Origin of the sequence: Rhizobium tropici CIAT 899 (assembly GCF_000330885.1) — a bacterium.
GTDB classification, from domain to species: domain Bacteria; phylum Pseudomonadota; class Alphaproteobacteria; order Rhizobiales; family Rhizobiaceae; genus Rhizobium; species Rhizobium tropici.
This window is the reverse complement of the sequence record NC_020061.1, coordinates 1-115,343: the sequence shown is the minus strand read 5'-3', so window position 1 is coordinate 115,343 and position 115,343 is coordinate 1. Positions and strand designations below refer to the sequence as shown.

The 115,343-nt window shown below is 58.3% G+C and carries 91 protein-coding genes and 15 pseudogenes; 43 read left to right on the top strand and 63 right to left on the bottom strand.

Annotated elements, in window-relative coordinates:
• Nucleotides 1-83 precede the first annotated feature (83 nt).
• Nucleotides 84-1,337, top strand: a complete 1,254-nt coding sequence (locus RTCIAT899_RS20170) for an ROK family transcriptional regulator (RefSeq protein WP_004112704.1) — start codon at nucleotides 84-86, stop codon at nucleotides 1,335-1,337.
• 623 nt (nucleotides 1,338-1,960) lie between these two features.
• Here RTCIAT899_RS20170 and RTCIAT899_RS20165 read toward each other — a convergent pair.
• From RTCIAT899_RS20165 to RTCIAT899_RS20155, 3 genes are all read right to left on the bottom strand, one after another.
• Nucleotides 1,961-2,266, bottom strand: a complete 306-nt coding sequence (locus tag RTCIAT899_RS20165; RefSeq protein ID WP_004112697.1) for a DUF982 domain-containing protein — start codon at nucleotides 2,264-2,266, stop codon at nucleotides 1,961-1,963.
• A 626-nt stretch (nucleotides 2,267-2,892) separates the two neighbouring features.
• Nucleotides 2,893-3,351, bottom strand: a complete 459-nt coding sequence (locus RTCIAT899_RS20160; RefSeq protein WP_004112695.1) for a phasin — start codon at nucleotides 3,349-3,351, stop codon at nucleotides 2,893-2,895.
• A 377-nt stretch (nucleotides 3,352-3,728) separates the two neighbouring features.
• Nucleotides 3,729-4,925: an IS256 family transposase gene (locus RTCIAT899_RS20155; protein ID WP_004110519.1), complete on the bottom strand. Its 1,197-nt coding sequence runs from the start codon at nucleotides 4,923-4,925 to the stop codon at nucleotides 3,729-3,731.
• A gap of 465 nt (nucleotides 4,926-5,390) precedes the next feature.
• On the opposite strand from RTCIAT899_RS20155, the gene RTCIAT899_RS20150 reads away from it, so the two are divergent.
• From RTCIAT899_RS20150 to RTCIAT899_RS20140, 3 genes are all read left to right on the top strand, one after another.
• A complete protein-coding gene (locus tag RTCIAT899_RS20150; protein ID WP_004112693.1) occupies nucleotides 5,391-6,146 on the top strand; it encodes an aquaporin in 756 nt (251 codons plus the stop codon).
• 575 nt (nucleotides 6,147-6,721) lie between these two features.
• Nucleotides 6,722-7,312, top strand: a complete 591-nt coding sequence (locus RTCIAT899_RS20145) for a NodA family N-acyltransferase (RefSeq protein ID WP_004112689.1) — start codon at nucleotides 6,722-6,724, stop codon at nucleotides 7,310-7,312.
• Between the two features lie 113 nt (nucleotides 7,313-7,425).
• The gene (locus tag RTCIAT899_RS20140; RefSeq protein WP_004112688.1) at nucleotides 7,426-8,415 is read left to right on the top strand and encodes a LysR family transcriptional regulator; all 990 of its coding nucleotides are present in this window, start codon (nucleotides 7,426-7,428) and stop codon (nucleotides 8,413-8,415) included.
• A gap of 264 nt (nucleotides 8,416-8,679) precedes the next feature.
• On the opposite strand, the gene RTCIAT899_RS20135 is transcribed toward RTCIAT899_RS20140, so the two are convergent.
• From RTCIAT899_RS20135 to RTCIAT899_RS20105, 6 genes and pseudogenes are all read right to left on the bottom strand, one after another.
• The gene (locus RTCIAT899_RS20135) at nucleotides 8,680-9,246 is read right to left on the bottom strand and encodes a hypothetical protein (protein ID WP_120671006.1); all 567 of its coding nucleotides are present in this window, start codon (nucleotides 9,244-9,246) and stop codon (nucleotides 8,680-8,682) included.
• Between the two features lie 138 nt (nucleotides 9,247-9,384).
• Nucleotides 9,385-10,809 (bottom strand): annotated as a pseudogene (locus RTCIAT899_RS20130) (IS701 family transposase).
• Between the two features lie 96 nt (nucleotides 10,810-10,905).
• Nucleotides 10,906-11,966, bottom strand: a protein-coding gene (locus RTCIAT899_RS32220) for an IS630 family transposase (RefSeq protein WP_184462176.1) whose coding sequence is annotated in 2 segments (ribosomal slippage) — nucleotides 10,906-11,474 and nucleotides 11,474-11,966 — 1,062 coding nt in all. Because the reading frame shifts where the segments join, the coding sequence is not laid out codon by codon here.
• 431 nt (nucleotides 11,967-12,397) lie between these two features.
• Nucleotides 12,398-12,910: pseudogene (locus RTCIAT899_RS20115) on the bottom strand (IS5 family transposase); the annotation flags it as partial.
• A 21-nt stretch (nucleotides 12,911-12,931) separates the two neighbouring features.
• Nucleotides 12,932-14,254, bottom strand: coding sequence for a group II intron reverse transcriptase/maturase (ltrA, locus tag RTCIAT899_RS20110; protein ID WP_028755411.1), 1,323 nt, complete (start codon nucleotides 14,252-14,254; stop codon nucleotides 12,932-12,934).
• A gap of 471 nt (nucleotides 14,255-14,725) precedes the next feature.
• A pseudogene (locus tag RTCIAT899_RS20105) lies at nucleotides 14,726-15,154 on the bottom strand (IS5 family transposase); the annotation flags it as partial.
• A 756-nt stretch (nucleotides 15,155-15,910) separates the two neighbouring features.
• On the opposite strand from RTCIAT899_RS20105, the gene RTCIAT899_RS33965 reads away from it, so the two are divergent.
• The 4 genes from RTCIAT899_RS33965 (at nucleotide 15,911) to RTCIAT899_RS20085 (ending at nucleotide 19,571) form a co-directional block, all read left to right on the top strand.
• Nucleotides 15,911-16,096, top strand: coding sequence for a hypothetical protein (locus RTCIAT899_RS33965; protein ID WP_172831088.1), 186 nt, complete (start codon nucleotides 15,911-15,913; stop codon nucleotides 16,094-16,096).
• Nucleotides 16,097-16,514: 418 nt separating this feature from the next.
• Nucleotides 16,515-17,627 carry a pyridoxal phosphate-dependent aminotransferase gene (locus tag RTCIAT899_RS20095; RefSeq protein ID WP_004120061.1) on the top strand — a complete coding sequence of 371 codons (1,113 nt, stop codon included), beginning with the start codon at nucleotides 16,515-16,517 and terminating at the stop codon, nucleotides 17,625-17,627.
• Between the two features lie 212 nt (nucleotides 17,628-17,839).
• Nucleotides 17,840-18,868: an LLM class flavin-dependent oxidoreductase gene (locus RTCIAT899_RS20090; protein WP_004120058.1), complete on the top strand. Its 1,029-nt coding sequence runs from the start codon at nucleotides 17,840-17,842 to the stop codon at nucleotides 18,866-18,868.
• A 292-nt stretch (nucleotides 18,869-19,160) separates the two neighbouring features.
• A complete protein-coding gene (locus RTCIAT899_RS20085; RefSeq protein ID WP_028755370.1) occupies nucleotides 19,161-19,571 on the top strand; it encodes a DUF4168 domain-containing protein in 411 nt (136 codons plus the stop codon).
• 547 nt (nucleotides 19,572-20,118) lie between these two features.
• On the opposite strand, the gene RTCIAT899_RS20080 is transcribed toward RTCIAT899_RS20085, so the two are convergent.
• Together RTCIAT899_RS20080 and RTCIAT899_RS32205 are read right to left on the bottom strand one after the other, a co-directional pair.
• Nucleotides 20,119-21,093, bottom strand: coding sequence for a LysR family transcriptional regulator (locus RTCIAT899_RS20080; protein WP_004120053.1), 975 nt, complete (start codon nucleotides 21,091-21,093; stop codon nucleotides 20,119-20,121).
• An 842-nt stretch (nucleotides 21,094-21,935) separates the two neighbouring features.
• On the bottom strand, nucleotides 21,936-22,727 hold the full coding sequence (locus tag RTCIAT899_RS32205) for a sterol desaturase family protein (RefSeq protein WP_004120049.1): 792 nt from the start codon (nucleotides 22,725-22,727) through the stop codon (nucleotides 21,936-21,938).
• 15 nt (nucleotides 22,728-22,742) lie between these two features.
• Between RTCIAT899_RS32205 and RTCIAT899_RS20065 the strand changes: the two genes are divergently transcribed.
• Nucleotides 22,743-23,780 (top strand): IS110 family RNA-guided transposase, encoded by a 1,038-nt coding sequence (locus tag RTCIAT899_RS20065; RefSeq protein WP_004119987.1) that lies wholly within the window; start codon nucleotides 22,743-22,745, stop codon nucleotides 23,778-23,780.
• Between the two features lie 260 nt (nucleotides 23,781-24,040).
• On the opposite strand, the pseudogene RTCIAT899_RS34145 reads toward RTCIAT899_RS20065, so the two are convergent.
• From RTCIAT899_RS34145 to RTCIAT899_RS20030, 9 genes and pseudogenes are all read right to left on the bottom strand, one after another.
• Nucleotides 24,041-24,274 (bottom strand): annotated as a pseudogene (locus RTCIAT899_RS34145) (sterol desaturase family protein); the annotation flags it as partial.
• A gap of 575 nt (nucleotides 24,275-24,849) precedes the next feature.
• A complete protein-coding gene (locus tag RTCIAT899_RS20055) occupies nucleotides 24,850-25,890 on the bottom strand; it encodes a helix-turn-helix transcriptional regulator (protein ID WP_004120045.1) in 1,041 nt (346 codons plus the stop codon).
• Between the two features lie 583 nt (nucleotides 25,891-26,473).
• On the bottom strand, nucleotides 26,474-26,878 hold the full coding sequence (locus RTCIAT899_RS20050; protein WP_004120043.1) for a DoxX family protein: 405 nt from the start codon (nucleotides 26,876-26,878) through the stop codon (nucleotides 26,474-26,476).
• A gap of 309 nt (nucleotides 26,879-27,187) precedes the next feature.
• Nucleotides 27,188-29,377 (bottom strand): prolyl oligopeptidase family serine peptidase, encoded by a 2,190-nt coding sequence (locus tag RTCIAT899_RS20045; protein WP_004120041.1) that lies wholly within the window; start codon nucleotides 29,375-29,377, stop codon nucleotides 27,188-27,190.
• Nucleotides 29,378-30,212: 835 nt separating this feature from the next.
• A complete protein-coding gene (locus RTCIAT899_RS20040; RefSeq protein ID WP_004120039.1) occupies nucleotides 30,213-31,073 on the bottom strand; it encodes an alpha/beta fold hydrolase in 861 nt (286 codons plus the stop codon).
• Between the two features lie 317 nt (nucleotides 31,074-31,390).
• On the bottom strand, nucleotides 31,391-32,647 hold the full coding sequence (locus tag RTCIAT899_RS20035; protein ID WP_004120036.1) for a glycosyltransferase: 1,257 nt from the start codon (nucleotides 32,645-32,647) through the stop codon (nucleotides 31,391-31,393).
• A 531-nt stretch (nucleotides 32,648-33,178) separates the two neighbouring features.
• Nucleotides 33,179-33,289 (bottom strand): annotated as a pseudogene (locus RTCIAT899_RS34610) (transposase); the annotation flags it as partial.
• 66 nt (nucleotides 33,290-33,355) lie between these two features.
• Nucleotides 33,356-33,554 (bottom strand): annotated as a pseudogene (locus tag RTCIAT899_RS34140) (aldehyde dehydrogenase family protein); the annotation flags it as partial.
• A gap of 529 nt (nucleotides 33,555-34,083) precedes the next feature.
• Nucleotides 34,084-34,359 (bottom strand): hypothetical protein, encoded by a 276-nt coding sequence (locus RTCIAT899_RS20030; protein WP_004120034.1) that lies wholly within the window; start codon nucleotides 34,357-34,359, stop codon nucleotides 34,084-34,086.
• Nucleotides 34,360-35,687: 1,328 nt separating this feature from the next.
• Between RTCIAT899_RS20030 and RTCIAT899_RS20025 the strand changes: the two genes are divergently transcribed.
• The 10 genes from RTCIAT899_RS20025 (at nucleotide 35,688) to RTCIAT899_RS34130 (ending at nucleotide 45,077) form a co-directional block, all read left to right on the top strand.
• Nucleotides 35,688-36,890: a cytochrome P450 gene (locus RTCIAT899_RS20025; protein WP_004120030.1), complete on the top strand. Its 1,203-nt coding sequence runs from the start codon at nucleotides 35,688-35,690 to the stop codon at nucleotides 36,888-36,890.
• 89 nt (nucleotides 36,891-36,979) lie between these two features.
• The gene (locus RTCIAT899_RS20020; protein ID WP_004120028.1) at nucleotides 36,980-38,272 is read left to right on the top strand and encodes a cytochrome P450; all 1,293 of its coding nucleotides are present in this window, start codon (nucleotides 36,980-36,982) and stop codon (nucleotides 38,270-38,272) included.
• 1 nt (nucleotide 38,273) lies between these two features.
• Nucleotides 38,274-38,582, top strand: a complete 309-nt coding sequence (locus tag RTCIAT899_RS20015; protein ID WP_004120026.1) for a ferredoxin — start codon at nucleotides 38,274-38,276, stop codon at nucleotides 38,580-38,582.
• Nucleotides 38,569-39,414, top strand: a complete 846-nt coding sequence (locus tag RTCIAT899_RS20010; protein WP_004120024.1) for an SDR family oxidoreductase — start codon at nucleotides 38,569-38,571, stop codon at nucleotides 39,412-39,414. Before RTCIAT899_RS20015 ends, RTCIAT899_RS20010 begins: the two co-directional genes overlap by 14 nt.
• Entirely contained in the window at nucleotides 39,414-40,757 is a 1,344-nt protein-coding gene (locus tag RTCIAT899_RS20005; protein ID WP_028755176.1) for a cytochrome P450, read from the top strand. Before RTCIAT899_RS20010 ends, RTCIAT899_RS20005 begins: the two co-directional genes overlap by 1 nt.
• A 105-nt stretch (nucleotides 40,758-40,862) precedes the next feature.
• The gene (locus tag RTCIAT899_RS20000) at nucleotides 40,863-41,861 is read left to right on the top strand and encodes a polyprenyl synthetase family protein (RefSeq protein WP_004120020.1); all 999 of its coding nucleotides are present in this window, start codon (nucleotides 40,863-40,865) and stop codon (nucleotides 41,859-41,861) included.
• A gap of 181 nt (nucleotides 41,862-42,042) precedes the next feature.
• Complete coding sequence (locus RTCIAT899_RS19995) at nucleotides 42,043-43,590, top strand: hypothetical protein (protein WP_004120019.1); 1,548 nt, start codon at nucleotides 42,043-42,045, stop codon at nucleotides 43,588-43,590.
• Nucleotides 43,587-44,489: a terpene synthase family protein gene (locus RTCIAT899_RS19990; protein ID WP_004120017.1), complete on the top strand. Its 903-nt coding sequence runs from the start codon at nucleotides 43,587-43,589 to the stop codon at nucleotides 44,487-44,489. The genes RTCIAT899_RS19995 and RTCIAT899_RS19990 overlap by 4 nt, the downstream gene beginning before the upstream one ends.
• Before the next feature lie 113 nt (nucleotides 44,490-44,602).
• A complete protein-coding gene (locus tag RTCIAT899_RS34605; protein WP_120764175.1) occupies nucleotides 44,603-44,953 on the top strand; it encodes a DUF3768 domain-containing protein in 351 nt (116 codons plus the stop codon).
• The gene (locus RTCIAT899_RS34130) at nucleotides 44,919-45,077 is read left to right on the top strand and encodes a DUF3768 domain-containing protein (RefSeq protein ID WP_015341978.1); all 159 of its coding nucleotides are present in this window, start codon (nucleotides 44,919-44,921) and stop codon (nucleotides 45,075-45,077) included. The genes RTCIAT899_RS34605 and RTCIAT899_RS34130 overlap by 35 nt, the downstream gene beginning before the upstream one ends.
• Nucleotides 45,078-45,162: 85 nt before the next feature.
• Here RTCIAT899_RS34130 and RTCIAT899_RS19980 read toward each other — a convergent pair whose 3' ends face one another.
• On the bottom strand, nucleotides 45,163-45,639 hold the full coding sequence (locus tag RTCIAT899_RS19980) for a helix-turn-helix domain-containing protein (RefSeq protein WP_028755177.1): 477 nt from the start codon (nucleotides 45,637-45,639) through the stop codon (nucleotides 45,163-45,165).
• A gap of 445 nt (nucleotides 45,640-46,084) precedes the next feature.
• Between RTCIAT899_RS19980 and RTCIAT899_RS19975 the strand changes: the two are divergent.
• Together RTCIAT899_RS19975 and ligD are read left to right on the top strand one after the other, a co-directional pair.
• A pseudogene (locus RTCIAT899_RS19975) lies at nucleotides 46,085-46,543 on the top strand (Ku protein); the annotation flags it as partial.
• The gene (gene ligD / locus RTCIAT899_RS19970; RefSeq protein ID WP_004120011.1) at nucleotides 46,540-47,604 is read left to right on the top strand and encodes a non-homologous end-joining DNA ligase; all 1,065 of its coding nucleotides are present in this window, start codon (nucleotides 46,540-46,542) and stop codon (nucleotides 47,602-47,604) included. The pseudogene RTCIAT899_RS19975 and the gene ligD, both read left to right, overlap by 4 nt.
• Nucleotides 47,605-48,553: 949 nt before the next feature.
• Here ligD and RTCIAT899_RS19960 read toward each other — a convergent pair.
• The 3 genes and pseudogenes from RTCIAT899_RS19960 to RTCIAT899_RS34595 form a co-directional block, all read right to left on the bottom strand.
• Entirely contained in the window at nucleotides 48,554-49,549 is a 996-nt protein-coding gene (locus tag RTCIAT899_RS19960; RefSeq protein ID WP_004120008.1) for a helix-turn-helix transcriptional regulator, read from the bottom strand.
• Nucleotides 49,550-50,118: 569 nt separating this feature from the next.
• Nucleotides 50,119-50,461: pseudogene (locus RTCIAT899_RS34600) on the bottom strand (hypothetical protein); the annotation flags it as partial.
• A 98-nt stretch (nucleotides 50,462-50,559) separates the two neighbouring features.
• Entirely contained in the window at nucleotides 50,560-51,741 is a 1,182-nt protein-coding gene (locus RTCIAT899_RS34595; protein WP_004120006.1) for a DUF418 domain-containing protein, read from the bottom strand.
• Nucleotides 51,742-52,073: 332 nt separating this feature from the next.
• Here RTCIAT899_RS34595 and RTCIAT899_RS19945 point away from each other — a divergent pair, with 332 nt between their 5' ends.
• Both RTCIAT899_RS19945 and RTCIAT899_RS19940 read left to right on the top strand, forming a co-directional pair.
• Nucleotides 52,074-53,270: an IS256 family transposase gene (locus RTCIAT899_RS19945; RefSeq protein WP_004110519.1), complete on the top strand. Its 1,197-nt coding sequence runs from the start codon at nucleotides 52,074-52,076 to the stop codon at nucleotides 53,268-53,270.
• Nucleotides 53,271-53,816: 546 nt separating this feature from the next.
• Complete coding sequence (locus RTCIAT899_RS19940) at nucleotides 53,817-54,134, top strand: integration host factor subunit beta (RefSeq protein WP_004119995.1); 318 nt, start codon at nucleotides 53,817-53,819, stop codon at nucleotides 54,132-54,134.
• Between the two features lie 743 nt (nucleotides 54,135-54,877).
• Here the strand turns inward: RTCIAT899_RS19940 and RTCIAT899_RS19930 are convergent.
• Entirely contained in the window at nucleotides 54,878-55,129 is a 252-nt protein-coding gene (locus tag RTCIAT899_RS19930) for a hypothetical protein (protein ID WP_120764172.1), read from the bottom strand.
• Between the two features lie 225 nt (nucleotides 55,130-55,354).
• Here RTCIAT899_RS19930 and RTCIAT899_RS19925 point away from each other — a divergent pair.
• Together RTCIAT899_RS19925 and RTCIAT899_RS33170 are read left to right on the top strand one after the other, a co-directional pair.
• Nucleotides 55,355-56,187 (top strand): IS5-like element ISRtr4 family transposase gene (locus tag RTCIAT899_RS19925; RefSeq protein WP_240535457.1). Its coding sequence is split into 2 segments (ribosomal slippage): nucleotides 55,355-55,667 and nucleotides 55,667-56,187, totalling 834 coding nucleotides; the frame shifts between segments, so codons are not numbered across the junction.
• The gene (locus RTCIAT899_RS33170) at nucleotides 56,174-56,803 is read left to right on the top strand and encodes a hypothetical protein (protein ID WP_135488308.1); all 630 of its coding nucleotides are present in this window, start codon (nucleotides 56,174-56,176) and stop codon (nucleotides 56,801-56,803) included. Before RTCIAT899_RS19925 ends, RTCIAT899_RS33170 begins: the two co-directional genes overlap by 14 nt.
• A gap of 226 nt (nucleotides 56,804-57,029) precedes the next feature.
• Here RTCIAT899_RS33170 and RTCIAT899_RS19920 read toward each other — a convergent pair whose 3' ends face one another.
• Nucleotides 57,030-58,067 (bottom strand): IS110 family RNA-guided transposase, encoded by a 1,038-nt coding sequence (locus RTCIAT899_RS19920; protein ID WP_004119987.1) that lies wholly within the window; start codon nucleotides 58,065-58,067, stop codon nucleotides 57,030-57,032.
• A 586-nt stretch (nucleotides 58,068-58,653) separates the two neighbouring features.
• On the opposite strand from RTCIAT899_RS19920, the gene RTCIAT899_RS19905 reads away from it, so the two are divergent.
• Both RTCIAT899_RS19905 and RTCIAT899_RS19900 read left to right on the top strand, forming a co-directional pair.
• Complete coding sequence (locus RTCIAT899_RS19905) at nucleotides 58,654-59,769, top strand: IS630 family transposase (RefSeq protein ID WP_015341970.1); 1,116 nt, start codon at nucleotides 58,654-58,656, stop codon at nucleotides 59,767-59,769.
• Nucleotides 59,770-59,786: 17 nt separating this feature from the next.
• Complete coding sequence (locus RTCIAT899_RS19900) at nucleotides 59,787-60,734, top strand: hypothetical protein (protein WP_240535456.1); 948 nt, start codon at nucleotides 59,787-59,789, stop codon at nucleotides 60,732-60,734.
• Nucleotides 60,735-61,347: 613 nt separating this feature from the next.
• Here RTCIAT899_RS19900 and ssuD read toward each other — a convergent pair.
• The 6 genes from ssuD to RTCIAT899_RS19875 form a co-directional block, all read right to left on the bottom strand.
• The gene (gene ssuD / locus RTCIAT899_RS19895; RefSeq protein ID WP_004119972.1) at nucleotides 61,348-62,517 is read right to left on the bottom strand and encodes an FMNH2-dependent alkanesulfonate monooxygenase; all 1,170 of its coding nucleotides are present in this window, start codon (nucleotides 62,515-62,517) and stop codon (nucleotides 61,348-61,350) included.
• Nucleotides 62,518-62,730: 213 nt separating this feature from the next.
• The gene (locus RTCIAT899_RS33160; protein WP_135488289.1) at nucleotides 62,731-63,180 is read right to left on the bottom strand and encodes an FAD/NAD(P)-binding protein; all 450 of its coding nucleotides are present in this window, start codon (nucleotides 63,178-63,180) and stop codon (nucleotides 62,731-62,733) included.
• A 586-nt stretch (nucleotides 63,181-63,766) separates the two neighbouring features.
• Nucleotides 63,767-63,910 carry an FAD/NAD(P)-binding protein gene (locus RTCIAT899_RS34590; RefSeq protein WP_157385366.1) on the bottom strand — a complete coding sequence of 48 codons (144 nt, stop codon included), beginning with the start codon at nucleotides 63,908-63,910 and terminating at the stop codon, nucleotides 63,767-63,769.
• Nucleotides 63,911-63,974: 64 nt separating this feature from the next.
• Nucleotides 63,975-65,237, bottom strand: coding sequence for an SfnB family sulfur acquisition oxidoreductase (locus tag RTCIAT899_RS19885; protein ID WP_004119965.1), 1,263 nt, complete (start codon nucleotides 65,235-65,237; stop codon nucleotides 63,975-63,977).
• Nucleotides 65,238-65,244: 7 nt separating this feature from the next.
• The gene (locus tag RTCIAT899_RS19880) at nucleotides 65,245-66,513 is read right to left on the bottom strand and encodes an SfnB family sulfur acquisition oxidoreductase (RefSeq protein ID WP_004119961.1); all 1,269 of its coding nucleotides are present in this window, start codon (nucleotides 66,511-66,513) and stop codon (nucleotides 65,245-65,247) included.
• Nucleotides 66,514-66,540: 27 nt separating this feature from the next.
• Complete coding sequence (locus tag RTCIAT899_RS19875; RefSeq protein ID WP_004119959.1) at nucleotides 66,541-67,950, bottom strand: LLM class flavin-dependent oxidoreductase; 1,410 nt, start codon at nucleotides 67,948-67,950, stop codon at nucleotides 66,541-66,543.
• 383 nt (nucleotides 67,951-68,333) lie between these two features.
• Here RTCIAT899_RS19875 and RTCIAT899_RS19870 point away from each other — a divergent pair, with 383 nt between their 5' ends.
• The 3 genes from RTCIAT899_RS19870 (at nucleotide 68,334) to RTCIAT899_RS19860 (ending at nucleotide 71,542) form a co-directional block, all read left to right on the top strand.
• Nucleotides 68,334-69,674 (top strand): ABC transporter substrate-binding protein, encoded by a 1,341-nt coding sequence (locus tag RTCIAT899_RS19870; protein ID WP_004119956.1) that lies wholly within the window; start codon nucleotides 68,334-68,336, stop codon nucleotides 69,672-69,674.
• A 114-nt stretch (nucleotides 69,675-69,788) separates the two neighbouring features.
• Nucleotides 69,789-70,730 carry a carbohydrate ABC transporter permease gene (locus RTCIAT899_RS19865; protein ID WP_015341969.1) on the top strand — a complete coding sequence of 314 codons (942 nt, stop codon included), beginning with the start codon at nucleotides 69,789-69,791 and terminating at the stop codon, nucleotides 70,728-70,730.
• Nucleotides 70,727-71,542 carry a carbohydrate ABC transporter permease gene (locus RTCIAT899_RS19860; protein WP_004119950.1) on the top strand — a complete coding sequence of 272 codons (816 nt, stop codon included), beginning with the start codon at nucleotides 70,727-70,729 and terminating at the stop codon, nucleotides 71,540-71,542. The genes RTCIAT899_RS19865 and RTCIAT899_RS19860 overlap by 4 nt, the downstream gene beginning before the upstream one ends.
• 508 nt (nucleotides 71,543-72,050) lie before the next feature.
• Here RTCIAT899_RS19860 and RTCIAT899_RS32155 read toward each other — a convergent pair.
• The 9 genes from RTCIAT899_RS32155 to msuE form a co-directional block, all read right to left on the bottom strand.
• Nucleotides 72,051-72,266: a response regulator transcription factor gene (locus RTCIAT899_RS32155; protein WP_240535459.1), complete on the bottom strand. Its 216-nt coding sequence runs from the start codon at nucleotides 72,264-72,266 to the stop codon at nucleotides 72,051-72,053.
• A gap of 703 nt (nucleotides 72,267-72,969) precedes the next feature.
• A complete protein-coding gene (locus RTCIAT899_RS19855) occupies nucleotides 72,970-74,217 on the bottom strand; it encodes an SfnB family sulfur acquisition oxidoreductase (protein ID WP_004119945.1) in 1,248 nt (415 codons plus the stop codon).
• Between the two features lie 32 nt (nucleotides 74,218-74,249).
• Complete coding sequence (locus RTCIAT899_RS19850; RefSeq protein ID WP_004119942.1) at nucleotides 74,250-75,044, bottom strand: ABC transporter ATP-binding protein; 795 nt, start codon at nucleotides 75,042-75,044, stop codon at nucleotides 74,250-74,252.
• Nucleotides 75,045-75,133: 89 nt separating this feature from the next.
• The gene (locus tag RTCIAT899_RS19845; RefSeq protein ID WP_004119939.1) at nucleotides 75,134-76,468 is read right to left on the bottom strand and encodes an ABC transporter substrate-binding protein; all 1,335 of its coding nucleotides are present in this window, start codon (nucleotides 76,466-76,468) and stop codon (nucleotides 75,134-75,136) included.
• Between the two features lie 96 nt (nucleotides 76,469-76,564).
• Nucleotides 76,565-77,608: a branched-chain amino acid ABC transporter permease gene (locus RTCIAT899_RS19840; protein WP_004119936.1), complete on the bottom strand. Its 1,044-nt coding sequence runs from the start codon at nucleotides 77,606-77,608 to the stop codon at nucleotides 76,565-76,567.
• Between the two features lies 1 nt (nucleotide 77,609).
• Nucleotides 77,610-78,506, bottom strand: a complete 897-nt coding sequence (locus RTCIAT899_RS19835; RefSeq protein ID WP_004119933.1) for a branched-chain amino acid ABC transporter permease — start codon at nucleotides 78,504-78,506, stop codon at nucleotides 77,610-77,612.
• Nucleotides 78,506-79,417, bottom strand: coding sequence for an ABC transporter ATP-binding protein (locus RTCIAT899_RS19830; protein WP_004119930.1), 912 nt, complete (start codon nucleotides 79,415-79,417; stop codon nucleotides 78,506-78,508). The genes RTCIAT899_RS19835 and RTCIAT899_RS19830 overlap by 1 nt, the downstream gene beginning before the upstream one ends.
• A 122-nt stretch (nucleotides 79,418-79,539) precedes the next feature.
• Nucleotides 79,540-80,649, bottom strand: a complete 1,110-nt coding sequence (gene sfnG / locus RTCIAT899_RS19825; RefSeq protein WP_004119927.1) for a dimethylsulfone monooxygenase SfnG — start codon at nucleotides 80,647-80,649, stop codon at nucleotides 79,540-79,542.
• 31 nt (nucleotides 80,650-80,680) lie between these two features.
• Nucleotides 80,681-81,256, bottom strand: coding sequence for an FMN reductase (gene msuE / locus RTCIAT899_RS19820; protein WP_028755187.1), 576 nt, complete (start codon nucleotides 81,254-81,256; stop codon nucleotides 80,681-80,683).
• Between the two features lie 1,038 nt (nucleotides 81,257-82,294).
• Here msuE and RTCIAT899_RS19815 point away from each other — a divergent pair.
• A complete protein-coding gene (locus RTCIAT899_RS19815) occupies nucleotides 82,295-83,344 on the top strand; it encodes a class I SAM-dependent methyltransferase (RefSeq protein ID WP_004119923.1) in 1,050 nt (349 codons plus the stop codon).
• Nucleotides 83,345-83,775: 431 nt separating this feature from the next.
• Here the strand turns inward: RTCIAT899_RS19815 and RTCIAT899_RS19810 are convergent, their stop codons facing one another.
• From RTCIAT899_RS19810 to RTCIAT899_RS19795, 3 genes and pseudogenes are all read right to left on the bottom strand, one after another.
• Entirely contained in the window at nucleotides 83,776-84,177 is a 402-nt protein-coding gene (locus RTCIAT899_RS19810; RefSeq protein WP_004119921.1) for a twin-arginine translocation signal domain-containing protein, read from the bottom strand.
• Nucleotides 84,178-84,502: 325 nt separating this feature from the next.
• Nucleotides 84,503-85,920 (bottom strand): annotated as a pseudogene (locus RTCIAT899_RS32145) (M10 family metallopeptidase C-terminal domain-containing protein); the annotation flags it as partial.
• Between the two features lie 386 nt (nucleotides 85,921-86,306).
• Nucleotides 86,307-86,735 (bottom strand): annotated as a pseudogene (locus RTCIAT899_RS19795) (beta-barrel domain-containing protein); the annotation flags it as partial.
• A gap of 1 nt (nucleotide 86,736) precedes the next feature.
• Between RTCIAT899_RS19795 and RTCIAT899_RS31690 the strand changes: the two are divergent.
• Nucleotides 86,737-87,417, top strand: a complete 681-nt coding sequence (locus RTCIAT899_RS31690; protein WP_004119915.1) for an argininosuccinate synthase domain-containing protein — start codon at nucleotides 86,737-86,739, stop codon at nucleotides 87,415-87,417.
• Between the two features lie 3 nt (nucleotides 87,418-87,420).
• Here the strand turns inward: RTCIAT899_RS31690 and RTCIAT899_RS19785 are convergent.
• Nucleotides 87,421-88,566 (bottom strand): annotated as a pseudogene (locus RTCIAT899_RS19785) (ISAs1 family transposase).
• A gap of 519 nt (nucleotides 88,567-89,085) precedes the next feature.
• On the opposite strand from RTCIAT899_RS19785, the gene RTCIAT899_RS19780 reads away from it, so the two are divergent.
• The 5 genes and pseudogenes from RTCIAT899_RS19780 to arsK all read left to right on the top strand — a co-directional run bounded on the left by RTCIAT899_RS19780 (nucleotide 89,086) and on the right by arsK (nucleotide 92,190).
• Complete coding sequence (locus RTCIAT899_RS19780) at nucleotides 89,086-89,364, top strand: hypothetical protein (RefSeq protein WP_004119911.1); 279 nt, start codon at nucleotides 89,086-89,088, stop codon at nucleotides 89,362-89,364.
• A 279-nt stretch (nucleotides 89,365-89,643) separates the two neighbouring features.
• A complete protein-coding gene (locus RTCIAT899_RS19775; protein WP_004119910.1) occupies nucleotides 89,644-89,994 on the top strand; it encodes a DUF3088 domain-containing protein in 351 nt (116 codons plus the stop codon).
• Nucleotides 89,995-90,085: 91 nt separating this feature from the next.
• Nucleotides 90,086-90,301 (top strand): hypothetical protein, encoded by a 216-nt coding sequence (locus tag RTCIAT899_RS19770; protein WP_004119909.1) that lies wholly within the window; start codon nucleotides 90,086-90,088, stop codon nucleotides 90,299-90,301.
• A 450-nt stretch (nucleotides 90,302-90,751) separates the two neighbouring features.
• Nucleotides 90,752-90,958 (top strand): annotated as a pseudogene (locus RTCIAT899_RS32135) (arsenical resistance protein ArsH); the annotation flags it as partial.
• Nucleotides 90,955-92,190 carry an arsenite efflux MFS transporter ArsK gene (gene arsK, locus RTCIAT899_RS19765; protein ID WP_004119907.1) on the top strand — a complete coding sequence of 412 codons (1,236 nt, stop codon included), beginning with the start codon at nucleotides 90,955-90,957 and terminating at the stop codon, nucleotides 92,188-92,190. The pseudogene RTCIAT899_RS32135 and the gene arsK, both read left to right, overlap by 4 nt.
• Before the next feature lie 255 nt (nucleotides 92,191-92,445).
• On the opposite strand, the gene qatD is transcribed toward arsK, so the two are convergent.
• The 4 genes from qatD to RTCIAT899_RS19745 all read right to left on the bottom strand — a co-directional run bounded on the left by qatD (nucleotide 92,446) and on the right by RTCIAT899_RS19745 (nucleotide 97,191).
• Nucleotides 92,446-93,186: a Qat anti-phage system TatD family nuclease QatD gene (qatD, locus tag RTCIAT899_RS19760; protein WP_004119906.1), complete on the bottom strand. Its 741-nt coding sequence runs from the start codon at nucleotides 93,184-93,186 to the stop codon at nucleotides 92,446-92,448.
• A complete protein-coding gene (qatC, locus tag RTCIAT899_RS19755) occupies nucleotides 93,183-94,457 on the bottom strand; it encodes a Qat anti-phage system QueC-like protein QatC (RefSeq protein ID WP_004119905.1) in 1,275 nt (424 codons plus the stop codon). The genes qatD and qatC overlap by 4 nt, the downstream gene beginning before the upstream one ends.
• Nucleotides 94,454-95,050 carry a Qat anti-phage system associated protein QatB gene (gene qatB, locus RTCIAT899_RS19750; protein ID WP_240535452.1) on the bottom strand — a complete coding sequence of 199 codons (597 nt, stop codon included), beginning with the start codon at nucleotides 95,048-95,050 and terminating at the stop codon, nucleotides 94,454-94,456. The genes qatC and qatB overlap by 4 nt, the downstream gene beginning before the upstream one ends.
• 290 nt (nucleotides 95,051-95,340) lie before the next feature.
• Entirely contained in the window at nucleotides 95,341-97,191 is a 1,851-nt protein-coding gene (locus tag RTCIAT899_RS19745) for a KAP family P-loop NTPase fold protein (RefSeq protein ID WP_004119903.1), read from the bottom strand.
• 152 nt (nucleotides 97,192-97,343) lie between these two features.
• On the opposite strand from RTCIAT899_RS19745, the gene RTCIAT899_RS19740 reads away from it, so the two are divergent.
• Both RTCIAT899_RS19740 and RTCIAT899_RS19735 read left to right on the top strand, forming a co-directional pair.
• On the top strand, nucleotides 97,344-98,975 hold the full coding sequence (locus RTCIAT899_RS19740; protein WP_004119902.1) for an ATP-dependent nuclease: 1,632 nt from the start codon (nucleotides 97,344-97,346) through the stop codon (nucleotides 98,973-98,975).
• The gene (locus RTCIAT899_RS19735; protein ID WP_004119901.1) at nucleotides 98,972-100,111 is read left to right on the top strand and encodes a UvrD-helicase domain-containing protein; all 1,140 of its coding nucleotides are present in this window, start codon (nucleotides 98,972-98,974) and stop codon (nucleotides 100,109-100,111) included. The genes RTCIAT899_RS19740 and RTCIAT899_RS19735 overlap by 4 nt, the downstream gene beginning before the upstream one ends.
• Nucleotides 100,112-100,196: 85 nt before the next feature.
• Here RTCIAT899_RS19735 and RTCIAT899_RS19730 read toward each other — a convergent pair whose 3' ends face one another.
• The 13 genes and pseudogenes from RTCIAT899_RS19730 to RTCIAT899_RS19670 form a co-directional block, all read right to left on the bottom strand.
• The gene (locus tag RTCIAT899_RS19730; protein ID WP_004119898.1) at nucleotides 100,197-101,432 is read right to left on the bottom strand and encodes a type II toxin-antitoxin system HipA family toxin; all 1,236 of its coding nucleotides are present in this window, start codon (nucleotides 101,430-101,432) and stop codon (nucleotides 100,197-100,199) included.
• On the bottom strand, nucleotides 101,425-102,015 hold the full coding sequence (locus RTCIAT899_RS19725; protein ID WP_015341966.1) for a helix-turn-helix domain-containing protein: 591 nt from the start codon (nucleotides 102,013-102,015) through the stop codon (nucleotides 101,425-101,427). The genes RTCIAT899_RS19730 and RTCIAT899_RS19725 overlap by 8 nt, the downstream gene beginning before the upstream one ends.
• Before the next feature lie 152 nt (nucleotides 102,016-102,167).
• Nucleotides 102,168-102,626 carry a hypothetical protein gene (locus tag RTCIAT899_RS19720; protein ID WP_240535451.1) on the bottom strand — a complete coding sequence of 153 codons (459 nt, stop codon included), beginning with the start codon at nucleotides 102,624-102,626 and terminating at the stop codon, nucleotides 102,168-102,170.
• Entirely contained in the window at nucleotides 102,623-103,243 is a 621-nt protein-coding gene (locus RTCIAT899_RS19715) for a hypothetical protein (protein ID WP_004119892.1), read from the bottom strand. Before RTCIAT899_RS19715 ends, RTCIAT899_RS19720 begins: the two co-directional genes overlap by 4 nt.
• Before the next feature lie 23 nt (nucleotides 103,244-103,266).
• Nucleotides 103,267-103,992: a DUF5677 domain-containing protein gene (locus tag RTCIAT899_RS19710; protein ID WP_240535450.1), complete on the bottom strand. Its 726-nt coding sequence runs from the start codon at nucleotides 103,990-103,992 to the stop codon at nucleotides 103,267-103,269.
• A gap of 258 nt (nucleotides 103,993-104,250) precedes the next feature.
• Complete coding sequence (locus RTCIAT899_RS19705; protein WP_004119888.1) at nucleotides 104,251-105,240, bottom strand: hypothetical protein; 990 nt, start codon at nucleotides 105,238-105,240, stop codon at nucleotides 104,251-104,253.
• 6 nt (nucleotides 105,241-105,246) lie between these two features.
• Nucleotides 105,247-105,750 (bottom strand): hypothetical protein, encoded by a 504-nt coding sequence (locus tag RTCIAT899_RS19700; protein ID WP_004119886.1) that lies wholly within the window; start codon nucleotides 105,748-105,750, stop codon nucleotides 105,247-105,249.
• Between the two features lie 22 nt (nucleotides 105,751-105,772).
• Nucleotides 105,773-106,873: a helix-turn-helix domain-containing protein gene (locus RTCIAT899_RS19695; RefSeq protein WP_004119883.1), complete on the bottom strand. Its 1,101-nt coding sequence runs from the start codon at nucleotides 106,871-106,873 to the stop codon at nucleotides 105,773-105,775.
• A 12-nt stretch (nucleotides 106,874-106,885) separates the two neighbouring features.
• Nucleotides 106,886-107,509 carry a hypothetical protein gene (locus RTCIAT899_RS19690; protein WP_004119881.1) on the bottom strand — a complete coding sequence of 208 codons (624 nt, stop codon included), beginning with the start codon at nucleotides 107,507-107,509 and terminating at the stop codon, nucleotides 106,886-106,888.
• A gap of 85 nt (nucleotides 107,510-107,594) precedes the next feature.
• A pseudogene (locus RTCIAT899_RS19685) lies at nucleotides 107,595-108,671 on the bottom strand (RHE_PE00001 family protein); the annotation flags it as partial.
• A gap of 260 nt (nucleotides 108,672-108,931) precedes the next feature.
• Nucleotides 108,932-109,861 carry a TRADD-N-associated membrane domain-containing protein gene (locus RTCIAT899_RS19680; RefSeq protein WP_004119876.1) on the bottom strand — a complete coding sequence of 310 codons (930 nt, stop codon included), beginning with the start codon at nucleotides 109,859-109,861 and terminating at the stop codon, nucleotides 108,932-108,934.
• A gap of 71 nt (nucleotides 109,862-109,932) precedes the next feature.
• Nucleotides 109,933-110,859, bottom strand: a complete 927-nt coding sequence (locus RTCIAT899_RS19675; RefSeq protein ID WP_004119873.1) for a hypothetical protein — start codon at nucleotides 110,857-110,859, stop codon at nucleotides 109,933-109,935.
• Nucleotides 110,856-111,233 (bottom strand): Rap1a/Tai family immunity protein, encoded by a 378-nt coding sequence (locus RTCIAT899_RS19670; RefSeq protein ID WP_004119872.1) that lies wholly within the window; start codon nucleotides 111,231-111,233, stop codon nucleotides 110,856-110,858. Before RTCIAT899_RS19670 ends, RTCIAT899_RS19675 begins: the two co-directional genes overlap by 4 nt.
• A gap of 510 nt (nucleotides 111,234-111,743) precedes the next feature.
• Here RTCIAT899_RS19670 and RTCIAT899_RS33150 point away from each other — a divergent pair.
• From RTCIAT899_RS33150 to RTCIAT899_RS19650, 4 genes and pseudogenes are all read left to right on the top strand, one after another.
• Nucleotides 111,744-112,103 carry a hypothetical protein gene (locus tag RTCIAT899_RS33150; protein WP_028755196.1) on the top strand — a complete coding sequence of 120 codons (360 nt, stop codon included), beginning with the start codon at nucleotides 111,744-111,746 and terminating at the stop codon, nucleotides 112,101-112,103.
• Between the two features lie 592 nt (nucleotides 112,104-112,695).
• Complete coding sequence (locus tag RTCIAT899_RS19660; protein ID WP_004119867.1) at nucleotides 112,696-113,613, top strand: recombinase family protein; 918 nt, start codon at nucleotides 112,696-112,698, stop codon at nucleotides 113,611-113,613.
• Nucleotides 113,614-113,898: 285 nt separating this feature from the next.
• A pseudogene (locus RTCIAT899_RS19655) lies at nucleotides 113,899-114,351 on the top strand (Fic family protein); the annotation flags it as partial.
• Between the two features lie 140 nt (nucleotides 114,352-114,491).
• Nucleotides 114,492-114,695 (top strand): cold-shock protein, encoded by a 204-nt coding sequence (locus tag RTCIAT899_RS19650; RefSeq protein WP_004119863.1) that lies wholly within the window; start codon nucleotides 114,492-114,494, stop codon nucleotides 114,693-114,695.
• Here the strand turns inward: RTCIAT899_RS19650 and RTCIAT899_RS34115 are convergent.
• Nucleotides 114,644-115,229, bottom strand: a pseudogene (locus tag RTCIAT899_RS34115) (GNAT family N-acetyltransferase). The gene RTCIAT899_RS19650 and the pseudogene RTCIAT899_RS34115 sit on opposite strands and share 52 nt — an antisense overlap.
• Between the last annotated feature and the right edge of the window lie 114 nt (nucleotides 115,230-115,343).

Sequence of the window (115,343 nt, the reverse complement as noted above, 5' to 3'; positions counted from 1 at the left end):
GTTGCGGTAAGCCATCAAGCGCCATCTGGTCGAGCAAGCGCTCTCAAGCTAGAACGACGGGGCTGGCAAATCGGAGATGCAAGTTGAAGTTCGAGAATCAGCCATCCTATTCGCTGGGGCAGCGCGGTCCCAACAAGGACACGCTTGCTGGCGAAAGTGGCAATGTAAGGCTCGTTTCGCAGTCGACCCTCGGCGAGATCAATCGCGGTCGGGTGCTGCAGGCGTTGTACGACAACGGTCCGAAAAGCCGCGCCGAGCTTGCCCGTCTGGCGGGCGTCAATCGCACGACGATCACGGGAATCGTCCAGCCGATGATCGAGGAGGGCCTGCTCGTCGAAGGCGACGCAGTGCCCTCAGACTTCAAGGGCGGTAAGCCGGCGCGTCCGATCTATTTCAATCCTGAAGCACCAATGCTAGGCGCCGTGCTTCTCTTGCCCGGCAGGATCCAGACATGCCTTGTGACGCTCAGCGGCGATATCAAAGCCCTCACCAAAGCGCAATTCGATCCGCATGGCGATAGGGGTGCGTTCCTGGCGATCATCAAGGACACCTTGTCCGCGACGCTTTCCCAAGCCCACCAGGCACCGTTCGGGATCGGCATCGCCTCGGGGGGCATGATCGACAGCGACAACGGGGTGATCCTCGCCGTCAATCTTGCGCCCGTTCTGACTGGCCTCCACTTGGTCGATATCCTGCAGGCGCATTTCTCATTGCCTGTTGTCATCGACCATCATCCGCGCGCGCTTCTCGTTGGCGACCGGTGGTTCGGGCCGGGACGGGGCCAACAAAACTTCGCGGCGATCTATACCGGTGAGGTATTGGGCGGCGCTTTCTACATCGACGGACGGGTCTACCGGGGCCTTGCCGGCTCCGGCGGCGAACTAGGCCATACCGTCGTGCAAATCGATGGGGAACTCTGCAATTGCGGCAAGCACGGATGCTGGGAAACAGTCGCCGCCCTACCCTGGCTGCGGCGTGAAGCGGCCCGACTTGGCTTCGCAAACCCTGAAAGCGTCACCTGTGCTCGCCTCGTCAAAGAGGCAGCAGAAGGCGCCGAAGCTGCGAATGGTCTGCTGGACCGCTATACCAGAAACGTCGCCTTCGGGATCCTCAACCTGCAGCAGACCCTGTCACTCAACTCCTATGTGCTGCATGGGGACATTGCAGGCGGCGGCGCGGACGCGGCCGAACGCGTCAGGCAACATGTCGAACGGTTGGTCAAGAAGCGACCGAACCAGGAGATTTCGATCACGCTGAATGGCATCGGAGAAGGTCATACGGCATTGCGAGGGGCCGCTGGCTTGGTCTTGTCCAGCCACCTGAAGCTCGTCATCTAGGCGGGATACGATCCCGGCGGCGAAACGGCCAACGACGCGGCTGAGCCATTGTGGTTTCAATTGTCGGGAGGTCACAAAACTATCGATCTCGCCGCACAAGCGGGCCGCTCGCGCTTTGTCTGGGAGGGGTCTTTCTCCAGCACAATCTCGGATACCCAATGAAAGTTCCGTGAGGCAATCGATAAGGGCGTAAGGGCCAATCATGGTCTGCGTATTGCTTCAAGTAGCGGCTGCTTGATCGCTTGATCGGATTGCTATCCCAGCGGCTCTTAGTTCGATCGGGGGAACGACAACATGCAGTGCCGGCGATCGCTAGATTGCAGAACGTCGATTGCACGCGCGCGCTCGTGCAACTCCGATAGACGACTGCGAATTTGCCGTGCTCGTTGAATAATGTATCGAATGTGAGATCGACAAGAAGGAGATACGTCTGCGCTACGCGAAGCTGCTCGGCAAGCGCACTCATTCACACCTTGCTCGTTTCGGTGCATGATCAACCGGCCGTTGTCGCCAAGGTCGACCACACCGCCAAGGAACTAGCCTTCATCAGACGGTCGACGGGGGCGATCTGGATTGGACTTGAAAGCGCAAGTCCAGCCTTGAGCAAAGCGGGACCATCCAAATCATTGGACGAGAGCCCGCCGAGCGATTCGTCCCGGGTGGGCGTTCGGCTTGGCTTTCAAAGGGGCCACCATGCCGGCTTCGAGGCAAGCGGCCATGAATGCCTCTCGTGCAACGACGGCGGCTACGCCGCCATTGAGGGCACCGCGACAGGTCCTGATGGCACGCTGATGGCGCTCGCCATAACGCAATGGCCATTCGTTTTCGAGAAAATCCAAAGCATCGTAAACGCCCGCAAACGTCCGCTCAAGACCACACTGCAGTCGGATAGTGACCAGACGAGTCCAGGAGACATCGGTTATCGGCATCCTATTTTCCTTTCCAATGTCACCTGTGACCATCCGGCAAATATTGGAATAACTTTCGCGCGTTCAAGAGTCGGAACGACGCGAAGTCGCCTTGATCGAGCCAGCAGGGGGCGACCCTCAAGGCAGAGCGGGTGGCAAACGTCGCCTGTTACGATGCGACGCGATATCGTGAAACTTGCCACCGCCTACGGCAATAATCGCAAAGCCTTTTCTCTGATCGTGCGTGGTGCGGCCAACCAAGCCGCTCCCTTGCGAAGATCGCACCGACTGACGATCGTAGAACGGGAGAGTCGTCGTTAGCTGCGATGATCAGGATGGCGCAAGGTATCGAGCAACTAAGCCCTTGCTAGCCGCGCGCCTCCCGACGACCACTTCAAAAAAGCGGTTATTGCCGAGGCTGCGACCGCGTCAGTTTCCTTGCTTCGGCAATTAAGCGCTATCACATCCCACGGCTCCTTCTGTCAAACAATTCTTTAGTGGCCTTGGATTCTCTAAACGAAACTAGGATCATGATCCGTCGATTGAAATTGCGAACACAACAGATCGTAGGGTAGCGCTCGTCTTCCTCCTAATTAAGACGGAGGGTACAACAGTCCCATAGGACGTTGTTGCACTGGCCAGCCAATTTATACTGCCTTGAGGTCCGCCAAAAATTTGTCAAATGCATTGTTGATCGGCTTGGCGATCTCAGCCACTGCCTTGCTCGCCAGTGCCCGGAATTCCTTGGCATTCTCGATGCTGGTGTCTACGCGCTTGTGCAGGAACGCCGATTGGAGTTCGAAGACCTGTGACGGCGAGTTCGCGCCGAACAACGCTTGCAAATGCGAGAAACCGGCCACCGCATTCGCCTGCAACGCAGCGACGGACTTAAGCGACAATTCGTAGCCGGCCAGCGTTGCGGTTTCGAAGATCGGAGTGAGTATTTTTTGCGCCTCTTCAGCGCTCGACGCGAATTTAAAGAAAGCTTCGGTCAACTGTTTGTTCCCCTTTTCTACGGATGCCCCGATTTGATCGGCCACCTTCAGAGGCGATGATGCTGAATTTTCGATTGTTTCAAAGGACCTTTCTGAAACCTTGGTGGTCATAGTGCTATTCCTTCTCACGTTGTTTGTTAATGTCGCTAGGCACGGCGATATTGTTGAAAAATTTGATCCTGAGAGTATCACCTGGCAGTTTGGACATGGACAAATGCGGAACTCAGTTTGACGGCCGTTCTTCAGAAACGGATCCGAGAGATCCGAATTGGCTCCGTTACCGCCTGGTTTAGGAAGGCGGCCATATACTTGGCTGCTTCTTGCCGCCTAACGACGAGTACGTGCAAACTCGATGCCAACTAGGCATACGCTTTCAAAAAGGTGTTTCCGAGTATTGTTCTGCCGCTTGCGCGCAAATCTTCAGATCATGTCCCAGGACGTGGTGTAGCTTAGACGACCACGGCTCATCCCAGAGGGTCGGATGAGTATCAGCTTGCTGCTGGCAGGCTGATGAGCGGATCATCGCTCATTGTGGCGATTGTCTCAAGTGTCATGTAGCGGGATCGCTGGACGGCCCATTCATCGTTCTGTTCGAGCAGCAGCGCACCGACCAGGCGCACGATGGCGTCGTCGTTGGGGAAAATGCCGACGACCTCTGTGCGCCGCTTGATCTCACCGTTCAATCGCTCAATGGGGTTGGTCGAGTGAAGTTTGGCCCAATGCTGCTTGGGAAAGGTCATGTAGGCGAGCACGTCTTGCTCGGCACTGTCCATGAGACTGGCGAGCTTCGGTACCTTTGGCCTGATCTGGTCGGCGACGTTGCGCCACTGAGTGCTTGCGGCCTCCGGCGTGTCCTGAGCGAAGGCCGTTGCAATGAACGCGGAGACAACCCGGCGTCCGCTCTTTCCAGCATGGGCCAAGGCATTGCGCATAAAGTGCACCCTGCAGCGCTGCCAGGTGGCGGAAAGCACTTTCGATACTGCGGCCTTGATGCCCTCATGGGCATCGGAGACGACGAGCTTGACGCCGCGCAGCCCCCGCCTGATCAGCTTTCGAAGAAACTCGGTCCAGATCGCCTCGGCCTCGGACGTGCCGATCTCCATGCCGAGCACTTCGCGTCGGCCATCGGTGTTGACGCCGACGGCGATGATTACGGCGACGGAGACAATACGACCACCGCGCCGAACCTTGAGGTAGGTCGCATCGATCCACAGGTAGGGCCATTCTCCTTCGATGGGCCTGTCGAGGAAGGCCTTCACCTTCTCATCGATCTCCTCGCAGAGCCGGGACACCTGACTTTTGGAGATGCCCGACATGCCCATGGCCTTGACGAGGTCATCAACAGAGCGGGTCGAAACACCCTGGATATAAGCCTCCTGGATGACCGCCGTCAGAGCCTTCTCGGCCATGCGGCGCGGCTCCAGGAAGCTCGGGAAGTAGCTGCCGGTGCGAAGCTTGGGAATGCGCAGCTCGACGGTGCCCGCCCGTGTCTCCCAATCCCGGTCGCGATAGCCGTTACGCTGGGCCAGCCGGAAGCCATTCTTCTCGCCATAGGCCGCGCCGGTCTTCGTGCCGACCTCCAGCGCCATCAGCTTCTCGGCAGCAAAGCCGATCATCTCCCGCAGCAAATCGGCATCAGCGCTCTTCTCAACGAGTGAGCGCAGGTTCATCATGTCGTCGGTCATCGGTGGTGTCCCTCAGGTTGGCTCTAAGCAACCCGACCCTACCGGAAATCACCGATGGCTATGAAATCAAGCTACACCACTCCATGGGACACGATCAATCTTCAGACTGCAACGCGTCTGCTATGTCGCTTATTGTCGGACTCAAGACTTTTTTGAACGCCAGATAGATCGACCCTCGGAGTGATCGCTCTGCCGTAGACCCACTTTTGTTTGGCACGAAACTTGTGTGTTTATCGCAGACCGCCGGGAGCAAGCCGCAGCAAGGGCACCGGTCCTGATCTCGGCTGGTCGTCACAAAATTGAAGTCAACGACATAGGGCACAGAACGGACCGGACGATTGATCCTGTGGGCGTCAAAGGGTTCTGGCGAACACTGCATCGATAACCTGCCAAAAACCCAGTCGGCAGCGAGAATGTCGAGGTTGACGACAAATATCCGCAGAGATGCAATCAACGGAGTTAAGGATGAATAGATATTTTTGCGAATTACTAGGAACGTTTGCGCTCATTTTCTTCGGCTGCGGCACACTCGTCTTTATGCGTTCCGAGGTGGGCCCCCTCGGTGTCGCTCTTGCCTTCGGGATGACAGTGGTGGCGATGGCCTACGCGATTGGCCCAGTATCAGGCGCTCATCTCAATCCCGCGGTCAGCCTCGGTTTTCTTGTTTCGCGACGGTTTGGACTGTGGGACTTCCTCGCGTATGTCTTGGCTCAAAGTGCGGGGGCTATAGCGGCCGCAGGCGCTCTCTATGTGATAGCCATGGACAAAGTCGGTGGCTACGACATTGCCGTAGAAGGTTTCGCCCAAAACGGCTGGGGAGCTTATGGGGTCAGATCTGTGTTCCTGTTTGAGTTCATCTCCACGTTCCTGTTTGTAACGGTATTTCTCAAAAGCACCACCGAGGAAGGGGCGGGCACTGTCGCAGGTTTTGCAATTGGTCTTACCTTAGTCGCAATCCATCTGGCCGGCATTTCGGTTTCGGGTGCTTCTGTAAACCCTGCACGGTCGCTCGGCCCGGCGCTCTTTGCAGGGGAGACGGCGCGCTCACAGCTCTGGCTCTATATAATTGCACCGATGCTCGGTGCTGTTGCGGCGGGCCTTCTGCAACTCACTGAAGTTCTCGCGTTTCGACCAACAAGCAACTCGCTGAAGCGCAATGGCGCTACTCTTGCAGGGCGAAGTAGAGCTGATGCAGCTCGCCACTTCCAACCGCGCCCCTGACCGGGATTTCGACGGACTTCACATTTCCTTGGCGGCGAACCGCCCCGCCCCCGAGCCAGTATGGGGCTACATGTCACGTGATTCCATTTCCGCCGTTTCATTGTCACCTAAGCCGGTTCCAATCTCGTCTTTAGGGCGCATCGACCTTCTTTCCCGAGAGGAAAATCGGACCGCGGCCAGTATTGGAAAAAACTTGGGTCCATTCAGACCTAGCCCAACGGCCGAAAATACGTCCGATCGATATTGCGGCTGATGCTCCTTCAGGAGTCCTCTGTGAGCGGTTCGAACGCGAGCACTTTTTGGCTTCACCTGCAAACACTCTCTGCTCACCATTATGAGCGCTGCTCATGGATCCATGAAGGAATGCCATTTCAGTTTTGGTTCGCCTCATGATATTGGCCGCTGGGGTCAAGGATATCGCCTCGCCCGCGTCCATAGGACGAAGAGCATCAGCCTTGCAGGAAAGCCATCGGCCAGCACTTGTGCCGATATACTACCATTGCTTGTCGTAGCGATATAATAACAACCCTTAGGCCGTAAATCGTCCGGCCAGCGTCAAAAGAAGAGGTCTTTGAATGCGCGCAGACGTGCAGTGGAAATTGTGCTGGGAAAATGAGTTGCAACTCTCCGATCATGTCGAACTCGCCGAGTTCTTTCGGAAGACATACGGGCCGACTGGCGCGTTTAATGCAAAGCCGTTCCAAGGCAGTCAAAGCTGGGCCGGAGCAAGACCGGAGCTTCGTGCGATCGCGTACGACTCGATCGGTGTTGCGGCCCATCTGGGCTTGCTGCGCCGCTTCATCAAAGTTGACGGGGTAGACCTTTTGGTGGCTGAGCTAGGTTTATATGGAGTGCGTCCGGATCTCGAGGGGCTCGGCATCGCCCATTCGATTCAGGTTATGCTTCCCACATTGCAGAAGTTTCAAGTTCCATTCGCCTTCGGTACGGTTCGACCCGAGCTGCGGAAACACATTGAAAGATTCGGCCGACACAGTCCACTGACTGTTGTGTCGCAGGTGAGCGTACGATCTACGCTGCCACACGCACGCATCGACTTGCCGCCCACCCGTGTCGAGGATCCGCTTGTCATCATTATGCCGATTGGACAGCCCATCTCCGCCTGGCCAGCCGGTACGATGATCGACCGGAACGGACCGGAGTTATGAGCTACCTCGACTGCTAGCGGAAGTGCTCAGGCTCCTCGTGGAGCTCACTGTCCCAAGCGCAATCCGGTCCGGTCATCGGCAGGATCATATCGGCCGCCATCGGATGAAGAAATATGCGGTTCAATGGCCTTGATCTCAATCTTCTGGTTGCGCTCGACGCCCTGATGAGCGAACGTAATCTGACGGCGGCGGCGCGCAGCATTAACCTGAGCCAGCCAGCCATGAGCGCGGCGGTCGCACGGCTGCGCACCTTCTTCCAAGATGAGCTGTTTACGATCGCTGGGCGCGAATTTATCCCCACACCTAGGGCAGAAAGCCTGGCACCCGCCTTGCGAGATGCTCTGCTCCATGTTCAGCTCTCCATTATTTCCAGAGAGCCGTTTGAGCCCGCCCAATCGGATCGTCGCTTCAAAGTTATCCTTTCCGATTACGTCGCGCTCGTATTTTTCGAAAAAGTCGTTGAGCGCGCGGCGCGGGAAGCTCCTGCTGTCAGCTTCGAATTTCGGCCCCCGGGCGATGACACTGATGATTTACTCCGGCGCGGCGACGTCGATCTTCTCATTTTGCCGGAAGTGTTCGCGTCGAACACCCATCCCCGAGCAGGGCTGTTCGATGATGTCCACGTGTGCGTAGGCTGCACCTCGAACAAGCAACTGGAAGAGCCGTTTACGTTCGAGAGATACATGTCGATGGGACACGTTGTGGTCAAGTTTGGGAATGTCCGTAGGCCTGGCATCGAGGAATGGTATTTGCTCGAATATGGTCACAAGAGACGCATCGACGTCGTCGTGCATGGCTTCAGCATGATCCCGCCGATGGTTTCGGGCAACGAACGCATAGGAACCATGCCCTTACGGCTGGCGCAGCATTTCGCAAAAACCATACCCCTGCAAATCGTTGAGCTTCCGCTACCACTACTCCTTCCGTTCACCGAAGCCGTACAATGGCCCGCTCTGCACAATAGTGATCCGGCAAGCCTCTGGATACGCGAACTCTTATTCAAGGAGGCGTCCCACATGATTTCGCCGCCGGGCGCGGCCGAACCTCATATGCACCGGATTAGCACCGGCCCTGACCCGCTCACCTGCGATCGGCGAACTTGATAACGGGCGGAGAAGTCACGTGCTTTGCCCTTCACTTTAAGATTTACACAAGCCAATTGGGTTCGACCGCACGGCGATAACCGGTCGCAACGTTATTTTGCGTCCGGGCGCAGCGGAACAGCATGGATGCTCCAGTTGAACGAAAACTCGAATAATTGCAGCGGTCCGATCGACAGGAAGGACGAGCTGCCATAACTCGGGTCGCCTTTGCGGACTGCAGGCATAAGGCTCAGCACCCGTTACCGAGGCGATCGACGTTAGCCGTTACTTTGCAGAGTGCCGGTAAAAGACATCCGCCAGAATGTGGTGATCATGGCGGTAGACTTCAGCCATGATATTGTAGAGCTCTGGATCGTGAGCCTCGAACTCGTCTGATGTGGCGACGGTGAGTGCACCATGGCTGTAAGCTGTATTCGTATTGAACCAAAACCGCGTGCCTTCGGCCCAATACTCATCGACGGTGTTCTCCATATACGAACGCGCCCAGAGTCCTTTCTCGCGGGCGTGGAAATAGGCTTTTTCAACTCGCGCGACGAGATCAGGATCCACCGTGCGAAGCGCGTTGAAGATATTATGTGAGAATTCGTGAACAAGAATGTTTCCTCCGTAATAGCGAGTGCCAGGCACGCCCATCAAATTTTCCACGGCCCCCGTCGTGTAGAGCCCGCCCATGCCGCGTGCCCGTTGGGCCCAGTATTCCCGGGCAGTCATCTTGTCGATCGTGTTGGCGTAATTCCGCCGTTCGTCGGGGGTGAGGCGGGGATCATCGGGCGCCGGCTTCTTCCAATCCCGCTGCTCCGGAATGTCAGTCGTCGTCTCGTCGATCGCCATGATGCCCACCCGCGCCCCGGCCCAGATTAAGGCATCGCGAACATCACGACGTTCTGACAACATGTATAGGACAATGTCACGTGCGATTAAAAGTGCCGTGTCTGGAACCTTTTCGGACGAGATAATAGTCTTACTGCGTCACAAATTTGTGGATTTTATCGATCCTTCATCCGGGAGCAGCATGGACATCGCTGGAGGTTGCGACTGAGTGCGACGGTCAAGTGCCTTCGGATTGTGGCGATCGAATTCGACACGTGTCGCTCGGGTCGGATCGGGGGCTCCGCGGGGTCGATAACCCTGGGGAAGGCCAGATTGCGGGCGGTTTTTGGTTTCGGGCGGCGCTGAGGGGGGAATCGTCTCCCTTTGGGAGATGAGGAATCCGTAAGCGGCAATGCAGAGGCTTGCATGATGATGGAAGCCGCGCCAACCGCGTCCCTCATAGTGGCCGAGCCCGAGTTCCTGTTTGAGTTCCTGATAGTCGCGCTCGATGCGCCAGCGCAGCTTGGCGGTGCTGACGAGCTTTGCGAGCGAAGCGGCGGCCGGGAGAGTGGAGAGCCAGTATTTGAGTGGTTCGGCATCACCCTCGGGCCATTCGATCAGCAGCCATTCCTCGGCGCGGGGCTCGGTCAATTTGTAATCCCTGGACGCGGGCCTGACGCGCACGGCGGCGAAGCGAGAGTTGAGGTCAGTGTTGGTTCCTTCCCGCCAGCCGATGATCTGCCAGGCATCTTGCGGCAGTTCCTGCGCCAACGCCTTGGCCGATATCGGGCTGTGCTCGGGGCTGCGGCGCATCAGCGAGGTTGGCCGCCCCTTTCCGCGCCAGGGCTCGGGTGGCAATGGTCCCTCGCCGGGTCGCCAGACGCTGAGTGTCGGCTGCACGCCCACGACATAGTCGAGGCCGAGTGCCGACAGGCCGGCGCGGAATGCGCCGTCCACGCCATAGCCGGCATCGGCCAACACCACACCGGGCGCCACTCCGGCTGCCTGGGCGGCTCGGATCTGCTCCAGCGCGATGGCCGGTTTGGTCTGGAATGCGACGCTGTCAGGGATCTTCGCCTTGCGCCGCCGCTCGGCATCGTCGGCCCAGATCTCGGGTAGATACAGCCGGTAGGCAATCGGCAAGCTCGCTGCGACGTTGGCGATCGACAAGCTGACCGCGACTTGGCAGTTGTCCTGCTTGCCGAGTTGGCCACAATATTGCCGCGCCACCCCGACCGAATGCCTGCCCTACTTGGGAAAGCCGGTGTCATCTACAATCCACGCCTCGATCGGCCCATGTCGCTCGATCAGCGGCAGCACCAAATCGCCAATCCGCCGCAGAAGCGCCTCGTCCGACCACGGCGCCTGACCGACGAAATGCAGTAACGACTGATGCTTGGACGAAACCCTCGCCGGTGCCGTTACCGCTGCCAGAGGCTCGACACTCTTGCGCTCCACCGGCAGCATGAGGCCAAGGCAGTAATCCTTCAGCGGCTCTGCCCGATCGGCATGGCCGATCACATCGACAAGCCTCTCGACATAATCCGCAAAGTCTGATTCACTTCTTCCGCTCAGGCCATTCATCTCAGCTTGCTCCTGCTGACCACGAATCGCCACGCTAGCACATCATCGCAAACCGCGAATCTCCCGTTTTTTGTGACTCATACGGCTTCTCATTGATCAGAACGCATTGGCCCATTCTCTGCGTCCGATGGACATGATGCGCCAGGGCTGACTTTCGAGTTTTCGCCATGCGTCGCAACAGTGATTGACGATATCGTCGTAGGATTTGAAGACTCGGTTCGAGAGCCAATTCTCGCGCATGAAGAGCCAGAGGTTTTCGACCGGGTTCAACTCTGGCGATTTCGGCGGGAGCGGCAGGATCGTTATGTTTTCGGGCACGACGAGATTGTTGGACATGTGCCATCCCGCCTGATCCATGATGAGGATGGCATGGGCGTCATCGGCGACATGACGGGCGATTTCGGCCAGATGCTGCGTCATCGCGTAGGTGTCGCACCACGGCATGACCAGCGCTGCCGCTTTGCCGAGCTTCGGGCAGATTGCGCCAAAGATGTAGGCCGATCTGGTGCGTTGATCATGCGGCGCTGAAGGTCGCGTTCCGCGCTTGGCCCACCGGCGCGTGATCTTGTTCTTCTGACCGATGCGAGCTTCGTCCTCGAACCAGATTTCTATTTGCTTGCCTCGTGCCGCTCCAGCGGCAATTTCTGCCACCGCGGCGGGGAACTTTTTTTAAATTCCTCAATGGCTTGGGGGTCTTGCGCGTGATGTTTGGGCCGTGCGGCCAGCTTGCGATAGCCCATGGCTCGCACCTCACGGCTCAGCGTTTGCTCGCTCACCGAGATGCGAAACCCTTCCCAAAGCCATTGAACCAGATCGCACAGACGCCAACGCACAATGCCGTCAAGATAGGGCGTCGGTCCGCGCTCGATGGCCTGTGCCAAGGCCGCACGCTGCTGATCGTTTAATCGCGACTGCGGACCGGGAGCCTTGCCGTTGATCAGGCCTTGGGGACCACGCTCGTTGAAGCGCATGACCCAGTCCCGAACGATCTGGAGCGTGACATTGCCGAGACGGGCGGCATCGGAACGCGAGCCTCCGTCATAGATCGACGCGAGCGCCAACAAACGTCGTGCCTGGGCGGCGTCCTTCGTCTGCCGCGCCAGCCGCCGCAGACCTTCTCCCTCAAAATCCTCACGCAATGAAATCCCTGATCGCATCGCAGACCTCCGGTTTGCTCCAGAGATTCAGATTCACCGCGTTTTGGGAAGGCCAAAGAGTCAAGTTAAACGGGACGCGGTATCAGTAAGAATAGGTATGCCTGCTGCGTCAGCATACTTGGCATAAAACGGATCCAGGCCGAGTGAAATCGGTGGGCTGCGAACCATGAAAGTATCGAAATTGGATATATCAGCCATCGACAATGGCGACGCAGATAAACCATCCTCAGCGCCGCCAAGTCCCCTGCGGATGCAGCAAGAAGGTATCCACCGACAAGGACCATCGCCATCGAGCATCCATGAATCATCATGACCTTTCCTTAGTGCACTGTCTTCCTGAGACGACGCAACAACCATGCCAATCACCAAGCAAAGAACCGACGGTTATATTTGTCGGCCCTGTCGCGCTAAGAGTCGGATTCGAAAAGCGTTCAACGATATCCATACCTTGCTAGCCGTCTGGTGATGAGACGAATGTGGGCGATCATGATCCACGCTTCGGCTGATGCGATGGAGCGTTCGACGTCTTTGGCCAATCTGCGGCATCTGCCAAGCCAGGCGAAGGTCCGTTCGACCACCCATCGACGCGGCAGAACCTCGAAGCCTTTCGCCTTGTCCGAGCGCTTGATGATCTCGATCGTCCAGCGCCCGATCTTTTTCAGTCGCCGCTTCAACTTATCGCCCGCATAGCCACCATCGGCGAAGACATGCAGCAACCATGGCCACCTGTGGCGGATGGATTTCAGGAGATCGGGAGCACCGTCGCGATCCTGGATGTCGGCGCTGTGCACCATGAGACCGACCATCAGGCCGAGCGTATCGACGATGATATGGCGCTTGCGGCCTTTGGTCTGTAGAGTCGAGGAAAGGCGCGGTGGCTGGCCCTTGCGAGGCTCGCTCCGTTTCCTTTCCCCGCTCATCAAACCGGACGTGCGGATTTCCCGCATCCGGCTTTCCGACTGGCTTCATCGTAAGGCCCACGGCGACTGCTTGCCGCGCTCGCGTCGAAGACACAGCACGCCCAATTCCCCGTAAACATGTTCACGTGGGAATCGACGCGTGCTGCGTCCTTGCACTTTGTGCCGTCTGCACAGGAAGTTCGTGACGCGGTCATAGACGTGTCGATCGACGCCTTCATAGGCCGATGCGAGAGCGCCATAGGAGAAGTATGCGGCCCAACCGCCCAGGAGGCGGTTCAATCGCTTGCGAACTTCAGGCCATGTGCCCTTGTTGCCCGGCGTCAGCAGCGCGCTGACCTTGGTCTTGATCCGCTGCACGCTCTTCCTGGACGGGCTCGCTCCCAGGTACCACCGGCCGCCGTTGGGCAGATGACGTGGTCCAAGCGAGTAGCCAAGGAAGTCGAAGTGTTCGCGCCGGGCATCCTTCACCGAGGTTTTCGCCTCGTTGAGCGACAGCCCGAGTTTCGTCATCACCGTCCTTGTCCACGCCAGCGCCTCGGCCGCATGATCGCGGCTGAGAATGACGAAGTCATCGGCATAAGAGATGACGTGCGCGCGGAACTCTTCACCCAGACCGCTGAGACGCCAGTGCTTCAGGAACCGGTTCATGTAGATGACCGAGAGCAGCGGACTGACGACACCCCCTTGGGGCGTGCCGTGTGTGCTGCTCTTGCCGCCAGTCATGCGCCGTTTCCCGTCGCCATCCCGCTCCTCGACCGGTGCTCGCAGCCACAGCCTGATCAGCCGCAGCACGCTCCGATCGACGATGCGTCGGGCCACCGATTTGAGGAGGTCCGAATGCGGGATCGTGTCAAAATATTTCGACAAATCAGCGTCGACAACGTCGGTGTAGCCCCGGCACATCAGCCGGTGCGTTTCCTTGACTGCATCGACCGCGCTGCGACGCGGCCGATAACCATAAGCACCGTCCTCGAAGTCCGCCTCGAAGATTGGTTCCAGTACGAGCTTGGCAGCGGTCTGGATGACGCGACAGCGGATAGAGGGAATGCCGAGCGCACGCTCGCCTCCCCCAGGCTTCGGTATCATCACCCGCCGCACCGGATCGGGTCGGTACGTCTTCGAAACGAGTTCTTCGCGCAGGCCCGCCAACCACGCATCCACGCCCGACGCCTCGATCTGCGTAAAGGTCACTCCGTCGACGCCAGGCGCTCCCGCATTGGCGCGGGCCAGCGCATAGGCATGGCGCAGAATGTCTTCACGGCAAATCTTGTCGTAGAGCAAATAGAAGCGGAAAGCGGGCTCCGCCTTCGCCTTACAATAGAGCTTTCTCTGTAGGTTCCTGATCTTTTCAGGTGTTTCGAGGCTCATCGCCAATCACCCTTTCCTCACCATCTTCGAAAGCATGCCAGAAGTCAGGGTCCTTTCCTCCGCCGGCATTGCCCGGCATCGACAGTCTTACGACCCTGTCCGACTCCCGTCCGGTCCATCGCCATCAGCGATGTCGAAGCCGCGACCTCCGACCGCACGGGTCTCCCTCGATTACCCGCATCACCCTTCCCGCGTGCCGTGCCCAATACCCCGGCAGACCGAACAGGTGCTTGTGACGATTGCTTCCCTGTTCGCACGGCCTTCCCCGGGTAAGAGACGGGTCGGCATCTGCATCGACTCTTTCGAGGCCTGCTCGGACTTCACTCGCGTTACGGCCCACTGGATTGCTCAACCGCCCAAGGCGGCCTTTGTCACGAGGCTTCGAACCGGCCGGTTACCCGACCGATCCGCTCGTCAGCTACCAGATCAATCGACAACTCTCTGGATGGAACCTTCCTCCATTGGTGACACGCGCCTTCGAGGCGCACTCTTGCCCGCGTCATAGCCCCGGATGCCGCCGCTTTCGGTGGTTTTGACGCTCTGGCTATCGATCACACCGGCCGTCGGGCTTGCCTCCTTGCCCTCCAACTCGCGCGTTTCCATCACGAGACGATGGTTGATGCGTGGCCAAAGTCCCAACGCTCTCCATTCATAGAAATAGCGCTGGACGGTCGAGCAGGGTGGAAAATCCTTCGGCAGCATCCGCCATTGGCAACCAGTTGTGGCGATGTAAAGCAGGGCATTCACCACCTCTCGCAAATCCGTGGTCCGCGGGCGGCCCAAGCGGCGCGGCATTGGCAGGAAAGGCTGAACCAGACCCCATTCCCGATCCGTCATATCGCTTGCGTAGCGTGCCGTTCGCCGGGCATATTGCCGACGGGTGATTTTGGTCCAGGCCATCGTGTTCTCCATCGAATCTCGCAAATCCGAAGGAATCATAACCTGCTGAAATCACCCACCTCTTTTTGAGGCAGCCTCTAAGCATTTGCGGCTACGTCTCTATCCGAAGGAAAGGCGGATCAGGAGCTGCAGCTGGAGGCAACATGCTTCTCGACGCTGGGAGGTTGCTCGCAGCGGCGCTTGCATCAAAATATGTCATTTGCCCGCGAGCCAGGCTCGCATTAAGCCCGCGCTATAGTCCCGCAGCTTCCTCGAACACCCAGTCCCGCCGGTCGGTCTTCTCGCCAATGCCGGCGAGGGTGCCGACAGCACGAGCGGAGCCGGCGATCGCCGCCAAATTCGACGATAACCTAATCCTCCAATGAAAATCGCGAGATAGTGCCCGCATCAGACTCAAGGGAGAGCCTGTACTTCCGATCGCGTTGGAATGACGGCCTGAACATCGCCTGCAGCAAATCGTGCCGAGACGATGATTAGGACATTGCAATGTCGATGCGGCGGTGAGTCGAGGAGCCCGCGAGAGCCATGGCCGGCAGTCTATTGCGCTGCCACGAGCGACGCCGCCGCGGGCACGAACCGACGACACCTGCCCTGGTCGATTTTCACCGCTGTGATGCGAAGCTTGCCGCAACCATCCGACATTTGGATGAGTCCTATTAAATCAATCGATTATCCCGATGGGCCGATCAAGCGTAAATAGGCGGTGAAGTGCTCCACCGACGGTGGGGTCGGCGATGCTAATCAGTGGTGGTTCACATGACGATAAGCCTCCTCGGCAGGGATGTCGACGATGTCCCCATTGATCCCACTGGCGACGGCCGGCTCATCAGTGGCGAAGGTATTGGGCAGATCAGAATACCCAATCCGCCGACGGACGGTATCGATCTCGCTCGCATGGTCGTGTTTGAGGTCTCGATCCAGTCCGTAGCTCTCGGCTTGTAATTTCATGCTCCAGGAGGCCCTCATGAAGATTTCCGTGGTGATCGTCCAAGCGAGCTGCACGTTTCTGCCGGTCTCGACGCGGTCGGTCGCGATTGCGATCCCGTCAGCTGCCTTCGGAGTTTTGCCGAGACTACCACTTTAGGGGATGGGCCGGGTGAGAGCCGCATTCGAAAACGGCGGGGGCAAGCTGGCGGCATTGGCCGCCAAATCACATCGTGAGAGGCGGCTGGTCCAAAGGCGCCGCTCTAATTTCAAAGGCTTGAGCAAATTGCGGTTTTAGAGGGTTAGCGTTGCGTGGCGATCTGCGGACAGGATGATCGTTGCTGCCGTCGTCGAAGCGGAACGAAGATACATGGGCTTCAGCTAGGACTGCCGATCACATGCTAGCGGGTTCGACTAACTGATACGGAGAAAAGATATGTCTGATGCAAAACTGCAAAGTGTGCTTTCGGCTCTTTCGCAGACGGTGAGACAGCTCGACGCTATTCCGGCTAAACAGCCGGGTCCTGAAGCCAATTGCGTTAAGCTGGACACGAATGAGAATCCATTTCCGTTGCCAATGCTGGTGATGCGAAGCGCGATTGCCGCCCTCAAACGGCATTACCTTTATCCGGAGGATGATAATCGCTGCTTGCGGGAAGCGGCCGCCAATGCGTATGGCCTCTCCCGCGATCAGGTGATCGCCGGCAATGGATCGTCTGAACTGCTGGGGCTAATCTACAGGGCTTTCCTTGCTCCGGGTGATAGCGTGGCGATGATGTCGCCAGGTTTTTCGTTCAACCGCAAACTAGCCTTGTTGCAGGGTGCTCAATTTCTCGAAATCGAATGGAGCAAAGCTTATTCGTTGCCGATAGAGCAATTGCTTCTCGGTCCCGCAAAAGAGGCAAAGTTCATCCTGCTGGCCAATCCGAATAACCCGAGCGGAACCTTTGTTCCAATAGCCGAGATCGACAGGCTCGCTGCGCAATCCGACCGTTTGATAGTGTTGGATGAGGCGTATGTCGATTTTGCGCCCGACGATGCTCTACGACTTATCAATCGCCATTCGAACCTGCTGGTCTTAAGAACATTTTCTAAAAGCTACGCCGCCGCCGGTATTCGCATTGGTTTCGGCTTCGGTCATCCTGAACTTATCGGAAGGCTGCGTAACAGCCAAAATCTCTTCAATATGAATCTTATTGCCCACGCGGTCGGCACCAGCATCCTCTCGCACCGCGCCGCCTACGCCGAGAACCACAAACATATCAAAGATGAAAGACACCGAACCACGGCCGCACTCTCTAAACTCGGATTTTCGGTGACCCCGTCTCATGCAAATTTCTTGCTTGCTCGCGCACCACCTGGGCAAAACGGCACGTGGTGGCAAGCATCGTTGAGAAGACGAAAGATACTTGTTGCCGTCTTTCCCGATGACGGCCTGGAAAATCATATTCGCGTAAGCGTCGGTTCAAAAACCCAAATGGATGCATTCCTATCAGCCGCCGCTGACATTTCTAAAAGCCTGAAGATGCAGCCGGTCACGCACGGCTAATCTTTGTTTTTGCCGACACCACAGAAACAGCCAAGTCGATTTGGCCGGGATACCCAGATCTCCGCACCAAATGAGGTCGACACAACCGGTGTCGGCGATTGCACTGACCCTGGTGCCTTTTGATGCCTCGTCGTGGAGAACCACGGCCGGAGCATAGACCGCCTCTTCATCGCTTGAATCGACATCTTTCATCTAACATTGGAGACAATCGAATGGGAAATGCCATTCCTTCTAATCTGACCTTCGGCATCTTCGATCATCTGGACGACAACGGCTGCGACATAGCCCAGCAGTACTCAGATCGCCTGAGGTTAGCCGAGGCGTGCGACGGCCTTGGTTTTTACGCTTATCACCTTGCTGAGCACCACTGTACTCCACATGGGAGAGGGCCATCGCCAAATCTGTTTTTATCGAGCGTCGCGCAGCGTACGCGTTGGATTCGTATCGGGCCACTTGTCATGCTGCTGCCCCTTTATCACCCGCTGCGTGCTTTTGAAGAAATCTGTATGCTGGACCAATTGAGCGGCGGCAGAGTTGAGGTCGGGATTGGACGCGGTTCTCTCCCGATCGAATTAAGTTATTTCGGGATGTGTGCGGACGCGGCACCAGGCTGCTATGCGGAAGCCAGTGAAATTCTTCTTAATGCGATGAGAGGCGGCACGTTGTCCCATAAGGGCCAGCATTTTGAGCTGAGCAACATACCTTTGACACTAAAACCTCATCAAAGCCCGCATCCACCGATGTGGATTGCCACAGGTAGACCCGAATCGGCCCGCTGGGCCGCTGCGAACGGCGCAAACATCGCGTGCCTGGGACCGTCCTCTTCTGTCCGCAAAATTACTGACGCCTTCCGCGCCCATCGAAAAGAGAACACGGGCGAAGATGATCAATCCTCGTTTCGTGGCTTGCTTCGCATGATCGTGATTGGGCGTTCTGACCGCGAAGCCTGGGTGCTCGCAGCGCCGGCTTACGAACACTGGCTCGCCAGCTTTGAATTCCTTTACGAGCTAAATGACCTGCAGACTCCACCAAACCTGCCGCTGACTTTCGACGAGGCGGTTGAGAACGAGTTATGCATCGCAGGGTCGGCGGCGTCGGTGAGACAAACATTACTTAGCCAGGTAGAAGAGGCAGGCGCCAACTATCTTCTGTGTCAACTTGCATTTGGGACCCTGCCGCTGGATGCTTCCCTTTACACAGCAGCCACTATTCAATCCGAATTTATGGCTCGTCTTAACTGATGCGCCATAATTTGGAGCCCCAACAACTTTTCCTGCGCCGTGCTGGCCGTCCAGTTGGATGCTAAACGTCAAGCTCCTCGCCGTCGCATCCGGTTCATATGCTCCTGATGATGGCAAAGTTCTCGGCAGCGCCCCGTTCATGGTATCATGATCGCCTCGCTATCGTCCTATGGCAAGCATTGAAGGCCACATTGTCGCCGAATCCTCGTCGACCGAAGCCGGCTATATCACCGCTTTTGGCTTTACGCTGGGAAAGAAGCCTTGTCCCCCGCACTATATGAGAGGAATTAAAATGATCGATCGTTACATCTCTGCCGCATCGTTGACCGCTGCAGTTTTGGGCTTGATGTTTCTCAGCAATCCTGCAGCGGCGCAAGAGACGCAACCCGCCCAAGGGCAACCAGATGGCAATGGTGCGGCTGCGGCCATCAGTGACCAGAAGATCGAAGCTTTTGCCGTCGCCTATCTCCAGGTGGACAAGATTAGGCAGGAGTACGCGGCCAAGATCAAGGCGGCGCCGGATGAGACAGCGAAGCAAGAGCTACGGAGCGAGGCAAGAAAACAGATGATACAGGCCGTTCAGACCTCTCCCAATATTTCAGTGGACGAATACAACGAAATTCTGGCCGCTGCACAGAAGGATCCTGTTCTCGTGAAGAAACTTGACGACAAACTGCAGAAATCCGCGCCCGCAAAGCAGTGAGCAACCCCACGATCACCGATCAATTTGATCACCCGCCATCGCCGCGCCGAGTCCTACAATCTTGGCACGGCGTTGACCGGGGGTTCTTCATGACCATGTCCGCGACATTGATCCAACTGGGCAGTGAGCACGTCGACAAGATACCCTGCGGCAATTGTCCGGCAGCCCAGCAGTCACATACGAGCGATGGACGCAATCATCTACTCTTCGGCGGGGCGCGTGCATTATCCGGATCTGCCGATGGCTCAAAGTGCCACTTTCCAACAAGATCACCCAAGTGGCCCTCACGGCGTAGTCGCATCTCCGACATCGTTGAGCGGCAGACAGACCGGCAAAACGTGAGGTCATGGATGAGCGATGTTCGCGATCGGCTACCCTAAACTAGCGTCCCCGGTGTTAAGCTAATCCCACTATCGTCAAAGCGGTCGGCGAGCGGGCGCGGGAACGTATAAGCTTGCCGGCAGCATTAACGCGCGGCGTATAGCGCGGCGCCCGAAACGGCGCTATGGCAGCCATATAATAGTCATGGCCCGATGAAGTTTTCGGATCACATGTGCGCAGGACAACATTCGTGCTGGTTTGAGTTGCTGAGCGGCGCGGTCGTGGCAATCGGCGAAACCATGCGGGACGCCTCCTCAAACAGCATTTCGCGCATCCAGACGCTTCCCGGATCACTATTGTGAAGTTCATGCCATTGAACGGCTTCGGTGAACGGAAGGTGTCGTGGCAGCGGAAGCTCGACGATGCGCAGCGGCATTGTTCTTGCGAAGTGCTGCGCCAGCCGTAAGGGCATGGTTCCTATGCGCTCATTGCCCGAAACCATGGACGGAATCATACTGAAGCCATGTACGACGACGTCGATCCGTCTCTCGCGACCGTGCTCGAGGAGGCACGAATCCTCGAGTCCCGGCCTCCGCGTATAGAATTTGGCCACAACGTGCCCCATCGACATGTATCTCTCGAACGTAAACGGCTCTTCCAGTTGCTTGTTCGAGGTGCAGCCTACGCACACGTGGACATCATCGAACAGTCTCGCTTGGGGATGGGCGTTTGATAAGAATATTTCCGGCAGAATGAAAAAATCAACGTCGCCGCGCCGAAGAAGGTCTTCATTATCATCGCCGGGGGGAAGAAATTCGAAGCTGACGCCGGGAGCTTCTCGCGCGACACGCTCCGCAATCCTTTCGAAAAACACGAGTGTAACGTAATCGGAAAGCACAATTTTGAAGCGGCGATCCGACCTAGCCGGGTCAAACGGCTCCCTCGAAATAATGGAGAGCTGAATCTGCAGCAGAGCCTCGCGCACCGCCGGCGCGATACCTTCAGCCCGCCGGGTGGGGATAAATTCGCGGCCGGCCATCGTAAACAGCTCATCTTGGAAATAGGTGCGCAACCGTGCGACCGCCGCGCTCATGGCTGGCTGGCTCAGGTTGATACTGCGCGCCGCCGCCGTCAGATTGCGTTCGCTCATCAGGGCGTCGAGCGCGACTAGGAGATTTAGGTCAAGCCCATTGAACCGCATAACTTATCTATCCACAGCGTGTATGTACGCCCTACAAACCTATCAGTACTCCTCATTAGTAATACAAATTGACGTTTTCACAGCGCAAAGACGCTCTGTGAAAACTTTCTTCGCAAATCGCATAGTGGGCGGAAAATTGAATATCGCGCAGTCCGACAGCGGGCCCATTTGGTGGGAAAGAAAGAGCGATCCGCACAGCATCCTGGTGAACTTCAGCGAGTGAACGGCAGGCCTTTTGTCATCGCTATATCGGTAGTCGATCTGTTCGGAGGGCAATCCCCTTCGGCGCCCGGAAAGACCTTTCCATGCGTAACAATGGTTTCACGTCCTCTGCGAATTTCTATTGGCGTGATATTTGCCAGAGATCAATTCGGTTCATCCCAGCGGTCGAGCGCCTTCTGACCCGGATCCCGATTGAGCGGGAGTTTATGATGCGGCGAAGAGGCTCAATACTAATTTGAAGGAACGTTTCAAAACACGCAGACGGCACTTGCCGTGCTCTGGATTGTTGCCGCGCGGCTATTCACTGAACATGGCACTGTGAAACTATTTGGCTTCCCCTCAGGCGGCGAGGCACCGGCAGGACAGTTGGTTTTCGCCAATGCTGCCCGCAGGCGGCGGCGATGGCTTAATCCTGTTTTGCTTCGTCGTCCTGTATCTGGTCTTGGCCGGGCCGGGGAGCTTTGATGCTAAGATGAAACGGATCTGAGCCGACCCTCGTGCTCAACTTGCCGGATAGGATCATCACCAAACGGTGGGCCGCAGCCTTGCAGATCTTCTCGCTAAGCAGCCTCCTGATCAAGGCCGCCACCAAGTTTAGATCAGACCCAACTCTTTGAACTTCAAGCTGCGGAACTGATATCCGAACGAACAGGTCCATCTCTTTCCGCCGCGTTCAATCCGCCAGCCTCAACTCCCCGCATACCATTTCCGACCTTGGTTCTGATCCAACGTCGCTTATCAAACGGAAACATAAAATAGTCACGTACGGTGAGTGGTTCGGACTGATCTCGGAGACCAACTTGCGGCCACTCGTCCTTTTTCGGCCAATATGCCGTGCGGAAAATCGTGTCCCATACCGTCGTAAAGAACCCATAGTTTCGATGCCGATGATGCGGTTCCATCGAGTGGTGAATGCGGTGGAATTTGTTGTCGCCGATAATGTATCGGAGCGGCCCAAGGTTGACTCGTGTGCTAGAGTGAGAAAGGTGGGCCTGAAAGGTAATTAGGGTCATGGCAACGACGGGCACGACGCCTGATTCGAAGTTAACCAGCGTAAGTGGTAGCGTGACAAACAATGCGTATACAAATGGCTCGGTAAAATGATGATTGCAATTCCAGGCCGTCAGTTCACGAATTGAGTGATGAGTGGCATGCAGGCGCCAAAGGAACGGAACGGCGTGTTGGGCGCGATGCATCCAATAATAGAAGAAGTCACCGGCTATCGCGACGAGCACACCTGAAAGGACGGCGAGCCCCGTGTTGATGAGCGGATTGCTAGAGTGAAGCAAGGCACCAAAATTGACCGTTAGATGGTGTAACGGGCGGATCCCAGCCAGGCGAGTTTGAAGGCTTGGTGGTCGTCCCTCACAATGATGGTGTCGCGGAGTCAGGAGTGGCCTGCTCCATAGCATCACGGAGAGACGACCATGAAGCAGTATGCCGGAATCGATGTCTCGTTGGAATACTCGAGTGTGTGCGTGGTGGATGCGGATGGCCGCATCGTGCGCGAGGCAAAGGTCCACAGTGAACCCGATGCGCTGATCGCCTGGTTTGGCGAGCAGGGCGCGGCGATGGAACGAATTGGTCTTGAGGCTGGCCCCTTGTCGCAATGGCTTTACGCGGAAATGGCGAAGGCGGATCTGGCGGTCGAACTGATCGAGACGCGCCACGTGCGGGCGGCCTTCAAGACGATGCCCGTGAAGACCGACAAGAAGGACGCACGGGGTATTGCGCAGTTAATGCGGCTTGGCTGGTTCAGGCCGGTCCACTGCAAATCTCTTCCGGCCCAGGAGGTGCGAGCGCTGCTGACCGCACGCAAGCTCATCCAGGGAAAACTTCACGACATCGAGATGAGCCTCCGGGGCATTCTGCGCGGTTTCGGCCTCAAGGTAGGGCCGACCACGCGGCGCACCTATGCGGCACGGATCCGCGAGCTGATTGAAGGTCATCCGACCTTGGAGGCGATCACCGTTTCACTGTTGAAGGTGCGCGACGCGCTTATGGACGAATTTGCAGGTTTTGAACGAAAGCTGCGTGTCATGGCCCGTCAGGACGATAATGCACGTCGGCTGATGACGACGCCCGGCGTTGGCGTGCTGGTGGCGCTGACATTCGTGTCGGCTGTTGACGCGCCTGAGCGCTTCCGATCATCACGAGCGGTGGGGCCGCATTTCGGATTGACGCCCAAGAAGTATCAATCGGGCGAAACCGATTATAGCGGCCGCATCTCGAAGATCGGTGATGCGGGCGTACGAACCGCGCTCTACGAGGCGGCCAATGTCATCCTGACGCGCCCCGTGAAGGGTTCGGATCTCAAAAGCTGGGCGCTGGCGGTTGCAAGACGTGCGGGACCCAGAAAGGCGCGTGTTGCGCTGGCCCGTAAGCTGGCGGTGGTGTTGCACCACATGCTCAGGGATAAAACCAACTTCATTCCCCACAAGGCGGCGTCAGCCATGACCGCCTGAGCAGGAAGCGAGACAACAAGACAAGGTTTCGGGCGGGCACCACCATCAGCCCACCGGAGCAAGGTCCCTTCGCCGGGACGATGGAGCGGATAGGCCGATGAACCGCAAGCAGCACTGAGGTGACTGCGCGTCCTTAGATTGGCCAGCCGGTCCTCAGCAGACCCCATAAAGCAGCGACCCCGGCGTCGACTGCGGACAGAAGCAAGCACTCGGCGAGGGATTAAGCTCAAAAGGGATTGACTCGGGACAGCCCGTTACAGAAGGAGCGGTTTAATCCCTAACAATTGCAAACCCAGAGCATACAAGTGCCAGATTACAGCACCGCATCCAATGCGAATAACCCAATTCCGCGCGCCGCGAACGTACGAGGCAAAGCTATATCGATAAGCCGGAAAGATCACCTCGAGTACGACGCATGTCGTAGCAAATATCGCAACCAGCGTGAACGATTTCACGAAGAACTGGGCCATCTCCTCTAAATCGAGAACGTACATTAGAATTGCTCCGACGAATTGGAACGACGTAATTGCCGTATGCGATGTCGGCGGCGATTGAAAATCGATTGTTTGGATAAGACCAATTCGTTTCGCAAATGGCTATCGCCAATCCACGAGCCGCCGCAGTAATCGGCAAGCCGCCGGAGTCATGCTTCTTGACTGCTGCCACCCTGGCCGTCGCCTTACAGTAAGGGGATATCGGCCGGCACAAGCGGTTGGCGGGCAGAAACTGCGCCACAGGAGACCACGTCTTTTTGAAAGCGGCGGTATTCCAGTCCTCGTAGGGCACTGGTGCTCTTCAACCTGGCAGGTCTCACTCACTTTCTGTCGGCGGCCTGGTTATTTGACCGCTGGGTGCAGACCCAACCGAGCGTTTATCGAAACAACGTTCGGACACCGGACGTTCGTTTTGTGCCGATACAGTGTGTCCGCAATTCGCGGGTCTGCGGCTTAATTTTTTTATCGCGTACTGACGGGAGTTCCAACGCTGTGGAACCGATGGCAAGAATGACGAAGACAAGGTAGCGGTTGAAATCCAACATGATCGTTTCGCCTTGAAAACAATCGGTCCGTCATTTCCAGCCAATCTTTTTTCGTCCCGGGGCGCTAAAAGAATGCAACCCGCAAGCGCCTCTCCTTGTTTCAGACGGATTTTCTCCATAGTGCGCCCTATAAACTGCGGAAAACCTCCCGAACTGAAAGAACCCCCATTTCAGGCAGATGTCTTTCAAAAGCATGCGGTTCTCTGGATCTAGCAGGTCTTCCCGTGCTGCCCGCAACCGAAGCATTTGTAGATAGGCTGCGGGTGTCATGTCCTTAAAAGCACGAAAACCAGCTTCGAGCGCTCGGGTGGAAACCACCGCTGCGTCTGCCACCATCGGCATTGTAATCGGCTGGTCGATATTGGCCCGCATGAACTCGATCCCGCGTCGAACATGTCTGGGAGCGATCATGCTGGGTTTCTTATCCAGCAGATGCAATAGCCGATGAGGCACCATCCTTATCACCACATCGGCGAGCGCCTGCGAAATATGTGCCATGGCTATAGGAGACTGCAAAAGCGGACCATTAGCGCGCATTCCGTCGATGATTGTTTCGGCGAGATTGCCGATCGTGCGGCCAACTGGCGTTGACAGATCCAGCTCAGGCAGGAGGTCAAGGGAGCCATTGAAAGGCACGTCAAAAGTCTCGCAAATTGTCCGTTGGAATAAGGCCCAATCAAGCACCAACTCATCTATTAGATTGGCTTGCCCGTGCATCACGATGCCGTCAGGCTCGAAATTCCGGTAAAGCAGCAATTTCCCTTGTGCTGCCTCGGCGGTGCGCCGACCGTACGTAACCCCCATGCCACCGCTGCGCGGCACCACGATCGATAGATGCTCCGTTGCACCCGAGCACCATTCCGTGCGGAACTGAAACCCATCCTGATGGGAACCGGTAATCAACACGGCGCCTTCACAAGTCGAAAGATCGATCCCCCAATGGAACTCTTGGGAGCGACTTACGAGTTCAGCGTCGAATGTCCCGAAAACCTCGCTGAGAGTTTCGATCATGCTATCGAACGTTGAGCCGCAATATCGAAAAACGGCATCATCGGCGCTATTTTCCATCATGTGTTCTCCAGGTGCCAGCGACATCGATCTTGTCGGTTCATACAAGATCGTCTCTCGAGTTTCATAGAGCTTGCGACAACCATTTTTTAATTGAACATAGCTTGCCCGGCGCCCGAAACCTCCAGTGACGAGGCGGTTTATTTCCTCTCCACTCTTATCCGAGTGTTGGCAGGCATGACATCTGCCTCAGGATCTTCAGTCGCCTTCGCCTCTTAGGCGTGGACTGAAGGGTTGGCCGATTACGGCGCTCGGAGAGCGGTTGTTTTTGGTTTCGTCTACTAGCATTCGCCCGTGGCGGGTTCCACCTCGACGCCGCTTCTTGTCGACCTAATGTTGTTGTATACCTATGTCGACAGGCAATCGGCATTGTCAACCGCAAAGGTTGACGCTCGCGATCCCCAATAAGTTCGTGGTATATTCTGAATAAAGAAGGAGAGCTTCTCTAGGTCAGTCGTCACTTACTCTTCAGCATGTTTGCTGACCAGATGTCATACGGTGACTTCCCGATACGATCCAAAGCGGGGAATTCAACGATGGTGGTTCCGGACGTACGATTCTTCCCGCTGCAGTCACGAAGCCCCTCTCATATTCGCTTCATCTTTGCGTCAAAGCTCCAAGCCCCGGGCCCTGTAGAGGCCAGATAAAGAAAGATGAAGCAAAACAGGAGCGTACCATCGCCGCCGTTCGGCACGGGAAAGGCGCTCTTGCCTGAGAAATTGGTAGTCCAATAGCCGAGGCCCATCTGCCCGGATAAAAGGAATGCAACCGGTCTGGTCAGGAGGCCAGTCAGCACAGCCAGGCCGCCGAACACCTCCCGAAGGCTAAAAATCAGCATCAGAGTGGATAAATTGGCTTCGTCCCCTGCTCCGCCAACGCCGAACGCGGGGAATCCGGCTAGCTTCATGGCGCCATGTTCAATGAGCAGCAGGGCGGTAACGATTCGGAGCACGGCGAGTGCCGTCTGCGCGTGTTTTGAAGCATCCTCCAAAGCAGTCTCCAGTTTTTCCAGTTGTCTCGTCCTAATTCCGGTCGATCGGCATTCGGATCAGGACGCCGGATCGATAGGAACGAACCTGGGTTGATCAGTTCGCGCAAATACGGTGCCAAGAAATTATCGAGGGACGTAAGGCGATCTTGCGTAAGACCAGATAGGTCTTCTGAGCGCGGAAGAAGCATTGGGGCTTGATACAACCCGATTTTGTCGTGCGTGTCCGCCGCCAAAGAAACGCACGCGGCAACGGTCCGATCCTTTACTCGAACCGGATTGCAAATCCGTTCCAATCGCGAGGATCCATGCTCACTTATTGTCCATGAGTTTTTGAGACATGTAGGTGTATTCGAGCGCGTAGAGGCGCGCGCGTTCCTGCAGGTTGGCGGCAGCGGCGTGGCCGCCCTCGATGTTTTCGTAATAGTAGAAGGGCAGACTCATATCTTCGAACAGGGCGGCCATTTTGCGCGCGTGCGCCGGACCGACGCGGTCATCTTTGGTCGAGGTTTCGAAGAAAGGCTCCGGATAACCCACACCCGCCCTTACGTTATGATATGGCGAGATCGAGCGCAGAAAGGCGCCTTCGACAGGATCGTCCGGATTGCCATATTCGCCCTGCCACGAGGCTCCTGCCGACATGTGGGTGAAGTTGACCATGTCGAGAAGCGGCACCTGGATCACGGCCGCGTTCCATAGATCAGGGCGCTCGGTCAGTTGCACGCCCATCAGCAGGCCGCCGTTCGAACCACCCATGATCCCGAGATGCGGTGCCGAGGTAACCTTCTTCGCGATCAGGTCCTGCGCCACGGCCTGGAAGTCGTCATAGACACGCTGACGATGGGTTTTCAAACCGGCCTCGTGCCATTTTGGTCCGAATTCGCCACCCCCTCGTATATTGGCCAGCGCGTAGGCACCCCCCTTTTCCAACCACAACTTGCCAAGTGTTGCCAAATAGGTGGGACGCATTGAAATTTCAAAACCGCCATAAGCATAGAGGATGGTGGGGTTCGTGCCGTCGAGCTTAATATCTTTGCGCGCCACGAGGAAGTAGGGAACTTTCGTTCCATCCTCCGAGGTCGCCCAGAACTGCTGTACTTGCAGGTCTTCAGCATCGAAGCGTTCCGGGCTCGACTTGAGCTTCTCGACATTGCCGCTTGCAGCATCCGCGTAAAAAAGGGTGGAGGGTTCGAGGAAACCTTCCGAGAAGATGAACAGGTGATCGCTCTCATTGTCGCTCGACGTCACGGACAAAGTCGAATTTTCCGGCAGGGCCAATTTAAAGGACGACCAGCCATTCTTGCCGAAATCAAAGCTGCGTACCTCGCTGCTGACATTCGACTGGATCGACAGCACAAGATGATTTTTCGTCTGGGTAATCCCTTGGACAGACTGGTGGTCGTTCGGCATGAACAGCACAAGTGGTTCAACGTGCGCCGGATCGGCGAGCGCCGCGCGGAGATCGAAAGCGATTAGCGCGCCATTGTGGAAGACGGTGCCATTGGCCGAGGCCCAGTCCGACTTCAAATTGTAGATTGCCTGGCCCTTGTAGTAGCCACTTAAAGCAGCTGTGGTCGGGAATGGCAGAACGACCTTGCGGTTATCGGTGTGACCGTTCGGGTAGAAGGCTAGTTCTGTGTTGAACGAGTCGAGGTCGCGATAGGAGATGTCCATCACATACTTGCCATCAATGTCGCGCATCACGCTGCGGCGAGACGAGACGTCTTTCTTGTCGCCGCGAAAAATCTCGACCGCCTGATCGAGGCTCTGGCCCCGCTTCAGCACCTTGGTGACGTAGCCGTAGCCGGAATCCGTCACTTCGCCCGGCGTCCATTCCCGAGTCACGTAGATGGTGTTCTCGTCCACCCAAGTCGCCGACTGCTTGCCCTCAGGCAGGACGAAGCCTTCCTTAACGAACTGGCCCCTGGCGATGTCGAATTCGCGCACCACATCTGCATCCTTGCCGCCATCAGACAGGCTGAGCAGGCAGAGATTGTCGACGGGCGGCAGGCAGTTCTCGCTTCTGAGCACCCAGGTCTTATCCTCGAGTTTGGACAGCGCCTCGACATCGAGAATGACGCGCCATTGAGGGCTTCCAGACCTGTAGGCTTCCCAGCTCGTCCGCCGCCACAGACCCTGCACGTGCGTGCCGTCCTGCCAAAAGTTGTCGATCGTGCTGCCATGCGCGAAGCCGGGCCGAACAATGCGATCGGTGGCTTGCAAGATCTTCAGAATGTCAGCCTGATATTCGCCATAGCGTGGATCTTTCGACAGTTTGTTGACGGTTGATTGGTTATGCGCCTTCACCCAGACCATCGCCTTTTCGCCGTCAATCTCATTCAGATAGGCGCGAGGGTCGGCGGCGTCGTTGGGAGCGTTGTTAGGGTTGGAATCGATCGGCTTGGCAACAGTGGTCATCGGCGCCTTGGCAGAAGCCGCCATGGTGAATGCCATCGCCAAAACCATAGCCAACACCAATCTATTCAGAAATGTACCGCGCATAATTTACCTCGCCGAAATCCAACGTCCAAGCGGTTGAAACAAACCGCTCCGCCTCTCGTCTCGGCAAGAGCTGTGCCAATCAAGCGCATCTGAACTGACCCTCTGGAATCAAAGGCTTGGGAGCATGAAGGCCTTGTAGGATAAGTCGCACTGCAATGTCGCAACCGCTCCAGGTTTGTCACTTCCATATGGCTCTGAGACGATCCTCGTACTGATTTCCCCACAAGGGCGAAGGCGCGCATAGGTCACCAGGCCTGGTATTGAGTGCACGGGCGGGAAGGTGCGCCTCGCCGAGGCTCTCAGGAGTGCTTGGTCGGCCATCACGTGACGAATGGATTGCCCTGCCCGGTGATGGTGGCGAGCGACCACATATTTGGTCACGGAGCGGAGAGCGACCATTTTCGTCTCGCTAGCCTCCCAAGAAACATGCGTACGATTCACGCCTGCAAGGAGGCGCAAAGGTCAGGCGAATACGCAAATGCGGCCGTGATGGCGATGGTTAGCGGTCAAATGACAAGAAGATGGTGCGGCTGTGGGCGATGCGCGTGCGGCTGTTGTAACCGGCCGTTCGACCCGCGGTATAGAGCGCGTCATCGAAACACAGATCAGGTCTAATGCCCGCTTGGCGAGCAACGAGGCGAAACTTTCATGGCATGACAGGTCGTGCCGGGCAATCCGCACCACGGTTACATTAACGACGATCAAGCGCCGCTTGCCTTGAGAACGCCTTTACACTCCCCGCCAGATTTCATGTCGGTCGCGACAGCGGACCCTACACGAATTCGGCTGGCCTCGGTCGGCATAGCATCGCAAACCAGTCTATTAGGCACATCCGTTACATCCGGGTGGTGGGGCGCGGCCTAAGGCCGACTGCTAAGAAGCGGTCGAGCATCGCATTTACCTGGTCAGCCACCTCGATGGTATTGAAATGGCCAGCCAACAGCGTCTTGGCCAAAACGAGTTGGGAGCAGCGAACCTTTAGCCAGTCGAGATCACATGCAGCGCTCACCAGCGGCACATCGGCAGCGATGTAGGCCATCGGGACCTTGCAACGCGTTGCCGCAGGAGACGCATCATAGTTGAGGATGAAATTGCGCATTGCAGAATACGCCACATGCTGCGGTGTCTTCTCGCACGAGGCGCGGATATAGGTGTTGTGGATGCTCTCGCGCCTGGAAGGGTCGTCGTAGTCGAGGGCCATGGACCACGCGTTTTTTCGCAAAACCTCCCGATAGTTTGAGCTCGAAATTGCATCCAGGAACTGATCAATTTCGGGGCTGTCGCGAAGCGCCCACCGGGGCGTGACAATAGAATCGATCATCACCACACCAGAGGCCAGCTCAGGATGGCGGCCGCACAGCTCGAGTGCGACCGATCCACCCATGCTGTGGCCGATGATCAGCGGTTTCACCAGGTTCCGCTCGCTGCATTGCCACGCTACGTCGTCAGCAAAATCCTCGATCGTGTACTCCTGCTTCGGCGCGTCGCTGTCTCCGTGACCGCGGAGGTTTACCGCCATGACGTGCCGACTTTTAGCAAAATATTCGATCTGCGGCGTGAATATCCTGTGATCGCCGGTCCAGCCGTGAATCAGGACGAGCGGCGGACTTAGGGGCGAAGCCGATATTGCTTCGAAGTGCGCAAGGCACACCCCGGCGCGGTTCATCAGGACGGGGCTCGATTCGGCTACATTCATGGGGTTCGGCTCTTTTTTGGGCTCGCCAGCAAAGGGTAGAGTGTTTGTGTCATAGAGGGGAACGACCCGCGGCACTCAGACCGCGAGAGCAATGGCTTGCCGATTGCAAACTGATCCAGTTGAGAATGCCCGTGGCAAATGGGGCAGCACTTGAACATGATGAACTGTGAGCGGCACCAAGCCGGAGACGAAGATCGACTTGCCCGGTAGGCAAGCATCGAAGGAAAGATATCGGTGCCTAAATACCCATGGAGGAAATGCCTGAGCGCACCGACGATAAAATCGAACAATCCGAATGCACGATCAAGCCGCCCGCATCAGGTCGCCGATCCAACAATGGATTTATTTGCCACCATAGCCTCCAATTCGTCAATGAGACCGGAGGCGGCGATTTCAGCTTTGATGCCATCGCCCAAGCGGCGCGCCGCATCGCGATAGCGCGGCTCCTGTAACAGGCCACTGACGGCATGGGCGATCTCGGCTTCGCTAGCACTCGGGGGTAGTCGAAGACCAGCTCCCTTCGACACAACTCGTGCAGCATTATCCCCCTGGTCGCGCCCGTTGGGGAGCACCAGTTGCGGTAGACCGTTTATCAGCCCCCGGCTGACGGTGCCGTGGCCGCCCTGCGTTATCAAAAGGCAGACTTCCTTCATCACTGTGTCATGCGGAGCGCCGTGCAACAGATGCACGTTCGCGGGGGCGACCAGCTTCCCCGCGTCAACATGAGGTCCGATGGTCGCCACCGCGTGCACGTCCAGCGTACCCAATGCGCAAATGATCCGTTGAACCAAGTCGTCTTGACCCTGAGCGCCGGAGCTGCAGGCGACGAGCACACGAGGTCGATTGGCGTCCACAGGCCAAGGCGCCTTCCAGCTCCTTGACCAATTTGGCTGCTCCAGCAGTGGCCCAACATAACGAACGTTGTCCGGTAGAAGGTCGGCCTCAAAATCGAAGGTCCGGCTGATCGCCAGCAAGTACCGATCGGCACACTCAAATAAATCCACCGTCCTGGCCAAACCGGACAGGCCGAGGCCGGCACGCGCCTCGTTTAGAAGCGAAAGGAATTGGTCCAGGAAGCAAGCCCAATTTTCGTTCGCCGCCGCGATCGCGATCCGCTCTTCTGGCGTCTGCGGCTGCGCCAATCCGCTGGCGGCCGGCGGAATTCCTGGCAAAGGGCGAAGGCTCACATGGGGTGACAACATTGCGATCGGCACGCCAGCGGCTTCGGCGCCCAACACGGCACCAAACAACATATCGATGGCAATGACAGCATCCGTCGGTATGCGGCCGATCTCATCCTGGACGTCGGCTGCGTAGGCTGGCGCCGGGCCGAACACCGCCTTTTGGAACCAGTCCTGCATGTCTGAAAAGCAGGCAGGATCCGCGTCGATCCCCATCGGGGCACGCCGCCAGGAGACGAAGTCGAAACCCGCCGCAGCCACTTCACGCCGCATCTCTGGATCAGCCATAATGCGGGCGCTATGGCCAACCCGTTGCAGTTGTCGAGCTGCAGTCAGCAACGGGCCCAGATTACCCGACGTCCCCCAGGACGCAAGCAGGAAGTTATACAACATGCCTCACCTCAATCGTGTTTGAAGCCAAATTTCGTCGTAATCGGAGGCTGCAATAGGTGATCGATAATTGGTGCGTCGTGTCGAGTTCTGCCGCTGTCACAATCGGAGGCGGGGCGATGCAACACACTCCCCGGAAACTTCCCTCAGCGGGAACTTTCCGGTTAGAAAGATGATGCTCCCTTGCGGCCGTCACACACGTTCTAGCAGGTGCCGTAAACCCGAAAGGACTCCCCGATTGCACACAGCTCAACCTGGTCGGGAGTTGGCACAATCGGCCGGAAAGGTCTAGCTGCTTAGCCGACCTCGACAAAGGTGATATCGTCTTGCGAACTTACGTCCGTCGCACGCATCTGCGGATGGACTTGAAGACTCCCCGGTCGTCTTCAGCTCGCGGGCAGCGAACTCAATGACTTACCCGCTCAGGTTTCGTTCGACTCCATCTGTCCTGCAATTTTTAAGGCGTTCGGGGCGCTGCGTAAAATTGATTGTTTGAATGAATACAATTCGCGGCCGGCATGTCTCTGGCGTTCCTCAAACTCGCTGCTTGGCCCAATCGTCACCGGGCACTTCTGCCCTCTTCGCAAACTGCCGGCGCCAGGTGTAAATCCGCTGCGGCACCAAGTCATGTCGACGAGCAACGTCCGCGACGCTCGCAACGCCTGCCGAAGCGGGCGACGAAGCGGGCCGCGACCTTCAAGTCCGCGGAAGACTCTTGCCTCCGAGCTCGAGCGTCATCAGTTTGATTTGGGTGGATGCGATCGTTTCATGATCGCGCCGCCGGCGGCGGTCGATTCCGTAAATCTCACTTGGCGATGTCGGGATGTAGAGGTATGGAGAACGGCCGCAGTTCCGAAGGTGCAAGGACGATGGCGTTTCCCGCAGCAAGCGCAGAGACCATTTTCCATCCCGGCGGATTCCTTGACTCGCCTTTCCGAAAGCTCGCGAACTCGGATGGCCATTATTTTTCGGGTTGAGCCGCTAACGCTTCCCGCCAGCAATCAATCTCGCCTCCGGGTCCAGACGCAGTCCTCACATGGCGCCGCATCCGATCACTGGGCCGATAGCGAGGGCGAGACTGGGTATTCCGCGCAGCAGTCGAGGATACTGCCGGAAATATCACGTTCCGGCGGTTACTCCATACACCCGACGTTCCTATTCGTCGCCACCGCAAAATCCGGGCCGAAGCGAATCCGTTTGATCCGATGTGGGACCGCTACTTCGCCGCAGGCGTGGTCTGCCCTCGGAAACTACGGATCGGCCTGATGGAACCGCCCACTCTGCCGATAAACAGGAACTGGCGGCTCTGGTCAAACAGGGCCTAGTGGAGGCTTGAGCCGTATGCGGGGAAACTGCGCGTACGGTCTTAGGGAGGAGCGACCCGGCGAGGGGTCGTTCCTAACCCGACAGGACACGCCGCAGCATCGGCGCTTGCCAGATCATTCGGCTGATGGGGCGAGATGAATGATGTCTCCCCGGGACCAGCCTTCGGCAAGGCTCATCAGAAACTCCAGCTCCCGTCTCAGCGCGACGGTGCGACTTACATCCTTTGCATGCTGGTTGTCGGCGCGCACGTGATAAAATTCGCCGACCGCGATTCCCGCCGCTTTTCGCTTGTCCTCAAGCGCGGACTTCAAACCTGCCAGCTCGTCCCTAACAGCGAAGTAGCGCCGCATAACGGCGATCAAACGCAGGTCGTTTTCTGCTTCATCCATATTGGCGTCTTCCAAAATGCTTTGATTAGGAAGAAGCAGATTCGCTCTCTCCTGTCACGCCTCGAACGACAATCGGCAAGGATGATACTTTAGAAATATCTCAACTAGAGAGGATGTAAGATTCATGGCAAAGCGAGAAGAGTTCCATTCATCGCCTTCCGCGACGGCGCAAACAATCCAATTTCCTTCAACTTGAAGGGTGATACCCGGAACTCTGACCCGTGTGTCGGGTCTCCCTTTCTATTTCGTTCGCATGTAGCAGATAGCAACGCGCCCGCTGATAGTCCATTCACCGCATTATTTGAGGGAAGAACCTAACAAAGAAAAAACCGAACGCGCTTGCAGATCGTCCGGCTTTTCCCGCGACTACCTACTTCGACAGGGCAAAGTCGGGTAGCATGTCGCTAGTTGGAGCGTATGCACGATATGGAATATACCAGTCGCATTTCGCGTGCGCGAACTACCAAGGCAGGTAGGTTCCCAAGCTCGGCGACCCGACCCTGCGGCTTCCGCGTCGCATGCCCATCCGACCCGGCGAGATGTCGGAGAGCGGGTTTCATTTTCCTGATCGTTGCCGCCGACATCGGAGTGGTTTCCAGCAAACCACGCCTGTTGCAGGCAATCCGGATGCTTGAAATATCGCGCAAGGACAGCTCCTCACATTCAGCGCACGAACAGGGCTTTGTCGGGCACTTGCTCCGCCGGTTGTCGGCATTGAGACTCAATGTCAGTAACCTGACACTACGCGCCGCTAGGAAGTGCCCGCTGAGCCTGCGATTTCACTTCGGCACGCGATTTGCTCTGTTTGCGGCATCATCACCAATCGCAGTGCGATGGTCTTTGGGACGCACACGGCGCCGCGTCGCTGTTCGCGTCTGATCCGACGGTTCGCTGTGGGAATGACTTGGCGCGTGGTTGTGGACCCCGAGAAAATGCAGGGACGTGTTGGATGCGATCTAGTTTAACTGCCACCGGCGGTGTGGGACTGGTCCGGAGGTCGTGTTGGCGGAGACGTCGCTGGCGGGTAGGGTCGAACCTCATTCACCAAGCTCTACGACTAGGCAATCTATGCCGACTCCGACAGGCTCGACGTCATCTGGCACGACCCGCACCTGTCGCTCGGCGAAGCGTCGGAATTCCGCCTGGGCGCTGCGCCGGCGCGCCTAGAATTATGATGCACCTTCCCCGCGCCGTTCGTGCCGCTGGAGGACCTGGCGCTGACAATCGCGGTGGAGGACATCGCCTCCATGCCGTCTTCCGTCGTTCGCTGCCCGTCGCCTGCCAGTCACCTTCCGCCCTTTCCATCGCTTAGAGAGTGAACTGCCACCATGTCCGAACAACCCTTGCCGACGCTGCCGATGTGGCGCCTCAATCACATCGAGCCCTCGCCCGAGATGCTAACGCTAAGCGCCAACGGTCCGATCCATCGCGTGCGCTTCCCGTCCGGGCACGAAGGCTGGTGGGTGACAGGCTACGACGAGGCCAAGGCGGTGCTCTCCGACACTGCATTCCGGCCCGCGGGGATGCCGCCGGCGGCATTTACCCCGGATTCAGTGATTCTCGGTTCGCCGGGGTGGCTGGTCTCGCACGAGGGGGACGAGCATGCGCGGTTACGCACGATCGTGGGACGGGCCTTCAGCGACCGCAATATGGAGCTGCTCGCGCAGAAGGTCGAGGCGATCGCCGCGCAGTTGTTTGAGACGCTGGCGGCCCAGCCCCAGCCCGCCGACCTGCGGCTCCACCTCTCCTTTCCGCTTCCGGCCATTGTCATTAGCGCGCTGATGGGCGTGCTCTATGAGGATCACGCCTTTTTCGCCGGGCTGTCCGACGAGGTGATGACGCACCAGCATGAAAGCGGCCCGCGCAGCGCGTCGCGCCTGGCCTGGGAAGAGCTGCGCGCCTACATTCGCGGCAAGATGCGGGACAAGCGCGAGGACCCCGGCGACAACCTGCTGACGGATCTGCTCGCGGCGGTCGATCAGGGCAAAGCGACCGAGGAAGAGGCGATCGGCCTGGCGGCGGGCATGCTGGTGGCGGGGCACGAGAGCACCGTCGCGCAGATCGAATTCGGCCTGCTGGCGATGTTCCGTCATCCGCAACAGCGCGAACGCCTGGTCGGCGATCCATCCCTTGTGGACAAGACAGTGGAGGAAATCCTGCGTATGTACCCCCCGGGCGCGGGCTGGGACGGCGTCATGCGCTACCCGAGAACCGACGTGACCATAGCGGGCGTGCGTATTCCCGCGGAGAGCAAGGTGCTGGTCGGCCTGCCGGCGACGGCGTTCGATCCGCGCCATTTCGAGGACCCGGAAATCTTCGACATCGGACGCGAAGGAAAGCCCCACTTGGCGTTCTCCTACGGGCCGCACTATTGCATCGGCGTTGCGCTAGCCAGGCTGGAACTCAAGGCGGTGTTCGGTTCGATCTTTCAGCGCTTTCCCGCGCTGCGCCTCGCCGTGGCGCCCGAAAAACTGAAGTTGCGCAAGGAGATCATCACCGGCGGGTTCGAGGAGTTTCCGGTGTTCTGGTGATGCGTGGAAGCCGCTGGGGATCGTGATCTTCTCCGCATGGCCGGCGCGCCTGGCGCGCCGGCCAGATCAGCAACCAACAGGTAACCAAGATGGACGTGAAAGAAACAACCGCGGTATGCCGGGACGCCTTCGCCGAACTCGCGTCGCCGGCGTGCATCCACGACCCATATCCGTTCATGCGGTGGTTGCGCGAGCACGATCCGGTGCACCGGGCAGCGTCAGGCCTCTTTCTGTTGAGCCGCCACGCCGACATCTACTGGGCACTCAAGGCCACGGGCGATGCGTTTCGGGGACCGGCGCCGGGCGAACTGGCGCGCTATTTCCCGCGTGCGGCAACCAGCCTGTCGCTCAATCTGCTGGCGTCCACTTTAGCGATGAAGGATCCACCGACGCATACGCGTCTGCGCCGGCTGATCTCCCGCGATTTCACGATGCGCGAGATCGACAACCTGCGGCCGAGCATAGTGCACATCGTCGCAGCGCGCCTGGACGGCATGGCGCACGCGCTTGAGCGCGGGGAGGCAGTGGACCTGCATCGCGAATTCGCGCTTGCCTTGCCAATGCTGGTCTTTGCCGAACTGTTCGGCATACCCCAGGAGGACATGTTCGGGCTCGCCGCCAACATCGGCGCCATCCTGGAAGGCCTGAGCCCGCACGCCAGCGATCCCCAGCTCGCCGAGGCGGACGCAGCCAGCGCCAAAGTTAAGGCCTACTTCGGCGACCTCATACAGCGCAGGCGCACCGATCCCCGCCAGGACGTCGTGTCGATGCTGGTCGGCGCACACGGCGATGATGCCGATATGCTGTCGGATGTGGAGTTGATCAGCATGCTATGGGGCATGCTGCTGGGTGGCTTCGCCACCACTGCTGCGACCATTGACCATGCGGTCCTGGCGATGCTGGCGCATCCCGAACAGCGGCACTGGCTGCAGGGAGATGCCAAGGGGGTCGAGGCATTCGTCGAAGAAGTCTTGCGCTGCAACGCACCCGCCATGTTCAGCTCCATTCCGCGAATCGCACAGCGCGACATCGAACTGGGCGGCGTGGTAATCCCGAAGAACGCGGACGTGCGCGTGCTGATCGCCGCCGGCAATCGTGACCCGGACGCCTTTGCCGATCCCGACCGCTTCGACCCCGTACGGTTCTACGGCACCAGTCCTGGCATGTCGATTGACGGGAAGATCATGCTGAGCTTCGGCCACGGCATCCACTTCTGCCTCGGGGCGCAACTGGCCCGGGTGCAATTAGCCGAGAGCCTGCCGCGGATCGAGGCGCGCTTCCCTACGCTCGTACTCGCCGATCAGCCGACCCTGGAGCCATCCGCGTTCCTTAGGACATTCCGCGCCCTGCCCGTGCGGCTGCATGCGCAGGCGGGGCGCTGAGATGCGCGTCGTGGTCGACCAGGATCTTTGCGGAACCACTGGGCAGTGTGTGCTAACCCTGCCGGGCGTCTTTCGCCAGCGCGAACTGGACGGCGTGGCCGAAGTGTGCGTGGTGACGGTCCCCCAAGCGCTGCACGCCGCCGTGCGGCTCGCTGCCAGCCAGTGCCCAGTTGCCGCCATTTGGGTCGTCGAAAGCGCCGCTGGGGATGGCGAGCCAGCCCGGGCCGACCCTACGCCTTCTCTGGCAGAGGCCGAGCGACATGCCACGAAAGACCAATGCAATCCAGGAGGACACGATGGGACGGTTTGAGGGCAAGGTGGCCGTGGTGACCGGCGCCGGCGCCGGCATCGGGAAGTCATGCGCCCTCGCCATTGCGCGCGAGGGCGGCAGGGTGGTCGTGGCCGACATTGACGGCTCAGCGGCCACCGCGTGCACGGCGCAGATCGCGGCCGAAGCTGGCCACGCGCTGGCCTTGGCCATGGACATCGCCGATGCGCAGGCTGTGGCCGCGCTATTTGAGGCGGCGGAGCGGCACTTCGGTGGGGTCGATCTGCTGGTGAACAACGCGAGCGCCATGCATCTGACCCCATGCGACCGCGCGATCCTCGATCTGGACCTGGCGGTTTGGGATGAAACGATGGCGACTAATCTGCGCGGCACGCTGCTCTGCTGCCGCCAGGCCATTCCGCGCATGATCGCCCGTGGCGGTGGCGCGATCGTCAACATGTCCTCGTGCCAGGGGCTCAGCGGTGACACCGCGCTGACCTCCTACGCCGCGTCGAAGGCCGCGATGAATATGCTGTCGGCCTCGCTCGCCACCCAATATGGTCACGCGCAGATCCGCTGCAACGCGGTTGCGCCGGGTCTTATCATGACCGAACGTCTCCTCGACAAGTTGGACGAGTGCATGCAACGGCATCTGCGCCGGCACCAGCTCCTGCGGCACGTCGGCCGCCCCGAGGACGTGGCCGCGCTGGTGGCTTTCCTGCTCTCCGACGATGCTGCGTTCATCACCGGCCAAGTCGTGTGCATCGACGGCGGCATGCTGACGCATGTGCCGACATACGCCGATGGTGGCAACAGCCGTGCCGCGCGGCCGACCAGTGACACCGCCGAAGCGGCCGCGGCGCCAGAGAGGTAATAGACATGCTGCTCAACCCGCTGAACCGTCGGCACCGGCTGCGGGACGACATCCCGGTCATGCCCGGCGCTTTCCCCCTGGTCGGGCATCTTCCCGCCATCGTTTGTGACCTGCCGCGCCTGCTGCGGCGCGCGGAACGGACGCTGGGCAGCCATTTCTGGCTGGATTTTGGCCCTGCCGGACAACTGATGACGTGCCTGGATCCGGATGCGTTTGCGTTGCTCCGGCACAAGGACGTGTCCTCGGCACTGATTGAAGAGATTGCACCCGAAATCCTTGGCGGAACGTTGGTCACTCTGAACGGTAGCGCGCATCGGCAGGCGCGCGATGGGATCAAGTCGGCATTCCTGCCGAGGGGCCTGACCGAGGCCGGCATTGGCGAGCTATTCGAGCCCGTCATCCGGGCCCGGGTGCAGGCATGGCGCGAGCGCGGTGAAGTAACTATCCTGCCCGAGACCGGCGACTTGATGCTGAAGCTCACCTTTTATCTCATGGGCATCCCCGCCCAAGACCTGCCGGAGTGGCATCGCAAGTACCGGCAACTGCTGCAGTTGATGCTCGCGCCGCCGATCGACCTGCCCGGAACGCCCTTTCGGCGCGGCCGCGCCGCCCGCGACTGGATCGACGCGCAGTCGCGCCAGTTCATCCGCGGCGCGCGCGCGCATGCCGCGCGCACCGGGTTGATCAACGACATGGTGAGCGCGTTCGATCGCAGCGAAGGCGCGCTCTCCGATGACGTCCTGGTCGCCAACGTTCGCTTGCTGCTGCTTGCCGGTCACGAGACCACCGCCTCAACGATGGCCTGGATGGTGATCGAGCTGGCGCGGCAGCCTGAGCTGTGGGACTCCCTCGTCGAGGAGGCGCAACGCGTGGGCGCGGTGCCGACCCGGCACGCGGACCTGTCGCAGTGCCCGGTCGCCGAGGCGCTGTTTCGCGAGACGCTGCGCATGCATCCGGCGTCCTCGCTCTTACCGCGTCGCGCGACGCAGGAATTACAACTCGGCCAGCGGCGCATTCCTGCGGGCACCAGTCTGGGCATCCCGCTGCTGCATTTCTCGACCTCACCGCTGCTGCACGAGGCGCCTGATCAGTTCCGCCTGGCGCGGTGGCTACAACGCACGGGGCCGATCCGGCCGGTGGACATGCTGCAGTTCGGCAGCGGCCCACACGTCTGCATCGGCTACCACCTGGTATGGCTGGAACTGGTGCAGTTCGGCATCGCCTTGGCACTGACCATGCACAAGGCCGGGGTGCGGCCGCGGTTGCTGAGCGACGCTGAAAAAGGCCGGCGCTATTACCCGACAGCACAGCCCTCCATGAAAATCCGCATCGGATTCTCATGAGCTGGCGTCGCAAGCTCCGCGTGGCGTGGCAGCGACGCCGGCAACGCTAAGGCGGTTCGCCGCTCGCCGTGGCCCTCTCCTGTCAGGAACAAGGACATTGACAACATGCAGACCGGTTCCACGCTACACGATGACCAAACTGGCATTTCCGCGCTCGGCGGATTGGGCGCGCAGGCGCCCGGCGCATCCGGCAGGCTGCTGCCGGAGATCTGGATGCAGGACGGCGCAAAGCGGGTCGAACAGGCGCTGACGCGTCTTCTCTGCCCCGAGGACGACGGTGAGACCGAGCTGATGGCGGCGATGCGCTACGCTACCTTGCATGGCGGGAAGCGCACCCGCGCCTTGCTCTGTCTGGCTGCCGGCGAACTGGCCGACACCCCGGCGCACATGCTCGACGTCGTCGGCGCCGCCATCGAGATGATGCACGCCTGTACCCTGGTCCACGACGACCTGCCCGCAATGGACGACGACGTGCTTCGCCGCGGCCTTCCGACCGTGCACGTCAAGTTCGGCGAAGCAACTGCGATCCTGGTCGGGGATGCACTGCAGGCGCACGCCTTCCTGACCCTGGCGAGCCTTGATGCCCCGGGCGACAACCGTATCGCGCTCGTGCGCGAACTGGCGCAGGCAGTGTCCGCCGAGGGTGCCGCAGGCGGGCAGGCCATAGATCTGTCGCTGGTTGGAAAGCACGTTGAGCTGGGCAGGATCTTGGCGATGCACCGCATGAAGACCGGAGCGCTAGTGCGCGCGTCCGTTCGCATGGGCGCACTATGCGCCATCGCGGAGGATGCCGCGAACGCTGAGCTGTACTGTGCGCTCGATCGCTACAGCGCCTGTTTCGGCCTGGCGTTGCAGGTGGTCGACGACATTGTCGACGCGACAGCGGATAAAGCGACCCTTGGCAAGACGCCCGGCAAGGACGCGGCGGCGCAGAAGCCGACCTGCGCGTCGATCATGGGGCTAAAGGCAGCGCGCCAGTTCGTCGCGGATCTGTTGCGCGACGCGGAGGATGCCATCGCCCCGCTGGGGCCGCGTGCGGAACGGTTGGCGCAGATCCTGCAGCGGGCCAACGCATATCTGTTCACGCACGCGCCATGCGCATGAGCGCGCCCGCCCGCGTGGAACCGCCCCTGTGCCGCTGCGATCGGTGGCAGCAGCGGTGCATGCTGTGCGGTTTCCGAGTCCGCGTCGCCGATCGCAGCGGTTGCCTAGCACTGCCGCGGCGCGCACGCGGCGACTGCCCGATTCTGGTTTTTGTCAACCGTCTGCAGAAGGAACATCCCGCGTGAACGCGCTGTCCGAACAGATCCTTTCCGAATTGCGCCACCTGCTGAGCGAGATGAGCGATGGCGGCGGCGTCGGTCCGTCCGTCTACGACACGGCGCGAGCTCTGCAGTTCCGCGGCAACGTCGCCGGTTGGCAGGACGCATATGCGTGGCTCATCGCGCAGCAACAGCCTGATGGCGGATGGGGAAGCGCGGACTTCCCGCTGTTCCGCCATGCGCCCACGTGGGCGGCTTTGCTGGCATTGCAGCGTGCCAATCTTCTTCCCGGTGCTGCCGACGCAGTCCAGGCTGCAACCCGGTTCCTCCGGCGCCAGCCCGATCCCTATGCGCATGCGGTGCCGGAAGATGCGCCGATCGGTGCGGAGCTGATCCTGCCGCAGCTTTGCGGCGAGGCCCCATCCTTGCCGGGCGGCGTGGCGTTTCCGCGCTACTCGGCGCTGTTGCCGTTGCGGCAAGAGTGCCTGGTCAAGCTGGGGGCGATGGCAATGTTGCCGAGCGGCCATCCGTTGCTGCACACCTGGGAAGCCTGGGGGACGTCGCCAACCACCGCATGCCCGGATGAGTACGGCAGCATCGGCATCAGCCCGGCGGCCACCGCCGCGTGGCGTGCGCACGCCGTAGTACAGGGGAGTACGCCGCAGGTCGGGCGCGCGGACGCGTATCTGCAAGCGGCATCGCGGGCGACGCGCAGCGGCATCGAAGGTGTCGTTCCCAATGTCTGGCCGATCAATGTGTTTGAGCCATGCTGGTCGTTGTACACCCTGCATCTGGCGGGGCTGTTCGCGCATCCCGCGCTCGCAGACGCGGTGCGCGAAATCGTTGCGCAGCTTGAAGCCCACCTGGGCGTACGCGGTCTTGGGCCGGCCTTGCACTTCGCCGCCGACGCGGACGACACCGCCGTTGTGTTGTGCGTCCTGCGCCTTGCGGGCCGCGACCCGGCAGTCGACGCGTTGCGCCAGTTCGAAACTGGGGGGCTGTTCGTCACCTTCCCCGGCGAGCGCAATGCCTCGGTGTCGACCAACATCCATGCCCTGCATGCGTTGCGACTGTTGGGAAAGCGCGCCGCCGGCACCAGCGCCTACGTCGAGGCCACTCGCAACCCGCACGGACTGTGGGACAACGAAAAATGGCACGTTTCATGGCTGTATCCCACCGCACATGCGCTCGCTGCGCTGGCGCAAGGCAAGCAACAGTGGCGCGACGAGCGCGCGCTGGCGGCGCTGCTGCAGGCGCAGCGCGACGACGGCGGCTGGGGCGCCGGTCGTGCGTCCACATTCGAGGAAACCGCCTATGCGCTGTTTGCGTTACATGTGATGGATGGGAGGGAAGAACCCATAGGGCGCGCGCGCATCGCTCAGGTGGTGGCGCGTGCGCTGGAATGGATGCTCGCCCGCCATGCGGCGCATAGATTGCCGCAGACGCCGCTGTGGATCGGCAAGGAACTGTATTGCCCGACCCGGGTCGTGCGCGTGGCCGAACTCGCCGGATTATGGTTGGCGCTCAGTTGGGGGCGGCGCGCTGCCGAGGAAGCAGGAGCAGCGCCATGATCCAGACCGAAGGCGCGCTGCAGCAGGTGCTGGAGTGGGGTCGTTCCCTGACCGGGTTCGCCGACGAGCATGCCGTCGAAGCGGTCAGGGGCGGCAAGTACATCCTGCAGTGCATCGACCCGAGCCTGCGAGACATTAGCGTTCGCACGGGCCGCGATCCGCAGGACGAAACCCTGATTGTGGCGTTCTATCGCGAACTGGCGCTGCTGTTCTGGCTCGACGATTGTAACGACCTTGGCCTGATCACGCCAGAGCAGCTCGCCGCGGTGGAGCGGGCGCTGGGACAGGATGTGCCGTGCGCGCTCCCTGGATTCGAGGGCTGCGCTACGCTGCGGGGTTCGCTGGCCGCGCTCGCCTACGATTGTCGTGACTATGCTCAGCTTCTCGACGATACCCGGTACTACTGCGCGGCTCTGCGCGCCGGACGCGCGCAGGCGCAAGGGGCGGAACGCTGGTCCTACACCGAATACCTGCACAACGGCGTCGATTCGATCGCCTACGCGAACGTGTTCTGTTGCATGTCATTGCTCTGGGGGCTGGACATGGCGACGTTGCGCGCGCGTCCGGCGTTCCGCCAGGTCCTACGGCTCATTTCCGCGATAGGGCGCCTGCAGAACGATCTGCATGGACGCGAGAAGGACAGGTCGGGCGGCGAGGCCGACAACGCGGCGATCCTGCTGTCGCAGCGCTACCCGGCTATGCCTGTGGTAGAGTTCCTCAACGACGAGTTGGCCGGCCATACGCGCATGCTGCACCGGGTGATGGCGGAAGAATGCTTTCCGGCGCCGTGGGGACCGCTAATCGAGGCAATGGCGGCCCTCCGCGCCCAGTACTATCAGACCTCCACCAGCCGCTACCGCAATGACGCTGCGGGGGAATGCCAGTGTGCGCAGGCCTAAACGCGCGGCAAGCGGCGACATGCGCGCGCTGCCGTCGGTCAATGGCAAACAAGGATGGGCTTATAGCGATCTGGGAGGAGCTTCGGCATAGGCTTTCGGGTTGACCGGCTGCCATGAGTGGCGGCCTTCCTAAGCAAACCTCGTGTTGCCATCCATGCCGGGCCCGCTCCGATCCGTGTTGGGCAGGACAGGCCTCTCCATTCGCATTCGTGCGGAATGTACCATCGGCGCAATCAACCAACGAAAGCAAAAGCTATGACGATCAACCGCACGCCACGAATCCAGAGCCGGAACGACCTTCTCCGCTCGAGCTGGCTACCGGCAAGGTGCTCGTAACGCAAGGTATCCGCAGGCTTCCCGATCCCACCCGGTCCCGCATTGCCGACGCCGTGCAGGACTTTAACAGCTTCACGCCCGACAACGATCCCCATGACAAGTACGATTTTGGGGGCGATGCTGGCTGATGGACACGAGGTGTTCTGGAAAATCAACTACTACGTCAGCGATATGATGCATGGCTCCGAAGATCCGACCGACGCGATGCAAATCGTCCGTGTCCTCGCGATCATGCTGGCCGAGGAATACTAAGCCGGGGTGTCCTGCCGCGGGTAGAGAGATGCGGCAGCGGCGGGCAAAAGAGCTATACAGAGAAAATCTATCTTTGCTCACATTGTCACGCTTCGGCCGTCTGCTCGCCGGCCTGTTCCTGTTCCTCGGCGAGAATACCGACAATCGAAAGAACCCGGTTCCTGATTCGGGGCGACAGACGCAAAATGCCTTCAATCAGTCGGCGACCGTCAGCCGTCGACAGGTATGCGATACGTTCGTCAATCTCCGCGGCTTCTTGGTGGGGAACTCCGCTGCCCGGCTCCGGCAGGCCTTCGAAAAACCGCGCCACTGGCACATGCAGGCAACTTCCTATTTCATAGAGCATCGAAGCACTGACGCGGTTTTTGCCGCTTTCGTATTTTTGCATCTGTTGAAAGCTGACGCCGACGCCCTTGCCCAACTCGTTCTGCGATAAATTGGCTTGAATTCGGAGAATGCGGATCTGTTGTCCGACGTGGCGATCGACGGGATGGATCCTCGCATCCGATGGCGACGGCCTTTGCCGCGTGAAACTAGATTCGAAGTCTGTGATATCACTCATGCCGGCTCCCTTAAGGTCGCAAAAGGGCATGATAGGGGCAACCAGACGTCTCGACTTTCAAATTTGTGATGCGATTACATATTCTTGATGCGAAATTCACGAGTTTGGCGAGTTCTGCCGCAAAGCACGTCACCCGATTGCGCCCAGCTTTGGGAGCGATTCTGTCCGTCCGCTGCGCCGCGAACGGATCGCCATTGCGCGGTTGGCTGGAACACGTCGACCTTCAAACTGACCAACGGTCTGACAAGACGATACCGACTCGCGTCGAAACGCTTTTGTCGTCCCTTTATAGAACAAGTGTCGCGCCGAAAAATGTACACAATAGGGGATCAACGCTCCCGTTTCCCATCATGTTGGGGCCGATTTCGGCTCCGACAATTGCTGCCGCTGGTCGTCATTCAAGTATATCCGCAAAGGGCCAACGGTCGCACATTCACCCTCCCCTGGACCGGCAGCGTTCAAAGTCTTGCCAGACCCCATGGGCGCAGAGAACATGGTCGGCATATCGAGGCTGGTGCCTTCGCGGCGGGAACGCGCCGTCATGCCCGAGCCATGCGGCAAGGGTATCGTGCTCTGGACGCTGCGCTATGGTGATGAGGTGCGGGATGGGGAAAACTATTTTGCCGCAATCGATGATGAAGAGCCAGAAGCGGAACTGATGCCGCTCGTGCAACAGCTCATCAAGAAACAGACTCAGCGCTGGAGCCCGAAGATGGTCGCCGATCCGATGCAGGAGACGCTGCTTGACATTATCAACACAAAGAAGAAGCAATTGAAGAAACCGTCCAAAGCCATGCCGAAGAAGAAGGCTGAAGCTTTGACGGGCAATGTCATCAACATCATGGATGCGTTGCGCAAGTCCATCGAGAACGAACGGGGTTCAGGGAAGCAATCGACGAGATGACGACAAGACGCAAAGCCTCGATGCCGCTGCTCGACGAATCCGGCTCGACCCTTCAGTCACGCCAGGTGCGAAAGCGCGATCCCGCCCAGCCAAGCCTGCCCTTCGATCCGATGCCCGAGCGCATCGAGCCGTGCCTGGCGCTTTTGAAGCCGACACCACCGAAGGGAGCCGACTGGCTGTTCGAGGTGAAATGGGACGGCTACCGTCTGGCGCTCCACATCCATCGGAAGGATGTGAAGGTCATCACTCGCGGAGGCCACGACTGGACGCACCGCTTTCCGGCAATTGTCGATGCGGCGCGTGCACTCGGGGTCAACAGCGCCATTCTCGACGGCGAAGCCGTCGTGCTTGACAATCAAGGCCGCTCCGACTTCGGGGCATTGCAGCGCTCGCTTGGTGGCCGCGGCGGCAAAAAGGCGTCAGACGAAGCGATCCTATATGCGTTCGACCTTCTCTATCTTGACGGCCACGACTTGACTGGCACCGAGCTTTCGGTGCGGCGGCATCTGCTGGAGGATCTCATTTCACCGACGAGCGACGGCGCCGTTCGCCTGTCGCAGGAGATGGCCTTGGACGGCGAGGTCCTGCTGGAGCACGCATGCCGGGCAGGGCTTGAGGGCATTATCGCCAAGCACCGCGACCGGCCATATCGCTCCGGGCGCACCGGCGATTGGCAGAAGATCAAGTGCATCCAAAGCGAGAGCTTCATGGTCGTCGGCTATGAACAGTCGTCCTCGGCACGCGGCGGCATCGGTAGCCTGCTGCTCGCCGCGCGGAAAGGTTATGATTGGGCCTATGTCGGCTCGGTCGGAACCGGCTTCAACACGAAAGATGCCGAATACCTGCGCAAGACCCTCGATAAGCTGAAGACAGCCAGGCCGGTCGTGCCGCTGAAGGGCAAGAATCTCGTCTTTGCTCAGCCGACAATTATTGCCGAAATCGAGTTCCGCGGCTGGACACATGACGGCAGCCTTCGTCACGCCTCCTACAAGGGTCTAAGGGAAATCCAGGACAACGCCGCAGTCTTCGACATTGCCGAGCGGCCTGCGCCAAGCGAATAGAGCGCTCGAGGCTTTGGGGAGTACCGCATTACCTCCGGGGGAATAGTAGCCTGGCTCTCGGATGGATGGGAGGATTACTGCCAGCAGTTGACCGCCGTATGGAGACGCGGCGACCGTAAACAGGGGCTCGTCTTTCCATAACGCGTCTGACAACATTTCCCGCGTGCCAAGGTCGAAAATCGAACGCATATATGTTTCATTGAACGGATCGGACATATCGTAGTGAAGCTGGCAATCAATAGAGGCTACATGAAGCTTGGCTTCAGTCCGACGGGCATAGCCGTATAAGGCCATCAGAGAATCCCGTTCCTGCGCCTTGACCAACATCGAATATGCCCTTGCCATCACAGGCAACGTGCTGTCCGACATATTGGAGAATTCCGGGATCAGAGCGTTATTGACGATAACATTCAGGTTGATACATCGGCAATCAGGCTCCGTAACGAATCTCTTATATGTCAGAATTGACTAAAGCGATCTGAGAGCTGCCGCTCTGAAAGAGCCTCGATATCCTAGATTATTGCCGGCGGCCGGGGACGTCTGAATGTTTCCAGGCAATGACATTTGTGAGAAATTTTGTTTCTAGATCTGGTGATGTGCGCCAGGTGAATAACGGGTTCGGCCCGATGCGATGGCGCCGGGCAACTATGCTACCCGTTACATCTGGCTCACAACTTTCCTAAGCAATGACAAGCTCTCGGCCATCGACGAGCGACGATGGCGCTCTCGGCTTGACAGTGATCGCGTTATGTATGTTCGCCCCGACCATGGGGGGTCGGAAAGCGCTCTTGGAACGAAGGGTACCTGCGTGGGAATTCAGCCCGAGCGAAATAGCAGGTGCAATTGCCCAGAGAGCTCAGTTTCTCTAGCTGGCAGATCCATCGCCCTCGATCTGTCCATTATCAATCCGCGAACACGCGTCGACATGGAACGGGTGTCAACATGCGCTTTATAACGCCGTAGTCCGATTCTTATCATAGCTGCGCCCTAGATCGTATTTCGGCAGGACGCCGAAAGCCGCACGATACTCCTGAGAGAAGCGGCCCATCTGTATAAACCCCCAGCGACGCGCGATTTCACTGACCGTCGCAGATGGCGTGGCAGTTAAAAGATCGCGACGTGCGCCATCAAGGCGGAGCTGCCTCAGATAAGCCATTGGAGTGACGTTCAAAAAACGTCGAAAATTGATCTGAAGTGCCCGCACGCTGACGCCCGCTGCCGCTGCCATGTCCGCAATCGTGATAGGCATTGCGATATGTGCTCTGGCAAACTCCAGCGCTCTTCGAAGCTGGCGAGGCGCAATGGTCTGCACCGGCGATTTCGTCTGCGAAAACGTGTGAGGCAGATTCTGCACCATCAGCAGACAGAACATCTCTTGGAAGCTCGTCAGGGCAAGGGGAGAAACCTCTAGGTTTTGATCGGCGCAGATCTCATCTCGGAAGAAACGCATGAGTTTTAAAAGAGGTGGCGTCGGTCCCGCTGTCAGGTCCTGCAGGGGAGCGAATTCGAAATCGACAGGTGGCAGGCGTTCGAAGGTGCTGATCAGAGCGGCGTTTACTGCGCTCCTTGGGATGCAGAATCCCTCCGCAACAGAGCCTGCGTGAATGTTCACCGCGGAATAGCGGTCGGCCGTCGTCAGCAGTCCCGTGCAGGGCGTGATAGCATGACTTATGCCGCCTGTTGCCAGGTCATAGCAGGTTCCATGCTCGACAAAGAACATGAAGCCATCATTCTCGATCGTGACGGAAAAGGCGCGGTCCGTTGAAGTCGATCCCGTCCAGCCCACCATCTCGCCGGCGCCATGGACACCGAATGAGAAAAGACCGCGGCTATCGCTACTGAGAGGCCGATAGAAATTGTCGTGCTTTTCACCGTTAAGCCATTCGGAGACCTCACTGGTTGTGAGCGACGTCGCCTCGAGCTTAAGCGTCAGAATTTCGGTCAACTTGCTCCACCAAATTCACTGTTTTGTCGCGCGCTTGGAGTGACGGCAAACAACTGGCCCCCTGTCAGCTTCTAATGAAAAATTGATTGACCTCAAATAGCCATTTCAGGCTATTTCGCGCATGTCTCTTCCTCGGACGAAGCTATTTGACCTTTGAGCAAGCGGGCCGCTCATGGCGCGAGCAAGACGCGTATCAGTGACGACAAACCAAGAAGCAATTCGCCAGTTTCGCTCGCCATGATCGACAGCCTCGGCGATCAGACCGTCTCGGCAACTTCGTCGCCCATCCACTGCTTGTCCTCGGCGATGATATGACAACCGACCACATATCGCCGGCAGGCCAGATATCCGCCGGCAGCGAAGCGGGCAGGCATTTGATCGTCGAGGGCAATCCTGCAGACGACCCTGAACGTCTATGCCACCCGACGCGGAAGCTGGAAAGCGATGGTCAAAGGACTTTCCCACAACGGAATGGCGGCCAACCTCCTCATCGACGGCCGATCCGCGCGCCACACGATCCATAGCGCTTAAGGCGAGGTAGGCCCGTTATGGGAGGTAGGCCAACGATATCAAAAGGCGGACTGGATACGGTGATCGTTGCAGGAGAACGCTAGGGCGCCGGCTCGTCGCGGGATTGGGCTGCAAAGGGCGCCGGTCTCTTGGGCGCCGGGGCGATCCTGATCGAGGCGAAGCTTTCTTGGCTTCCGGATCCGCAGAGCGCTGATGAGCCCCGCAAGGCCCACGCCGCCGCCTTCGCCCGCACTACCGCGGGGTCTCCGACAATTGGATTGGCCAGACGCTTCATTGTCGCGACAGCGTCGTCCTCATCCACCGTCATGAATGCGTCGGCAACACGCGCCAGTATCCGCCAGGCGACAGCGACGGCTCGTAGCATTCGGGCATCGCCACGACGTGTCGGAGACGATAATCCACTCATTGGCCTCGGCGACCCCTGCAGCCTCCTTAACGGAATCATCGTAGGTTCCGGCGACCCTGATCATCTCCGCTCCTCATCTGGCAATCAAACGCAATCCTTGGTCTGACAACATCGTCGCCAGTCGGTGGATGGAGGTTTGGACGCCGGAAACGGTCTTCGCCATCCGGCCGTCCTGCTGCGATGCTCTGTCGAAACAGAAGCTCAGCAACGTAATCGCCGCCATCAGGAGCACTGTGAGCAGAGCCGACTGGGTTATGGTGGTTGGTTCAAATGGCACGCAATAGAGCAGCATGTTGCCAAAGGCGAAGGTGAAGAGGCTCGTGCGACCGAAGAACGTTAGCGATCTCCACAGCGCGGTCGGCGCAATCGACTGGCGCAGGGTAAGCAGGACAGCGGCGGCCGTAACGGCAAAAGCACCGAGAATGCCGGCGGCGAAGTAAAGCGGATGGCTGTCCAGTCGCATGGCCATGTTCCCAAGGCCTCTCTTCGTTTCGCTATCGAGTATCCACGCGCCCGCGATGAGCGACAGTCCGGTGCCAAGGAGCACAAGCCAAGCGCGCCGAGTCATCCCTGCGGCCACACCCGAAGCCGAGCCCATCAGAATTTTCCCGAGGGCCATTCCGGATATGACAAGCGTCATGCCATGCAGGACGGAGGGGCCACCGAGCTTGGCTCCCCCTATTCCGAACAGGAACATCGCGAGACGGTCCACTTCCGTTGGCAAGCCAAATACTACGGGGCTTGGCAGCCCGCGCAAGACCGGATGAAGAATGTGAATGGCGACGGCCAGGATCAGAAGCGGAACTAGGCCCAGGCGATTGCGCGTCCATAAAAGGGCGGGAGCCACAGTCAGTGCGATTGCGTAAAACTTCAGAATGTCAGTGAATGGGGTCACCCCCAGCATGAAGATCGTCGATAGGGAAAAGAAGAACGAGTATTCCGACTTCGCGAAAAAAAGAACGACGACGGAAAGACTGTATAACAGCCAGCATTGAATGGCCCGCGACCACAGACGAGCGATCGATATACTGCGCTTGTCGGTATCAAATCGTGGTCTGTATACGACTTCAAGCATCGTTCCGAAAAGAACAATGAACGTTGGCGTTGCAAGCGCCATCATTAATTTAAGACCATCAACATAGGCTCCCTTAAAAACGTCTGCCAATTTGGACACCGCCAAGACGTGACTTCCCATAGCCAGGAAAATCGCACATGAACGAGCCACATCGATCCCAACTATCCGATTTATCTTCATATTTACTCTCATGCTCCGGCAATTCGGCGCCTTGATTTTCAGTTTCGACCTCTAATAAGCATCTCCGAAAGATCGGTAAAATTGATTGGTTGGATCGCAATGATCTAAGCAATGGATGGTGGAAGGCGTTTTGAGGGTCTTCGCGGGCAGTTTCACTCCTGTCCTTGGCGTAGCGCGACAAATCACGCCAACAGCCGGCGCGCCATTTTTCAAAACTCTCCTCTGCGAAGCGGTCCGATCGTGTCCCATGGAGTGGTGTAGCTTGATTTCATAGCCATCGGTGATTTCCGGTAGGGTCGGGTTGCTTAGAGCCAACCTGAGGGACACCACCGATGACCGACGACATGATGAACCTGCGCTCACTCGTTGAGAAGAGCGCTGATGCCGATTTGCTGCGGGAGATGATCGGCTTTGCTGCCGAGAAGCTGATGGCGCTGGAGGTCGGCACGAAGACCGGCGCGGCCTATGGCGAGAAGAATGGCTTCCGGCTGGCCCAGCGTAACGGCTATCGCGACCGGGATTGGGAGACACGGGCGGGCACCGTCGAGCTGCGCATTCCCAAGCTTCGCACCGGCAGCTACTTCCCGAGCTTCCTGGAGCCGCGCCGCATGGCCGAGAAGGCTCTGACGGCGGTCATCCAGGAGGCTTATATCCAGGGTGTTTCGACCCGCTCTGTTGATGACCTCGTCAAGGCCATGGGCATGTCGGGCATCTCCAAAAGTCAGGTGTCCCGGCTCTGCGAGGAGATCGATGAGAAGGTGAAGGCCTTCCTCGACAGGCCCATCGAAGGAGAATGGCCCTACCTGTGGATCGATGCGACCTACCTCAAGGTTCGGCGCGGTGGTCGTATTGTCTCCGTCGCCGTAATCATCGCCGTCGGCGTCAACACCGATGGCCGACGCGAAGTGCTCGGCATGGAGATCGGCACGTCCGAGGCCGAGGCGATCTGGACCGAGTTTCTTCGAAAGCTGATCAGGCGGGGGCTGCGCGGCGTCAAGCTCGTCGTCTCCGATGCCCATGAGGGCATCAAGGCCGCAGTATCGAAAGTGCTTTCCGCCACCTGGCAGCGCTGCAGGGTGCACTTTATGCGCAATGCCTTGGCCCATGCTGGAAAGAGCGGACGCCGGGTTGTCTCCGCGTTCATTGCAACGGCCTTCGCTCAGGACACGCCGGAGGCCGCAAGCACTCAGTGGCGCAACGTCGCCGACCAGATCAGGCCAAAGGTACCGAAGCTCGCCAGTCTCATGGACAGTGCCGAGCAAGACGTGCTCGCCTACATGACCTTTCCCAAGCAGCATTGGGCCAAACTTCACTCGACCAACCCCATTGAGCGATTGAACGGTGAGATCAAGCGGCGCACAGAGGTCGTCGGCATTTTCCCCAACGACGACGCCATCGTGCGCCTGGTCGGTGCGCTGCTGCTCGAACAGAACGATGAATGGGCCGTCCAGCGATCCCGCTACATGACACTTGAGACAATCGCCACAATGAGCGATGATCCGCTCATCAGCCTGCCAGCAGCAAGCTGATACTCATCCGACCCTCTGGGATGAGCCGTGGTCGTCTAAGCTACACCACGTCCTGGGACATGATCAGCGGTCCTCGCCGCACGAGCATGAAAACACTCCTTGCTATGGCTGCCGTCCCATCATGACGGAATGGAAAAGCACGGGCGATAAACTCCAGTACAACGGCACTCGCAGCCCACATGTTCAGCGCGATGACCGATGGCGCTTCTTCCGCCGCGCACTCGTCACGACAGTCAGGCTAATATGTTCACATCATTTCTGACTGCGTGCATATCGTGGGTCATCTGGAAGCTCTGGCGAGGACGGCTGGGCCTACGTGCAGGCTGATGTCTGCCCACACTCGCTCGATAGCCACAGTAGGGAAAATCCGCCTGCAAGGCTCGCAGCAAGTAAGCATATCTGCCCATGACGGTGCTTCGTCTCTTGCAAAATTCTCACGCAAGAGGGACTTTCGACAAAGTGCCGTGCCGCTTCGCAGTTCCGCCCGGTACCGGCTAGGTTGCCTGTTTTAACGAACGTCAAGTTTTCCGTACATGAGATTGGAACATGATCAAATCCGAACTTATCGAAATTGTCGCTCATCGCAGACCCTTTCTGCATTTGAAGGATGCGGAAAGGATCGTTGATGCGATCCTCGAGGAAATGGCTGAAGCGCTGATGCGTGGCGACAGGGTTGAGCTAAGAGGGTTCGGCGCGTTCAGTGTCCGCCATCGCTTGTCGAAATCAGGCAGAAACCCAAAGACGAACACATCGATATTCGTCGAGGAGAAGTGGGTTCCCTTTTTCAAGGCGGGAAAAGACATACAGTATCGCCTGAACGCCGCGAGCAACCTCGATGCCCGAAGAATTGCTTCAAGAGGTTAGCTGCGATAGCGCTCGCACTCCAACCAATAAAGCCAACATGGGGAAGGTTATGGCAAGGAAAGTCAAATGGTTTGACGCGAACAAGAAGTACGGCTTTATAAAACTGACGATGGTGGCCCGGATATTTTCGTGCATCTCAGTGAAGCTATAAAGGCGAAGCTGCCTCATCTGACTCCAGGCGTACCCATTTCCTATACTCTTGAGATTGAAGACGGCAAAAGGTCGGCAAAAGAGCTCTCGCCAGTGACTATCAGCGCTGATCCAAAGTCCCCCGCCCGAACGATGAAGGAGCCGCCGAACGATTTTACGGACGAATTCGAAAGGGAATGGGGATTACGGCAAGCCTGAAGCTGGCTCGGTTGTTTTCCGGCCTTTAAATTCGGGCGTTGCCTTGTCTTTTCGCTTGGCCTTACAACGAAAGGCCAAGTCGATTTCTCTTGGCCGGTCCCGCTTGCAACCATTATCTGTAGCCCAGACCTTTTTGTTTCGCGCGCGAGGTTCTACGTGGCATATGATTGGAACGGCGCCAGAACACGGCGTATCAAGATATTGAAGTTCGTTGTTTCGCTCTTGATTGGTCTGACGCTCTTGGCCGGCCCTGCTATAATGCTTGTCCGTGCTCATCCCTAGGACAAACACCATGGGCCTCGAATATACCGAGATCTGGCGATGGATATCCACGACTCGCCATTGTCTCGCCAATTGCGGTGGAAAACAAAGCCCGATCGGCCCTGCCCTGTGGATCACTTGGGCATTTCCCTGTGGCGATCCAGCGCCTCAAGCACCGGGATGATTCCTTCAGCTACTTGCGGAGACAGATGCTCAAGTATGATACCGGATCGCACAACTGTTTCGAAGGAACGAGCGTCGACGACGGCGTAGGTATGATCTTCATCTTCAACTAGCGAGTAACTTTGCATGGCATGGATCTCCATAAACCTGTGCCTGACGATCAAGATGCCGGACACCGTACCGAATGATGCACTGGCCGTCACGTCTCCCGAGCGACATTAATCGAACATCGTTATCAAAGAAGACGAATTGGCCGGTCTGCCGAATTTTCGCAATATGGTGAGACCTCAATGCAACGACGCCTGCTCAGACACGCGCAGTTCATTCACGGCTGCATCGGCGATCTCTCAGAGGCTGCCTCAAAAAGAGGTGGGTGATTTCAGCAGGTTATGATTCCTTCGGATTTGCGAGATTCGATGGAGAACACGATGGCCTGGACCAAAATCACCCGCCGGCAATATGCCCGGCGAACGGCACGCTACGCAAGCGATATGACGGATCGGGAATGGGGTCTGGTTCAGCCTTTCCTGCCAATGCCGCGCCGCTTGGGCCGCCCGCGGACCACGGATTTGCGAGAGGTGGTGAATGCCCTGCTTTACATCGCCACAACTGGTTGCCAATGGCGGATGCTGCCGAAGGATTTTCCACCCTGCTCGACCGTCCAGCGCTATTTCTATGAATGGAGAGCGTTGGGACTTTGGCCACGCATCAACCATCGTCTCGTGATGGAAACGCGCGAGTTGAGGGCAAGGAGGCAAGCCCGACGGCCGGTGTGATCGATAGCCAGAGCGTCAAAACCACCGAAAGCGGCGGCATCCGGGGCTATGACGCGGGCAAGAAGACCAAAGGCCGCAAGCGCCATATCATCGTCGATACGCTCGGCCTGATGGTCGGTCTCATGGTGCACAGCGCCGACATCCAGGATCGCGACGGTGCTCCCGATCTCCTGAAATCCATCCGCCACAGGTGGCCATGGTTACTGCATGTCTTCGCCGATGGTGGCTATGCGGGCGATAAGTTGAAGCGGCGACTGAAAAAGATCGGGCGCTGGACGATCGAGATCATCAAGCGCTCAGACAAGGCGAAAGGCTTCGAGGTTCTGCCGCGTCGATGGGTGGTCGAACGGACCTTCGCCTGGCTTGGCAGATGCCGCAGATTGGCCAAAGACGTCGAACGCTCGATCGCATCAGCCGAAGCGTGGATCATGATCGCCCACATTCGTCTCATCACCAGACGGCTAGCAAGGTATGGATATCGTTGAACGCTTTTCGAATCCGACTCTCAGAGCCTACGCCGACCGTAAAGATCGTAAAAAAATATCAGTGCAGCCAGACGGCTGCGCTCGGTTCAGACGGGAATGCGTGCACAATATGCAAAGCGTCAGCGCAAGCGACGGCAACCCCGATCCGGTGTATTTTGCTCGGGGCGTGCTGCCAAGGTATTGCAAACAAGCGCTGTTCAAAGCAGGGAAATTCTTTGGACCTTTGCGCCGAAATTGTACCATGGTCTATATTGGTTTCAGTATTTTGAGAGCACCCATGGACAATCAGGCGCAACAGCCAAACCGCGAACATCACTTTTGCGTCTCAACTGCCAAGTTTCTGTTCCACCACCCTCAGCATGGCATTGTGGCTGCGCGTGATCCCATTAAGCTCGCGGACGCTAAGCAATATGGACTGAGTCCGATTTTGCTTTATGGCGTTGCTGTCGCCCGCCTGCCAATCCGCTGGCTGACATTCTCTACCGTTACCCATCGCAGAACATTTCGCGAAGTGTTGCTGACGGCATGGGGAAGCGCGCAGGGATCGCGTGGCTTGCCAGACATTCTCCGTGTGAACCGCTTCTGTAACGGGCTGTCCCGAGTCAATCCCTTTTGAGCTTAATCCCTCGCCGAGTGCTTGCTTCTGTCCGCAGTCGACGCCGGGGTCGCTGCTTTATGGGGTCTGCTGAGGACCGGCTGGCCAATCTAAGGACGCGCAGTCACCTCAGTGCTGCTTGCGGTTCATCGGCCTATCCGCTCCATCGTCCCGGCGAAGGGACCTTGCTCCGGTGGGCTGATGGTGGTGCCCGCCCGAAACCTTGTCTTGTTGTCTCGCTTCCTGCTCAGGCGGTCATGGCTGACGCCGCCTTGTGGGGAATGAAGTTGGTTTTATCCCTGAGCATGTGGTGCAACACCACCGCCAGCTTACGGGCCAGCGCAACACGCGCCTTTCTGGGTCCCGCACGTCTTGCAACCGCCAGCGCCCAGCTTTTGAGATCCGAACCCTTCACGGGGCGCGTCAGGATGACATTGGCCGCCTCGTAGAGCGCGGTTCGTACGCCCGCATCACCGATCTTCGAGATGCGGCCGCTATAATCGGTTTCGCCCGATTGATACTTCTTGGGCGTCAATCCGAAATGCGGCCCCACCGCTCGTGATGATCGGAAGCGCTCAGGCGCGTCAACAGCCGACACGAATGTCAGCGCCACCAGCACGCCAACGCCGGGCGTCGTCATCAGCCGACGTGCATTATCGTCCTGACGGGCCATGACACGCAGCTTTCGTTCAAAACCTGCAAATTCGTCCATAAGCGCGTCGCGCACCTTCAACAGTGAAACGGTGATCGCCTCCAAGGTCGGATGACCTTCAATCAGCTCGCGGATCCGTGCCGCATAGGTGCGCCGCGTGGTCGGCCCTACCTTGAGGCCGAAACCGCGCAGAATGCCCCGGAGGCTCATCTCGATGTCGTGAAGTTTTCCCTGGATGAGCTTGCGTGCGGTCAGCAGCGCTCGCACCTCCTGGGCCGGAAGAGATTTGCAGTGGACCGGCCTGAACCAGCCAAGCCGCATTAACTGCGCAATACCCCGTGCGTCCTTCTTGTCGGTCTTCACGGGCATCGTCTTGAAGGCCGCCCGCACGTGGCGCGTCTCGATCAGTTCGACCGCCAGATCCGCCTTCGCCATTTCCGCGTAAAGCCATTGCGACAAGGGGCCAGCCTCAAGACCAATTCGTTCCATCGCCGCGCCCTGCTCGCCAAACCAGGCGATCAGCGCATCGGGTTCACTGTGGACCTTTGCCTCGCGCACGATGCGGCCATCCGCATCCACCACGCACACACTCGAGTATTCCAACGAGACATCGATTCCGGCATACTGCTTCATGGTCGTCTCTCCGTGATGCTATGGAGCAGGCCACTCCTGACTCCGCGACACCATCATTGTGAGGGACGACCACCAAGCCTTCAAACTCGCCTGGCTGGGATCCGCCCGTTACACCATCTATCTTATGCAGGCCGATCCATCGCTGGCGGCGGATCTCACTAAAATCGGAATCCGACTTGAGGTTGCCGACACCACGGACAAAACGGTACCCGCATCGTTGCGCTCGGCCCAGGATGCTTCTAGTACCGTTCCGCAGAGATTCTGACGGGTTGAGCTATCGCAAGATTGGCAGCGCTTCGGGTTGTACGAGCAATTGAATGCTTCGCGCTTCTCCAGGCTGGCGTTGAATGAGACCGGCCTTTTCCAGGGTTATCACCATCTGGTGTACAGACGGTGCGGTCACCTCAAAGTGGCGACGCATGTCCGCTTCTGCCGGGGAGCGTTTGAAGATCCTGGTGTAGGCATAAATGAAGGCCAGGTATTGGCCCTGCAGCTGCGTGAACTGTGGCGCTCCGGCAGGAGGCTCTTTGCCAAACGTTTGATTCATTTGAGTTTAACCTGTGTTTCATCGCATCAGGAGGCTCAAATGAATATAAGATATCATGTGGAACTCAACCAGCTTGAACGTGAGCAACTGAACGCTCTTTTGAGCGGTGGCCGTCACTCGGCGCGCAGGCTCAAGCGTGCACAAATCCTGTTGGCGGCGAATGAGGGTGTGAGCGACGAGGTCATCGCTGCGACTTTGAATGTCAGCGGATCGACCATCTATCGCACCAAGCGCCGCCTGGTAGAGGCCAATCTCGAAGGCGCGTTGAGTGAGGAGCCACGGCCCGGCGTTGCCCGCAAACTATCAGCCAAGGAGGAAGCACTGCTGGTGGCGACGGCTTGCTCAACTCCGCCGCCCGGCCGGGCACGTTGGACGCTTGAGCTTCTGGCTGACGAGATGATCAAGCTGACCGATCACGCGCAGATCTCCTGCGAGACCGTGCGCCGAAGGCTTGGTGAAAATCATCTCAAGCCATGGCGAAAAGACATGTGGTGCATTCCCAAGGTCGACGGGGAATATGTCGCCCGAATGGAAGACGTCCTGGACCTGTATGCCGAAGCCCCAGACCCGCAAAGGCCGGTTGTCTGCTTTGACGAAAGCCCGGTCCAACTGATTGGCGAGGCGCGGGACCCCATTTCTGCAAAGCCGATGCAGCCCTTGCGCTACGATTGTGAATATCGCCGCAATGGCACCGTCAATCTTTTCGTTTTCTTGGACGCGCATCAGCCATGGCGGCGGGTGAAGGTCACCGATCGGCGCACCAACAAGGACTTCGCCGAGTGCATGCGCGAACTGGTCGACATTGACTATGCTGACGCAAAGACCATTCGTGTTGTTATGGACAATCTCTCTACCCATTCACCCGGCGCGCTATACGACGCGTTTCCTGCCGCCGAAGCCCGTCGTGTGCTCAAGCGGCTTGAATTCCACCACACGCCGAAACACGCAAGTTGGCTGAATATGGTCGAGATCGAGATTGGCGTTTTGAAAAGCCAATGCCTCGACCGCAGGATCGACGACAAACACAGGATGATTGCAGAGATCAATGCTTGGCAGCAGCAGAGAAACGCGCAAAGGGCACAAATCCAATGGATGTTCACCACCGAAAAAGCCCGTGAAAAACTCCACAAGGCCTATCCAGTCAAAGAGTCATAATCTCTGCGGAGGGGTACTTGAAGAAGCACGACCCGGTTGATCCGTCTCTGGCCGCGTCCGTCGAGGCCCTTTGCCGCGATGCACATAAGGATCACGACTGGAGGGCCGGCCGGGGTCCTCGCAGGCTCAGCAACCGAAAACTCGAGAACATCGAGCGGTGGCTGGAGTTGCCAATGCGCACCCCGCCATCCATTCCCCTCGAAGACGTCGATTGGGAAGTCGGTCCATGGCTGTCATCCTGGGAGATCTCGCTGCCGCCCGATCGGCCGCGTTATTTTCACCATGACAACTTATGCGGCAGAACCTGGCTGCTTTCGGGAGAGGAGCCATTAGGCGACATGGACGATGATGACGAGTTTCCAGCTTATGAAGAGCACGACAATACGGCGGAAATCGCCAAAAATCTGGTCGCCTGCTGGCCCAATCCGCCGAAAGAGATTGCGGCTACGGTCGGCGTTACCCTGCGACAACTCCAATGGTTTCTCTCGGAACGCTCCTCCCTGGACAGAACGGCCCGCTACGACCTTTCACGCCTGTTGGGCGTCGCGTATGACGAGCGGATGGGCGGCTACACTCCTTCGGGACCTTACGTCCTGATCGCCAGAAAAGCACAGGCGCTCGACGCGATCTATCAGGAGATTTCCGGCGCTGGTGATGCTTGTCCTTGTGAACTCGTTCCCGCGCAGGGAGAGGCAGATCCGAGCTGGCGATACGTCTTGATCAATGCATATGGAACGCCGCCGACCGTTGTCATGGCGCGCCGTGGCGAGGCAATCGCGGAGCGCCTTCCCGACCTGATCATGAACTACGAGGGCATTCGGCCGGTCTCCCCTACTTTTTACCGGGATGTGGTCACCACCTGCGCCCGCGCCTGCCAAACCCCTCAAGCGAATGTCCGGGAGATGACAGAATTCGCGAAACGGTATGAACGGCACTGGATTGATTGCGCGTGGCTACCGGATTGAATTTTCTGGTAGCACGTGAGCTCTGATGTTTGAGCGCGTTCGAACATACCAGCCTGGTTTCTTTGCACCCCTCCTTCCATAGGGAAAATGGAAGGTGCCGCTTTAACTCATCGTTTTCCGCGACCGTACAGCTCGATGTCAGCGACGGCGTCAGTCTTCCTTGCCTGGATGTTATCGCCATTTCCGTCAGCAAGGCGCTTTTGTGGCATACGGTCGAGGCCCGGTCTGGCAATCGAATCTACGACCTGGCCTGCCTTGGAGAAGAGGCAGCCCGGCTAGCGGCTGATCTCTACAGCTTCTTGAACCATCACCTCTTCGAATTGATCGGCTCAGACGTCGGTCATTTGAGCGAGGTGGACACGAGACTACAGTCTGTTGTCGAGGGTAGCCCGCAGGCAATATTTAGCGCAAGCCGACCTTTCCCATGCGATTTGGGGCGTTAGAGTCAATCACTCTTCTGAAACGGCCGTCTCCTCCTAAATAACGAGGTCTAATGAAAGATCCCAACGGGGCCCGTGGATCGACTTCTCCGCCCGCGTCGGTTTCTGGTTCGGCTCCCAGCGGCAGCCATTGTGCGCTCCTTCCAGACAGGAGGAGCTCGCCGGTAAATTCTTCAGGAGGCGGATGCGATCTTCACGTTTCCGCCATGTCCGCCTCCCCCAAAGACCCGGTGTTCGCCGAATGCGGAGCGGATCTGCCCATGAGGGCCGGGCAGGCCTATTTCGGGGAAGAGCAACTCGCAAACCCGGTAGGCTTCTTCCAGGTGCGGATAGCCGGAGGCGATGACGGTATCGATCCCGAGCTCCTGATATTCCCGGAGACGTTCCGCGATGGTCTTCGGAGATCCGACCAGTGCGGTCCCCGCACCCGTGCGGACGAGACCAATCCCCGCCCAGAGATTGGGAGAGACTTCGAGCTTTTCGCGGCGTCCCTGATGCAGGGCGACCATGCGCGCCTGGCCGACCGAATCCGAGCTCTTCGCGAACACTTCCTGCGCTGCGGCAATCGTTTCGTCGGAAAGCTTGGAAATCAGCCGGTCGGCCGCGGCCCAGGCCTCTTCATCGGTCTCGCGAACGATGAAGTGAAGACGGATGCCGAAGCTGACGTGCTTGCCCTTCGCCGCGGCGGCCTGGCGGACCTTGGCAATCTTCTCTGCCACTTGCGCCGGCGGTTCGCCCCAGGTCAGGTACTTGTCGGTGATACCGCCGGAAAACGCAATTGCAGCGTCGGACGATCCGCCGAAATAGAGCGGAGGGCGCGGTTCCTGTATAGGCGGCAGGCCAAGTCTCGCATCGATGGCCTTGATATACTTGCCGTCGAGGTTGGCCTTTCCGGTCTCGACCAGCGAGTTGAACACCTGGAAGAACTCGCCCGCATGATCGTAGCGTTCGTCATGCGGCAGGAAAATGCCGTCACCGGCGAGCTCCTGGGCACTGCCGCCGACCACGATGTTAATCAGCAGGCGGCCATTGGAAACGCGGTCGAGCGTCGCGGCAAGGCGCGCATAATAAGCCGGCGATGCCGTACCCGGCCGAATGGCCACCAGAAATTTCAGTCGCTCGGTATGGGCGGCGAGATCGGCGGCCAGAATGAAGGATTCTTCGCACGCCGCCCCCGTTGGGATAAGCACGCCGGAATATCCCAGCCGGTCGGCAGCCTTCGCGATTTCGCGGAAATAGGCGGGATCCGCCGGGCGGCTGAGATCGTCCGACCCCAGATACGCACCGTCACCGGACGAAGGGATGAACCAAAGAAAGTCGAGAGGCCTATCGATTACCGTCATTCCCATTCCTGTCAAAAGCGGCAGAACCGTTACAGATTTTCTCGATATTATTAAATTCTATAGTTTTCATAAGCAATTTTCTTCCAACTATCGTGCGGCTTTCGAAAAGATCGGTTCTCTTGCGGCGGTCTTAGTGACCGAAGTGATCAGTAAGTGTCTGTCTGATACGGTTCGCACCGAACACGGCGTGTTCGGTGACCTGGGGCAGACCCATCAGTTCACCAGAGGTTCCTCGGCCAAGGGGCCGGCAATGAGCACATTAGACACGGCTTCACTCCCTCGAGAGATCGAATGTGCTTTACCATTGCAGGCGATACCGAGCCACGTCGGGCAGGGCTGCAGGAGGCCGGCGACGCTAAGGTCGCGTAAAAAGTCCTGGCTCTCGAGAATAGCGCCATGCCCCGGCCCTGTTGTCACGACGATGGCCTCGACCATGATTTCCCGACTATCTCGCCTGTGCCGTTGTCGTAGGCTCACCTTGAAGCTGGAGCCGGTTCTCTCAACCGCCGCTACTGAAGCGGCGAGGATCTCAAGTTTGCCGCTGGAGAGCTCATCATTGATGACATCCTCCACCTGCGGCGGATGCGGAAGCGGTGGACGTCCCAGAACGGCCTGACATGGCGGGCGATCGGCCGGCGTTCGGCCATCGGCAAAGCGGCCCACACTTCTTGTCCCTGCAAGCGAACAGCATCGAGCACACAGTGCCAGGACAGTCCCTTGGCCTCAGCCTTCCTGTCCGCTGTGCGCACGTGCCGCAAGAGGCGGCTCGCCGTCATTGCGGGTTCCGTCACGAGATCGCCCAGCGCCTCCTGTCCGGCCGGCTGTGCCCGCGCGAACGAAGACCGCGCCGAGAGATGGATGATGTGGCCATAACGTCCGCGACGCTTCAGCGATGCCACGACGTCTGCCCGGTCCGTCCGTTCCCGATAATCAGCACATGGTCGGTCGCCGCGATGGGGCCAGCGCACCAGCGACCGTGACATCCATGACGAGTTTGCCGTCTCCGCGCAACGGCACGAGGACGTGGGCAAAGCCGGCGGCGGATGGCTGACGGCAAGGACCAGGAAATCGGCTCGAATCTCGGATCAGTCGGCAGCCTGCAAGCGATATTCCTGACCGTCTCGGCCAACTGTCTGGATTGTGGCTCGGCAGTGCACGATCCGACCCTCTGCGATCAAGGGGCGCAGTCGGGCAGCCACATAGTCACCGAAAACGGAACGCCAGGGATAAGGCAGGCCATCTCGACCGATCAGTCTTTCGTCGGCAACCTCGGTCGAACACTCTGCGAGCAGTTCAGGAAATCGTCGGGTCGCTCCGGAAAGAGTGTCATCTTACCTGCGGAGACGTTTATCCGGTGCGCAGGGTCGTTTGTACCATAGGCCAGACCCGTCACCGATATCAGAGCGCCAAGGCGATCTCATTCGGATCTCCACAGAATTCGATAGGTAATCTGAAAATCAGAGGGCGCCATGCCGCGGGGGCAGGATGCCATTCAGATAGAAGTTTCCGATATGGTGATATTTCCAGCGCACCGGATCATGCAGGGAATGCGTGCGGGCATTACGCCAAAAGCGGTCGAGCCCATAGCCTTCGAGCGTCGAGCGCGCACCACCGAACTCGATAAGCTTGGTGGCGGCAAGCTGTGCCACTTCCGTCCCGAGCGCCTTAACCTCCGCGACAGCAACGGATGCCTGCGCTACGCTCGCCGCCGTCGGTTCTGCGATGGCGCGGTCGATGATCCGCCCCGCCCTTTTGAGCAGCGCGTCGGCCGCATGCACTCTGATCGCGACGTCGCCGACGCCATGTATGGTGTGCGGATCCTCATAACCGTGCTCGATCGTCAGTTCAAAAAATGGCCGTGCATGGGCACGAACGTAGGAAATCGTCTCCGCGAGCGCCCCGCGCGCGATGCCGACTTGCACAGCAGCATGGATTATCTGCGCAAAAGGACCCATCGGCGTCGGCTGTTCGAAGCTTCCATCATGGTCAACGATCTGAAACGGCGCCACCTCGACGTCGTCGAAGGTGACGGTCCCGCTCCCTGTCGAACGCTGCCCGAAGGACGACCAGTCGTCGACGAAGCCGAGCCCCGGAGCAGCCCGGTCCATGAAGACCAAATGGACGCGGCCATTCGGTCCCTTCGCCACAGCGACGACGATATGGGCGAACAGTGAGCCGGTCGCGTAAAACTTCTGGCCGTTCAGATAGAGTTTTCCGTCGCGCTCGGCGAAATGCGTCTTAAAGTCGACCGGCGTCTTCGTGCCGATCTCTGTGAAGGCGTTGCCAAGACGGTCACCCTGCAGCACGCCCCGGAAATAGTGCTGCTTCTGCTCCTCGCTGCCGGTCAGTCGCAGCGCCTCTACCATGTAGAAATGATTTTGCGGGATCTGCCCGATTGAAGAGTCCGCAGCCGAGATGATGGCGGTGACCTCGGCCAGCGTCACCGCAGAGACGCCGGCGCCGCCATATTCCTTCGGGATGGTGATTGCCCAGAGACCGCTTTGCGAGAAGCGGTCGATCTCCGCAAGCGGAAGGCGTCGTTCGCGGTCGCGCTGAGCGGCACCGACCGCGAATTCAAGCGCAAGGTCCGTCGCGATCTGGATGGCCTCCGCATCATCGCGGATGACATGGGCCAGGCCCCCGCGCGCGGCTATGCGCGGCGCGGGACGGCCGGCGGTGAGCGCTGCATCCCGGTGCAGCTTGCGATCATTTGTGCTCATCTTGGGGTCAGTTCCAGGCGTGGCGCGGCGGGTGGACGCGGTTCAGATAATAATTGCCGACATGGTAGAACTTCCAGCGCACTGGATCATGCAGCGTATGGACGCGGGCATTGCGCCAGTGGCGGTCAAGTCCGTGCTCGGCGAGGGTCGAGCGGGTTCCTGCAAGTTCGAACAGCTTGTTCGTTGACAGGATCGCAATCTCCGTCGTCAGAACCTTGGACTCGCCTGTCTTGATCGTTGCTTCCGAGACCGTCTCCAGCGTCGGATTGGCGCGCGCCACATCGATGGCGTGCCCGGCGATCTCTAGCAGCGCTTCGGCCGCATGCAGCTTGATCTTCAGGTCGCCGATCTGGGCAATGGTGAAGAGGTCTTCGCCGGCGGTCGCCTTGCCGCTGTCGATCCAAGGCCGGCTATACTTGCTGACGAACTCGATCGTATCGTCGATCGTGCCCCGGGCGATGCCGACATCGATCGCCGACTGGATGATCTGCGAGACAGGGCCGCCGACTGTCGGATGGTCGAAAGAGGTGACCTTCAGCGCCCGAGCCTTAGGCACGCGCACGTTTTCGATCTTAACCGAACCCGACGCGGTGGTGCGCTGACCGAAGCTCGACCAGTTGTTGGTGACGGTGAGACCGGGGGCGTCGCGGTCGGCAAAGACGAGATAGCCCTGGCCAGTCTCGTCGACGCCGACGATCGGCACGATATGGGCAAGGAGCGCGCCAGTCGTGTAGAATTTCTCTCCGTTGACGACCACGTCGTCGCCATCATGAACGACCTTGGTCTCGAAATCGGCGACGGTCTTGCTCTTCAGTTCGGAGAAGGCGTTGCCGTAACGGATCCCTTCGAGCGCCCAGCCGAAGAACAGTTTCTTCTGCCCTTCCGTGCCGTCGAGATCGACGGTCGCGACGATCGCCAGATGGTTCTGAGTGATCTGCGCGATGGCCGGATCGGCCGCAGCGATGATGGCGATCACCTTTGCGAGCGTGGCATAGGAGACTTCCGGACCGCCATAAGCTTTCGGCACGTTGATGCTCCAGAGACCGCTTTGCGAATACGCGTCGAGCTCGGCGATCGGAAGCAGTCCCTCCCGGTCACGCAGCGCCGCCCCGACCTTGAAGCTCGCGGCCAGCTTCTCGGCTATCTGGATAGCCTCCTCTTCGCTCCTGATCACATGCGCCGGCTTGACCGGGCGCGGACGGGGCGACAATGGGTCTGTTGAATTGACGCGCGGATGGACGCTGTGATCAATCTTGGTCTCGGTGATGCTTCCCATAAGGAAAAACCTCGTCGGTTAAGGACCTCAGCTGGCATTGGCCAGCGTAATTGCCTGGTTGCGTTTGAAGGATTCGATGTCGCGGTAACGGTCGGCCGGATGGGCCTTGGGCAAATGGGGTCCCTCGCCGAACAGCTTCTCCCGCAGCGTTCCGGGGCGATAGCCGGTCGGATAGACCCCGCGCTTCTGTAGTTCCGGCACCAGATAGCCGACGATATCCTCAAAGGTCTCGGGAGTTACGGCATAGGCGAGGTTGAAGCCGTCAACGTCGGTCTCCTCAACCCAGGCCTGCAGCTCGTCGGCTATGGTGGAGGGCGATCCCACGACCACCGGTCCCATACCGCCGATACCGCCCCATTCGGCGAGCTCCCTGATCGTCCAGCGCTTATTCGGATCGCCTTCCGAAAGGCTCTCGATCGCCGAGTGGATGGCGTTGGTCTCGACCTTGCGCACGAGGTCGTCCGGTGCGTAGCGCGAAAAGTCGACGCCTGTCCAGCCGGACATGAAAACCAGCGAGCCATCATAGGAAACGTAATCGAGATAGTCGCGGAATTTGGCGCGCGCCTTCTCGTCGGTTTCGTCCACGATGACGGTCATCAGATTGTAGATGCGGAACTTCGACGCATCGCGCCCGACGGTCGCCGCCCGCAGCCGGACATCACGCACATAGTTCTTCAGAATGGTCCTGGTCTGTGCCGCAACGAAGACGCATTCTGCATGCTCCGCCGCGAATTGCTTGCCCGGCCCGGAAGCACCGGCCTGATAGAGCACCGGGGTACGCTGCGGCGACGGCTCGGTCAGGGCGTAGCCCGGCACTTCGAAGAAGCGGCCCTTATGGCCGATCTCGTGCACCTTCGACGGATCGGTAAAGATGCGTTTCTCGCGGTCGCGCAGTACGGCACCTTCTTCCCAGGAACCCTCAAGGAGCTTGTAGATGACCTCGAGATATTCGCTCGCCACTTCGTAGCGGTTATCATGCGCACGCAATCCGCCTTGTCCAATGTTCTTGGCACCGCTCTCCAGATAGGAGGTCACGATATTCCAGCCGACGCGCCCCTTTGTCAGGTGGTCGGCGGTGGCCAGACGCCGTGCGAAGGGATAGGGGTGCTCAAACGAGATCGAGGCGGTGATGCCGATGCCGAGATGTTCGGTGGCTAGCGCAATCGGGACCGCGAGTTGGATCGGATCATTAACCGGAATCTGCGCCGCCTGTTGGATGGCGTGGTAGTTGTTGCCCTTGTAGACGTCGTAGTAGCCGATCACGTCAGCGATGAAGATGCCATCGAAGACCCCCTTTTCGAGCGTCCTCGCAAGACCTTGCCAGTAGTCCAGATCCTTGTATTTCCAGGATCTGTCCCGGGGATGCGCCCAAAGCCCGGGCGACTGGTGACCCACGCAGTTCATGTCGAAGGCGTTGAAATGTATCTGCTTGGTCATTCCTCGATCCCATCCGAATTTCAGGCTTGGCCCCGAAGCATCCAGACACTGCACATATTTAACAGTTATTATATGTTTTTTATAGACTATTTCGTGGAATTTTTTTCTCGGAGTTTGATGGGCAGTGAATGGCTCTCGTCTCGGTTATCGCGCTGATCGGCCTTATTTGACAGCATCCGCTCGTGCGTCGCCACTTCGGCTCTAGCCGCTCGAAGCGTCGCGCCGAAAAGAAATTCTATGTTTTTTGTGTACTTTAAATTCCTGTTGGTTAACGGCAGGAGTTATCTGGCGAATGATCCCCCAAAGGCCGACGCGGGTGCCACACGGAATACCGCTCCGTGGTCATTCCTGCGGCCCGCACCATCGCAACCGAGGATCAATTCATGTCCGACCCCATCATCGACCAAGCATATCGCCGCCGCACGGTCTTGAAGACCATGCTGGCATCAGGAGCGCTTCCTCTTCTCTCATCGGGCGTCTTGTCCTCCGCCCTGGCCGCAGGCAATCGGTTCGCCGGACACACCCTCAATCTCCTGATCATTCAGCCGCATGTCGTCACAGGCAAGAAGATCTCCGAGGATTTCGAGAAGCTTACGGGTGCGAGGGTCAACGTAACCGCCGTTCCCTACGACCAGGTCAGCGTCAAGGCGACCCTCGACTTTCAATCTGGAGCCGGTGAATTCGACGTCATCGACTATTTCTATACCTACAAGGGCCAGTTGGCCGAGGACGGCGTGATCGAGGACGTCACTGACTTGATCGAGAAAGACAAGGCGGAAATCCAACCCGACGACTTCATCCAGACGATCTATGACCAGTACACGCTGCATGAAGGCCGTCGCTATGGCCTGCCTTATGACGGCGACAGCCACCTTCTGTTCTACAACAAGGAACTCTTCGATCGTTATGGCCTCAAGCCAGCAACGACCTGGGACGAATACAATGAAAACGCCAAGATCATCACCGACGCGGAATCCAAGAACGGTATCTACGGTGCTGCAGTCCTGGGCGCGAAGATCCCGGTGATCATCCTGTCGACCTATGCCAACCGCCTCACCGGCTTTGGCGGCAACTTCCTGAAAGCAGACGGCACCTCGGCCCTCGACAGCGCCGAAGCCGTGGAGGCGCTGAAGTCGCTCCTCGCATCCGCACCGCATGCATTGCCGACGCCGCTCGAGACGCGCTTCGAGGAAGGTCTACCCGCCTTCCTCAGCGGTAAGGCCGCCCAGATCGACTTTTGGACTGACCTCGGCGGCTACGCCCAGGATCCCAAGGGCTCGAAGATCGTCGACAAGTGGGGCGTCACCCGCATTCCAGTCGGTGGCGCCAACAAGACACCGCGTCTTGCCTTCAACGCCGGTTTCGGCTTCGCAATCACCAGCGGGTCGAAGAACAAGGACGTCGCCTGGGAACTGATCAAGCTCGCGACCAGCAAGGGCTACCACGAACAACTGCTCACGCTGACCGGCTCCGGTATCGATCCCGACCGTCACTCCGGCCTTAACTCCGAAAAGTTCAAGGCCTTCCAGCCGCTCGTCCAGCCGCTGCTGGCAGACGGTGCACTTGAAAACAGCCTCGCCTGGCCCACGGCCGTTTATGCCCCGAAGCTGGAAAACGCGCTGACCGATGAACTCTCCCTCGCCCTTGCCGGGACCAAAAGTGCCGAACAGGCGATCGCCGATGCCCATAAGTCCTGGACGAACATCATCGAAGCCAATGGCTGATCATTGAGCCCCGGCCCACCTGCGGACGTCGTACACCAGTCCCAAAGGCGTGGCTCGCGGCCGAGGGGGCACGCCTTTCCAGAGAAGAACGACGAAGACCACAGGCACGATGACATGACTGCGATCGATTTCCCCCCCGCTCGAAGACGCGCCGCCTCAACGACGGCAGATCACGGTATTTCGGCACACCGGGTCATCGGTTGGCTGTGGATCTCTCCGATCTTGCTCGGGCTCGCCTCGACCCTGGTCTATCCCACACTCTTCCTGGTGGCCCTTGCGCTCAGCAAAAGCACGCTCGGGAAACCCTTCCGCAGCTTTGTCGGATTGCGACATGTGCGGGACGTCCTCCAGGATCCGCTGTTTGTGACCTCTCTGACCAAGAGCATCGCCTATGCTTTCATCACGGCGAGTACCCAGCTGGCTATCGGCTTTTTGATCGCCTTGCTCTTCAGCCAGCTCCTGAAGGCCGGACGGTTCCTGGTAAGCCTGATCCTGCTGCCGCTCATGACGCCGCCGGTGATGGTGGGAGTCGCATGGAAGTTGATCCTCGCGCCGGCCGGAGGGCTCCTGAACGGGGTGCTCCTGAACCTTGGCATTGTCGACGCGCCCGTAAGCTTCCTGGGCGATCCTGTCTTTGCCTGGTTCGCGATCGCGGTTGCCGATGTCTGGCAATGGACGCCCTTCGTCGTCATCCTTAGCTTCGCCGCCCTTTCGACCATTCCCGAAGGCGTCCACGAGGCATCGATCATTGATGGAGCATCACCTCTGCAACGCTTCTGGCACATCACGCTTCCGCTCGTGGCGGCGCCGCTCTCCTCAATCTATCTCCTGAAGCTCATTCTCTCCTTCAAGGTCTTCGACCTCGTCTATGTCCTGACGTTCGGCGGTCCGGGCTTTGCCACTACGACGACCGGCTTCTCCATCTATCGCCGCGCATTGGAACAGTTCGATGTCGCCCGCGCCGCCGCCGAGACCCTGATCTATAGTCTGGTAATTGGCGCAGTGCTCTGGCCCGTCATCCGCATTCACCAGCATCTCGAGAGGAAAGACGCATGAAGATCAACCGCTCCGACATTCTGCTCGTTGCCGCGACCGCGCCGATCTTCATCTTCTTCACTCTGCCGATCGCGTATCTCATCTCGGTTTCTTTCAAGACCAAAGACGACGTGCTGAGCGGGCACTTCCTGCCGACAAGCCCGACGCTCGACAATTGGCCGGCCGCCTTCGAGGCTGCCTGTCTTTCAGGATTCATAGCCAACTCCGTTGCCGTATCGCTGCTCGCCGGCGCCCTGACGTTGCTGCTCACCCTCCCCGCCGCCTACGCCGTGCTGCGACTCGGCATCGGTGGCAAGTGGCTCGGTGATCTCACTCTGTCGAGCTACATGGCGCCACCGATCGTGGCTCTGATTCCCCTGTTCTATCTTCTCAAGGCAACCGGGCTCCTCAACACGCATGCCGGACTTGTGATGCTCTACGGCTTTGCCAATATTCCCGTCGCCTTCTGGCTTCTCACGCCTTTTCTCCGGCGCATGCCGCTGGAGATTGAACAGGCGGCAGCAGTCGACGGAGCCGGCCCCTTCCGGATCCTTGTCCATATCGTCGTGCCGATCATTGTGCCAGGCATCGTGGCGACGCTGATCATTGTCTCGGTCCTCGCCTATAACGAGTTCCTCTTTGCCTCCGCCTTCACCTTTTCCGACGAGACGCGCACGCTTCCCGTCGGCATCTCGCTCTTCCAGGGGGATCGGCTGGTCAATTTCGGACAGATGGCGGCTGCTTCTCTCGCGGGCATCGCACCAGTCTATCTGGTGGCACTCTTCCTGCAGCGTTATCTCGTTGCAGGTCTTGCCCATGGCGGCCTCAAATGACGACTGGACACGGTGCAAGCACGAGAATTCCGAGGAGTGGGCGGGATTGTTCCTCCGAGCCGTCACCCTCGCTAGAGAAGCTCGGGCGCATCCATACCCGCCTCAGTCTTATGACAAAGGGAGTGAACTGCTTCGTCGCCAGATCCGAGGCGAGCATCTCGCATGCGTACCGGCGTGTTCTTTTCGCATACCTAAACCGCTTCCCGTGACAGTGATCCGCCCCCCGCGCAAGATCTCTTATTTAGCTTCGAACGAGTTCAGCAATATTGACCTCAAGCCCAACTTGATAGCCGCAAGATAGTTTCATAAGTCGGGGAGACCTGCCCATTTCTCGATTCGATAAGGCAGAAGTTAATATACCCGCCCCCCGCCGGAGGGGGTTTAAGGCGAGCTCCGCCTGCGTTCTGAGCTTCTGACCTGCTGGTGCGATGGGAAGATATTTCTCGTTCATCGACCCTCTACTCGAATTCCGGTTAGTCCTGCACTTCCCGATGCGAATTACAGATTCCTAATGCCATCCAATGATTCCGAGCTCAACAGCTTTCAATGCAGCAGCCATTCTGCTGCTGCAGTTTAGCTTTCGCATGGCATTCCTAAGATGAAAATTTACCGTGTGCTCCGATATGCTCAATGTCTTCCCGATCGCCCACGATGATTTACCTTTCGCAGTCCATGCGAGGCATGCTTTTTCGCGGTTTGAGATGGCTGGATATTCCGTGTTCATGGCCGAGTTTTGCATCGTGCGGTTCCTAGGTGGAGTCTTGAGCCGGCGAGAGGTTCGGAAGGGACAATGCGCTTGTCACCGTGATCGATCCCAAAGCGAGACTCAAGAACCGTGCCAAATCGTCAACTGTGGCGCCAAATGCGCTAGAACCTCAGTGGCGGGGCCGGTAAGTGTCAATAAAAATCGGTTTCGATGGCGAGATGAGCAATCTCTGAACCGACTCACGACAGCGACTGTCGGTTGAACCGGCCGCCTGACCAAAGTACCCCCTTAAAAAGGAGAGCCTTTCGTGTCGAAGGGCCGGATGTCGCAGCGAAAGCGCTGGCGATCTCGCAACAGCCGGCGGCCGTCATCATTCATATCACCGCCGCCAAGCCTGACGGGGCAGCCGCCGGCAACTGTTTAGGCAAGCCGAGGTTGGCATGGAGCGTCTCTTCTCCGCCTTCGGTGCGGATACACGCCCCGCTCCTGCAAAAGCGGCACGACCTTTCCGACGAATTCGTCAAAGCCGCCAGGAGGTAAATGCGGCGCGAAGACGAATCCATGCGCGCCATCGGCTGCTCCGGCTTTTGATAATGCAGATCATATTGGCTTATTCGTCAACGCCTCCGACATATGTTTGGCAGAGGCCGCATTTGGTTCACTTTGCCACGAACCTTGAGGTCTCTCACGCCGTGACGGCGCAAGAGACTTTTGCGGATCGTCAACTCCACGCATGCAGCGGGGGATTTTCGCCATTCAGGAAATATCTTCCAAGAATGGCGTATTTCCAGCGCACGGGGTCATGGAGCGTATGGGTGCGCGCATTGCGCCAATGGCGATCGAGGTTGTGCTCGGCGAGTGTTGAGCGAGTGCCTGCGAGTTCGAACAGCTTGTTGGTCGCAGCAATCGCGATTTCGGTCGATAGGATCTTGGCCTCGGCCGTGACGATCTGCGCTTCGGCGACCGTCTCCGCATTGGGGTTCAGTACGGCGCGGTCGATTGCATAGCCGGCTTTTTCCAAAAGCGCTTGCGCGGCATGCAGGCGCAGCGTCAGGTCGCCGACGGCCTGGATTGTATAGGGATCCTCCCAGGCATGATCCTGGCCGCTATCCACCCATGCCCGGCTCTTGGTGCGCACGAAGGCGACCGTCTCGTCAATGGCGGCCTGTGCGATACCGGTGTCGACGGCAACCTGGATGATCTGGAAGATCGCACCATCTGCGCTCGGCACTTCATAGCCCTTGTATCCAGGCACGAGATGGGTCTTCGGCACCTTGACGTTGTCGAGCAGCACGGTGCCGGACAGCGTCGTGCGCTGCCCGAACGAGGACCAGTCATCGATGACGGTGAGCCCCCGCGCATCCCGCTCGGCAATCGCATACCAGGCCCGCCCTTCGTCATCGAGCGCGACGATCGGCACAAGATGCGCGAGCAGAGCGCCGGAGGAATAGAACTTGCGCCCGTTGACGACAACGTGGTCGCCGGCATCGCTGAAGCGCGTTTCGAAATCGACCGCCCGTTTGGAACCGAATTCCGAAAAAGCGTTGCCGAAACGGGTGCCTTTCAGCACCTCGGCAAACAGGAGTTTCTGCTGGGCGACATCCGATACAGTCCGGATGGCAGCGACGACCCCCAGATGGTTCTGGGCGATCTGACCGATCGATGAATCCGCCGCCGATATGATTTCGATGACCTTTGCAAGCGTGGCGTACGAAACCTCCGGGCCGCCGAAGGCCTTTGGCACATTGATCGACCATAGGCCGCTTTGCGAAAAGGCATCCAACTCGGCGACGGGCCAAATGCGTTCGCGATCGCGCTTGGCGGAGTCCTTCACGAATTCGGCCGCAAGCCGGCGGGCAACAGCGATTGCCTCGGCATCGTCCTTGATGACATGGGCGGGCTCAGCCGGACGAGGAACCGCCGGCACAGCCTTGACGGCATTTTCGGTATTGACCTGTGAGAGCGTCATGATGGATTCTCCTGGTTGACGATGGCGGCCGATCAGGCCTGTGGGAGGCTTGTTGTGGCGGGTATGGATGCCGGTGTGGATTTCTGACCGAGATAAAATGCCTTGACGTCGTCGCGTCCGCGCAACTCGGCCGCATCTCCCGAAAGCACTGCAGCGCCGTTTTCGAGGACTGTCGCGCGGTCGGCATAACGCAGGGCGATCGCCGAATTCTGTTCGGCAACGAGAATGGAAAGACCGCCTTCAACATTCAGCCGCCGCAACGTCCGGAAAATGTCCTGCACGACGATCGGCGCCAGCCCCATGGACGGTTCGTCGAGCACCAAAAGCTTTGGACGCGACATCAGCGCACGGCCGATCGCCGCCATTTGCTGTTCACCGCCCGAGGTAAGACCGGCCAGCGCGCGGCGCTTCTCCTTTAGTCGGGGAAAAATCGTGTATATTCTCTCCAGATCGGCGGCGATCTCGGAGCGCGAGCCGCTCCGTCCAAGGCCGCCGGAAACGAGATTTTCCTCGATGGTCAAATTGCGGAAGCAATGCCGGCCCTCAAGGACCTGCACGAGGCCGGCGCGCACCAATTCGGCCGGCGTTGCAGTGGTGACGTCGCGGCCCTCGTACAGGACGCCGCCGGCGGTAATCTCGCCGCGCTCGGCTGGAAGCAGGTTCGAAATCGCCTTGAGCGTCGTCGTCTTGCCGGCGCCATTGGCACCCAGCAGCGCCAGAATCTCGCCGCGGCGCAGTGTGAAGCTGACACCGTGAAGCGCCGTGATTGCTCCATTGTAGGTCGCTTTGATCCCGTCCACGCTCAGCAGAACGTCTTTTCCAGCCATGGTCCACCCAATCTCAGTGTGGTTTCGTATGCGAGCCGGGCACCGGCAGACAGCAGCAGGACCGCGCTGCCGATGCCCAGCCACCGGGCTCAGTTCGTCACGGCCTGTGCGTCTTCGGACGTGCGCAACTTGATGCCCTTTTCCTTGGCGTAGGCTTCCGAGGATTTCTCGATGATCGGCCGGAGCAGTGCCCAGTCCGGCGCAATCCAATCGGAGACGACGTTCCACTTCTTGCCGTCCCACTGCTGGAAGGTCACGTAGCCGTTGCCCTCGTGATTGTCCCAGGTGACGTTTATGGAATGGAACAGGCCCTTGGCGCCGAGCGCCTCGACGCGAGCCGGATCAAGCTGCAGGTGCTCGAAGCCCCAGCGGACCTCGTCGCCCGTCAGAGTCCGATGTCCGAACTTTTCCTGGGCAATACGGATCGCCTCGACGTTCAGGATACCGTTGACGATACCGAGATTATGATAGACGGAGCCGATGCGCTTCTTGTCTTCCAGATTGCCCTTGCCGTTGTCATAGAGCGTCTTCACGATCTCCTGGACGATCGGATATTCCGTGCCGGAGGCTTGGGTCGTGATGGCGGTATATCCCTTCGCGGCGTCGCCGGCCGGGATCACGTCCTCTTCCGAGTTCGACCAGACATTGCCGATGATATGGTCGGCAGGAAAGCCGGTCTTGGCCGCGGTTTTCAGGGCGACCGGGTTCATGACACCCCAGCCGCGCAGGACGACGTAATCCGGCTTGGCGCGGCGGATCGTCAGCCATTGCGCCTGTTGCTCATTGCCGGGATGCGGCACCTCGATCTGCTGCAGTTCGAAGCCATATTTCTGCGACAAGAGTTCATAGATCGGGATCGTTTCCTTGCCGTAGGGCGAGCCGTGATACAGCACGACGATCTTCTTGCCCTTCAGCTTGTCGAGACCGCCGAGCTTCGAGGCGATGTAGTTCACGATGCCCGAGGTCTCGCTATAGGGATTGAGCAGCAGCGGAAAGACATAGGGGAAAACGCGGCCATCAGTGGAATCCGTGCGACCATGGTTGATGGTGATCAACGGCACCTTGTCCTGCGTGATGCGGTCGATCATGGCATAGGCGATACCGACGGAAAGCGGGTTCCAGGCGGCAATATTCGGATTGCTCTTGAGACGCTCGTAGGCCTCGACGCCGCGTTCAACCTCGTATTGCGTTTCCGCTTCCGACCAGGTGAGCTTGACGCCGTTGACGCCGCCATTCCGCGTGTTGATGAGGTTCAGATAATCGATAAAACCACCGAAGAAACCTGTGCCGCCGGCCGCATAGGGCCCGACGCGATAGCTCTGCAGCGGGAAATATTGTTCATCGGCATGGGCGGCCGGTATCGCGGCCGAGACGGCTAGTCCAGCCGCAATGACAGCGGCCTTCAATTTCGCAAGCATGGTCATGTTTGGATACACTCCGGGTATTGTCCGGTGTGATGGCCGGAACTGGGTTGAATGAGCGATGGGTTTGATGTTTGCGGAGCTTGTGCCCCGGCTTGGTCAGGCCGGCCTGTCGATGGCAGAGCCCAACCGCCTTCGGATCTTGCCCCAAAGCGAGGAAAGCCCGTCCGGTTCCAGGATCAGAAACAGAATGATCAAGGCGCCGAGCACGATGCGCTGGCTCATGTCGAGCACGCCGGAATCGAAAACATCACCGAGCAGGAACGAGCCCAATCGAGATAGCACGAGCGGGAAGACGACGATCAGGGCGGCGCCGAGAAAGGCGCCCCGCGTCGAGGCAAGCCCGCCGATGATGATGATGAAAAGGATTTGGAACGATCGGTCGAGATTGAAGCCGGCCGGCTCGACGGTCCTCAGGTAAGCAAAGGCCCAAAGCGCTCCCGCAACCGCGATGATGAAAGAGGAGATCGCAAAGGCCAGCAACTTGGTTCTCAGTACGGGCACGCCGATGATGCGCGCCGCGATCTCATTGTCCCGAACGGCGATGAAGTTGCGCCCGGTTTGAGAGGTCGTCAGCCGATGCGCCAGGAAGGTCAGCACCACCACGATCGTAAGTGAAAAGAGATAGCGACCTGCCGGGCCCGTAAACTCGACGCCCGCAAGCGTCAGAGGCGGCGCATCAATGACCCCGGAGGCAGAGTCGTTTGAAAACCAGCTAAACTTGGTGAGAGCCCACTGCACGAAGAACTGCGCGGCGAGCGTCGACACCGCAAGATAAAAGCCCTTCAATCTGAGGCTCGGCAGGCCGAAGACGATGCCGATCACCGCCGCCATAAGGCCGGCCAGCAGGATGCTGACGATCAACGGCAGGCCATCGACGCGCAGATTGAAATTGTAAGCAGCAAAGGCACCGACGGCCATGAAGGCGGCGCTTCCGAGCGAGACCTGGCCTGCATAGCCGGTAAGCAGATTCAGCCCGACGCCGGCAAGGCTGAGCGCCAGGAACGGCAAAAGGATCGCCTCGAACAAATAGGTCGAACCGACAAAGGGAACCACGAGATAGGCGCCGGCAAGGATGGCAATCGGCGTCATCCAGCGGCTGAAAAGCCGTGTGGGATGATGATCGGTGGTAACGACGGCCATATCAGACCCTTTCCACGAGCTTTTGCCCAAACAGGCCGGAGGGGCGGATGAGCAGGAAGGCGAGTGCTGCGACATAGGCAATCCAACCTTCGATGCCGCCGCCGAAATATTCGCCGATATAGACTTCCGCGAGCTTCTCTGTCGCGCCGATTAGCAGGCCGCCGACGATCGCACCCAGAATGGAATCAAAGCCGCCAAGCACGAGAACGGGCAGCGCTTTCAGCACCACCAGCGACAGGGAGAACTGCACGCCGAGCCGCGCGCCCCATAGCAGGCCAGCCACCAGCGCCACGACACCGGCAGCCGCCCAGACCGTTGCCCAAATCCAGGGCAGTTTCAGTCCGACTGCAAGCGCAGCGAACTGATCGTCCGCTACAGCCCGGCATGCCAGCCCAATTCGGGTGTAGCGGAAGAAGGCGGACAGCGCCGCCACCATCGCAGCAGCGACTGCCGCCGCAAAAAGATCGAACTGGCTGATGAACACGCCGCCAATGTCGAATGGAACATCCTCGATCCCGAGCTCCAGACCGTGGACCTGCGTGCCCCAGATGAGTTGAGCCGCCCCCTCGATGATATAGGAGAGCCCGAGCGTCGCCATGAAAAGCGTAATCGGCGGCTTGTTGGTCAATGGTCGCAGCACGGTACGCTCGATGGCAATGCCGATCAGCACCATGACAGCGAATGTAATGACGAGCGCCAAGGCAAAGGGAACGCCACGCTCAAGAAGGCTGACAAAGGTCAGCGCGGCAAACAGCAACATTGCCCCTTGAGCGAAATTAAGCACGCCCGACGTCTTGTAGATCAGCACGAAACCGATTGCGACGAGCGAATACATAACGCCCGACAGCAGGCCGCCAACCAGCACTTCGATCAGAAACGGCCAGTCGAAATCTGCCATCAGATGCCCTCCCCATCCTCGTTTTCCGCAACGACGCCGAGATAGGCGTCGATGACGCGCTCGTCGGCACGAATTTCGTCCGGGCTGCCGTCGGCGATCTTGCGGCCGTAATCGAGGACCGCGATCCGGTCGGAAAGCTGCATGACCACGCCGATATCGTGTTCGATGAGGATCACCGTCGTGTCATACAGATCTCGGGCAGACCGGATGACGTCGGCCATGTCGTTCTTTTCGCTCGCCGTCATCCCCGCCATAGGCTCGTCTAGAAGCAGGATCTTCGGTTCCGCCACCAGGGCGCGGGCGAGCTCGACGCGTTTTTGCAGTCCGTAGGGCAGCGTGCCTACGAGACGATGGCTGACCTGGCCCAGATGCAGGAACTCGAGAATACGGGCCGCCCGCTCGCGTGCATCCGCCTCTTCGCGGCGCGCGCGGCCAAGCCCGAGGATCTGTTCGGCAAAGGTCGAGCACACGGTATAGGCTCGACCGGCGATGACGTTATCAGTGACACTCAAGCCCTTGAACAAGGCGAGGTTCTGGAACGTGCGCGCAACGCCAAGCGATGCCAATCGCTCCGTCGGCACATGACGATAGGTGTTGGAGCCGATACGAACATGGCCATGGTTCGAGCGATAGACACCGCTGATGACGTTGATCAGCGAACTCTTGCCTGCGCCATTTGGACCGATAATCGCCCGGATCTCCCCCGGCTCAACAGAAAGGTCTACATTGACCAAGGCAGCGACGCCACCGAATGACAGGCTGATGCCATGCAAAGAGAGAGCATGGGTCTCTTCGTCATGCTGCGGGATGCCGCCGGTCTTGCCCGGTGGCAACGCGCGGGCAATCTGGTCGCCGGAGTCCCGCAGCGTACCGGGATCCAGCACGTCAAGGGAATAGGTCGCGGCAGGCATTCAGTGTCCTCCATTCGGCTCGGGCGCGGCTTGAACATGGCACGCCAATCCCGTCGGCGTGGACCAATCGGCCCACGCACCCATCATGTTTCACTTTACGAGGTATTTTGCTGCAGCGAGGCCTATTCGGCCGCCACTGGCTGCGTGCTGGCGGCCTCTTCGAGCTCACGAACCAGCGGAATCACATGCTTGCCGAAATACTCGACCTCCTCCTGGAAATGCAGGAAGCCCAGCAGAATCAGATCCGCACCCGCCTGCTTCAGCGCCACAACCCGCTCGGCAACCTGCCGTGGCGTGCCGATGAGGTTCGAGCGGAAGCCATCATTATATTGAACGAGGTCTTCGAAAGAAGATTTCGCCCAGTTTCCTTCGCCTTCCGGCGACGCCTTGCCGGCGTTCTTAACTTCATGCCCGAAAGCATTGACCGCCTCGGGATTGGCCTTCTCGATGATCTCGGCAAGCACTGCCTTGGCTTCTTCCTCGGTTTCGCGCACGATTGCGAAGGCGTTCACCCCGATCCGCACTGAATGGCCATTCTCCTTGGCCTTCGATTGGATGTCGTCAACCTGCTTGCGGATCTCGGCCGGCGTATTGCCGTTGGTGAAGTACCAGTCCGACACACGCGCCGCCATGTCGCGAGCTGCGCGTGAGGAGCCGCCCTGGAAGATTTCCGGCTGCGGATCGATCGGCTTCGGCTTCAGCGAATAATTGTTGAAGCGATAGAAATCGCCGCGGAAGGTGAAATTATCCTCGGTCCAGATACCGCGAAGCGCACGGATGAACTCCTCCGAGCGGCGATAGCGCTCGTCATGATCAAGCCAGTGCTCGCCAATGGCGGCAAATTCACCGCGGAACCAGCCGCTGACAATATTGACTGCGACGCGCCCGTTGGTCAGGTGATTGATGGTGGCAATCTGCTTGGCGGCAACGGCCGGATTCCAAGGACCAGGCAGGATCGCTGCGATCACCTTCAATGTCGTCGTCGATTCAAGAAGGGCCTGACTGAACGAAACGGACTCATGCTGAAATTCCGCTCCATAGCCTGCCGTGAAACGGATCTGGCTTAGGGCATAGTCGAAACCGCTCGCTTCGGCGATCTGCGCAAGCTTTCTGTTGTATTCGATCGTCCAGCTTGTGCGCTGTTCGATATTCGAAATCACCAGTCCTCCCGAGACATTCGGCACCCAATAGGCAAATTTGACCGGATCGTTTGAGGCATTGGAAAAAGTCATGTAAGGCTCCCTCTGGAATTTCGTTCTATGGCTAAGCTGCCAATCCGCTGTGTTTTGCCGAGGCCGCGATCGCTCCGATGTCGAGCGCCGGCGTGATTTCAGAAACCTCTTCGACGGCTCGATCCACGCGCTCGAGGACGGCAGGATTCCTGAGCTCGTGATCGGTAAAGTCGGCCTCAAGCGCATAGATCGAGGTCGGGACGGTCAGCGCATTGAAGAAGCCGAAGAGCGGCCGCAATTGGTGCTCAAGCATCAGGCCATGCAACGGCGTGCCGCCGGTTGCGGCGAGGACGACGCGCTTGCCCGTCAGCGCTCGATGATCGACAAGGTCAAACAGATGCTTCAGCGCGCCGCTGTAGGACGCCCGATAAACGGGTGATCCGGCGATGATGATATCGGCTCCTTCCACCGCGGCAATGACCGCCCTGCCCTCGGTATCGAGCTGATCAGCTCTGAGCGCCCGAAAGAGCACCGGTGCTGCATCGACAAGCTCGATGCACTGCACGTGGCCACCAACGCGCTGCCGCAGGCGATCGGCGGCGACCTTCACCAAGGACGCCGTGCGGGACGGTCTTTTGACATTGCCACTCAGCGCGAGGATGTTCATGATGACCACGAGTCCCGATTGATTAGATAATTTACCCTATATATTTAGTAGCTTTTAGAAAGGCGAAGATGTTCTAATCTTCCGAGCAAAATGGATTGAATTACTGTTTTGAGCGATGGCTTATCGGAAGAATTTTCTCAAACGCAATCTGTCGTGCATGGCACGATGGGTGCTGAAGAACTGACGCCGAAGTGCGGGGACTGATCGACATACGAGCTCTGAGGGCAGTCATTTTCTTAAGCGCCTTACAAACTTTATATTGGCCGTTGATCGCCCGGCGTCCAACCCAGTGCACGCGTTGGGGAGGCCGATGGGGATTATGGCTGGTCGCCCCAGTGAGCGAAATCGCAACCAGCCTGTCCGTCTGCACCTTTGAATCGCGAAATCAGGTTGGGAAAGAAAAACGAATTCTTCGGCCGCTTATGATTCTAAGTTAGACATGACCTCTGGTTGTGACTGCCGCAGACATACGACAGCCTTGCGTGCGAGCAGTGATGCCGGAATTAGATCAGTGTTGGCCATTCTCAGTTCCTCGGCTTTCAGACCCGCAGCTTGCATCGAGATCCGGGCGTTCGTTAATACCGTCTTCGCCCATTTGTTGTCGCCCCTCCCAAAACTTCCTCTTCATCGTGGCACTGATCGGGGGCGGATTGCGACACGACATGTCCGCAACCCTACACCCCCCCGATGAAACATCCGCAATCTCGGACGGTTGCGGGGGCGACCTGATTGGCACGAGTAGTGCTCAGAAGAAGCCGGGGGGCTAAACCCAAGAGCGCGACGGAGGTACCATCGGCGGCATTATTCGCTGAAAACGGATGGCGATTAAACCGCCCAGTTTGCGCACCGCAAGCGTCTACGCGTTACTGTCGTGCGAGAAGGCCATGCAGTTAGAGGGATGCGCAGGTTCTAGATGAGCGTCTACGCAAAGCGTAGGCGGTGCATACATCCGAAATCGAGGGCATCGAGTTCATCTGTTTCCGACCCCTTGAACCACAAGCGGCGCATGAGGCCGCCACAAATCACGAGGAATTTCACATGACAGAAATCAACGAAACAACGCTCAATGAACTCGTGAGCCGCGTCCTTGACGACCTTGGCGGAGCGCTCAGCGTGCCGCTGGTACGGATTGGAGATGCTCTCGGGCTATACAGGACGCTGAAGGCAGTCGGGCCGGTGAAGGCCGACGAACTTGCCGATGCCTCGGGATGCGCACCTCGTTATGTGCGGGAGTGGCTGGCGGCACAGGCAGCCTCAGGTTATGTGCATCATGAGCGAGGATTGTTCTCGCTGACGCCGGAGCAGGCCTTCGTGTTTGCCGAGCCGGACAGCGCGGTCAATCTCGTTGGCGCGTTCGATATCGCTGCTGCGATGGTCGAAAACCAGCCGAAGGTGCAGTCCGCCTTCAAAACCGGCCGAGGCGTTGCCTGGGGAGATCAGGCTGGCTGCATGTTCTGCGCCGTCGCGCGACTATTCCGCCCAGGTTATATTAATTCCCTTGTGCAGGACTGGCTGCCGGCACTCCACGGTGTAATCGATAGATTGGAAACGGGCGCGAAGGTGGCGGACGTCGGATGTGGGCACGGGCTATCCACGATCCTTCTGGCGCAGGCGTTTCCCAATTCCCGCTTTGTGGGCTACGACTTCCATGCAGGCTCGATTGCCGCTGCGATCGCGCACGCCCAGGCACACGGGTTGACGAACCTGCACTTCGAGGTTGGCCGGGCGCAGGATTTCGACGGCGGAGATTTCGATTTGATCACCTGCTTCGACTGTTTGCACGACATGGGCGACCCGAAAGCCGCTGCGGCTCATATCCGAAAGGCGTTAAAAAAAGGCGGGGTCTGGATGGTGGTCGAACCAACGGCCGGAGATACCCTGGAGGAGAATATCAATCCGGTTGGACGGCTCTACTACTCAGCCTCGACGATGATCTGCGTTCCGACCTCGCTTGCCCAGGAGACAGGGCTCGCGCTCGGTGCGCAAGCTGGAGAGCGGCGATTGGCCGAGGTGATCCGCTCAGGCGGCTTCACTCATATCCGGCGTGCAGCCCAGACGCCCCTCAACATGGTGCTCGAAGCAACCTGACGAGAATGAGTGACGCATCGGTCCGGCCAGATGGGGCAGGCGCTCTGCGCGTGACGTCGGAAAGCGGGTAGCCGCCCTTGAAATTTGGTCGCGTCTGCTGGGTACAGGAGAAATCGCGCGCTTGCGATAAACTTAGGCCGGGTTCGAGTGCGATCCGGAACGCTGTCCTGCGGCTGTTTGGCGACGCCTTGTACCGGCGGACCTATGAGCAGCTCACACGCCCCTTCTGAAAGGCGGCCGAACAACCAAAGTCCCTAGCCCTTGGGTGCCCTCACCCGCAGATCGATCTCTCAACCTGGGATTTGATGGTGCGCCAGTTTGGTGGAGCAAAGCCTGCCGCTATTAGCCAGTGTCTACGCGCGAGTCAGGCGGTCACCTGTCGACATCGATTTTCGAGACGAGTTCTGTCGTCAGTCATTGGTCTTGCCCCCTTAATACATCACGATGTTGAGTGTGACGTCGACAGGCGAAGCCGCCTTGAGCTGGGTGCTCCCGCGCGCAACCAGCAGGCCATCCGCACGCTCCAAGCGCGCGACGATCTGCAGCGTTCTCGAAGCAGCCGAGCTTGCGGGCAGGGACAAGGAAAAGGCTATCGCCTTTGACCCGCCGTCGCTTCTGATGCGCGTTTCCGTGGCGCGACGTCGCGCATTATTTTGAATGGCACGGTCCTCGAGATAAATCTCAAGACGACCCTTCGGTATCACCGCGCCGCCCTCGAACGTGACCGTGCCGCGAATATCCGACGATTGAGCAGCGACTGGTCCGGCGACCGCCGCAACAGCCGCAGCCCCAACGGCCTGTAATACTGTGCGGCGGTCGGTCCGGTGCTTCATCGCACACTCTCCATGATTGCCTCGCAAGGCCCTGCGGTAGCGAGATTGCCGCTCAGCTAAGGGCTCGAAAAGATAAACCACTGCAAATGTAGTATCGGAAGGGGCGCCTGCAAGCGCCCCTCCTGGTATCGAGTTAGATGACAATGAAGTCGGCTGCCGAAAGCCTCAGATTTGGGGTCAGCTGCGCAACCTGAATGGCCGCAAGCTCTCCGCCTCCGTCGACGTCATATGACAACGCGCCGCTATCGGTGTTGTAGATGATGCGGTCGCCTGCGTTATGAGCGATGCCCTCCGCGCTCCCGTGGAACGCGCCCAAGGCGAGAGCGCCGTCTCCACCGCCGCTCTCAAAGACGAGACTGTCCAGCAGGATCATGTCGTTGATCACCCTGAAGTCCTTGATCCGCTCGACATTACCGTTCCCAAGCTCAGGCGAGAAGCGGAATGTATCCTGACCCTCGCCGCCGGTCAGCGTGTCCTCGCCAGCTCCGCCACAGAGGATGTTGCCATCGTTGCCAGGCAATTCGTCGGCGTAGATGATGTGTTCGACGTTGGCGATTTGCGGAATTTTCAGGTTCTTGGACAGGAGGATGACGGTGTCGTTCCCGCCGTTGGCCTTCTCGTGAATGACGTCGTCCGGGGAATCGACGAAATAGATATCGTCGCCGCCGTTGCCAGCCATGCGGTCGGCGCCGCCGCGGCCGTCGAGGACGTTGGCGCCGTCGTTGCCGATCAGGACATCGTCATGGCTGCTGCCGATGCCGTTCTCGACGTAATAGTCGGTCGCATCCGCGTTGTGTCCAGCGAAGATCGAAACATTGTTGCTGCAACCGTTGACGCTGGAGAAATGTCCGGCGCGCAAGTCGAGGATCGTACCCGCCGTCGAGCCGGAGAAATCGATCGTGTCGGTCCCGCCGGTATCATGGATCGCGAAGCCGATGTCATGCTGCTTGCCAGAGGAGGTCAGCTGGTAGCTACGCTGTGGGCTCCCGAAGCCGTAGATATTGTTCTCTGTGTTGAGGTCGATGTGCTGGTAGGTGCGCACTCCATTCGCGTCAACGGTTGAAAAAAGGCGGCGAATGAAGGCCTCGATGTCGGCCATAAGCGGCGTCGACGCAAACCAGAGGCTGGTTTCGCCGACAGCGTTGCTATCGAAATAGGACATGACGCTGTATTGCCACCGATCATATATCCAGGTCGCATCGTTCCGATAGGTGATCGGCTCGCGCCGTCGGGACCGCTGTAATTGTAGTCTCCAGGATGATTCAGACCGAATTGATGGCCGAATTCATGCATGAAGGCTTGGAAGACATAGCCGCCGACATCGGTCTTGTGGGCTTCCTTGTCGTCGAAACCCTGGCCGATGCTGACATGGTGACCGTTCGAATAGGCCATGCCATCGTCCTCCTCGCCAAGTTCGGGGCTGACAACCTCAATCTGGTCCGTGGTGCCGTCGAACGGCGCGTCGTCGATGATTTCGAATTTCAGGGGTGTGACAGACGCCCACATCTCTAAGGCGCCGATCGCGGCGGCCTTGTATTCCGGGTGGTTGTTGAGTTCGTAGAGATTGATCCTCACCGTTCCCGCAGCGATCTCGGGCGTCAGCCAACTGGGCAATGACCCAAGATGGTCGATAAAGGACTCATAATCCTCGCTCTTGCCATATGGGTTGTCGGGCGTCTGGTCGTTAATCCACCAGTCGTCGCTCGTCTGGCTTGGTTTTCCGGTCTGGCTTGGATGCGGCATCTTGGGATTCCTCTCTCTTCGATTGTGCGCAGTTACGGCTGTACCGTTCTGCAGGGGTCAAGACTTCCGGTACCAGTTTGGAGGACGCACAGTAGAGAAGGATTGACCTCACCATAAACCGCCCGATCGCTTAGGTTTTCTGTACCGTTGCTACTCAGAGGCCAATAACCGATGTTCATGATCCATTCGTCCTTAGCGCAGGATTTTGAACTGCTCCTGTCCTAACCCCAATTACATATGAGCCACAGCCTGCACGTGAGGCGCTGCGAACCCCCATACGCCGACGAAGCATTCCCCCGGAACGCATCGTTCTTAAAAACCGCTGCCCCGCCCGAGGCGCCCACCTCATTCGCCGATACCTACTCGCCGCTCCAGCCACGCGCTGCTCAATCCTCCCGAAACGCATGCTGCATCTGGTCGGTGAGCGGCTTTGTCAGGTAGGAGATGACGGTACGGTCGGCGATCTTGATGAAGACCTCGGCGGGCATGCCGGGGTAGAGCGAAAGGCCCTTGAGCTTGGCGAGGCTTTCCGGATCGGGGTGGATGCGCAGCGGATAATAGGTGGCCCCGGTGCGCTCATCGGTTACGAGGTCGGGAGCGACCGTCACGACCTCCGCCTCGACGTCGGGCGTGGTGCGCTGGTTAAAGGCGCTGAAGCGGATCTCGACCAACTGCCCGACGTGGATCTGGTCGATGTCACGGGTGGCCACCCGGGCTTCGACGGTCAGATCATCTGCCTCCGGTACGACGAGCATCAGCGTCTCGCCTGCCATGACGACGCCGTTGATGGTGTGGACTGCGAGCTGGTAGAGCCGCATGTGGAATCTCGTATCCACCGAGGATGGGATTCTCGCTTTTGTTCGCGGCGCATCAAAAGGGCAAGGAGCGCAATATTGGACCCAATCCCAGATAGGTCAGTTCTTTTCCTCGGGTGCTAAGCAAATTGCGGTTGTTCAGGCACCCCAGACCATCAGGACCAAAGGTTACGGTGCTGTGTCGCTCACCGCGTCGGAAATCTATCGCGTGGACTCCGATAACTTCGGCAGTCCGTATGAATGCTCGGTGATTTGCCGGCAGCAGAAGGCCGCCGCCCTCTCCAAGTTCGGACTGACTTTTGTGACGGATCGCACGTGGAGCGGGGACGAAAACCTCTGGTGCCGGGAATTTGAGTCTGGACCTTTGGACGATCCCGAGAACTTTTCTATCCCGGAAGAGGCGTTTGATTGGACCCGTAACATTGCCGCGCAGCAGCCGGTAGAGATCAAACTGGGGTTTATCGACGGAAATCTCGTGTCAATTGATGACCATGACGTTGCACTGATCGACACAATCCCGCTCCTAAATAAAACAGTTGGTAAATTCGGACACGGCCGCTTTGTCGGGCTCGAACACATTTCAACCGGTGAAAAGGTTCTCGAGGTCCGCGAGGCGCCCGCGGCGGCCATCATCATGGACGCGCTGCGGCACCTCGAAACCACGGCTCTGAATCCGGGTTAACAGTCATGCTCGGATGATTTCGGCCATGTATTGTGGGTTTCTGCCTGCTTTGTTTCGTCTGAGTTTGATACTGCGCTTGTCGTTATGGCTTCGAACCATGTTGATGGCGAAGTGTCGGACGACGGCCATGTTGGCTGGTCCATGCCCGGTTCGAGATCGGGCGGCATCCTCGTTGAAGGTGACGTCGAGTACCCAATGGAGGGAGTTCTCGATGGCCCAATGGCCACGTATGGCCTCGGCGAACTGGAGCGCGGTCATCGACCGTGAGGAGATATAGAAGCGGACCTGGCTGCTTTGCCTGGACTTTTCATAGACTTGTGCTTGCACCTTGACGATGGTGGCGATGGACGGGAAGCGGTATTCGCCGGGAAAGCGCCTGTCGCCGGAGAGCCAGTCGATTTGAGTGGAGACGGTGACCCGCCGCTCTTCGACCCGGCCATGGCCCTTGTCGACTTCGGTCACGGTTGAGGTGAGGTTTGCCGGAGCGTCGGCAAAGAAGCGCTCGATCTCACCCATCAGGCCGGGCTGATTGGCCTTGGCCGCCAGGAGGTAATCAGCGCCTGCATCGAGCACCGCCTAGGCGGTTTTGGCATTGCAGGCAATGGCGTCGATGGTCACGAGCGCGCCTTTCAGGCGATCTTTTTCGGCCAACCGTTCCAGCAGCAAGGGGATGGTGTCCTGCTCACAGCTTGTCGTTGCCACTGCCTCTTGTCCAAGAACCAGCCGTTCACGGGTGGCGAAAGCCGAGACGAGATGCAGCGCCGCCCGGCCGTTGGCCCGGTCATGACTGCCGCGCGAGGTCTTTCCGTCAATCGCCACCAGCGCCGGAGCATCGGGTCGAAGCGTCGCCGCCCAGGATATGAAGCAGTTCGAAAACAGGTCCGGATCGATCCGGTTGAGCAGAATGCGCAGCCAGCGCGAACCCGGTATGCCATGGTGATAGGGAAGAAACCGACGTAAAAACGCCAGGTTATCCTCTCCCCATTCGACGATCTCGTCAAAATCGTCGCATGCGCCGATCGTCCCGCAAACGACCAGAAGAAGCACCTCGGGTAACGGATGGGCGACCCGCCATTGCTCCCGCTCATCCTCAACGAGACTAAAATGGTCCAGCAAAACCCGCAGCCGCGGGCGATCGTCTTCAAACATGTCGGCCTCCAAATCACCGACACTCTTGAATCACACCCAAACCGTTCAGGGAAGAAACGTTAACCCGAGTTCAGAGCCGTGCCTCGAAACCGCTTCCCTTGACGTCGGATCAATCGTGTTGAAGCAAGGGCTGGAGCAAGCCTGGTCCCAGGAGGCGGTTTCAGGTGCATGGGGCAGTACTATTCACAGGATGTGCGATCGGGCCATAGCATCCGCACTCGAGGGCGTCAGCGGAAGCGTCAGCTACATAGTCGACAACACGCGCTTTCTACCTCGGTCCATCATAGCCAGCACGCCTAAATACATTACGGACCGCCACCTGTGGGAACACCAACCCGTCAGGGGTTCCGTGGAGCTGCAGCAAGGCTGCGGCGGAATAGAGCCTGGTCCGAAGGACGTGCCTGTGAAATCACGTGGCACCGATGGGAAAACAAATGAAGAACGATTTACGCCGTGCTATGCCTATTCACGGCACCTCGTTTCATAGGTGATGCAGGGATAGACAAGCAGGATGCTGTGATGCTGAAAACCGATACCCGCCAAGCGAATTGGCGCCGTGCCAATCCAGGCAAATACGATGCTCACCTTGCTGTGCAGCGAGCGGTGAAGGCAGGCGAGCTAGAAAAGCAAATATGCGAGGTTTGCGGGATCGAAGCGGTCGATGCCCATCATGATCAATACGATGAGCCTTTAAGGGTGCGGTGGTTATGCCGACGGCATCACACCCGGCTTCACCACTACGGCGAAGATATGTTTCCGATCAGGGACTTGATCACTGGCAGCGACTGCAGAAACTGACACGCAGTCCAATAACTGTCCGTACGGGGCAAAATGACCTGGTCATAAATTATCTTGGCAGGCTTTCGAACAGAGGAGATATTTCGGACAGCCTATTCGGCCTAAATTGACCCATACCGCACCTTTGCCTAATCTTTCAATTTCGTTGCGGAGGTGTGGCGAACTGGAAAAAGCCTGTCCGACAAACGGACGTTTTGCGGGCCGTGCAAGAGGCTGCCGCGCACTTGAAGATTGGCAAGCCCGCGCTCTACAATGCACTGAAATCGGAAAGGAAATGAAATGGCGAACCGCGACCGACTGTTCTTGCTGCGCCCGGGCTTTGACGATTCTGCCTATCCAGGTCAGCAGTTTTATTGCTGGCACTGCGCCCTTCTGGAGGGGGTGCTGGCCTCGTTCCCGGATTTGGCGATGAAGCTTAATGTCGAGCGCATAGAATGGCCGAGACCCAGACAAAGCGTCATCGCCCTTGTTGGAGAGCAAAACCAGTCCTTGCCCTTGCTGGTACTAGCGGAGGGAGACAGCTCGCCTCATCAAACAGGGGTTTATGAGGGGCGCATCTTCATCGCAGAGAAAGACAAGATCCTTGCCGCGCTATCGGATCGGCACTGCTTTCCGCTCCCACATCCATAACCAGTGAAAAGCGGTTCTTCACTCGTTCTCAAAAGCCGGACAGAATCACCACTTCGGTGTCGTGACGCCTAAAGGGAGAGGACATGAACGGATGAGACTGGTACGCCTGACCTTGAATGCCGCAGTCTTGGTGCTCGGCCTTGGCGCAATCTTCTTTATGATCGGCGCCACACTTGAATTTCTGAGGATCGATGTGGGCATGGCCGACGTGTTCCGTAGCACCATCTATTCATCGATTTGCACGATCCTGTTGGCATTCGCCGCCGTCTGCCTGGACAAAGCCAACCAAGCATTGTTGCGGAAATAGATGCTCTGAGGCGTGGGTGGGGCCATGGCCCCTGCTCGCGATGAGGTCTCGGAAGATAGCCAATCGGTTAAAGAGGAACCTGCTGGCAAATCACTTAGACCTGAGCCCGAGGCTGGCATACGCAGCCCCCTCCATCCATACCAATGGTCTTGCAGCGACGGTAAATGACTTGCAAATCGCGCATAATTAGGTTGATCAGGGGTTGTAGGAAAGCACTACCGGTGTGGCGGATATCCAAGTTCAACTGTGCGCATATCCTTGGTGGCAAGGCGGCCATCACTTGACGCGGAGAAAGATAATCGCGACATTTCAGAGATGACTATATTCAACCTCCTCGCTGTGAGAGTTCAGATCCGGACCGGCACCTTTGGTGCCAGTACGCGCTGCATCTGTCCTTCGCCTTGTCAGCAAGGCGGTCGACGCCGGTTGGGGCGAGCGGGAGGTTGCCGCAGCACTCGAAAGGCTTTCCAGGAATTCGATGCCAAGGGCCGGATGAAGCCATCCTCCTATTATGACCGTGTCGTCGATGTCTGCGAGGAGCTGGCAAAGTTCACCTGGCTGACGCGTGATGCGTCCGGCTACCTGACAGACCGCTACAGCGAGCGGAAAGAGGAGGCCGAAAAACTCGAACAGCGCGTGAGCCTCAAATCCATATGACGATGATCAGCACCGAACGACCGCCCGTCGCGGCTATCCTTGCCCTCGGTCTCACGCAGATCATCGGGTACGGATCGCTCTATTACAGCTTCAGCATCCTCGCACCGGGCATAGCGCGGGATCTGAAATGGTCGTCGAAATGGATTTTTGGCGCGTTGTCGGCCGGTCTCCTGATCGGCGGCTTGGCGGCCCCAGCCATGGGCAAGTGGATCGACCGCTTTGGTGCCGGTCGCGTCATGACAGCCGGCTCGGCGATTGCCGCCGCCGCCCTTGTGGCTTGTGCGTTTGCCTCTGGCAAGATTGCCTTCGTCGCCGCCCTGATCGCGCTTGAGACGGCTTCCAATCTCGTGCAGTACGGTGCGGCCTTCGCGCTTCTCGTTCAGATCAGACCAAAGGTCGCCCAGCGCAGCATTACCTACCTGACGCTGATCGCCGGCTTCGCCTCGACGATCTTCTGGCCGATCACGACGGCGCTCAACGCGCATATGTCGTGGCAGAATGTCTATCTGGTCTTCGCTGCGCTCAATGTCGCTGTCTGCCTGCCGATCCATGCGTGGCTGTCGTCCAGCGTCACCAGAAGCCGCAAGCGTGCATCGGCCGAGCCTGCAAAGCATGTCGAGCCAAGTCTCTCTCCGTCGATCCGCTCGCCAGCCTTCATGCTAATGGTAACAGGCTTTGCGCTGGAGAGCTTTGTCAATGCCGCGCTCCTCGTCCACATGGTCCCGGTTCTGTCGGGACTTGGGCTCGGAGCGATGGCGCTCATGGTAGGCACGCTGTTCGGCCCGTCGCAGGTGCTGAGCCGGTTCATCAACATGGTCTTCGGAGGCGGCCTACCGCAGCTGGTGCTGGCGCTGATCTCCGCCGTGCTGTTGCCGGCCGCGCTGGTCATCCTGATTGTCACCGCCCCCTCCGTGCCAGGCGCACTGGTGTTCGCCGTGGTCTTTGGCCTCGGCTCGGGCTTGAGCAGCATCGTGCAGGGAACCTTGCCGTTGGCGCTCTTCGGCAGTGAGGGTTACGGCCAACGACAGGGACAGGTATTGGCCATCCGTCTGGTGGTCTCGTCGACGGCGCCCTTTATCCTGGCATTCCTGATGACGAACGTCGGGGTGTTCTGGTCACTAACGGTTGCCGCCACTGTCGGCGCGATTGCCGTATTTGCGTTCGTCGCAATCAGCCGGCTGGCGCACCTGCCTGACCCTTCGCATCTCGCTCTTAACCGTGCCGAGACCTGATCTTTTCAACAGCCTTTGCGAAGGATCGAAGACAGTCCGCTCAACAGATCTCGAGATGTCCTCGACGGTGCCGCAAGGATCGCCATATCGCCAACCTCGCACGCCTTGAACCAATTCGAACTACCGACCGGAACGAAATTTTGCAAGGTACTGAAAACACATTCATTTCGCGATAAATCGAATGGCCCATGGTTTTGACGCAACGCATATTTTAGGAGGATGCTCTCGACAAGCGATCGCGCCCCTTATGCGCGGTTAGCTTTCGGCTCGACCATAGCCCAATTGTCGTAAGTTCTCCGCCACCCGCCCTTCGACCGAAAGCGCATCTTCCGACCACAGTTCTGCGATCGCGTTCAATACGCGGTCGAGCTCCCATGGTAGAACAGACCTGCCCTCGATTTGTGTGAATGGTCCGTCAGATTCGGTTAACAGGCGATCACGGGGGATCATTTTGACGATATCCCGGCCCTTCTGACCATGGATCATCCCTGGTCCCACGCTGAACCAACAGCCCATGGAGACGGCGCGATCCAGCTCTCGCTTTGTCCCCGAAAACCAATGAAGGATTGGTGTTCCTGCGCCTTTGTGCGCTTCGAGTGCGTCCATTACTTGCGTGGCCGCCCGCCGACTATGAATAGTCATTACACGACCGCCCGCCTGGTCGCATAGATCTAAAATGCGATGAAACACCCGCTTTTGGGTTTCCCAGTGGGGTCGCAACTCGGGTGAGCCGTCTAACCCGATCTCCCCTACGTATGTGGCTGATGGCAGGAGTTTTTCAAATAAGGGAAGTTCGCCATGGCGTTCATGTGCAATCTGTGGGTGCAGCCCGAGCGCCGTTCTGATCCGCTTTGCCTTATGTGAAAGAGCAAGCGTACCTTCCCAAGCCGAGGGCGTGTTAGTGACAGAGAGAACATAGATATTCCGGCTCACGCAGGACTGCGTGACCGCAACAGGATCCGGGTACAGATCAAGATGGCAATGGAAGTCAATCACTTAACACCATATAGTCGATGCAGCTCACCGAGTTCGTTTAACCCTCGATCTAGCATGCCGCGGACACCGTTACGATCACCAATATCCGGAGGCGACAAGGTGTGGCCAAGCCACCGATCGAGGCCGTCAGCTTTCACCGAAGCCAACGCTATGGCAACGGAACGAACATCATCGAACGACGCGTGGTCTTCATCATCCTTTCCCAAGGGCTCGTAGACGTAATCCGTCGTATCGCGCTTCGCGTCCCATGCGACGAATGCTGCCCGTCTCACTTGACAGGGAACGCAGCGACCGCAGTGCCGGTAATTGAACCGCTGAAAGCGCCCACAGCTGGTCGAATGCGCGGCCTCGGTCTGAAGGAAAATCTGGTCCTTGCATTCGATAAGCATCTCGCCCTTCGTTTTTTGGGCGTAGGGATTTTCGATCTTCACGTTGAGGCTTGCGGCATCGAGGATCTTCTGGAATCGCGTTAGGAAGACAGGGTGCGCCGTGCGCGTGCTCAGGCTTCCAAGCCGGGAACCGGTGAGCGGCGGATTGATCGCAATGAACCCATTTTCGCAAACGTAGAGCGGGGCGGTGTTGCCTTTTGCGTATTTCTCCAGCGATGTAGCTACGACCACGCCAAAGGTCAAAAAGATCAGAGAGCGCGCTCGCTGTGACGTTTCCTGCACGGTGGGGGAAGTCGCAACGTGATTGAGCTGCAGGTGCTTCGTCAGACCAATTTCCTGTGCGAAATCCCGTTGCTTCAGACCGTCCCCTCGAACGTTCTGGCTGACTGCCACCGGCTTCAATCCATCACGAGTCAGATCGATTGCGCCAACGAGACTGTCCAATCCGCCGGACAACAACACGACGCAGTCTTCTTTCAGCACCGAAATCTTCTTCGGCGGAGCGGGTAAAACGCCGCCGTCATGAAACCGAAGCTTCCAGCGGTCCGTTGTCAGGAACGCGAGCGCCTGCCGAAATTCGTTGGCCATCGTATTCCAGAAAGCTCGGTCGGAAACGGCGACATCGAGTTCAATCTCTCTAGTCCAGCCATCGGCGCTGTCATCCCGCAGTACCGAAAAGTCGGCGGTGATGATTGAAAGTGCGATCGAAAGCAGATCCCATGCCCGTCGATGGGGGTTCAGCCCCTTTCGCCGAAGCTCTGCCTTGACGGCTTCACCCGCACTTGCCTCCGAGGGGATGCGTGGCTGACCATACAGGACAACACGCAGATCGCCTTCTTCCAATGGAAGCTCGAACGATCCAGGTCCACAAACGAGCCTCATTCTGCGTATCCCTCGAAAACCTGAAAGGTATCCCGTAGTGCATCTCTAACCACCGCGGCGATACGGTTCGAGTTTACGCTCTTGCCCGCCGCTCTGAGTTTGCGAAAGGAAGCAGCTACGGTCTGCTTGATGTAGTCACGCACCTGTTTCAGGCGACTGAGAGCCACTGTGGCGGTGGGCGCTTTCTCGATGATTGTTTTTCCGACATCGAGTTCGAACCGACGAGCAACATCCATTGCGGTGAAACGCTCGATGGCGAATTCACGCTGTTCCGGTGTCAGGGCAGCCAAATCGGCATCAGGGTACTTCACCAAGAGATCCGAAAGCGAGTCCTTGATGGCGGTTCGTTCAGCCTCGGCGTCCTGAGTGCCGTCGACCGGCCGAACCGCTTCGACGACAGCATCCATCACCTCGTTCGCGGTGCGGCCCGCAAGAAGCGCCGGATCCAGTGCACTGCCTGCGGGCTGTTGCCCCATAGTTTCGAGGATGCCGCCGAGTGCACTGGCTGTGGAAGCGGTCCCACCAAATCTGCTGGTGGTCGTCCTCGATCCGCCGTAGCCGTTACGCACGTAGTTTCCCAAGCTGCGGCGCATATCACTTAAGTTTCCGGCCTTCGCAAATTCGCCAAGGCTTCGGCGGGTACCAGCGAACCGGTGACCGGGCGCGAGAGGGGCCGCTGGTGGCGGCACGTTAGGCGCAACGGGTTTGTTGGGAGCGGCATCTACCGGCTCCTGCTCCGGCGGATTTAGATCTGGAGCGGGGTCTGGCGGCGCGTCCGGTGGTTGATCACCGGAAGGCGGATCTTCCGCCGGTGGCGCGGGGGTCCACGCGGGCACCATGTGGACGCCTCCCTTGGGTCCGTTACTTGATTGAGATGTCCCCATTATTGTTCGGCCTTCTCAATCGCTCTTTTGACCACCAGCGGCACGCCCGTGCGCTTCCATTTCTCGAAAACGCCGTCCGCCCAAGGTTGGTCTCCGATTTTCGGAACGATCCCCGGAGTAATCTGCGCCGGTGGACGATCGTTCAGAAATGCCGCCAATCGTAGTCCTTGCTGAGGATCGGCTTTCGCAACCGCGAGGCAGGCTTCCAGGATAGCTGGAACTCCCCATTCTTGTTCTTGATGAGCACGGTCCAGGAGACGATCCATAATGATCGAGGTTTCTACGCGCGACACGCGTGCCAATTTGTCGACCAGGGCCGCAGCCATTTCAGGGTGGGTGAGCATTGCGGTCAATATTTCGGCCGCTTCGGTCGTTAAACGGTCACCGGGCGTTATGAGCGGCGCGTGCTCGCGGCTCACATACAAAGCGCCCAACAACTTCGCATCGTGTAGCGGCGGAGGCAAAGCCAGCCATTCCCTCGAGAAAGGAGCATCCCAGGGCGCGGCAAGGTTTAGGTCTTTTCCCTCTGTGGCCGCTTCTTCCCAATCCTTCAGGAATCTGGGTTTGCCGTCATCGTCTTGGCTAACGGCCTTCAATAGTTCGGCGTAAGCCAACGGGCTACCGAGACGTTCGAACAGGAGAAGCTTGGCGAGGACCGCCTCATCCACGCCGACGCCCTGAGCATTGGAGATCGCCATGCGGATAGAAAGTGCATTCAGGAAACGCTTGATCAGTCGGGGATTACCGACGATGCCCGAGGCAGTCGTCATGATAGGCGCAAGCCTTTCAGCCGTATCAAAACGTCCGATAAGATCTGCCGGTATGTTCTCGTGCAGTCCCGTTACATATGCCTTGTCGACGCGCGCGCCCTGCCACGTCTTTCGCAACTGATCGATTATCCCAACCCGCAGTTTTTCCTTTACGTCGTCCTTCAAGTCGCTGTTTTCGATGTAGAGCAACATCATGTACGCGCGGACTTCCTGCGTTCCCAAGGGAGGAACGCGGATAGGCACCTGGATCAATTTGTCGAAGTAGCTCGTTACAAGTAGATCGTCGGGAACGCCTTCGAAATGCTTGCGGACGGCGTGTTTGATCATGTCGTTGTCGGCCGCGATGACGAATGCCGTATTTTTCAGAAACAGGAACAGCCGTATGGCCTCAAGGGTCGAGATCGTCGTCTCGGGGAGGCAACGGTCAAGGTCGTCGATCAACACGACAAGAGTTACCCCAAGCTCCTCAAGGGTCTCCTCGAAATTATCCCTGAGGGCTTGGATTTCCTTAGGTGGTGAGGTTTCCTCTGCCGGATTGAGAAGCCCGGAGGCAGCACTTGCCACCTCACCCGCTTTCGATTTGGCGTCTTCGATTAGTTTTTGGTCGACGGAACCACCTAGAAACCGCTGCCCCAGCCCCCACACTTCGCCGATGAGCCCAGTTGGAGGAAGTCCCATCGACACCGCTATCGCCGAACCGGCAGCGAGCTTCATTGCACGCAGCCAGTTCACGCGCTTGATGAGCGCCTTGGCCTTGTCTACTCCTCTTTCGCGCGCTCTTGCTTCCTGCTCTAGCTTCGTCGCGATGACGTCCATCAATGCGGCGCGAGCGTCGTCATAACCTTGGTAAAGCCAAGCATTGAATTCGACGAAGACGAAGTCCTTCTCGCCTTCTTTCCTCTCTCGGTTAGCGAGGGATGCTTGGGTCAGTTTTATCATGGAGGATTTTCCAATGCCCCATGATCCCGAGACACCGATTGAAATTGGGCGCCCCCGCGCCTGGACGATGATTTCCGCTACGGTGTCGGCCACTCCCGAAAAATTAAGGAAGTCTTTTTCAGTCTCATTATCTGCCCACATTCAAGGCCTCCCCCGTCGCACCTGTCGATAGTAAAACCATCGCACCGAGACGTCGCACCGATGATTCGCGTCACCCTACATTTGCAACGTATTGTTCGCGCCGAAGCTGTGTCAATTTGGAAATTCTTGCCTCGCTGGAAATAGGGAAGTCGATGTACATCGAGAAGGTCAAGATAAAGAACTTCAAGTGTTTCGAAGGCTGGTTCGCAGCCGATTTCAATCGGGGCGTCAACATCATCGTCGGCAACAACGAAGCCGGAAAATCCACGCTGCTCGAAGCTATCCATCTATGCCTGACGGGTATGCTGAACGGGAAATACCTGCGCAACGAATTATCTCCCTATCTTTTTAACCGGAAGGTCGAGCGGGCGTATCTGGACAGCATCGCCGCGAAACAACCTCTCGATCCGCCGGAGATCCAGATCGAGCTGTTTTTCGGCGGTGATAGCGACGCGTTGGAAGACCTGCGCGGAAACGGGAATTCCGAGAAAAACGACAAGGCTCGCGGCCTTCTCTTCTCGATCGAGTTCGACAAGAAATATGACGGTGCCTATACCGAGTTGCTGAAGAACAGGGAGATCAACTCGATACCCTTGGAATTCTATCAGGTGCAATGGTCGGAATTCTCCCGCCAACCGGCGATGCCTCGCACCATTCCCATTAAATCGGCCCTCATCGATTCAACAAGCACGCGTGTGCAGAGCGGTTCGGATATGTACATCTCCCGCATCGTCAGAGAGTTTTTGGACGACAAGGAACGTGTTGCGATATCCCAAGCCCACCGCAAGCTGAAAGACGCCTTCAAGGCCGACGGCAATGTCGGCGCCATTAATGAAAGATTGGCGGAAGCGGCGAAGATCAGCCGAAAAAAGGTCAGCATCTCGGTCGATATGTCGTCTCATAATGCCTGGGAAAACAGCCTCATGACTTATATCGAGGATGTGCCCTTCCACTATATCGGCAAGGGCGAGCAGTGCATCGTCAAAACGCGACTCGCGCTGAGCAGCAAAAAGAACAGCGAAGCGACCGTATTGCTGATCGAGGAACCGGAAAACCACCTCTCGCACTCGAAGCTCAACCAGCTCATCAGCGATATCAGCACCGACAATAGCGGCAAGCAGGTCATCATCACCACGCATAGCAGCTTCGTCGCGAACAAACTAGGACTGGACCACCTGATCCTGTTACGGGAAGCGAAGGTCACACGGATCGAGGATCTGGACGCGAGCGACTTCTTCCATAAGCTGCCTGGCTATGACACGCTGCGTCTCGTGTTGTCGCAGAAGTCGATCCTTGTAGAGGGCGATGCGGACGAGCTGGTCGTCCAACGGGCCTACATGGATACCAACGGGGGAAAATTGCCGATCGACGACGAGATCGATGTCATCTCGGTCGGGCTTTCGTTCCTGCGTTTTCTCGAACTGGCGACGGCGCTGAAAATCCCCGTCGTGGTCGCAACCGACAACGACGGGGATACTGCTGCGCTTGAAAAGAAGTACGCCAAATACAAGGACGTCGATCATATCACAATCTGCTATGATCCTGTGGTGGATAAGGGCGACCTGGTCCTCGGCGGCAAGCCTTTCAACTATAACACCCTTGAGCCGAAACTGGTCAAATCCAATAGCGTCGAGACCTTCAACACGCTGTTCGGTACCAAGCATGATCTCGATAACCTTCATCGTTATATGAAGAACAACAAGACCGAATGCGCGCTGGCGATTTTCTCGGCGAAGACGAAAATCAGTTATCCGAAATATATTCTGGATGCGATCGCCAAATGATGGGGCCGAATAAGCTCGTCATTGCTGCGGCAGGCTCGGGGAAGACCACCTACCTCGTCAGGCAGGCGCTTGCCGTTGAACAAAAACGGGTCCTCATCACCACCTACACGGAATCGAACGAAAAAGAGATCCGGCGCAAATTTTTCGAAATCAATGGCTCGGTTCCGGGCAACGTGCATATCCAGACCTGGTTCAGTCTGCTGATCGAGCACGGCATCAAGCCCTTTCAAGGCAAGCTGTTCGATTGGGATGTCGCTGGCATGCTTCTAGTTTCGCAGAGATCCGGTTTGCGCGGGCGCGACCGGCAAGGCCGTCCCATGTATTGGGGTGAGGAAGATTTCAGACGCTGCTACTTCGACCGTCGAAATCGCGTCTATTCAGACAAATTGTCGAGGCTGATGATACGGTGCAACGAGGCATCGGACGGCGCTGTCATCGAGCGGCTTTCCCGTATCTATCACTTTATTTTCGTAGATGAGGTGCAGGATCTGGCAGGCCACGACCTCGACATTTTGGCGGCGCTCTTCCAAAGCCCCGTCAACGTCGTCATGGTGGGTGATCCCCGTCAGGTCACCTATGTGACCCATCTGGAGGCTCGCCTTAAGAAGTACAGGGATGGCGGCATTGCCGACTTCATTCGGGCGGAACTTCCCCGAAAGGTTACCTGCGATATTGATGTGACCAGCCTCATGACATCGCACCGAAATAGCACCGCTATCTGTGAACTATCGTCGAAGCTCTATCCAAAGTTGGCGGCTGCGACTGCATGTAAATGCGTCGACTGCAGGCAGCCGGTCCCTGGTGATGCGGGTCTCCACATCGTCCGACGTAACGATCTGCCACGCTATCTCAAGACCGGACGACCGGTACAGCTGCGATGGAGTTCCGCCGTTAAGGTCGCATCTGTAGAACTGCCGTCGCTTACATTCGGACGATCCAAGGGACTCGGTTTTGACCGCGTCATTATCTATCCGACGAATGAAATGATGGACTGGCTGAAGAGCGCCCAATCGGCGTTGAAAGCCGAAACCCGTGCAAAACTCTATGTTGCCCTAACCCGCGCAAGGCATACGGTAGCGGTGGTCCATGACCTTGCCGATGGTGAAGTCGTTCCAGGATTCACATTGTTCCAGTAGCGAAAATCTCCGGAAAATGCACCCTATATAGATCTATGATTTCATCCTTGGCGGTGGGGCATCATCTTCCGATGATGACCTTTTTCTAGGTAGCTTCGTTGAATTCCCGATACAGCTCGATTGTGGGCAGATGTGCATCGATAGTCTCGCGCACCTTCGCGGCCATCGGCAGGTTGTTTTTCTCGTTTTTCCACACATCCATAAACCGTCCGACCGTCTCGCGTGCTGTGTCGAGGACCAGCTTTTCGGACAGCGCCGACTTGGCGGCCAGATGTGCAAGCTCGTCCTTCGATAGCTCCGCCATTCTTTTCGTGCGTGAAAAGTTAAGCGCGGCCGTATCCTCTCCCTCGATATAGGGGATTGTCGATAGCAGGTCGTAAGCCGGCGAGAGCGCAGGGGTACGGCGATCGGGGTAGATCAGCGACCAGTTCTTCAGATGCATGTCGCCATTGCCGATCAGTGTGCTGAAGACCAACCGGCGGATGAACTCCGCCACGTCGGCCGTGCTCGTCTCGATGCCGAGGACGCGGGCGATCATCCGGTAATTGCCCTTGCTGTACTTGTCATCCGGCTTCACGCCAAACACCTGCGCAAAATCCTCGATATGCACCGGACCCTCCGGCGTACGGTCGAAACGCCTAATGGCGAGCGCCTGCCCGTGCAGTTCTCCTACCCCCTGTGGCAGGCCGCTCACCGCATCCAGCTCGACCAGCTGGATCTCCGGCACGTCCATGCCCATCATCGCGGCGATGGTCATCATGGAGAATTCGTTCTCCGGCACGCCGCTATACTGCTGGGAGGGCAGCTTCACGATCCATGATCCACCGGTACCCTCGGCCGGAATAGTCAGGCCGCCTCCCTTCGTGGTGTTCTTGAAGGCCGAGAATTTCAGCTGCACACCGGCCAACGAAAAGCGCAATGCATTCGGTCGCGCTTCGACAGAAGCCTGCTCGTCATCGGGCGGCAGGTCATCACCCACGGTGGGATGGACCGTCACTGCACCGGGCAGATCACGACCGAGCATCCAGAGCAGGAAGAATTCCCGCGTCTGTTTTACGCCAGCACGCTCGGCGAGGTATTTTCGCAGCGGCCCTTCCGGCAACAGGTTCGAGAAGAAGGGTGGGACCACCATGTTATATGGGCGGAACTTCGTAATCAGGGCGCCGAACGGGTCCTTGAAGGACAAGCTGAGTGTCGGCCGCTTTTCGTTTTCGATATAGTCCTCGTTGAATGCGAAGATGGTGCGCCCGTCCTGCAGGTTCGTCAGGGTCGCGACCGGTTCTCCGTTTAGCCTGACATCGAGTACCGTGACCTTAGGCATCATCGTCCTCCTCATCCAGCGCGTAGGCCGAGCGCGGGATTGCGTCATCCCGGTCGCGATGCACCGCGGCGTTGCGCAGTTGCCTTATCTCGCGAACGATCGCACCCATTTCCTGACGTGACATCTTGTCGGTCTGAGAATTTTCAAGGCGGTTGGCTGCCCGCCTGAGGATGTCCAGCTCGTCGGGAGTCAGTGGCAGATGGCGTAGGAGGCCCAGGCTATCCTTGAACGCGTCCGCGTCGGCACTCGTCCCGACCCCATACCCGTACTGCGCAGACGATCGCTCGAGACGCGCGACCAGTTTGCGTTGGTCAGATGTGAGGACGTCATTCGACGCCGAACTACTTTCGAGGATGTTGCGGATCGCCGGCATCAGCTTCTTCGGCGCAAGGACGATCTCGAGGTCGAGCGCGCGCGCCACATCCACCAAGCTGCCGAGCCCAGGCTCCATTGTACCCCGCTCGATCTGGGAAATATGGCTCTGCGTCAGGCCCGAACGAGCGCTCAGCTCACGCTGGCTTACTTTCTGTCCTTCCCGGGCAGCGCGTAACTGCTGTGTTATATGCTCTGTTTTATATGCCACGATCATTATCCTGTATCGCATGATGGGAGATATACAGGATAATATATAGACAATTCCGTAAGGCAGCGCAACTCTGATATACAGATCTGTATCACTGAACAATTTTATATATAATCATATGTCAATCAGCCATGATGACTCATCATACCGGCCTAGCTTCTGTAGCCGCCCATGAGGGCGCGCAACATATCGGCCTGTGCAGACCCTGCCGGCATCGTATCCACTGTGAAAGGGACATTGATATAGGCCTGCCCGTCAGGTTGCGGCTGCGCATGCACGCCGAATTCCTCAAAAAGCCGGTAACCGACCGCCCCGACATCGATCAGCGCATCATAGCTCGGCCACTCACCACGCGTATCCCATAGGCCGCGCAGCTGCTCCACCAGCCGGCCGATCGCCCTGACCAAAGCCTGATCCTCGGTCGGCAATTCTGGCGCCACCTCGCAGAGGTTGTCGGATTCGTTCATCCCGTCCAGATGGCCGAACAGGTAGGATGCGATCCGCAAGGGCTCAAGAATGACAATACCGACTTCCTGAAAGACCCGCACCACATTGCCATGCAGGCGATAGGACCGGATGGCATCGTGCGCCCTGCCGCGGCAATCCTTCAACCGAACGGCCAAATTGTCGCGGAAACGGGCTTCCTCGTTGACCGCGAACCCCGCCGACAAACGGCAGACCGCATATTCACCCCGGCAGGCTTCGGCGAAGTGCTGCTCGTGATCGCTGATGAAATGCCCGGTCGGCGGACGAAAATGGATGCCGGGAATTGGTCCTCGCGAAAGGCGATTTCTTCGACATGTGCGCATTCATGGGCGATGATGGCAATGGCCGTGCGGAAATCCTCTTCATCGCGATCGGCCCCCTCGAGCACAATCGGGCATACCGGACCCGCGGACAAAACGATATGTGTCTTCACGGCGTCGCCACGCATGACCACGACACTCTTTCCGACGCCGGCCAGGCCCTCGTCATTGGTGCGGCTCAACGGCGCCAGCCCTTCGACGCCCCGATCGAGGTCGCGCAGCGCCTCGTCGTAATCGACCGCTACGGTCACACCGTCGAGCGCGCTGATATCGATATATTCCCCGACCTCGCGCAGAATGTGGAACATCTGCTGCCCGAGGCATTCGGCGCCGTACTGGTTGGTGATGCCCTGTACCGTCACCTGAATCTGCGGAAGCGTGGAGGCAGGCACCTCTTGTCGCGGCGTGTCGCTCGTATCCATATTAGCCCCTCTCTCCCCTCACCTCATGCGGTTTCACCCAGCTGCGCCTGCCCGCCGGCGGCAAGCACCTTATAGCGGGCATGCAGGTTATAGAATGCTTCGTCGCCCACCATGGTGAGTATCATGCGCACAAGGCTGAAGACGCACAGCAAAACGGAGAGGCCGAGTATGTTCAGCGTCTCCTGCAGCTCGTCTTCCTCCAGCAGAGGATCGAGGCTGAACAATGCGGTCCCGTCCGGCAGGAACGAACGATGCCGTAATAGCGAGCTGTAGGTGACATGTGCCGTGTCGGCCGAGATCTCACGATACATGTGCGCCATGCGCGGGAACTGGCTGTCCTTGCTCAGGTCACTCGGCTTGAGCTGCGCGCCCTTCTTGTCATTCAGGAATTCCTGCAGCAGCTTATGCGAGCCGGCATCAAGGTCCGTCTGCATGTCCTTTAACGCCTTGGCTCTCGACCATTTACTCGTGGCTTCGTCATCCTTGAGCGCCTGCAAATAGTCAGGCTTGCGGCACGCTGCATCCATATGGATCGCGCATTCGACGACCTTGCGGCAGGTACTGCGCACATCGAGCACCTTGTCATGCTCAGCGAGCAACAATGCCGTGTCGAACAATGTCAGGGCACGGGCGAACAGCGCGAATTTCACGAACAGCAGTTCGGGCTCTTCGCCTTCCGGCGCATCGAAGCTGTCCACGTCCGCGAGCTTCGCCGAGCCATGCGGAAATCCCTCATCCATTGCAGCCATGCTTCATTTATCTGGGGCTGATCATCATTCATGCGATTCTTCCTGGTTGCCACCGGTACATGTGGAGTCAAATAGCTATCCGGAGGATAATCCCACCGCCAAATGGTTCGGCGGAATGCGATGCGACTATGCGATAATCAGGAAGTCGGCAGCCGTCAGCGCCAAACCTTTGTCGAGAGAGGCGAACTGGACCGCAGCAGCCTTTTCCGTACCGTCAGCCTGGTACTGGAGAGCACCCGTGTCTTTATATGGCCGTTCCTACATCGTGGCGAACGTGAACGGAATGCGGAAGCCGCAATTGCCGTGCTCATCCCATTGGAAGAAGAAGCCACCCTCGCCCAGCACATCGATGATGATCTCGCCGATCGGTGCGAATTCGCTTCGATCTTCCCATTGCCCGTACCTGGCCCACAGTTCTCTTAGCGCGGTGCGCAGCCTTTCGAAAAACGGCGCGAACCAATGCCCTCCCAGCGCCCTGCGAACCGCAGGCACATCGTCTATCGTCAAGCCGTGACCGTCCATATGGCCGAGCAGATAACTGCCGCTCGTCATCAGGTTCTGGTAATACCGCAGGACCTCGGAGAGTATTCGGTCATGGTCGTGATCGGTGCGATAGCGTCGGATACATTCGTTTGCCCGGTTCATCGTCTCCTCGAGATGGGTGATGAATGCATTGGTGTAATCCTGCAGAGGATCTCGGCCGAACGGGGCTGCGATGCGGCAAGCCGCATACTCATCCCAGCAGGCGTTTTCGGCCTGCCCTTCGCAGGCATCTGCGGCATCATCGTAGATTTTTTTCAGCAGCGTATCGGGGAACGCCTTGTCAGTCGTCATGGCGAGTTCGACATGTGCGCATTCATGAGCGAGCAGATGCAGGGAATGGGCATAGTGCTCATCTTTCTCGTCCGGCAGTGAATAGATATAGGCAGCGTTCAGTACCAAATGCGATTTGAGAATACCGTCACGGATGACGCTCGGCGCCATCGCAACGCCTTCGACCAGCTCGGAGCTGGGCGTTAGGCGGTGGTCCGTCTCATATCCTCTATCGAGTGCGAGAAGCGCTTCCTTGTAATCGACGGCGATGGTGATGCCGTCCAGCCGCTCGAGATTGATGTAACGGCTCAACTCCCGCACATAATCGCCGACGCAATAGGCGAGCTTCTCGCCTGCTTTTTCTTCCATGCCTTGGACTGAAATACCAATGCTGGGCACGGTGATCGGTCGCTCTTCCTCGGTGGTCTCCGTCATGCTTCCTCACTCTGACTGCAAATGCGTCTTGGCCCAGACCAGCGCGCTCAACGCCCCTGCCCTTGCCTCTTCCACGGATGCGAATTCCTTGTTGCCGCTGCGGGTCGCACCGTTCTTGCGGTTCGTCACCACCACGCCAAAGCCTGCATTTTTAGGGAATACCGTCAGATTATACCCTTCGGTGTTGATGTAATCATTGCCCTTGGCCGAACGTTTCCATGAGCGCTCGGCCCATGTCCTACGGCGTTTGGCGAGGCTCCTTAATCCCCTCTCCCGTTCTTTCGGACGGACATAGTCCTCTTCCATATGTTCGGCACAGACGCAGTCAACGGCCAATGCTTCCGTGGTCTGGCCGTGCTCCATATAATGGACGTAGCGGATGGTGACGCTTTCGCACATTTCGCAAAGCTGGGAAGGCTCACCCAAATCCTCGATCCCGACACATGACCATCCCTTTTTGGGCACCCCAGCTTCGGACCATTTGCCATGACTCGTGTGATCCCTGGTCATCGCGTCCACTCAATCTTGACGTCTATTTCACGATACTGAGCTTTGAGCGTCGGACTTCACCACCCTCATTGTCGGTACCGTGCTGGGGCAGAATACAAAATAAAAGTCGTTCGACCTCAGTCATTGGAAGCGATAGCTCATCGGCAACGTCCACGAGACTTTTCCGCTCCGCCCAAAGCTGGGATAAAACCTTCCCCCATAGCACAGACGTTTCCCTGGGGATGCCATCAGGCTCGCTCGTGCGATAACCGCGTTTCCCAAGCTCGATACATATGGAACGGTATTGCCATTCGGAGAGCATGGGTCTGGTAAGATGTGCCAGTCGGTATGCCAGCGCCATTGCCGAGACGCGCCACCTTTTCTTCGCCCGTAAAATGAGATCAGCCGTTATAAGACGGGGCATTCTGACCCTGACGTCTTCCTCCGGCATTAGAAAGGCGGAAGCGAAGCGGTTTGCCTCCACCTCGGCCGTGCGTGTATCTTCGTCCGCGCCTGAGGTTTGGCCATGCCTGTGCAGGACCAAATGGCCCAGTTCGTGAGCCGCATCAAAAATACTACGCTCCGCCGATTTGAACGAATTCAGAAACACATACGCTTTGTCATTTTGCCAGAACGAGAATGCATCGACATTTGCGGTGGTTTCTTCTAGCCCCAGGACGCGGATGCCTTTGGCCTCCATCAGTTTCATCATGTTTGCGATGGGTTGGTAACTGAGGCCCCAGTGCTGGCGGAGAGCATCGGCGGCAGCTTCAGGTGTCAATTCCGGGTCGAAATGCGGCAAATCCAACGCCGGTAGATTGTATCGATTTTCAAGCCACTCATAGACTTCGACCCCGTTATCGCCGGCCGAAAGGGCAGCGTTTCGTTCTTTCGCGGTCATGCTCGACAGGCTGCGAAAGCTGACGATTTCTGCTGAAAGGAGTGCGGGGTCCTCCTTGAAGAAAAACTGCACGGGATAACCGAGAACCTCTGCGAGCTTCTCAAGTGTTCCAGAATCCGCCTGGTTCTGACCGGTTTCAAGCCGCGTGATTGTGACCGGCGATACGCCGGCCTTTTCTGCGAGTTCCTTCGCTGTCAGCTTCTGCCTTTTCCTGGCGAGGCTGAGTCTCTTTCCATTGAACATGATTGTTCGGCTTTATTTTCGACTGACGACGATATCCAGATCCGGATCGTTGGTCGGTTCATTGATGCCAAAATCGACCGCGTCCAGATCGCCACCCTCAATCAAAAATACGCGATCGATACAGCGAAGGAATTGGCCATTCTTCACCACAGGTAAGCTGAGTTCCATTGCGCCAAACTGATCGACCATCAGGTAATATGTTTTGTGGTCTCCATGAAACTTGACCACGCTGATAGGGAGGTCGATACCGGCAGCTTCAAACATATCGCCACAAGCCACGCGCTCGGAGCCAGCGCCTTTTCGAGACCGCGCTCTAGGATCCGCTTTGCGGCAGGCTTGATTGACATTTACAAAGAGAACTCGAAGCTTGAGGACGTCATTGCGGATGCCTTCCACACCTTCCTCGCTAAAGATCTCCCAATTTCCACCGAGGTTTTCGGCTCGAAGGCCCTTCACTCCGTCCATATACGCGAACATGCCGGCGGCATTGGTGGGATGCAGTGGTGAGGCAGTCGCAGCAGCAGCAAGTGCGTGATGACCTGCCGCGATCAATTTCTCACGCTCAAGTTCCAGACGAGCAAGGTAAAGGTCGCCAATCTCAGGATCAGTGATTGTCTTTGGGCTGATATTTTCCATGCCGCCTACTCATGTTAATGTTCTCTACCTCATTTGTGGAGGAAAAAATTAACATGGTCAAGCTAGAAGAATGTATTCGGCTAATTCACAGGACGCTCCAGGCGCGAAACCTCCCCCGCCCCGTCATCTCGCGCAATCCGAGCTCGCCAACGATCCGCCGCGCCGCCTGCGGCGTGACGCCCAGCGTCGTTACGACCATCTTAGCCGACACCAGCGGTTTCGCCATCACCAGCTCGACCAGCTCCGGCAGTTTTGACGACGTCCGGCGCCCGTCCAGTTTTCGGTCCATCATCGTTTTCACCAGCGTCAGCCGATCATGCTCTTTCAGCCCGATCTCGGCGGCCGCGACCAGTCCATGGGCGATGGCGAGCAGCCGGGTTTCTCGATCGCGATGTCGGCGCCGATCGACGGGAATGGTTTTTAGTCCGAGATTGATGGCTGCGAGATGTGCGGCCGTGGTGACACCGGCCTGGCGGAGGATCGAGGCGGCCAACAGTCGTCCAAGCCAGGGCGCGTGCTGCAGCACCGCAATCTCGTTCCAGGCATCGAGGGCGACAATCGCCTGCAGCACCGCCGGCAGATCATCGGTCTGCCGCAACACGTTGCGCCACTCGCCCAGCCGCGCGTCCTCGTCCCAATCGAGATCGTAGATCATGGGATCTTTTTCTTGCGCGCCGGCCCGTCCGGACCGTGCGTTCTCGATCGCCGCCTCGGACCGGGCCAGCAGCGCATCAATGGCGGCATAATCGACGCCAGGCAGATCTTTGGCGTCGTCAGCATCGTCCCCCTCCCCTATCGGCTCGACAGCGACAGGCCGCTTGGCGGCGGCGCCCGACTCAGCATCATCGGCCCTGACCGATGTCACATCCGAGGTTTGCCTGAGCGTGCGAATGCCGTCGGGCGACAGTGCCCAGACCGGTGGTTGCGCGGCAATGCGTCGCCGGGTGCGCAACGCGTCGCGGGCGATTGTCAGTTCATGGGTGGGTGTGCGAATATCGCGGGTGTCGTCGTGGAGGACGAGGTCTTCGAGGTGAACAAGTTCGCCGTCGATCCACAGCGAGGCGCAGGCGTCGGCAAAGTGCGACCGTTCGATCCACCCCTGTCCGACCGCGGAGCGGGCGATGCGCTCGTCGAGACGCGCCAACTCAATGCCGGCTCGAAAAGTGTGGCTTCTACTTTGTTATTTCAAATGGGAAAACTTCATATGTCTGTTAGGTTTAGCCGATAAATGAAGGGCGATTTTCCGCTAACGATTTCACTGAAACGTCTCTTTGCCAAAACGATTTCAAGATCGAACATCAATGTCGGCTCGCTCGATCGAGGGAGAGCAGTGGTCGGCGTCGTCAAAGGCGTGCCGCGCTTATGCAAAGGTGCGACGTGCAGCTTCATCACGCTGGCAAGCATTACGCGTAGTCGGTCGCGCTACTCGGCGGCTGGCTCGGGTTGCGTTCTGGTGCGCCTTGCCGCTGGCTTCTTTGCCGCTGGGTCCGGAAGGTAAGCGGGCGCGGTCGTGCTGCGTTCCGCTACAATGAATATCAGCCTGTCCACGGCCTTCGCCCTTTCCTTTCCCTCTGGCAAGGACTCGGCAAGATGGATTGCCAAAAGCGTGTCCTGCATTTGCGCCAGACGGGAGAAGAAGAAATTAAGCTGAATCAGGCTTCGGTTATAGAGATAGAAATAGCCTCCGCCGATGAATTGAAGCAGTACACCCGCTAAGGGAACGATATATGCCGTCCCATCGCTTCGGCCCGAGGAGAACGCCCACCACGTACCCCCAATGATCGTCCCGAAACCGGCAACGATGGCGGTCAGGCTGGCAGTGTAACTCCTGCGCGCCTGACTTTTGTTCATGATGTAGTATTCGATCAGCTGACGGAGGTTCGCTTTGATGCCCTGAATAATGTCGTCGTCGGACTTGGCAGCGCTTTCGGTTTGCGGCGCCATCTTGGCATCGCCGCCCGCGCCTCCAGACTGCGCGTCGAGCAAGGGAGTGAAGCTGGATGCCCACGCCCTGAGAAGCTGGTCGTCGCTGTCACGATCTACGATTGCCTTGAGCTTATCACGGTCGATCACGCTGAAAGCGACCATCACGAGCATGAACAGGGCGAAGACGACCCCTATAGTGATGCCCGGCTGAAGGTCGTGCGGCTTATATTCATAGCCTTGCACGAACACGTGGCTTGTTGCCAAATAGAAGACGACATAGAAGCTTCCGGCAATGGTCAAAATGGAAATGATTGCGACCGCCCAGCGAACCTTCGGCGAGTACCGAAGGACTTCAACGATTACGAGGATGACGGTAAGAATAAGCTGATACATGAAGCCCCCGCCGAACAAATTCGCGACAGTCATCTGTACTCTCTCAACCTTTACGAATCGTGCCTATACAACCCTGGCGCGGAATAAATCGAGCGGGCGCGTCGTCACTTCAATGGCGGCAGCGTCATGCCCTTAATGCTATCGGCCACGGTCGGCCGCTTCCGCTTCCCGTCCGCGTAGGGATCTGGCAGAGCCCGTGCGGCCTTCTTCACGGCCTCGATGTCATAGCCGACCGGACGGCCAAGCAGGAACATCTCCACAAATCGGTCAACAAGCGACTGGTCTGCCAAAAGATTGGCTTTGACCGCCTTGCGGAAGGACGCGATATCCGAACCATTGGTCAGGTAGCCCAGATTCCGTGCCTCGGTGAGGTGCTCATCAACCCTCTTCTGAACGCCCTTGCCCATGCAAAATGCACGGACGTAACGCACTAGCGACGTGAACAGCAGCTCCTCGCTATGCATGAGGAGCAGCTTGTCTTTCAGGACTGCTCGGAACGCACCGATAAGCTCGCTCTTCTCGAAGACGTGCCGGTAAAACCGGACCACAGAATCCTCCGCATCGCCTGCCGTAACTTTGTTTTGGGGCGCGGCCAATATGTAGAATGGCGCGCGGGTCGTGACATGAATTTCTTTCACGAGATGAAAGCTGAAACAGGCCAGCGAGATGACGCACAGGTTATTGGCCGTGGCTATGTTGATCGCGCGCAGTCTCTCTGTGATCTCGGCCCAGCTGCAATCCTCGTTCGAGGCGACGATATGAATACCCATGTCCTCATCGCCATGGGTATCGAAATGGATGATCGGCAGCAGGCCGTCTTCAACCACCTTCGCCACATAATCCAAGAATCCCAGAAGATCAGCGGCGCTCTTCGGCTCAAATTTCATGAAGAAGATCTGGTTGGCCTGCAACAAGGGTTCCAAATCTTCGAGGACGCGGAGGGTCACCCCGTGCTCGCTCTCATGCAGGGACGTGATCCAGATCACGGAATTTACGCTCACATGGGATTGGATAGTCGCGGTCTTGGTCATTGGTCGCAAGGCCATGCAGCTTTATAGGGAGCCATCAACGAACGCTCGGCCGGCCAGGTTCCCTTCTCGGGATGCGTCGTCACCCAGTCGCAGCCAATCACGATGGCGCGGGCGACATTGGCGCCCTTCGGGATGCAGAATTTCCCGAGAATGCTCTCCCGAGCGATCCCGAGCATTTGCTCGTCCTTCATGCCCATCTTAACGACGCTATCGAATACAATCTCATCCTCGCGCCATTTCTCCATGAAGCCCATGACGTAATTTCCGGCAAGTGTGATGCTGCTCTTGCAGTCGCGCGCCAAATCCTGGGCCATCATAGCATTGGCGCCGGTCGCAAAAAGGGCGGCTGCAGCCGCCAGTATCATCCGTTTCATGATCTTCCCCAACCCAAGTTGGGGGCAGATTATCGAGTGCAACCGGTAACTGCAACAGGGTCAATTCGCTTGCTTCCCTTGGTTTTTCTTCACGTACCCGTGGCCGTGCGCAGTTGTCCGATGCACCTCGAGCTTGACGCCAAGACCGCCCTGCTCGCGCTGACGCAGTTCAATGGTAAAGAACTTTCGGTACCGTCCTTTGATGGGCGCGGCGATGAAAAGTGCATGTTCCACCGCCGATTGGGATGAAAATCGGAATTGCTAAGTGGTGGCGCAGCCAATGGAAACGGCGCATCTTTCTTTCATCACCGAGCTAGTGCCGGAGCCGCCAAGCCACCGTCCTCATGGGAGTTGATGGCCGCCGGTCTGCAACGCGACCGCATGAGCCGCGACGACGGCAACCGAGCATCTTGAGGAGCAGGTTCGGACGCTGAATCAGGGACGGCGACAAATGTAACTCATCTTATATTTTCCACGCGTCGGGCATTCCGCCCTTAGAAAGGACCTGACATGCATGAAATTTATCAGAACGGAAAGCCGATCGGCCTCACTTTCAGCGACCGCGAGGTGGCCAAAGCCATAGCCCGCGACATGCAGAGGGAGGGCGCCAAAAACGTCGAAATGCGGCCGTTTAAGCGCCGAAATCACTGGTATAATTGGCGCGCAAACGGGCGCAACGTGGCGTCTTATCTCGCCTCGTTACGCCCTGCCGCGCCACTTAGGAGGCCTTGTGATCCCGATAGAGCAATACTTATCTGGTCAGAGGCGGTACAAAATCTGATCGTTCCAGAAACCATCGAGGCTACACAACTCCCCACGCCCGGAACCTCCCCTCCCTACCATCTGCATATCAATGAAATTCTTAGCTAAAAGCGACACCCACGTACCCCTTTTATCCGGGAATGTTGGCCGTTTCCATCTCGTTACCCATATGAATTAACGTTGTTCTTTTCCAGAACAGAAGCTATTTAAGCCATTGCTTCCGTCACTCGGGACGGCGCCGTGGATGGGCAATCACTTCCGATAAGTACTGCGTATCGATAGGTGATGGTTTTTGGCGGCAAGAGATAGCGTATTTGTCCGTGAGAATTGGCGGAAAAGCCGCAAATCCGGGCCCCTTGAGGGCTTTTCATTTTGGGTCGCTGGAAATTCTGCCTGATTGAGCGGAAATAACGCGTGCTGAACCGGTCGAGCTCTTCCCCTCCCCGACCGCCTCTCGGCGTCAGAACCTCATCAAAAAGCCGGAGCCGGAGCGACCTCTTCCGAAATAGCCGATTTCCCTGCGTTTTCGCCATAGATGCCCGCTGACGTGCGTTCTCGGGCGGCGATGGGTCGATGCCTGCCTCACGTCATAGAACGCTCTCTATCGCCTCCCATTTTTGTCATAAAACACGCTTGCAAATCCCCATTTTCTCATGCATTCATTATCTGTACAAAGGCCATCAAAAAAGAGCCAGAACGAATGCCCCAGGTTGCAATCGCCAGCTCCCCCTCTCCGCGGCCCCGGCTGATCGGATACGCCCGGGTTTCGACTGACGATCAGCTCAACGATGCCCAGGTCGATGAGTTGCGCGCCGCCGGCTGCGATCGCATTCATCAGGAGCACGGATCCGGGTTATCCCGCACAAGACCGGTGCTCACCAAAGTGCTGAAGGATCTCACCTCTGGCGACGTGCTAGTCGTCGTTCGTCTCGATCGCTTGGCCCGATCAGTCAGCCATCTGCTTCACGTGATTGAAGACCTCGAAAAGCGCGGAGTTCATTTCCGCTCGCTGCGCGATCCGATCGATACGTCCACGCCGCAGGGAATGTTTTCCTTGCAGGTGCTCGGCGCCGTCGCCCAGCTTGAGCGCGCCCTGATCGCCGAACGAACCAAAGCTGGCATCAAGGCTGCGAAAGCCAGAGGGAAGCTTCCCGGAAATCCCGGTCTGCGCGAGCGCCGACCGGAGGCGATCAAGGCGGTGTCGAAAGCACGCGAGAAACTTTATCTCGACGAACTGATTTCGTCGGCACAGACCTGGCTGCCGACCGTGAGGCAGCTCAGGCCACAGCATAGTTGGGACAACGTCGTGCGCGTCCTTAACCGTCGCGGTCATCACTGGACGGTCCAACGATTACGCCGCGCGGTGCATCGGATGGTTCGTGAGAAGCTTGCAGAGCCAGAGCTGCTGGCCCGCTCACCGCGCCGCGCGCCCGAAGATCATTTGATGAAGTTGGTCGCCGCGATCACCATCGCCGACCCCAGTTTGTCGCTGCGCGACATTGCCGCGCAACTGGATCAGATGGGGGAACGGCCGGCGCGTGGTGGCAGGAGGTGGCAGCCCTCTTCCGTTAGGGCGCTGTTGGACGAGGCACATCGCTTCGGGTTAGTTCGTCCTTGACTAGCTGATTCATAAGGGAGCGCCCGCGCTTTTTGCCCCGCGAGCTTCCTTTCCCGGCGGAGATCTCCTTCCAATCCGTGCTTGCCACGACCTGTTCGGCCAACCCCGCCAAGGTGGATTTCCTCCTCCACCTGACGCCCGTCCGGTTCAATGGTGTAGCCGGTCATCATTGTTCCTTCTGCCAACGACCGAGGTGGTTTCTCGTCTCGAACCCGCATGATGGTATGCCGGCTCGTCACGATCTTTCTTCAGCGCGGCGACCTGCTGGGCTGCTTGTTCGGCCCTCAAAAGTCGCTCGCGCAAAACATCGGGCAACCGAGCCTGATCTCGCTTGCATATACGATCAAAAGGAGCCGCAAGGCTTATTACGGAGAGCTCGAAACAAATCAGCGTAAGCTCGATATAATCGAAAGGCTCATCTACTCTACTTCTTGCAAACCATTCTCGATGCGCAGCAGACGACTCTCACGCGCGTTGCGTTTTATATCCGCAAGGCAAAGTTCTATGAACGGTTCCGCGACCAGTTCAACAATCGCCAAGGCGATCTCCCGCATGTTCCGCGAAGGGATTGAAGGCTTCAAAGGTGGCCTGAGCGCGGAAAATTACATCTCGATCACAGGGGCTTCCCGGGCAACGGCGACTCGAGACCTTCATGATATGGTGGAGAAGGGGGCAATGAACCGCAGCGGTGAACGCCGACATACGCGTTACACCTTAAACCTGCCGGAGCCAGAGTGATAGAAACAACGGCTGGGGCACGGCCTTTCGTCCACTCTATCCAAAGAGCGCGACATCACTCGGCGGAAGCAGACTGGCTTGATTCTTGCTGTGGCTGGTCGTTAGTTTGCTGCCTAAACTGCGAAGACACGAGGATTGTTATGCCAACTGGCAAGGTTAAGTTCTTCAACGCCGATAAAGGCTTTGGTTTCATCACGCCGGAAAGCGGAGGAGGCGACGTTTTCGTGCATGTCACCGCCCTGCAATATGGCGATTATCTCAGAGAGGGACAGTCCGTTTCCTACGATCTCGGTCAGGATCGGAAGACCGGCAAGTTAAAGGCGGAAAACGTCAGACCGCTCTGAGGCCAATTGACCGGAGCGGCGGCAACGGGCTCAAAAGCGCCTCGGGGCCACCTGCTCTTAAATTGCGAGATCTCGGCCTGTGCCAAAGGCGCAGCGCCCAACTTCTTGGCCCGGTCGAAGGGTGTCACATCCAGAAGCGGAACGTCTATGAGACTAGCATAGCCCTCAAACCCCATCTTGGTGCAATAGCAAGACTCATGATGTTATCGGCACGTACGGTCGCATTGATGAATTTCGAACACGAGTTCTTCGGCTGTTGTCCGAGTTGCGGTAAAAAGAGCTGTCGACGCTGGATATCTTTGGGTTCGCGCGTGCAAATGTAGGGATGTCGACAAAACGGTGGATCGCCGTACAGGCTTAACAACTGACAGCCGACAAGCAGCCGATCGTAACTTGCGATCAATAAACCACTCCGCGAACCCCGCGGCCGAAAGCAGCGTCTCCAGCGCCGTTGTTCCGCCGGCGCGGATGTCCGGATGATTTCGTTCAGAAGGCTACACAGCTCTTTGCATCCGAGGTTACGGCCCTTCGAATATGCTGTTTTCAGCGACCCCACTTTAGATTGATAGCTTATCGGCGATACTCGGGAGACCACAAGCCAGGATCTCACCTTGCTGCGGTCTCCAAACAGCATCAGCTTTTTGCAGC

Excerpts from the sequence above, each read along its gene's own strand:
- RTCIAT899_RS20165 (WP_004112697.1), bottom strand. The coding sequence starts at position 2,266 with ATGCCGATAACCGATGTCTCCTGGACTCGTCTGGTCACTATCCGACTG.
- RTCIAT899_RS20160 (WP_004112695.1), bottom strand. The coding sequence starts at position 3,351 with ATGACCACCAAGGTTTCAGAAAGGTCCTTTGAAACAATCGAAAATTCA.
- RTCIAT899_RS20155 (WP_004110519.1), bottom strand. The coding sequence starts at position 4,925 with ATGACCGACGACATGATGAACCTGCGCTCACTCGTTGAGAAGAGCGCT.
- RTCIAT899_RS20150 (WP_004112693.1), top strand. The coding sequence starts at position 5,391 with ATGAATAGATATTTTTGCGAATTACTAGGAACGTTTGCGCTCATTTTC.
- RTCIAT899_RS20145 (WP_004112689.1), top strand. The coding sequence starts at position 6,722 with ATGCGCGCAGACGTGCAGTGGAAATTGTGCTGGGAAAATGAGTTGCAA.
- RTCIAT899_RS20140 (WP_004112688.1), top strand. The coding sequence starts at position 7,426 with ATGCGGTTCAATGGCCTTGATCTCAATCTTCTGGTTGCGCTCGACGCC.
- RTCIAT899_RS20135 (WP_120671006.1), bottom strand. The coding sequence starts at position 9,246 with ATGGCGATCGACGAGACGACGACTGACATTCCGGAGCAGCGGGATTGG.
- ltrA (WP_028755411.1), bottom strand. The coding sequence starts at position 14,254 with ATGAGCCTCGAAACACCTGAAAAGATCAGGAACCTACAGAGAAAGCTC.
- RTCIAT899_RS33965 (WP_172831088.1), top strand. The coding sequence starts at position 15,911 with ATGACGATAAGCCTCCTCGGCAGGGATGTCGACGATGTCCCCATTGAT.
- RTCIAT899_RS20095 (WP_004120061.1), top strand. The coding sequence starts at position 16,515 with ATGTCTGATGCAAAACTGCAAAGTGTGCTTTCGGCTCTTTCGCAGACG.
- RTCIAT899_RS20090 (WP_004120058.1), top strand. The coding sequence starts at position 17,840 with ATGGGAAATGCCATTCCTTCTAATCTGACCTTCGGCATCTTCGATCAT.
- RTCIAT899_RS20085 (WP_028755370.1), top strand. The coding sequence starts at position 19,161 with ATGATCGATCGTTACATCTCTGCCGCATCGTTGACCGCTGCAGTTTTG.
- RTCIAT899_RS20080 (WP_004120053.1), bottom strand. The coding sequence starts at position 21,093 with ATGCGGTTCAATGGGCTTGACCTAAATCTCCTAGTCGCGCTCGACGCC.
- RTCIAT899_RS32205 (WP_004120049.1), bottom strand. The coding sequence starts at position 22,727 with ATGCTATGGAGCAGGCCACTCCTGACTCCGCGACACCATCATTGTGAG.
- RTCIAT899_RS20065 (WP_004119987.1), top strand. The coding sequence starts at position 22,743 with ATGAAGCAGTATGCCGGAATCGATGTCTCGTTGGAATACTCGAGTGTG.
- RTCIAT899_RS20055 (WP_004120045.1), bottom strand. The coding sequence starts at position 25,890 with ATGATGGAAAATAGCGCCGATGATGCCGTTTTTCGATATTGCGGCTCA.
- RTCIAT899_RS20045 (WP_004120041.1), bottom strand. The coding sequence starts at position 29,377 with ATGCGCGGTACATTTCTGAATAGATTGGTGTTGGCTATGGTTTTGGCG.
- RTCIAT899_RS20040 (WP_004120039.1), bottom strand. The coding sequence starts at position 31,073 with ATGAATGTAGCCGAATCGAGCCCCGTCCTGATGAACCGCGCCGGGGTG.
- RTCIAT899_RS20035 (WP_004120036.1), bottom strand. The coding sequence starts at position 32,647 with ATGTTGTATAACTTCCTGCTTGCGTCCTGGGGGACGTCGGGTAATCTG.
- RTCIAT899_RS20030 (WP_004120034.1), bottom strand. The coding sequence starts at position 34,359 with ATGGATGAAGCAGAAAACGACCTGCGTTTGATCGCCGTTATGCGGCGC.
- RTCIAT899_RS20025 (WP_004120030.1), top strand. The coding sequence starts at position 35,688 with ATGTCCGAACAACCCTTGCCGACGCTGCCGATGTGGCGCCTCAATCAC.
- RTCIAT899_RS20020 (WP_004120028.1), top strand. The coding sequence starts at position 36,980 with ATGGACGTGAAAGAAACAACCGCGGTATGCCGGGACGCCTTCGCCGAA.
- RTCIAT899_RS20015 (WP_004120026.1), top strand. The coding sequence starts at position 38,274 with ATGCGCGTCGTGGTCGACCAGGATCTTTGCGGAACCACTGGGCAGTGT.
- RTCIAT899_RS20010 (WP_004120024.1), top strand. The coding sequence starts at position 38,569 with ATGGGACGGTTTGAGGGCAAGGTGGCCGTGGTGACCGGCGCCGGCGCC.
- RTCIAT899_RS20000 (WP_004120020.1), top strand. The coding sequence starts at position 40,863 with ATGCAGACCGGTTCCACGCTACACGATGACCAAACTGGCATTTCCGCG.
- RTCIAT899_RS19990 (WP_004120017.1), top strand. The coding sequence starts at position 43,587 with ATGATCCAGACCGAAGGCGCGCTGCAGCAGGTGCTGGAGTGGGGTCGT.
- RTCIAT899_RS34605 (WP_120764175.1), top strand. The coding sequence starts at position 44,603 with ATGAGTGGCGGCCTTCCTAAGCAAACCTCGTGTTGCCATCCATGCCGG.
- RTCIAT899_RS34130 (WP_015341978.1), top strand. The coding sequence starts at position 44,919 with ATGACAAGTACGATTTTGGGGGCGATGCTGGCTGATGGACACGAGGTG.
- RTCIAT899_RS19980 (WP_028755177.1), bottom strand. The coding sequence starts at position 45,639 with ATGAGTGATATCACAGACTTCGAATCTAGTTTCACGCGGCAAAGGCCG.
- ligD (WP_004120011.1), top strand. The coding sequence starts at position 46,540 with ATGACGACAAGACGCAAAGCCTCGATGCCGCTGCTCGACGAATCCGGC.
- RTCIAT899_RS34595 (WP_004120006.1), bottom strand. The coding sequence starts at position 51,741 with ATGAAGATAAATCGGATAGTTGGGATCGATGTGGCTCGTTCATGTGCG.
- RTCIAT899_RS19945 (WP_004110519.1), top strand. The coding sequence starts at position 52,074 with ATGACCGACGACATGATGAACCTGCGCTCACTCGTTGAGAAGAGCGCT.
- RTCIAT899_RS19940 (WP_004119995.1), top strand. The coding sequence starts at position 53,817 with ATGATCAAATCCGAACTTATCGAAATTGTCGCTCATCGCAGACCCTTT.
- RTCIAT899_RS33170 (WP_135488308.1), top strand. The coding sequence starts at position 56,174 with ATGGATATCGTTGAACGCTTTTCGAATCCGACTCTCAGAGCCTACGCC.
- RTCIAT899_RS19920 (WP_004119987.1), bottom strand. The coding sequence starts at position 58,067 with ATGAAGCAGTATGCCGGAATCGATGTCTCGTTGGAATACTCGAGTGTG.
- RTCIAT899_RS19905 (WP_015341970.1), top strand. The coding sequence starts at position 58,654 with ATGAATATAAGATATCATGTGGAACTCAACCAGCTTGAACGTGAGCAA.
- ssuD (WP_004119972.1), bottom strand. The coding sequence starts at position 62,517 with ATGACGGTAATCGATAGGCCTCTCGACTTTCTTTGGTTCATCCCTTCG.
- RTCIAT899_RS19885 (WP_004119965.1), bottom strand. The coding sequence starts at position 65,237 with ATGAGCACAAATGATCGCAAGCTGCACCGGGATGCAGCGCTCACCGCC.
- RTCIAT899_RS19880 (WP_004119961.1), bottom strand. The coding sequence starts at position 66,513 with ATGGGAAGCATCACCGAGACCAAGATTGATCACAGCGTCCATCCGCGC.
- RTCIAT899_RS19875 (WP_004119959.1), bottom strand. The coding sequence starts at position 67,950 with ATGACCAAGCAGATACATTTCAACGCCTTCGACATGAACTGCGTGGGT.
- RTCIAT899_RS19870 (WP_004119956.1), top strand. The coding sequence starts at position 68,334 with ATGTCCGACCCCATCATCGACCAAGCATATCGCCGCCGCACGGTCTTG.
- RTCIAT899_RS19865 (WP_015341969.1), top strand. The coding sequence starts at position 69,789 with ATGACTGCGATCGATTTCCCCCCCGCTCGAAGACGCGCCGCCTCAACG.
- RTCIAT899_RS19860 (WP_004119950.1), top strand. The coding sequence starts at position 70,727 with ATGAAGATCAACCGCTCCGACATTCTGCTCGTTGCCGCGACCGCGCCG.
- RTCIAT899_RS32155 (WP_240535459.1), bottom strand. The coding sequence starts at position 72,266 with ATGAACACGGAATATCCAGCCATCTCAAACCGCGAAAAAGCATGCCTC.
- RTCIAT899_RS19855 (WP_004119945.1), bottom strand. The coding sequence starts at position 74,217 with ATGACGCTCTCACAGGTCAATACCGAAAATGCCGTCAAGGCTGTGCCG.
- RTCIAT899_RS19850 (WP_004119942.1), bottom strand. The coding sequence starts at position 75,044 with ATGGCTGGAAAAGACGTTCTGCTGAGCGTGGACGGGATCAAAGCGACC.
- RTCIAT899_RS19845 (WP_004119939.1), bottom strand. The coding sequence starts at position 76,468 with ATGACCATGCTTGCGAAATTGAAGGCCGCTGTCATTGCGGCTGGACTA.
- RTCIAT899_RS19840 (WP_004119936.1), bottom strand. The coding sequence starts at position 77,608 with ATGGCCGTCGTTACCACCGATCATCATCCCACACGGCTTTTCAGCCGC.
- RTCIAT899_RS19835 (WP_004119933.1), bottom strand. The coding sequence starts at position 78,506 with ATGGCAGATTTCGACTGGCCGTTTCTGATCGAAGTGCTGGTTGGCGGC.
- RTCIAT899_RS19830 (WP_004119930.1), bottom strand. The coding sequence starts at position 79,417 with ATGCCTGCCGCGACCTATTCCCTTGACGTGCTGGATCCCGGTACGCTG.
- sfnG (WP_004119927.1), bottom strand. The coding sequence starts at position 80,649 with ATGACTTTTTCCAATGCCTCAAACGATCCGGTCAAATTTGCCTATTGG.
- msuE (WP_028755187.1), bottom strand. The coding sequence starts at position 81,256 with ATGAACATCCTCGCGCTGAGTGGCAATGTCAAAAGACCGTCCCGCACG.
- RTCIAT899_RS19815 (WP_004119923.1), top strand. The coding sequence starts at position 82,295 with ATGACAGAAATCAACGAAACAACGCTCAATGAACTCGTGAGCCGCGTC.
- RTCIAT899_RS19810 (WP_004119921.1), bottom strand. The coding sequence starts at position 84,177 with ATGAAGCACCGGACCGACCGCCGCACAGTATTACAGGCCGTTGGGGCT.
- RTCIAT899_RS31690 (WP_004119915.1), top strand. The coding sequence starts at position 86,737 with ATGTGGAATCTCGTATCCACCGAGGATGGGATTCTCGCTTTTGTTCGC.
- RTCIAT899_RS19780 (WP_004119911.1), top strand. The coding sequence starts at position 89,086 with ATGCTGAAAACCGATACCCGCCAAGCGAATTGGCGCCGTGCCAATCCA.
- RTCIAT899_RS19775 (WP_004119910.1), top strand. The coding sequence starts at position 89,644 with ATGGCGAACCGCGACCGACTGTTCTTGCTGCGCCCGGGCTTTGACGAT.
- RTCIAT899_RS19770 (WP_004119909.1), top strand. The coding sequence starts at position 90,086 with ATGAGACTGGTACGCCTGACCTTGAATGCCGCAGTCTTGGTGCTCGGC.
- arsK (WP_004119907.1), top strand. The coding sequence starts at position 90,955 with ATGACGATGATCAGCACCGAACGACCGCCCGTCGCGGCTATCCTTGCC.
- qatC (WP_004119905.1), bottom strand. The coding sequence starts at position 94,457 with ATGAGGCTCGTTTGTGGACCTGGATCGTTCGAGCTTCCATTGGAAGAA.
- qatB (WP_240535452.1), bottom strand. The coding sequence starts at position 95,050 with ATGCGCCGCAGCTTGGGAAACTACGTGCGTAACGGCTACGGCGGATCG.
- RTCIAT899_RS19745 (WP_004119903.1), bottom strand. The coding sequence starts at position 97,191 with ATGTGGGCAGATAATGAGACTGAAAAAGACTTCCTTAATTTTTCGGGA.
- RTCIAT899_RS19740 (WP_004119902.1), top strand. The coding sequence starts at position 97,344 with ATGTACATCGAGAAGGTCAAGATAAAGAACTTCAAGTGTTTCGAAGGC.
- RTCIAT899_RS19735 (WP_004119901.1), top strand. The coding sequence starts at position 98,972 with ATGATGGGGCCGAATAAGCTCGTCATTGCTGCGGCAGGCTCGGGGAAG.
- RTCIAT899_RS19730 (WP_004119898.1), bottom strand. The coding sequence starts at position 101,432 with ATGCCTAAGGTCACGGTACTCGATGTCAGGCTAAACGGAGAACCGGTC.
- RTCIAT899_RS19715 (WP_004119892.1), bottom strand. The coding sequence starts at position 103,243 with ATGGATACGAGCGACACGCCGCGACAAGAGGTGCCTGCCTCCACGCTT.
- RTCIAT899_RS19710 (WP_240535450.1), bottom strand. The coding sequence starts at position 103,992 with ATGGCTGCAATGGATGAGGGATTTCCGCATGGCTCGGCGAAGCTCGCG.
- RTCIAT899_RS19705 (WP_004119888.1), bottom strand. The coding sequence starts at position 105,240 with ATGACGGAGACCACCGAGGAAGAGCGACCGATCACCGTGCCCAGCATT.
- RTCIAT899_RS19700 (WP_004119886.1), bottom strand. The coding sequence starts at position 105,750 with ATGACCAGGGATCACACGAGTCATGGCAAATGGTCCGAAGCTGGGGTG.
- RTCIAT899_RS19695 (WP_004119883.1), bottom strand. The coding sequence starts at position 106,873 with ATGTTCAATGGAAAGAGACTCAGCCTCGCCAGGAAAAGGCAGAAGCTG.
- RTCIAT899_RS19690 (WP_004119881.1), bottom strand. The coding sequence starts at position 107,509 with ATGGAAAATATCAGCCCAAAGACAATCACTGATCCTGAGATTGGCGAC.
- RTCIAT899_RS19680 (WP_004119876.1), bottom strand. The coding sequence starts at position 109,861 with ATGACTGTCGCGAATTTGTTCGGCGGGGGCTTCATGTATCAGCTTATT.
- RTCIAT899_RS19675 (WP_004119873.1), bottom strand. The coding sequence starts at position 110,859 with ATGACCAAGACCGCGACTATCCAATCCCATGTGAGCGTAAATTCCGTG.
- RTCIAT899_RS19670 (WP_004119872.1), bottom strand. The coding sequence starts at position 111,233 with ATGAAACGGATGATACTGGCGGCTGCAGCCGCCCTTTTTGCGACCGGC.
- RTCIAT899_RS33150 (WP_028755196.1), top strand. The coding sequence starts at position 111,744 with ATGCATGAAATTTATCAGAACGGAAAGCCGATCGGCCTCACTTTCAGC.
- RTCIAT899_RS19660 (WP_004119867.1), top strand. The coding sequence starts at position 112,696 with ATGCCCCAGGTTGCAATCGCCAGCTCCCCCTCTCCGCGGCCCCGGCTG.
- RTCIAT899_RS19650 (WP_004119863.1), top strand. The coding sequence starts at position 114,492 with ATGCCAACTGGCAAGGTTAAGTTCTTCAACGCCGATAAAGGCTTTGGT.